This is a genomic window from Jidongwangia harbinensis (genome assembly GCF_020216025.1).
GTDB classification, from domain to species: Bacteria; Actinomycetota; Actinomycetes; order Mycobacteriales; family Micromonosporaceae; genus Actinoplanes; species Actinoplanes harbinensis.
Genome location: NZ_JAIWNC010000017.1, coordinates 56,120 through 170,461, shown reverse-complemented (window position 1 = coordinate 170,461; position 114,342 = coordinate 56,120). Strand labels below are relative to the sequence as shown.

Annotated in this window: 96 protein-coding genes, 3 tRNA genes and 7 pseudogenes (2 of these 106 only partly in view); 49 read left to right on the top strand and 57 right to left on the bottom strand. The window is 71.9% G+C overall.

All coding sequences use genetic code 11. The features are described from left to right. Positions 1–224, top strand: the 3' portion of a protein-coding gene (locus LDL48_RS21705; RefSeq protein WP_225257015.1) for a hypothetical protein. The gene continues 214 nt to the left of window position 1, outside the view; only the last 224 of its 438 coding nucleotides appear in the window; its start codon lies beyond the left edge, outside the window; its stop codon occupies positions 222–224. 3 nt (positions 225–227) lie between these two features. Here the strand turns inward: LDL48_RS21705 and LDL48_RS21700 are convergent, their stop codons facing one another. Both LDL48_RS21700 and LDL48_RS21695 read right to left on the bottom strand, forming a co-directional pair. After that, positions 228–1,637, bottom strand: a complete 1,410-nt coding sequence (locus LDL48_RS21700; protein ID WP_225257014.1) for a DUF4832 domain-containing protein — start codon at positions 1,635–1,637, stop codon at positions 228–230. Between the two features lie 74 nt (positions 1,638–1,711). After that, positions 1,712–2,797, bottom strand: a complete 1,086-nt coding sequence (locus LDL48_RS21695; protein WP_225257013.1) for a putative glycoside hydrolase — start codon at positions 2,795–2,797, stop codon at positions 1,712–1,714. Between the two features lie 208 nt (positions 2,798–3,005). Here LDL48_RS21695 and LDL48_RS21690 point away from each other — a divergent pair, with 208 nt between their 5' ends. The 8 genes from LDL48_RS21690 to LDL48_RS21655 all read left to right on the top strand — a co-directional run bounded on the left by LDL48_RS21690 (position 3,006) and on the right by LDL48_RS21655 (position 15,500). After that, entirely contained in the window at positions 3,006–4,379 is a 1,374-nt protein-coding gene (locus LDL48_RS21690) for a hypothetical protein (RefSeq protein ID WP_225257012.1), read from the top strand. A gap of 38 nt (positions 4,380–4,417) precedes the next feature. Then, a complete protein-coding gene (pelF, locus tag LDL48_RS21685; protein ID WP_225257011.1) occupies positions 4,418–6,100 on the top strand; it encodes a GT4 family glycosyltransferase PelF in 1,683 nt (560 codons plus the stop codon). A 29-nt stretch (positions 6,101–6,129) separates the two neighbouring features. After that, on the top strand, positions 6,130–7,092 hold the full coding sequence (locus LDL48_RS21680; protein ID WP_225257010.1) for an NAD-dependent epimerase/dehydratase family protein: 963 nt from the start codon (positions 6,130–6,132) through the stop codon (positions 7,090–7,092). A gap of 375 nt (positions 7,093–7,467) precedes the next feature. Beyond that, complete coding sequence (locus LDL48_RS21675; protein ID WP_225257009.1) at positions 7,468–8,811, top strand: lipase/acyltransferase domain-containing protein; 1,344 nt, start codon at positions 7,468–7,470, stop codon at positions 8,809–8,811. Then, positions 8,808–10,655 (top strand): P-loop domain-containing protein, encoded by a 1,848-nt coding sequence (locus LDL48_RS21670; RefSeq protein ID WP_225257008.1) that lies wholly within the window; start codon positions 8,808–8,810, stop codon positions 10,653–10,655. The genes LDL48_RS21675 and LDL48_RS21670 overlap by 4 nt, the downstream gene beginning before the upstream one ends. Then, positions 10,652–12,889: a WD40 repeat domain-containing protein gene (locus LDL48_RS21665; RefSeq protein ID WP_225257007.1), complete on the top strand. Its 2,238-nt coding sequence runs from the start codon at positions 10,652–10,654 to the stop codon at positions 12,887–12,889. Before LDL48_RS21670 ends, LDL48_RS21665 begins: the two co-directional genes overlap by 4 nt. Positions 12,890–12,910: 21 nt before the next feature. Then, positions 12,911–14,452 carry a hypothetical protein gene (locus tag LDL48_RS21660; protein ID WP_225257006.1) on the top strand — a complete coding sequence of 514 codons (1,542 nt, stop codon included), beginning with the start codon at positions 12,911–12,913 and terminating at the stop codon, positions 14,450–14,452. 1 nt (position 14,453) lies between these two features. Next, positions 14,454–15,500 carry a hypothetical protein gene (locus LDL48_RS21655; RefSeq protein WP_225257005.1) on the top strand — a complete coding sequence of 349 codons (1,047 nt, stop codon included), beginning with the start codon at positions 14,454–14,456 and terminating at the stop codon, positions 15,498–15,500. A gap of 492 nt (positions 15,501–15,992) precedes the next feature. Here the strand turns inward: LDL48_RS21655 and LDL48_RS45085 are convergent, their stop codons facing one another. Beyond that, positions 15,993–16,379, bottom strand: a complete 387-nt coding sequence (locus LDL48_RS45085) for a transposase (RefSeq protein ID WP_372472173.1) — start codon at positions 16,377–16,379, stop codon at positions 15,993–15,995. Continuing rightward, the gene (locus tag LDL48_RS45080; protein WP_372472172.1) at positions 16,376–16,672 is read right to left on the bottom strand and encodes a transposase; all 297 of its coding nucleotides are present in this window, start codon (positions 16,670–16,672) and stop codon (positions 16,376–16,378) included. The genes LDL48_RS45085 and LDL48_RS45080 overlap by 4 nt, the downstream gene beginning before the upstream one ends. A gap of 316 nt (positions 16,673–16,988) precedes the next feature. Here LDL48_RS45080 and LDL48_RS21645 point away from each other — a divergent pair. Next, positions 16,989–17,117, top strand: a pseudogene (locus tag LDL48_RS21645) (hypothetical protein); the annotation flags it as partial. Positions 17,118–17,155: 38 nt separating this feature from the next. Here the strand turns inward: LDL48_RS21645 and LDL48_RS21640 are convergent. Both LDL48_RS21640 and LDL48_RS21635 read right to left on the bottom strand, forming a co-directional pair. Then, positions 17,156–18,223, bottom strand: coding sequence for a hypothetical protein (locus tag LDL48_RS21640; protein ID WP_225257073.1), 1,068 nt, complete (start codon positions 18,221–18,223; stop codon positions 17,156–17,158). Positions 18,224–18,264: 41 nt separating this feature from the next. Further along, positions 18,265–18,606 carry a PadR family transcriptional regulator gene (locus tag LDL48_RS21635; RefSeq protein ID WP_225257004.1) on the bottom strand — a complete coding sequence of 114 codons (342 nt, stop codon included), beginning with the start codon at positions 18,604–18,606 and terminating at the stop codon, positions 18,265–18,267. Positions 18,607–18,780: 174 nt separating this feature from the next. Between LDL48_RS21635 and LDL48_RS21630 the strand changes: the two are divergent. Both LDL48_RS21630 and LDL48_RS21625 read left to right on the top strand, forming a co-directional pair. Then, positions 18,781–19,515, top strand: a pseudogene (locus tag LDL48_RS21630) (transposase); the annotation flags it as partial. 478 nt (positions 19,516–19,993) lie between these two features. Then, entirely contained in the window at positions 19,994–20,512 is a 519-nt protein-coding gene (locus LDL48_RS21625; RefSeq protein ID WP_225257003.1) for a monooxygenase family protein, read from the top strand. 14 nt (positions 20,513–20,526) lie between these two features. Here the strand turns inward: LDL48_RS21625 and LDL48_RS21620 are convergent. The 5 genes and pseudogenes from LDL48_RS21620 to LDL48_RS21600 all read right to left on the bottom strand — a co-directional run bounded on the left by LDL48_RS21620 (position 20,527) and on the right by LDL48_RS21600 (position 27,198). Next, a pseudogene (locus tag LDL48_RS21620) lies at positions 20,527–21,823 on the bottom strand (IS701 family transposase). Between the two features lie 85 nt (positions 21,824–21,908). Further along, positions 21,909–24,305: an Hsp70 family protein gene (locus LDL48_RS21615; protein WP_225257002.1), complete on the bottom strand. Its 2,397-nt coding sequence runs from the start codon at positions 24,303–24,305 to the stop codon at positions 21,909–21,911. Beyond that, entirely contained in the window at positions 24,302–24,643 is a 342-nt protein-coding gene (locus LDL48_RS21610) for a Pepco domain-containing protein (RefSeq protein WP_225257001.1), read from the bottom strand. Before LDL48_RS21610 ends, LDL48_RS21615 begins: the two co-directional genes overlap by 4 nt. Positions 24,644–25,918: 1,275 nt before the next feature. Continuing rightward, the gene (locus LDL48_RS21605) at positions 25,919–26,794 is read right to left on the bottom strand and encodes a zeta toxin family protein (RefSeq protein ID WP_308016478.1); all 876 of its coding nucleotides are present in this window, start codon (positions 26,792–26,794) and stop codon (positions 25,919–25,921) included. 89 nt (positions 26,795–26,883) lie between these two features. Then, entirely contained in the window at positions 26,884–27,198 is a 315-nt protein-coding gene (locus LDL48_RS21600; RefSeq protein ID WP_225256999.1) for a hypothetical protein, read from the bottom strand. Between the two features lie 175 nt (positions 27,199–27,373). Between LDL48_RS21600 and LDL48_RS45075 the strand changes: the two genes are divergently transcribed. Continuing rightward, positions 27,374–27,835: an ATP-binding protein gene (locus LDL48_RS45075; RefSeq protein WP_372472161.1), complete on the top strand. Its 462-nt coding sequence runs from the start codon at positions 27,374–27,376 to the stop codon at positions 27,833–27,835. 32 nt (positions 27,836–27,867) lie between these two features. Here the strand turns inward: LDL48_RS45075 and LDL48_RS21590 are convergent. Continuing rightward, a tRNA-Lys gene (locus LDL48_RS21590) sits at positions 27,868–27,940 on the bottom strand. Positions 27,941–28,051: 111 nt separating this feature from the next. Further along, positions 28,052–28,366: a hypothetical protein gene (locus tag LDL48_RS45070; protein ID WP_372472174.1), complete on the bottom strand. Its 315-nt coding sequence runs from the start codon at positions 28,364–28,366 to the stop codon at positions 28,052–28,054. Between LDL48_RS45070 and LDL48_RS21585 the strand changes: the two genes are divergently transcribed. The 3 genes from LDL48_RS21585 (at position 28,260) to LDL48_RS21575 (ending at position 31,248) form a co-directional block, all read left to right on the top strand. After that, positions 28,260–29,336 carry a L,D-transpeptidase gene (locus tag LDL48_RS21585; protein ID WP_372472171.1) on the top strand — a complete coding sequence of 359 codons (1,077 nt, stop codon included), beginning with the start codon at positions 28,260–28,262 and terminating at the stop codon, positions 29,334–29,336. The genes LDL48_RS45070 and LDL48_RS21585 overlap by 107 nt on opposite strands. Positions 29,337–29,494: 158 nt before the next feature. After that, positions 29,495–30,730, top strand: coding sequence for a L,D-transpeptidase (locus tag LDL48_RS21580; RefSeq protein WP_225257071.1), 1,236 nt, complete (start codon positions 29,495–29,497; stop codon positions 30,728–30,730). Positions 30,731–30,825: 95 nt separating this feature from the next. Further along, complete coding sequence (locus LDL48_RS21575; RefSeq protein WP_225256997.1) at positions 30,826–31,248, top strand: hypothetical protein; 423 nt, start codon at positions 30,826–30,828, stop codon at positions 31,246–31,248. Between the two features lie 18 nt (positions 31,249–31,266). On the opposite strand, the pseudogene LDL48_RS21570 reads toward LDL48_RS21575, so the two are convergent. After that, positions 31,267–31,662 (bottom strand): annotated as a pseudogene (locus LDL48_RS21570) (class I SAM-dependent methyltransferase); the annotation flags it as partial. 236 nt (positions 31,663–31,898) lie between these two features. Then, positions 31,899–32,201: a MerR family transcriptional regulator gene (locus LDL48_RS21565; RefSeq protein ID WP_225256996.1), complete on the bottom strand. Its 303-nt coding sequence runs from the start codon at positions 32,199–32,201 to the stop codon at positions 31,899–31,901. Positions 32,202–32,680: 479 nt separating this feature from the next. Here LDL48_RS21565 and LDL48_RS21560 point away from each other — a divergent pair, with 479 nt between their 5' ends. After that, positions 32,681–33,589 (top strand): NAD(P)-binding domain-containing protein, encoded by a 909-nt coding sequence (locus LDL48_RS21560; RefSeq protein ID WP_225256995.1) that lies wholly within the window; start codon positions 32,681–32,683, stop codon positions 33,587–33,589. 29 nt (positions 33,590–33,618) lie between these two features. Here the strand turns inward: LDL48_RS21560 and LDL48_RS21555 are convergent. The 4 genes from LDL48_RS21555 to LDL48_RS21540 form a co-directional block, all read right to left on the bottom strand. Beyond that, a tRNA-His gene (locus tag LDL48_RS21555) sits at positions 33,619–33,694 on the bottom strand. 108 nt (positions 33,695–33,802) lie between these two features. Next, positions 33,803–34,360: an oligoribonuclease gene (gene orn / locus LDL48_RS21550; protein ID WP_372472169.1), complete on the bottom strand. Its 558-nt coding sequence runs from the start codon at positions 34,358–34,360 to the stop codon at positions 33,803–33,805. A gap of 305 nt (positions 34,361–34,665) precedes the next feature. Then, positions 34,666–38,640 (bottom strand): hypothetical protein, encoded by a 3,975-nt coding sequence (locus LDL48_RS21545; protein ID WP_225256993.1) that lies wholly within the window; start codon positions 38,638–38,640, stop codon positions 34,666–34,668. A gap of 114 nt (positions 38,641–38,754) precedes the next feature. Then, entirely contained in the window at positions 38,755–40,425 is a 1,671-nt protein-coding gene (locus LDL48_RS21540; RefSeq protein WP_225256992.1) for a copper resistance CopC/CopD family protein, read from the bottom strand. A 140-nt stretch (positions 40,426–40,565) separates the two neighbouring features. On the opposite strand from LDL48_RS21540, the gene LDL48_RS21535 reads away from it, so the two are divergent. The 8 genes from LDL48_RS21535 to LDL48_RS21500 all read left to right on the top strand — a co-directional run bounded on the left by LDL48_RS21535 (position 40,566) and on the right by LDL48_RS21500 (position 46,882). After that, on the top strand, positions 40,566–41,102 hold the full coding sequence (locus LDL48_RS21535; RefSeq protein WP_225256991.1) for a sigma-70 family RNA polymerase sigma factor: 537 nt from the start codon (positions 40,566–40,568) through the stop codon (positions 41,100–41,102). Between the two features lie 73 nt (positions 41,103–41,175). Then, the gene (locus tag LDL48_RS21530; protein WP_225256990.1) at positions 41,176–41,667 is read left to right on the top strand and encodes a MauE/DoxX family redox-associated membrane protein; all 492 of its coding nucleotides are present in this window, start codon (positions 41,176–41,178) and stop codon (positions 41,665–41,667) included. Continuing rightward, positions 41,664–42,407 carry a DsbA family protein gene (locus LDL48_RS21525; protein ID WP_225256989.1) on the top strand — a complete coding sequence of 248 codons (744 nt, stop codon included), beginning with the start codon at positions 41,664–41,666 and terminating at the stop codon, positions 42,405–42,407. The genes LDL48_RS21530 and LDL48_RS21525 overlap by 4 nt, the downstream gene beginning before the upstream one ends. After that, complete coding sequence (locus tag LDL48_RS21520; protein ID WP_225256988.1) at positions 42,404–43,438, top strand: hypothetical protein; 1,035 nt, start codon at positions 42,404–42,406, stop codon at positions 43,436–43,438. Before LDL48_RS21525 ends, LDL48_RS21520 begins: the two co-directional genes overlap by 4 nt. Continuing rightward, positions 43,435–43,908: a thioredoxin-dependent thiol peroxidase gene (gene bcp / locus LDL48_RS21515; protein ID WP_225256987.1), complete on the top strand. Its 474-nt coding sequence runs from the start codon at positions 43,435–43,437 to the stop codon at positions 43,906–43,908. Before LDL48_RS21520 ends, bcp begins: the two co-directional genes overlap by 4 nt. A gap of 82 nt (positions 43,909–43,990) precedes the next feature. Then, positions 43,991–45,712, top strand: a complete 1,722-nt coding sequence (locus LDL48_RS21510) for a methyl-accepting chemotaxis protein (protein ID WP_225256986.1) — start codon at positions 43,991–43,993, stop codon at positions 45,710–45,712. A 131-nt stretch (positions 45,713–45,843) separates the two neighbouring features. Beyond that, on the top strand, positions 45,844–46,764 hold the full coding sequence (locus LDL48_RS21505; protein ID WP_225256985.1) for a helix-turn-helix domain-containing protein: 921 nt from the start codon (positions 45,844–45,846) through the stop codon (positions 46,762–46,764). 34 nt (positions 46,765–46,798) lie between these two features. Next, positions 46,799–46,882 (top strand) — tRNA-Leu (locus tag LDL48_RS21500). 26 nt (positions 46,883–46,908) lie between these two features. Here the strand turns inward: LDL48_RS21500 and LDL48_RS21495 are convergent. The 5 genes from LDL48_RS21495 to LDL48_RS45065 all read right to left on the bottom strand — a co-directional run bounded on the left by LDL48_RS21495 (position 46,909) and on the right by LDL48_RS45065 (position 50,804). After that, entirely contained in the window at positions 46,909–47,832 is a 924-nt protein-coding gene (locus LDL48_RS21495; protein ID WP_225256984.1) for an expansin EXLX1 family cellulose-binding protein, read from the bottom strand. Positions 47,833–47,885: 53 nt separating this feature from the next. Beyond that, complete coding sequence (locus LDL48_RS21490) at positions 47,886–48,692, bottom strand: MOSC domain-containing protein (RefSeq protein WP_225256983.1); 807 nt, start codon at positions 48,690–48,692, stop codon at positions 47,886–47,888. A gap of 31 nt (positions 48,693–48,723) precedes the next feature. Next, positions 48,724–49,500 carry a nucleotidyltransferase domain-containing protein gene (locus tag LDL48_RS21485; RefSeq protein ID WP_225256982.1) on the bottom strand — a complete coding sequence of 259 codons (777 nt, stop codon included), beginning with the start codon at positions 49,498–49,500 and terminating at the stop codon, positions 48,724–48,726. A 90-nt stretch (positions 49,501–49,590) separates the two neighbouring features. Beyond that, on the bottom strand, positions 49,591–50,499 hold the full coding sequence (locus LDL48_RS21480; RefSeq protein ID WP_225256981.1) for a hypothetical protein: 909 nt from the start codon (positions 50,497–50,499) through the stop codon (positions 49,591–49,593). Continuing rightward, positions 50,496–50,804, bottom strand: coding sequence for a PadR family transcriptional regulator (locus tag LDL48_RS45065; protein ID WP_225256980.1), 309 nt, complete (start codon positions 50,802–50,804; stop codon positions 50,496–50,498). The genes LDL48_RS21480 and LDL48_RS45065 overlap by 4 nt, the downstream gene beginning before the upstream one ends. A gap of 328 nt (positions 50,805–51,132) precedes the next feature. Between LDL48_RS45065 and LDL48_RS21470 the strand changes: the two genes are divergently transcribed. From LDL48_RS21470 to hutH, 6 genes are read left to right on the top strand one after another with little or no spacing between them, the layout of a single operon-like run. Continuing rightward, positions 51,133–51,966, top strand: coding sequence for a MurR/RpiR family transcriptional regulator (locus LDL48_RS21470; protein WP_225256979.1), 834 nt, complete (start codon positions 51,133–51,135; stop codon positions 51,964–51,966). 13 nt (positions 51,967–51,979) lie between these two features. After that, complete coding sequence (gene hutU / locus LDL48_RS21465) at positions 51,980–53,593, top strand: urocanate hydratase (RefSeq protein WP_225256978.1); 1,614 nt, start codon at positions 51,980–51,982, stop codon at positions 53,591–53,593. Positions 53,594–53,610: 17 nt separating this feature from the next. Beyond that, positions 53,611–54,798, top strand: a complete 1,188-nt coding sequence (locus LDL48_RS21460) for an allantoate amidohydrolase (protein ID WP_225257069.1) — start codon at positions 53,611–53,613, stop codon at positions 54,796–54,798. After that, on the top strand, positions 54,795–56,084 hold the full coding sequence (locus tag LDL48_RS21455; protein WP_225256977.1) for a formimidoylglutamate deiminase: 1,290 nt from the start codon (positions 54,795–54,797) through the stop codon (positions 56,082–56,084). Before LDL48_RS21460 ends, LDL48_RS21455 begins: the two co-directional genes overlap by 4 nt. Next, a complete protein-coding gene (gene hutI, locus LDL48_RS21450; protein WP_225256976.1) occupies positions 56,081–57,238 on the top strand; it encodes an imidazolonepropionase in 1,158 nt (385 codons plus the stop codon). The genes LDL48_RS21455 and hutI overlap by 4 nt, the downstream gene beginning before the upstream one ends. Then, on the top strand, positions 57,235–58,770 hold the full coding sequence (gene hutH / locus LDL48_RS21445) for a histidine ammonia-lyase (RefSeq protein WP_225256975.1): 1,536 nt from the start codon (positions 57,235–57,237) through the stop codon (positions 58,768–58,770). Before hutI ends, hutH begins: the two co-directional genes overlap by 4 nt. A gap of 845 nt (positions 58,771–59,615) precedes the next feature. Here hutH and rdgB read toward each other — a convergent pair. From rdgB to LDL48_RS21425, 4 genes are read right to left on the bottom strand one after another with little or no spacing between them, the layout of a single operon-like run. Further along, the gene (rdgB, locus tag LDL48_RS21440; protein WP_225256974.1) at positions 59,616–60,230 is read right to left on the bottom strand and encodes an RdgB/HAM1 family non-canonical purine NTP pyrophosphatase; all 615 of its coding nucleotides are present in this window, start codon (positions 60,228–60,230) and stop codon (positions 59,616–59,618) included. Then, positions 60,227–60,955, bottom strand: a complete 729-nt coding sequence (gene rph / locus LDL48_RS21435; protein ID WP_225256973.1) for a ribonuclease PH — start codon at positions 60,953–60,955, stop codon at positions 60,227–60,229. Before rph ends, rdgB begins: the two co-directional genes overlap by 4 nt. Positions 60,956–60,965: 10 nt before the next feature. Continuing rightward, positions 60,966–62,249, bottom strand: coding sequence for a glycosyltransferase (locus LDL48_RS21430; RefSeq protein ID WP_225256972.1), 1,284 nt, complete (start codon positions 62,247–62,249; stop codon positions 60,966–60,968). A 34-nt stretch (positions 62,250–62,283) separates the two neighbouring features. Further along, positions 62,284–63,030 carry an MBL fold metallo-hydrolase gene (locus tag LDL48_RS21425; protein WP_225256971.1) on the bottom strand — a complete coding sequence of 249 codons (747 nt, stop codon included), beginning with the start codon at positions 63,028–63,030 and terminating at the stop codon, positions 62,284–62,286. Between the two features lie 255 nt (positions 63,031–63,285). Here LDL48_RS21425 and LDL48_RS21420 point away from each other — a divergent pair, with 255 nt between their 5' ends. Continuing rightward, complete coding sequence (locus LDL48_RS21420) at positions 63,286–63,663, top strand: hypothetical protein (RefSeq protein ID WP_225256970.1); 378 nt, start codon at positions 63,286–63,288, stop codon at positions 63,661–63,663. A 1-nt stretch (position 63,664) separates the two neighbouring features. Here the strand turns inward: LDL48_RS21420 and LDL48_RS21415 are convergent, their stop codons facing one another. The 3 genes and pseudogenes from LDL48_RS21415 to LDL48_RS21405 form a co-directional block, all read right to left on the bottom strand. Then, the gene (locus LDL48_RS21415; protein WP_225256969.1) at positions 63,665–64,630 is read right to left on the bottom strand and encodes a PLP-dependent cysteine synthase family protein; all 966 of its coding nucleotides are present in this window, start codon (positions 64,628–64,630) and stop codon (positions 63,665–63,667) included. Between the two features lie 11 nt (positions 64,631–64,641). Then, positions 64,642–64,956, bottom strand: coding sequence for a MoaD/ThiS family protein (locus LDL48_RS21410; RefSeq protein ID WP_225256968.1), 315 nt, complete (start codon positions 64,954–64,956; stop codon positions 64,642–64,644). Between the two features lie 62 nt (positions 64,957–65,018). Continuing rightward, positions 65,019–65,509: pseudogene (locus LDL48_RS21405) on the bottom strand (M67 family metallopeptidase). A 100-nt stretch (positions 65,510–65,609) separates the two neighbouring features. On the opposite strand from LDL48_RS21405, the gene LDL48_RS21400 reads away from it, so the two are divergent. After that, positions 65,610–66,434 (top strand): aldo/keto reductase, encoded by an 825-nt coding sequence (locus tag LDL48_RS21400; protein ID WP_225256967.1) that lies wholly within the window; start codon positions 65,610–65,612, stop codon positions 66,432–66,434. Here the strand turns inward: LDL48_RS21400 and LDL48_RS21395 are convergent. Together LDL48_RS21395 and clpS are read right to left on the bottom strand one after the other, a co-directional pair. Then, entirely contained in the window at positions 66,417–66,917 is a 501-nt protein-coding gene (locus tag LDL48_RS21395) for a DUF2017 domain-containing protein (RefSeq protein WP_225256966.1), read from the bottom strand. The two genes, LDL48_RS21400 and LDL48_RS21395, sit on opposite strands and share 18 nt — an antisense overlap. A 19-nt stretch (positions 66,918–66,936) precedes the next feature. Next, positions 66,937–67,227 (bottom strand): ATP-dependent Clp protease adapter ClpS, encoded by a 291-nt coding sequence (clpS, locus tag LDL48_RS21390; protein ID WP_225256965.1) that lies wholly within the window; start codon positions 67,225–67,227, stop codon positions 66,937–66,939. Between the two features lie 280 nt (positions 67,228–67,507). Here clpS and LDL48_RS21385 point away from each other — a divergent pair, with 280 nt between their 5' ends. The 4 genes and pseudogenes from LDL48_RS21385 (at position 67,508) to LDL48_RS21370 (ending at position 73,112) form a co-directional block, all read left to right on the top strand. Continuing rightward, a complete protein-coding gene (locus LDL48_RS21385; protein WP_225256964.1) occupies positions 67,508–70,102 on the top strand; it encodes a LuxR C-terminal-related transcriptional regulator in 2,595 nt (864 codons plus the stop codon). A 59-nt stretch (positions 70,103–70,161) separates the two neighbouring features. Beyond that, on the top strand, positions 70,162–71,445 hold the full coding sequence (locus LDL48_RS21380; RefSeq protein ID WP_225256963.1) for a nicotinate phosphoribosyltransferase: 1,284 nt from the start codon (positions 70,162–70,164) through the stop codon (positions 71,443–71,445). Between the two features lie 29 nt (positions 71,446–71,474). Further along, positions 71,475–72,056, top strand: a complete 582-nt coding sequence (locus LDL48_RS21375) for an isochorismatase family protein (protein ID WP_225256962.1) — start codon at positions 71,475–71,477, stop codon at positions 72,054–72,056. A gap of 164 nt (positions 72,057–72,220) precedes the next feature. After that, positions 72,221–73,112 (top strand): annotated as a pseudogene (locus tag LDL48_RS21370) (IS5 family transposase). Between the two features lie 14 nt (positions 73,113–73,126). Here the strand turns inward: LDL48_RS21370 and LDL48_RS21365 are convergent. From LDL48_RS21365 to LDL48_RS21355, 3 genes are all read right to left on the bottom strand, one after another. Continuing rightward, entirely contained in the window at positions 73,127–74,443 is a 1,317-nt protein-coding gene (locus LDL48_RS21365; protein ID WP_225256961.1) for an MFS transporter, read from the bottom strand. A 408-nt stretch (positions 74,444–74,851) separates the two neighbouring features. Continuing rightward, positions 74,852–76,612, bottom strand: coding sequence for an aa3-type cytochrome oxidase subunit I (ctaD, locus tag LDL48_RS21360; RefSeq protein WP_225256960.1), 1,761 nt, complete (start codon positions 76,610–76,612; stop codon positions 74,852–74,854). Positions 76,613–76,747: 135 nt separating this feature from the next. Then, positions 76,748–77,857, bottom strand: a complete 1,110-nt coding sequence (locus LDL48_RS21355) for an FAD-dependent monooxygenase (RefSeq protein ID WP_225256959.1) — start codon at positions 77,855–77,857, stop codon at positions 76,748–76,750. 134 nt (positions 77,858–77,991) lie between these two features. Here LDL48_RS21355 and LDL48_RS21350 point away from each other — a divergent pair, with 134 nt between their 5' ends. After that, complete coding sequence (locus LDL48_RS21350; protein ID WP_225256958.1) at positions 77,992–78,390, top strand: VOC family protein; 399 nt, start codon at positions 77,992–77,994, stop codon at positions 78,388–78,390. A gap of 59 nt (positions 78,391–78,449) precedes the next feature. On the opposite strand, the pseudogene LDL48_RS21345 reads toward LDL48_RS21350, so the two are convergent. After that, positions 78,450–79,109, bottom strand: a pseudogene (locus LDL48_RS21345) (helix-turn-helix domain-containing protein); the annotation flags it as partial. Between the two features lie 82 nt (positions 79,110–79,191). Here LDL48_RS21345 and LDL48_RS21340 point away from each other — a divergent pair. Both LDL48_RS21340 and LDL48_RS21335 read left to right on the top strand, forming a co-directional pair. Beyond that, a complete protein-coding gene (locus LDL48_RS21340) occupies positions 79,192–80,259 on the top strand; it encodes a DNA polymerase ligase N-terminal domain-containing protein (protein ID WP_225256957.1) in 1,068 nt (355 codons plus the stop codon). A 125-nt stretch (positions 80,260–80,384) separates the two neighbouring features. Beyond that, positions 80,385–81,731, top strand: coding sequence for an MGH1-like glycoside hydrolase domain-containing protein (locus tag LDL48_RS21335; protein ID WP_225256956.1), 1,347 nt, complete (start codon positions 80,385–80,387; stop codon positions 81,729–81,731). A 7-nt stretch (positions 81,732–81,738) separates the two neighbouring features. Here the strand turns inward: LDL48_RS21335 and LDL48_RS21330 are convergent, their stop codons facing one another. Both LDL48_RS21330 and LDL48_RS21325 read right to left on the bottom strand, forming a co-directional pair. Further along, complete coding sequence (locus LDL48_RS21330; RefSeq protein WP_225256955.1) at positions 81,739–82,326, bottom strand: MBL fold metallo-hydrolase; 588 nt, start codon at positions 82,324–82,326, stop codon at positions 81,739–81,741. Beyond that, complete coding sequence (locus tag LDL48_RS21325; RefSeq protein WP_225256954.1) at positions 82,326–83,411, bottom strand: S-(hydroxymethyl)mycothiol dehydrogenase; 1,086 nt, start codon at positions 83,409–83,411, stop codon at positions 82,326–82,328. Before LDL48_RS21325 ends, LDL48_RS21330 begins: the two co-directional genes overlap by 1 nt. A gap of 121 nt (positions 83,412–83,532) precedes the next feature. Between LDL48_RS21325 and LDL48_RS44220 the strand changes: the two genes are divergently transcribed. Then, complete coding sequence (locus LDL48_RS44220; RefSeq protein WP_308016477.1) at positions 83,533–85,719, top strand: TPM domain-containing protein; 2,187 nt, start codon at positions 83,533–83,535, stop codon at positions 85,717–85,719. A 355-nt stretch (positions 85,720–86,074) separates the two neighbouring features. On the opposite strand, the gene LDL48_RS21315 is transcribed toward LDL48_RS44220, so the two are convergent. From LDL48_RS21315 to LDL48_RS21305, 3 genes are all read right to left on the bottom strand, one after another. Continuing rightward, positions 86,075–86,557 (bottom strand): MarR family winged helix-turn-helix transcriptional regulator, encoded by a 483-nt coding sequence (locus LDL48_RS21315; protein WP_225256953.1) that lies wholly within the window; start codon positions 86,555–86,557, stop codon positions 86,075–86,077. Between the two features lie 259 nt (positions 86,558–86,816). Continuing rightward, positions 86,817–87,206 (bottom strand): cupin domain-containing protein, encoded by a 390-nt coding sequence (locus tag LDL48_RS21310; protein WP_225256952.1) that lies wholly within the window; start codon positions 87,204–87,206, stop codon positions 86,817–86,819. 7 nt (positions 87,207–87,213) lie between these two features. Then, positions 87,214–89,007 carry an EAL domain-containing protein gene (locus tag LDL48_RS21305; protein WP_225256951.1) on the bottom strand — a complete coding sequence of 598 codons (1,794 nt, stop codon included), beginning with the start codon at positions 89,005–89,007 and terminating at the stop codon, positions 87,214–87,216. A gap of 525 nt (positions 89,008–89,532) precedes the next feature. Between LDL48_RS21305 and LDL48_RS44590 the strand changes: the two genes are divergently transcribed. After that, on the top strand, positions 89,533–91,203 hold the full coding sequence (locus LDL48_RS44590; protein WP_225256950.1) for a restriction endonuclease: 1,671 nt from the start codon (positions 89,533–89,535) through the stop codon (positions 91,201–91,203). On the opposite strand, the gene LDL48_RS21295 is transcribed toward LDL48_RS44590, so the two are convergent. Both LDL48_RS21295 and LDL48_RS21290 read right to left on the bottom strand, forming a co-directional pair. Next, complete coding sequence (locus tag LDL48_RS21295) at positions 91,100–95,473, bottom strand: PDDEXK-like endonuclease domain-containing protein (protein WP_225256949.1); 4,374 nt, start codon at positions 95,471–95,473, stop codon at positions 91,100–91,102. The genes LDL48_RS44590 and LDL48_RS21295 overlap by 104 nt on opposite strands. Positions 95,474–95,530: 57 nt before the next feature. Further along, complete coding sequence (locus LDL48_RS21290; RefSeq protein ID WP_225256948.1) at positions 95,531–96,367, bottom strand: hypothetical protein; 837 nt, start codon at positions 96,365–96,367, stop codon at positions 95,531–95,533. A gap of 248 nt (positions 96,368–96,615) precedes the next feature. On the opposite strand from LDL48_RS21290, the gene LDL48_RS21285 reads away from it, so the two are divergent. Together LDL48_RS21285 and LDL48_RS21280 are read left to right on the top strand one after the other, a co-directional pair. Continuing rightward, positions 96,616–98,382 (top strand): AbeC-like domain-containing protein, encoded by a 1,767-nt coding sequence (locus tag LDL48_RS21285; protein ID WP_225256947.1) that lies wholly within the window; start codon positions 96,616–96,618, stop codon positions 98,380–98,382. Then, complete coding sequence (locus tag LDL48_RS21280; protein WP_225256946.1) at positions 98,379–98,735, top strand: hypothetical protein; 357 nt, start codon at positions 98,379–98,381, stop codon at positions 98,733–98,735. The genes LDL48_RS21285 and LDL48_RS21280 overlap by 4 nt, the downstream gene beginning before the upstream one ends. 14 nt (positions 98,736–98,749) lie before the next feature. Here the strand turns inward: LDL48_RS21280 and LDL48_RS21275 are convergent, their stop codons facing one another. The 10 genes from LDL48_RS21275 to LDL48_RS21230 all read right to left on the bottom strand — a co-directional run bounded on the left by LDL48_RS21275 (position 98,750) and on the right by LDL48_RS21230 (position 107,938). Further along, positions 98,750–99,523: an SDR family NAD(P)-dependent oxidoreductase gene (locus LDL48_RS21275; protein WP_225256945.1), complete on the bottom strand. Its 774-nt coding sequence runs from the start codon at positions 99,521–99,523 to the stop codon at positions 98,750–98,752. Continuing rightward, a complete protein-coding gene (locus LDL48_RS21270; protein ID WP_225256944.1) occupies positions 99,520–100,527 on the bottom strand; it encodes a 1-aminocyclopropane-1-carboxylate deaminase in 1,008 nt (335 codons plus the stop codon). The genes LDL48_RS21275 and LDL48_RS21270 overlap by 4 nt, the downstream gene beginning before the upstream one ends. Positions 100,528–100,566: 39 nt before the next feature. Beyond that, positions 100,567–101,244 carry a GntR family transcriptional regulator gene (locus LDL48_RS21265; RefSeq protein ID WP_225256943.1) on the bottom strand — a complete coding sequence of 226 codons (678 nt, stop codon included), beginning with the start codon at positions 101,242–101,244 and terminating at the stop codon, positions 100,567–100,569. Positions 101,245–101,277: 33 nt separating this feature from the next. Further along, positions 101,278–102,246: a 5-oxoprolinase subunit C family protein gene (locus LDL48_RS21260; protein WP_225256942.1), complete on the bottom strand. Its 969-nt coding sequence runs from the start codon at positions 102,244–102,246 to the stop codon at positions 101,278–101,280. Beyond that, complete coding sequence (locus tag LDL48_RS21255) at positions 102,243–102,863, bottom strand: 5-oxoprolinase subunit B family protein (RefSeq protein ID WP_225256941.1); 621 nt, start codon at positions 102,861–102,863, stop codon at positions 102,243–102,245. The genes LDL48_RS21260 and LDL48_RS21255 overlap by 4 nt, the downstream gene beginning before the upstream one ends. Beyond that, positions 102,860–103,885 (bottom strand): putative hydro-lyase, encoded by a 1,026-nt coding sequence (locus LDL48_RS21250; protein ID WP_225256940.1) that lies wholly within the window; start codon positions 103,883–103,885, stop codon positions 102,860–102,862. Before LDL48_RS21250 ends, LDL48_RS21255 begins: the two co-directional genes overlap by 4 nt. After that, positions 103,882–104,652 carry a LamB/YcsF family protein gene (locus LDL48_RS21245; protein ID WP_225257067.1) on the bottom strand — a complete coding sequence of 257 codons (771 nt, stop codon included), beginning with the start codon at positions 104,650–104,652 and terminating at the stop codon, positions 103,882–103,884. The genes LDL48_RS21250 and LDL48_RS21245 overlap by 4 nt, the downstream gene beginning before the upstream one ends. A gap of 145 nt (positions 104,653–104,797) precedes the next feature. Beyond that, positions 104,798–106,060: an NRAMP family divalent metal transporter gene (locus tag LDL48_RS21240; protein WP_225256939.1), complete on the bottom strand. Its 1,263-nt coding sequence runs from the start codon at positions 106,058–106,060 to the stop codon at positions 104,798–104,800. A 199-nt stretch (positions 106,061–106,259) separates the two neighbouring features. Beyond that, entirely contained in the window at positions 106,260–107,021 is a 762-nt protein-coding gene (locus tag LDL48_RS21235) for an ABC transporter permease (protein ID WP_225256938.1), read from the bottom strand. A 5-nt stretch (positions 107,022–107,026) separates the two neighbouring features. After that, positions 107,027–107,938 (bottom strand): ATP-binding cassette domain-containing protein, encoded by a 912-nt coding sequence (locus LDL48_RS21230; RefSeq protein WP_225256937.1) that lies wholly within the window; start codon positions 107,936–107,938, stop codon positions 107,027–107,029. A 70-nt stretch (positions 107,939–108,008) separates the two neighbouring features. Here LDL48_RS21230 and LDL48_RS21225 point away from each other — a divergent pair, with 70 nt between their 5' ends. Then, positions 108,009–108,752, top strand: a complete 744-nt coding sequence (locus tag LDL48_RS21225; protein WP_225256936.1) for a TetR/AcrR family transcriptional regulator — start codon at positions 108,009–108,011, stop codon at positions 108,750–108,752. A 179-nt stretch (positions 108,753–108,931) separates the two neighbouring features. On the opposite strand, the gene LDL48_RS21220 is transcribed toward LDL48_RS21225, so the two are convergent. From LDL48_RS21220 to LDL48_RS21210, 3 genes are all read right to left on the bottom strand, one after another. Beyond that, entirely contained in the window at positions 108,932–109,564 is a 633-nt protein-coding gene (locus tag LDL48_RS21220) for a hypothetical protein (RefSeq protein ID WP_225256935.1), read from the bottom strand. 535 nt (positions 109,565–110,099) lie between these two features. Next, entirely contained in the window at positions 110,100–110,480 is a 381-nt protein-coding gene (locus LDL48_RS21215; RefSeq protein WP_225256934.1) for a YbaB/EbfC family nucleoid-associated protein, read from the bottom strand. A 180-nt stretch (positions 110,481–110,660) separates the two neighbouring features. Then, on the bottom strand, positions 110,661–111,974 hold the full coding sequence (locus tag LDL48_RS21210) for an AAA family ATPase (RefSeq protein ID WP_225256933.1): 1,314 nt from the start codon (positions 111,972–111,974) through the stop codon (positions 110,661–110,663). A gap of 101 nt (positions 111,975–112,075) precedes the next feature. Here LDL48_RS21210 and LDL48_RS21205 point away from each other — a divergent pair, with 101 nt between their 5' ends. From LDL48_RS21205 to LDL48_RS21190, 4 genes are all read left to right on the top strand, one after another. Beyond that, positions 112,076–113,113: a beta family protein gene (locus LDL48_RS21205; RefSeq protein WP_225256932.1), complete on the top strand. Its 1,038-nt coding sequence runs from the start codon at positions 112,076–112,078 to the stop codon at positions 113,111–113,113. A gap of 9 nt (positions 113,114–113,122) precedes the next feature. Next, on the top strand, positions 113,123–113,362 hold the full coding sequence (locus LDL48_RS21200; RefSeq protein ID WP_225256931.1) for a hypothetical protein: 240 nt from the start codon (positions 113,123–113,125) through the stop codon (positions 113,360–113,362). A 26-nt stretch (positions 113,363–113,388) separates the two neighbouring features. Next, a complete protein-coding gene (locus LDL48_RS21195) occupies positions 113,389–114,228 on the top strand; it encodes a bifunctional DNA primase/polymerase (protein WP_225256930.1) in 840 nt (279 codons plus the stop codon). A 92-nt stretch (positions 114,229–114,320) separates the two neighbouring features. Then, a protein-coding gene (locus LDL48_RS21190) for an SRPBCC family protein (protein ID WP_225256929.1) crosses the window boundary here: on the top strand, positions 114,321–114,342 show its 5' end (the start). The gene runs 653 nt beyond the window's last position; 22 of the gene's 675 nt are visible here — the first part of the coding sequence; it begins with the start codon at positions 114,321–114,323; its stop codon lies off the right edge, out of view.

Genomic DNA, 114,342 nt, shown 5'->3' with positions numbered 1-114,342 from the left:
TGCTTTCCGATCCGTCCGTCGTCTCCGAGGCCCATCTGCTGCTCGGCACGGATGAACAGCCACTGTGGAAGTGCCTGGAGGACTGCTCGGCCACCGCGTTCACTCTGGTCACGACGGCCGGCGCGCAGCTCGCCCTGCACATCACCGGCGCCCGGCTGAGACTCGCCAATCCGCACCGGCGCCTGAAGGATTTCGAAGGTCCGCTCGTCGCACGCCCGGAATAGTCATCAGGACTTGACGGCAAGCGTGCTGTTCAAGCTGTTCCACCCATGCTTCGCGTCCCAGATGCCGTCGTTGGCGAACCGGATCGCGTACGCGCTGTTCGTCGCCTCGCCGCTGATCAGGGGCATGGTGGACCGGAGCGACCGATCGGGATCGGGCAGGTTCAGGTAGAGCCGGTAGTCCGCGGCGGCGGTCGGCGCGGTGATGGTGGCGTACAGGTCGATCGTCCTTCCGGGCGTCCAGGTGCGGAGATCGGCCGGTACGACGAACTTGACCCTCTTCATCCTGGTCTTCAACACGAGCTGGACCGGACGGTTCGCCACCGGCGCCGCGTACCCGACGTTGACCAGCCGGATCCGTACGGTGCCGACGGCGCCCGGCCGGAGCGTGCTGGGCGCCGCCACCTCGGTCAGCCTGATCCGGTACCCGAGTCGCCGCTTCGCCTCGGCCAGCCCGGCGGTGCCCCACGACGACAGGACGGCGCGATCGAAGTCGGCGTTGAGGTAGGTGAGGTGGTAGCGGGCGAGTTCGCTGGTCGCGCTCGCCCACTCGCTGCGGGGTGGGTTCACGCCGCAGGTCTCCCCGCCGACCAGCACCGACCTGCTCTGCGCGGCCAGCCACTGCCGGTCCGCGTCGCTGGTGAAGGTGCCGTAGTCGTCCGCGCTGGCCAGGAAGCAGTCGTTGTGAATGCCCACCCGCGCCGCCCGCGGGTCGGCGGCGTCACTCAACAGGCGCTGCTTGATGGCGGGGTAGCGCACCTGCACCGGGATGGCCGGGGACGTGGTGTCCAGCAGGGTACGCAGGACCGCACCGCGCGCACGCCAGTCGGCCTCGGTCAGCACCCAGGGCCGCGCCGGATCGCCGGCGAAGTTGTCGGTGTAGTACCACTCCCCCCAGCGCCCGATGAATCCCGCCTGAACGGCGGCGACGACCGCGGCGTTCTCGTTGAGCAGCCGGGCCAGCTGGCGGATGTGAGCGCTCACCCGATACAGCGGGGCGTCCCTCGACGACCATTCGCTGTAGGCGAAGCGCACGATCAGCTTGACGCCGGCCATCCGCGCGGCCTGGAAATCGGCTCGCACCAGGGCCAGGTCGCGGCTGTCGATGGTGGTGCGGTCGTGGTAACCGTCGAGGTAGAAGTACCGGAAGTAGAGCGTCGTCCCGTCCTGCGCCCGCTGGGCCGCCATCCTGGCCGCGCTGAGCGGGCGGTACGCGTCGGGATCACCGGTCAGGTGGGTCTCGGTGTAGTGGTAGAACCCCCGCCCCGGGTTGGGCACGTCGATGTCGCTGGCCGCGAACCGGACGATCGCCGCACTGCTGCGGGCCGCCACCGCGACACCTGGCGCCACGACGGCGCCCGGGAGAGCGAACGCGAGGGCGACGACGGCAGCGCGCAGAACACGGTGACGAGACATGAAAATGATTCTTCACCGGCCTTCGGGACTCGTGACGAATTCCGCTGACTGGCTCCCGATTTGCTCCCGAGTGGTCATGGGCGGCGCAGCAGGACGCCGGTTCGAGGCGCGAGCACCACGTCCCCCGGAACCGTCCGGCCCGCGTCGTCGACCAGGCCCGCCGGCACGTCGATCCGGACCGGCTCGTCGCCGGCGGACCCCAGGTGCACGGCGGCCCAGCCCTCGGTGAACTCACGGAACCGGACGTCTGCGGACTCCCCGATGTCCGTGACCGGCACCCCGAGATCCCACAGTGGGCCGACGCTCGGGGTGCCGTTGTACTGGTCGTGTGCGGTCGCGGTGAAGCTGACCCCGTCCCGGCCGCCCCCGAAGATCCAGCACGCGGCCAGCCCGTAGCGGATGTTGGGATGGTCCGCCGTACCGTCGGAGGCGGTCCGGAGGATCGACAGCCCCGGGCCGTCCAGGCACTCGGCCTGGGCGATGGCGTCCCGGCTGGCCAGGAACTGATCCGGTGCCCAGGCCAGCCACACCTCCTCGAATCCCCCGCCGTACGCGGCATGCCGCTGCCATCGGCCCGGTTCGCGGCGGGATTCGGCGATGTTCGGGACGAGAATCTTGCCGGCACGGATGAGAGCCCGGCCGGCGTCGGCGATCAACGCGTCCAGGCCGGCCCGCACCTCGGGAAGGGAGTAACCCCCGTCCAGCGGCGGCTCCAGCCCGTAATAGTCGTCGAAGACGTCGTTGTCGGCCATGACGCCGTCCCAGACGGTGCCGCCGATCTCCGCGATGACGTTCGCGGTCCACCGGTCCCGGTACTCCCGCTCCCACACGGCCATCTGCCAGTGACCGGGATAGCCGCGCCACTGGATGCGGGACCCGTCGGCGGCACGATGGGCGAACAGGTGCTCTCCGGCGGCCTCCGCCTCCGCGTGCCCGACGCCAGACGAGAAACACGGGCCCGGTTCATAACTGCGAGTCGAGGACAGACACTTGTACGCCAGCACCACCATGTCCGGGCGCGCCCGTTTGAGTTCCGCGGCCACCGCCGTTTCCCAGGGTTGGAGGACCGCGGTGGCGCAGTGGTCGACGGCGAATTGCAATTGGTCCGGCCGCACCGGGTCGCCATAGCGAATCCAGGCGCCGAAACGTCGCTGTGTCATCAGATTCCTCGGCATCTCGGAAGTGGCGAACGGTACGCCAAGCTCCGCACATTGACTAGTCAACAGAAATCGATTTTCACTCTCCTGGGTGTAACGCAGGTCCCCCGTTTCTCCGATTGGCGGCGAGGCGTTCCATCTCGGGAGGCGAACGACAATTTCAACGATTCAGATACGTCGCAGCGGTACGGCACTCATCATTCTCGGTCTGGTGGGCGCGGTCGCGGTCCTACCCACGACCGGCGCTCGGTCGGCGGTGCTGCACGAGGTCGTCCATCGCGACGCGGTCACGTGGAGTGCCATCGGTGTCGCGGCGACCGCCGTGCTGGCCCTGGTGTTGTGGCGCAGCCGGCTGTCCCGGACCGGGCTCAGCCTCGCCGGTGGACGCGGCGCCGGCCTGCTGCTGCACCTGTGGCCGGTGGTGACGCTCACCGCGGTGTACCCGATCGCGAGCACCCGGATGGCCGGGCATCAGGTCGGTGGCGTCGACATGACGGTGTTCCTGCTGGCGGTCGCGCTGACCCTGCCGTGGTTGCTGCAGGGCGCCTGCCTGCCGATGTACCGGTCCATCGGGGCCCTGGTCCACGAGGGCGACGTGACCGCGATGCGACGGGGATTCTGCGCCGCCGTACCGGGAACCATCGTCCAGGCGGTACCGGCGGTGCTGATCTCCGCTCTGCCGCTGGTCGTTCTCCTGCACTGGTCACCGCGGGCGATCGGGGCGTTCGTCGGGCTGCTGGTGCTGGATGTGATGTTCGCCCAGTCACTGGTGCTGGCCAACGTGACCCGGGCCAGGGGCGAGTGGGTGGCGGGCTGGTCGGCGTACGCCGCGGCGGTGTTCATCGCACCGACCTGGTGGTGGCTGCCGCCGCTGGCCGGCCTCCTGACCCAGATGGTCCCCCTGCGCCGGCACCTGCTGACCCGGCCGGTATGGCTCGGTGCCCGCACCGCCGCCGGCGACATGGCCCAGGGGGTCCTGCTCGGTGCGGTGATGTGGGGCGACAAGGTCTTCTACTTCTACCGCACCGACGGTGACTTCCCGGTCATCACCCTCTTCCTGGCCTCGCTGCCGGCGATCATCGCCTACAACTTCTATTTCGTCTGCCGCTCGCCGGACTTCGACTCGTCCATCAAACGGCTGCACACCGCGATGGAAAACGAGCCGCTGAACCGTCTGCAGGCACATTCGGAGGCGGTGTACCGGACCGCGATCCGCTCGATGCAGGACTCCGCGTTCGTCGGCGCGGTCCTGGTCGGACTGACGGCGGTGCTGTTGTGGTCGGCGGCCCCGGACAATGCCGCGTTGATCGGCGGGATCGCCGTCGCCGGCTGGTTGAGCGCCGTCATCTCGATCGCCTGCTACAAGTTGGAATACGTCGACGAACGACGGGCCACGCGCATCATCGGCGGCTCCCACCTGCTGCTCTGCGCGGCGGTGTTCGCGAGTCCGATTCCGGCCTCGTCGGCATATCTGAGCCTGGTCGCCGGCGACGTCGTGATCCTGCTCGGCACGCTGCTGCTTTTCCGGCGTACGTGGAAGACGCCGGAACACACCCTGTTCTGGCGACGTGCCCTCAACTGGTAATTGTTCTGTCCCGTCGATGACCGATTAGAGGATATTGCGTGTCCCCCTCGTCCGCACTCCCGCAAGTGGACGTCGCGATCGTCATGGAGTCGACGTACCCCTACCTCAAGGGCGGCGTGTCCGCGGTCGTCCACGACATCGTGACCAGCAACGCCGGCCTCACCTTCGGCATCATCCACATCACCTGGGACTCTCAGTCACCGAGCGAGGACCTCTACGGTATGCCGCCGAACATCGCCTGGGTCCACCCCGTCTACCTCAGCATGCAGGAGCATCGGGACAGCTTCATGGCGCTGCGCCCGGACGACCTGAACATGAACGCCCGGGAACGCACGGTGCTCACGGCCCGCCTCTTCGATGCCCTGACCGCCGTGACGACCGGCGACATGGCACCGATGTGGCAGCTGTTCGACGAGGGCATGAATCCGCTGACCCGGCGCTATCCGATCTGGGCGCTGCTCGGCTCGCGCGAGTTCCTGCAGGCTCTGCCGACCCGGCTGCCCGATCTGGACCTCCCGCTCTCGCAGACCTTCTGGCTGATGCGGGAGTTCTTCTCGCTCTCCTTCGCCCTGCTGGCCGAGGAGATCCCGCGCGCCGACGTCTACCACGCCCACACCACCGGTTACGCCTCGCTGGTGAGCGCCGCCGCGGCCCGCCAGCACGACGCGCAGTTCCTGCTGACCGAACACAACCTGTACGTCCGGGACACGGTCAACACCCTGCTGCGCCGCAACATGGCGCTGCCGGTGCGCGGCGAGGACTGGCGCGAGTTCGACGTGACGCCGGTCCAGCGGGCCTGGATGGCCTGGTGGATCGAGATGGGCCGGTTCTGCTATCCCAGCGCCGCGCACATCACGTACCTGTATCCGAAGGCCGTGGACGAGGCCCGGGCGCTGGGCGCCCCGGACCGGGACGAGGTCTTCTCGATCGTGCCCAACGGCATGACCATCAGCAACTTCGAAGACGCCTACCGGCAGCGGCTCGAGTCGCTCGAACGAATCCTGGCGCAGGGGCTGCGGATCTGGCGGTTCGCCTACATCGCCCGGGTCGTCCCGATCAAGGGCCTGTACGAGTTCATCGCGTCGGCCCGGCTGCTGGTGGAGCGCGGCATCCGGAACTGGACCCTCGACATCCTCGGGCCGACCGACCACGTGCAGGACGGCTACCTGGAATCGTGCTTGAGCCGGATAGCCGAGTACGGCCTGGAAGAGCACTTCGTCTTCCGCGGAACCGTCAACGTGCCGGCCGTCATCGGCGACTTCGACCTGTTGGTGCTGCCGAGTTACAACGAGGGCCAGCCGATGGTGGTGCTCGAGGCGATGACCGCGGCCGTCCCGACGGTCGGCACCGAGGTCGGCGGCATGCGTCAGCTCATCGGCGACCGGCTGGTGCACTCCACCGGTCGCAGCTGGGAGGCGTGCGGCGTCCTGGTGGATCCGATCGACATCGTCGGCGGCATGGCCGACGCGATCGAGATCGTCCTCGACGACCTCGAGCAATACGAAGTCCTCGCCCGCAACGCCCGCGGCCGGGTCGAGGACTTCTTCCAACTGCACGAGGCGATGGCTCTGTACCACCACCTCTACCGGCGGCTGCGACGGCAGGGCGGAGCCGGCGCCCCGATCATCGATCGCCAGGCCCGAGGTGTCGCCCGAGTGCGCCCGGACCTGCTGGTGAGCCCGGACCTACTCGTGCGCAGGGACCTGTCCCGCTCGGCGTAGCCCACGATCTTCCGCGACTGAGGAGCAACATGCACGTCCTGATCACCGGCGGCGCCGGCTTCATCGGATCCCATCTCTGCGCTGAACTGGTCGGCCGCGGCATCGAGGTTTCCGTCCTGGACGATCTCTCTTCGGGCCGGCTCGACAATCTCGCCGACTTGCCGGTCGACGTCCGGATCGGCAGCGTCACCGACCGCATGGCCGTCAACCGGTCCGTCGCGGGTGTCGACGCGGTCGTCCACCTCGCGGCGCTGGCGTCCGTACCGCAGTCCCTCCACGAACCGATGCGCACGCACGAGGTCAACGTCAACGGAACGCTGAACGTGTTGCAGAGTGCCCGCGAGACCGGCGCACACGTCATCGTCGCGTCGTCGGCCGCGGTGTACGGCAACCGGTCCGGCGCGGCCACCGCCGAGTCGACTCCACCGCATCCGCTCTCGCCGTATGCCACCAGCAAACTGGCCACCGAGGCGTACGCGACGAGCTGGCAGGAGTCGTTCGGGCTGCCGACTCTGGCGCTGCGTTTCTTCAACGTCTTCGGACCCCGGCAACACCCCGGCGACGCGTACGCCGCGGTGGTCCCGGCCTTCGTGTGGGCGGCCATGGCCGGGCACCCGATCCGCATCCACGGCGACGGCAGGCAGACCCGCGACTTCATCCCGGTGTTCACGGTGGCCAGCCTGCTTGCCGATGCGGTACAACGTCGGGTCGTTCACCCCTTGCCGGTCAACGTCGCGTTCGGCCAGGGCGTCAGCCTGCTCGACCTCGCCGATCTCCTGGAGAACGTCATCCAACGGCCGCTGGCGCGGGAGTTCACCTCCGTCCGGCCGGGCGACATCCGCAACTCGTCGGCCGACGACTCCCTCTTGCGCGACCTCTTCCCCGACCTGCGACGCACCGGCCTGGCCGAAGCGCTGCAGCGCACGGTTTCGTGGCGGCACTCCCTGACCCACTCGCCGGTACCCCTGAGGGCGTCCGCCGACGCGGCTTGACCGTTGACGCAGACGGGGGCTCGCGACGGCGCGTGGTGCCCGGCTTGTCATGGCTCACGATCATGGGGAGGGGCCGGCAGGCCACGACGGCGCCGGGGCGGCACCAGCACCATGACTCGGCCGATCACCCGTCGGGGGATGGCCGGTGAACACGTCACCCATCTGCAGACGCGCCTGACCGATCCCGGTTACGCCGTAAGCCGCGACGGGGTCTTCGGACCCGGCACGGAGGGTGCCGGTCATGACCCGGCGGTCGTCCTCGGTCGTCGTGCGTTCTCCCGCACGCCCAGGTGACCCGTTCGTAGCTACGTACCGTCTGGCGGGGGACACCGTTAGTGTTGGTGTCATTACCGAACGTCAGAACAGGAACTGTCCATGACCCCAAGCGTAAGACGCCGGCTCACCGCTGACGCGGTGATCGTGGTGCCCGGGGTGATGGGCAGCGAACTCGTCGACGGCGACGGGAACGTTCAGTGGGGGTTGAAGCCGGCGCTGCTGGCGCGGGCTTGGGCCACCCACAAGATGGCGACGCTTCAGGTGACCGAAGATGACATCTCCGGCGGCGGTCGGCTGCGACCGTCCCGATTGTTGCGCGTACCGGGGCATCTGCCGATGCTCGGCGGGATCGAGCCGTACACGGCTCTGCTGCGTCGAGTGGCCGAGCACGTCCTCGATCCGCGCGCGGTGCTCGAGTTCGCATACGACTGGCGGCTGTCGATCGAACACAACGCGCGTCTCCTGGTGCCGTGGTGCGAGCAGCGCCTGGCAGTCTGGCGGCAATTGGTCGCCGAGAACAGGTGGGCGGACCCCGCGGACGTCCAGTTGACCGTCGTGGCGCACTCGATGGGAGGGCTGGTGGTCCGGTACGCCATCGAGGTACTGGGCATGTCGTCCCTGGTCCGGCAGGTCATAACGCTCGGCACGCCGTACTACGGGGCGGTGAAGGCGGTCCGCATGATGGCCGCCGGGAAGGGCGCGCCGGTCCCGCGGCGGGTAGCGCAGGAATTGGCGCGCACCGCACCGGGGGTGTACGACCTGCTACCGCGTTACCGATGCATCGACCCGGACCGGTTCCTGAGCACCGCCGACGTGGCCAGCGTCGGCGGCACCGCCGAACTGGCCGAGCAGGCGGAACAGCGATGGGCGGCATTGCGTCTGCGTCCCGGCGATCCGGCAGCCGCGGTGCCGGTGCACCCGCTGGTGGGAGCGGAGCAGCCGACGTTGCAGAGTCTCCGCTTGGCCGGCGAGACGTGGTCCTTCGACGAGTCGCTGGCCGGGCTGGACCACGGCGGCGACTCCACCGTTTACCGCAACGCCGCCGCCCCGGCGGGGATGACCGCCTGGCCACTGCCCCAGAAGCACGGCGCGCTGGCCAAGACCGGCGAGGCGCTGACCTTCGTCGCCGACAAACTGATCGGTGCCGACACCGGTCCGCCGCTGGGCACCCGGCCGGTCGGCGCTGACATTCCCGATCTGGTCCAGGCCGGCGCCCCGGTCGAGATCACCGTGACCGGCGCAGGCGGCGACCCGATCGGTGTGACAGTCGCCTGCACCGATCTGACTACAAACGTGCCCACTCCGTGGACCCTTGTGCGCCGCGACGGCGATCTGCTGCGCTATACGCGGCCTGGCCTGGCCCCCGGCTTGTACCGCGTGCAGGTCAAGGCCGGGGGTTTCTCGCCGGTCTCCGAGCTCGTCCTCGCCACCGACCTGACATGACCGACTTGCGGCTGATCACGGTCGGACTCGCAGAGTACGCCCACCGGCCCGACTGGACTGTTCGCGCCGCCGCGGACAGCCGCACGCGGATGGAATCGTTGCTGGCCCCGCACGGTGTCCCCGCGGAGGACTGGACCGACCAGGCGACCACGCAGCGAATCGCCGGGCAGCTGACCTCCTGGGCGCGCCGCGACGAGGAATCCGAGATCGTCTACTGGACTGGGCACGGCGAGTTCACCGGCGACGGCTACTTCCTCGCCCTGGCCGACAGCGAGGAATTGGTCGGCAATGACGCCCTGTCGGACGCTCAGCTCAGTGCCGCCCTGCTCCGGCTGGAGCGGATGCGGGCCGCGGGTACCGGGACCGACTGGGTACTGCTGATCCTCGACACCTGCGGTTCGCTGGGCGGGGCGTGGAAGATCTGGACGTCCTTCCGCTACCCGCCCCGCAATGTCGGGGTGATCGCGACGACCGACGACGGCGCCGCGCACTCGGGTGCCTTCCCGGAGCTGCTCGCCGATGTGCTGACCAGCTTCAACGGCAACGACACCGACGCCATCCCCGTCACCGAGCTGCTGCGACGGCTGGAGGCGCGGCTCGGCGCGGGCAAGGTCAACGCGAAGTTCGAACCGACTGCCGTACTGCCCAACCGGCTCGACGACCTACCGCCGCTGCAGGCGGCGGTCGACGTCTACGCCGAGCTCCGCGAGGTACTGGCGACCGCCCCGGCGGAGCTCCGCAACCACTTCTACGCCAAAGCACAGGGCGCCGAGATCGGCGAGGCCGCGTGGAACTTCACCGGCCGGCTGGCGGAACGCCGCCGCATCGCCGAGTGGCTGCGAACCGCCCCGGCCGGGCTGCTCGTGGTCTCCGGACCCGCCGGGTCCGGGAAGTCGGCACTGCTCGGAATGATGCTCGCCGCCGCCGACCCGCAGGTACGGGCCGCGCTGACCGTCGCCGGTCATACCGCCATCCCGGACGACCTGACCCCCGGCGACCTGGTGTACGACGCCGTCTTGCACCTCACCGGGCAGACCGTCGCGGACACCGTGGCGTCCCTCGTGCAGCGACTCGGCCTCAAACCGGCAGCAACGCCGGACGAGTTGTTCGACCACCTGTATGACCAGCAGGACGCACCGCGCACCGTCATCGCCGATGCCCTCGACGAGGCACGTGACCCCTACACCATCGCCGGGCTGCTGCGCCGTCTCGCGGCGGTGCCCGGGCACCGCGTCCTGGTCGGCACGCGCCCTTCACTGCGCGACGACCTCGACCAGCGGGGCCCGTCCGCCAGCGACGTGCTAGATGTGCTGGCCGCCGACCCTAGCGAGATCATTCGGCTAAGCCGTGATCCCGGCGCGGTGCGCGGTTACGTCCGCAACCGCCTGGCGGAGCTGCCGCTCGCCGCAGATCGCGTCGCGGACGTCGCCGCGCGGGTCGCCGCCGCGGCGCAGCCCTTCCTTTACGCCCGGCTCGCCGTGCACGAGATCCGCGCCGATCCGGCGCTCGCCGAGTCCGACGAGGCGCTGGAACGGCTTCTCGGCGCTGGCCACCGCGGCATCTTTGGTCAGGCAGTACACCGGCTGGGCGTCCACGCTCCGGATGCGGCGGCATTGCTCGAGGCGCTCGCGTACGCCCGCGGCAGCGGATTCCCGCGTACCGGCGGCATTTGGGAAGACGCGGCCCGGCACCTGCGCGCCGGCTCGGTCACCGACGCGAGCGTCACCCGTGTCCTGGAGCTCGCCGCGCCGTACATCATGCAGGACAGCGAGTCCGGGCAGGCGGTCTACCGGCTGGCGCACCGCACCTTCACCGAGTGGTACCGGCGCCGGGAGTGGCGATGACCGATCCGGCGCGGGAGGCGGACGAGGGGCTGGCACGCGCGCTCGTGTTGCGGGCGAGCCGCGACGTGGCGTCAGGTAGGGAAGTCAGCGCATACCTGGTGCATCACCTGGCCGAGCACGTCGGCGCCGGTCGCGCCTGGGATCTGCTGGCCGATCGCGCCGAGGTGCTGAACCGGCTGGAACCGCGCAGCGTGGCCGCGGAGGCGTTCCGCTCCGGCTACGCCGCCCAGCAACTCCCCGCCGCGATCCTGGCGACGATGACCGTGGCGGATGAGCTGGCGGAGGCCTCCACCGGGCAGCGCCGGCTGGTGCGCGCGCTGGCCGTCGGCCGTCTGCGGGACCTCCCGGCAGGAGACGGACCGCTGCGGTGGGGCCGGCTCGATCGGGTCACGCCGCATCTTCCCATCGCCGGGCACCGGAACCGCGGACGCAGCGTCGCCTTCGGCCGGCTGCCTGACGGACGTGCGGTGGTCGCCTCGGCCGGCAACGACGAAACCGTACGGCTGTGGGATCCGTACTCGGGCGCATCCCTCGGCGAACCGATCCGGGGACACGAAGGGCCGGTGACGTCGGTGGTTTTCGTGTACCTGCCTTGGGGAGAGGTGCGCCTGGCGACGGCCGGCGATGACGGCACGGTGCGGCTGTGGAGCCCGTACACCGGCGCCTCGCTGGCGCCGCCGCTGCGCGGGCACCGGAACGTGGTTTCCGGCTTGGCGTTCGGATCGTCGCTGGGCCATCCGCTGTTGGTGTCGGCTGGCTGGGACGGGACGGTCCGCTTCTGGGATCCGGTCAGCGGCGAGTCGCTCGGGGCTCCGCTGACGGGTCACGAAGGACCGGTGACGGCGGTGGCGTACGGCGCCGTGCCCGCTTCCGGGGGCGACGACGCGACGGTGCGGATCATGGACCGGGTCGTCGGGCGTCACCAGGGACCGGTGCGTGCGCTGGCGTTCGGGCGCCTGGGCCGCCGGTGGGTGCTGGCCTCGGGCAGCGACGACGCCACCATCCGGCTCTTGGATCCGCTCTCTGCCACCGAGCCCGTACCGCCGCTCATCGGGCACGTCGGACCGGTGTTCGGGGTGGCCTTTGGCCGGCTTCCCAGCGGGTTGCGGATCCTGGCGTCCGCCGGGCACGACGGGACCGTCCGGCTGTGGGACCCGGTCACCGGTGGTCAGCTGGGCGCGAAGCTGGCCGGGCACGTCGGCCCGGCGGCCGGAGTGGCGTTCGACGATGCGTCGCCGGGCCGCCGGTGGCTGGCGTCGACCGGCTGGGACGGGACAGTGCGGCTGTGGGACCCTGCGACGGCGGCCGGCGCTGGCCGGTGGGAAGGCGATGCGACCGGCGGCATTTGCAGCGTGGCGTACGGCGGATCGTTGCTGGCTTCGGGCGGCTGTGACGGGCTGATCCGGCTCTGGAACCCGGACATCGGTGACCTCCTGGGCGAGCCGCTGAACGGACACGAGGGCGCGGTGCGGGCGCTGGCATTCGCCCAGCTGGACGACTCACGGCAGGTGCTGGCGTCGGCTGGTGACGACGGGTTGATCCGGCTGTGGGACCCGGACACTGGTGCACAGCGCGGCGAACCGCTGGCCGGCCACGTCGGTGCGCTCCGGGTACTGGCGTCCGGCCGGTTGCGCAACGGCCGGCCGGTGCTGGCGTCCGGAGGCGACGACGCGCGGGTGTGGTGCTGGGACCCGGAGACCGGTGCCCGGCTGCCCGGCCCTCAGGACAGCCATGTGGGGGTGGTCCGGACGCTAGCGTTCGGCCGGTTGCGCGACGGACAGCGGGTCCTTGCCTCCGGTGGCGACGATCAGACGGTCGCGTTCTGGGATACGGACACCGGGGCGTACCTGCCCGACCTGGCCGTGGCAGCTCGCGCAGCGGTGCACGCCTTGGCGATCGGGCAACTTGCGGACGGCCGCACGGTGCTCGCCGTCGCGGGTGACGACGCCCGGATCCTCCTGCGAGAACTGGACACACCGGAGTCGGCGCAAGTCGCTCTGCGCGGGCACGTCGCAACGGTCCGTGCCCTCACCTTCGACCGGTCGATGCTGATCTCCGCCGGGGACGATGCGACCGTACGGTCCTGGGAACCGGATCCGCGGGGCGACCCGCGGCAGGTCGTGGTGCACCGGACCGCGCCGTCACTGCCGGGCACGCTCTGCGTTACGCCTCAGAACCTCGTCGTCGGTTGCAGCGACGGCCTCATCGCCTTGACTCCCGCTCAGCCCGCTTGACAACGACGATCGGATGCCGCCATGCCGGACGAAATCAAGGTCTTGCGCCACGCCGATCGGCTTGTGGTCGAGATCGACCGCAGCTGGTTCGGCATGGAGCCGGTAAATCCCCGCACCTACCGTCAGGCGACGCAATGGCACGAGGTCCGCGTCAGCGGTCCGGTCGCGAACTGTACCGGCCGGAACGGCAACAGCTTTCCGGGCATGTACTACTACCACCCCACGCGGAAGATGCAATGGGTGGTGATGGCCGACGGTCCAGTCGACTGGCGCGAGTGCCGGTTGGACGTCGTACCTGGCCAGGGAGTGCTGGAGCTGGGTCTCTTCTCGACCGGGACAGTGGGCTCCGAGGTTGAGCTCAAGGTGTGGAGCTCGGGAAGCGATGTGGTGCCCAGCCAGTGGCGTGCGCTGGAAACACTGGTCACCCAGAGTTTCCAGCTAAGTCCGCTGCCGACACGATCGGGCAGCGGGCCCGACTGGATGGACCAGGCCGGGCGCTGCCTCGCCGCGCTCACCTCGGAGCGCACCATGCATCCGCTGGCCAGACAGCTGGGTGGGATCGCCTACCACTCCATGCTGGACGAGCATCGCGCCATGTACGCGCAGCCGAAGGCGTACATCGAATTGATCTGCCAGGCGGGCATCTCCCGTGCCCTGCACCAGGCAGCACAGCGGCTACGGCTGCCGGGCGCCATCGGGATCAGTCAGCGGCTCGCCGAGCACGTGATCCCGCGCTTCTTCAATCCGGCCATGGGCATCTTCGAGAACACCTACGCGGGCGCGGGCGACCGGTCCGGGCACGGGGACGCCGTGGTGGAAACCTGGTACGCGTTGACCAGCCTCGGCGACATCCTGTACTTATGTGCCGCCTTCCCTGAGAACAACAATCTGCGCGAGCAAGCCACCCGAGCGGTCGAGACCTGGCTGACAATCGGCCGAGACGTCCGGCACATCTTCCCGCTATTCATCGACGTGACCACGCGGGAGAACCGGGGCGGCCGGCTCAACATCGCGGTGAGCGGGCTCTACGCGGATGTGATGCTCACCGCCGCAGAGATGCTGCCACATCGCGCTGACGAGTTTCGGGTGGAGGCCGCCGAAGCGCTCACTGTGCTGGGGCGCTTCCCGGTGCAGCAGATGTTCCATCAGCCGGAGCTGCTGGCCCGGGCCGCGGAGAGCGCCTTTCGGCTGGGCGGTCCGTTTCGCCAGATAGGCGCAGACATGGTCCACGCCATGCTCCTCATGCAGTACCGGAACGCCGTCAACGGCGGACTGTTCGAGGGGTGCGCGGGGATGATGTATCCCACCTTCCGCGAGTCGGTCGCCGCGCTGGTGGCCCTGGTGTCGCTGGGAGATCAGCTGCCGCACCTGCCGGTGCGGAAGATCGGTGAGTTGGGCATGGCCCGCTGCTTCCGGTTCCTGAAAAACTACGGTACGGACGCGGTGCTGCCGGCCGAAGGGCTGGCGACCACCGAGATGCCGGACGGCGCGAACGTCGGCACCGCCGTCTACGCAGCCGGCGCCGTATTCGATCTCGCGTACCTGCAGAGATTGCTGGGCTGAGATGCTGGCGCACCTCAGGTTCCTGACTCGGCAGCTGCCCGGCGGGGAGCCTCCGGCGCAGGCACTCGCCGTCTACGCAGAGCCCGAGGGCACCGGTTTTTGCCACGTCGCGGCGAACGACGGGGAGTTTGAGGGTGTCGCCTGCCTCGACGATGCCGCCAGGGCGGTGGTGCTCTACTGCCGGATGTGGCGTGAGTGCCGAACACCGTGGCTGGCAGCCGAGATCGCCGGACTGCTCGCCTTCATCCAGCGGATGCAACGCGACGACGGGGCGTTCACGAACTTCATCCTCGACTGGACGGGCACGCCGAACCTCAGCGCACCGACGTCCCAGCCCGGCGGCCCGTGGTGGACGGCACGAGCCATGCGTGCGGTGGCGACCAGCCTGCGGTCGTTCCCGTCCGCGCAGATGAGTCGTAGCTTTCTGCTCGGGCGGCCGTGGCTGCACGAATACCGGTCTCCTGGCGCGCTGGCCGTGGCGATCGAAGCCGAGCTCGACTACTGGCGGGTCACCCAGGATCCGCAGGCGGCCCGCTTCTGCCGGGATGCGGCCGAGGCGCTCGCCGGGCACCGTGTCGGCCAGACCCTGGCCGACGACCTGACAAAGCCACGCTTTTGGGGCCACCACCAGGAACGGGCGCTGCTGCGCGTCGCCGCCGTCTTCGACCGGCCGCACCTGGCCGAGATCGCCATCGCCTCCGCGTTCGAGCATTTCGGCCCCGCTGTCGCGGCCGGCTTCGCCGGACCGGAACCGACCACACCGTACGAGGTGAGCTGCGCGGTCGCCGCCTTTGACGCGGTGCACCAAGCCCGCGGCGACCCGCGTGCCGCGGAGCTGGCGGACCTCGCGCGAGCGTGGTTCCACGGACGCAACGCAGCCGCATCGCCGGTGTACGACCCGCGTCGGCATATCGCGTACGACGGCGTCAGCAACCGCGGGGTCAGCCCGAACTCGGGTGCCGAGGCCAACATCGAGACCGCCTTCGCCCTGTACCGAAGTCGCCGGCGCCGAACACCTCTTCGCCCCAGCGACGATCCAGCTGCCTGACAGCAGGATGGAGTACCCGGTGGACTCGGGTGACCAGGTGAAGTGCATCGAGCCGGCCACTGCCCAGGGCTGCGGCGGTGAGCAGCCCGGCCGCAGTGGTGTCAGGCGGTTCTGTCGTCGAACGGGGGAGGGACCGCGCTGCGGGCTGCCGCTCATTGGGTTCTGACCAAGCCGCACTTGTCATGTGGAGCGGCCCGCCTGCACCGTTGGGGGTGCGTCAATCGATGAGCAAAGTGGGTGGCTCGGCCGACAACGCTCGGGCCGAGTCGTTCAACGCGACCTCCAAACGCGAGACCCCGCAAGGGCGCCGAGTTACGCTGGCCCCAGCCGCCTGAACCCGTGTCCAAGATCCGGGGGTAAGGCCCGCGGTCACATACACCTACGCGTGGAATGGCTCGTCGTTCGCCTACGACACTGCTCGCATGGCGGCGCAGACGTCATGGACGTCGTCGCGTTGTGCGCGTGTCCGGTGCGCGCAGCTAAGGGCGTGCCTCAGTTGGTTGCTTTGCGGAGTCGGCGGTAGGCGAGTAGGGCGCTGGCGAGGTTGGCGAAGGCTTGGAAGTGTTCGGGTTTGCGGTCGTAGCGGCGGATGAGGCGGCGGTTGCGCAGCAGCCAGGACAGGCAGGCCTCGACTATCCAGCGGTGCCGGCCGAGGCGGTGGGAGGCTTCGATGCCTTTGCGGGCGATCCGCACGGTGATACCGCGGTGGCGGATCTCGGTACGGAGGGCGGGCTGGTCGTAGGCCTTGTCGGCGTGCAGCTTGCCGGGTCGGTGCCGTGGCCTGCCGGGCGGGCCGCGGATCGGGGCGATCGAGTCCAGCAGGGACACACCATCAGCTGTGACTCGTGGGTGTTCGCGGCGGGAGATCAGCACGGTCAGTGGTGTGCCGCAGCGGTCGCACAGGACGTGGATCTTCGACCCGGGCTTGCCCCGGTCGACGGGGTTCGGGCCGGTGAGCGGCCCCCTAATGAGCGGACCGCGATGGAGTCCACCACGGCCCGCGACCAGTCGATCTCTTCGATGACCCCGAGCTGGTTCAGGAACTGGTGATGCAGGCGGGCCGGGAGCTTCCACCAGGAACAGCCTGCTTGGACCAGGTACACGATCGCGGCGAGGACTGCCCGGTCGTCGGCTCGACGTTTCCCGCCGCCCTGCGGCCGCTTCGCCGGCACCGGGATCAACGGCTGCGCGACCTGCCAGAAGTCATCGGTGCCCAGGTCCGGATCATGTCGTCCGTCACGAACCGAAGATCATGGCGCAGATCAACAACTATCCATCTGAGACACGCCCTTGTTCGAGGAGACGAACCGCAGGGAATCAAGCAGTCGCGTAGCTGCAGGGCGTCGCTGGGTAGGAAATTGTCCAGCCACTGCCGTCCGTCCGGCGTTTCGCTGAGGCGAACGGCCATCACGTGGCGAGGCTATCTCGCGAACTCGATCCGGTCACGGGCTGCACGCGTGGACTGGCTCGAGCGCAGCTTCTGATCCGGTGAAACAGTCGTGCCGCCTCTTCGAACTCATGCGCGACGTAACAGGGGAAATCGCGCCCGACATGCAGATCATCGTCTGGGGCCACGCCAACCTGCCCGAGTCCTGGTTCCAGGACGCCGTACGCCATAACTGGCGAGGTGACGCTCATCCCGCTCCGCTTTGCGCTCAGGCCGTGGTGGGCGTGCGGACGGTTGCCCGCTGTGGCCAGACGCAGCAGACGACGATCGCGAGGATCGGGACCAGCGACAGGATCGCGAGCGGCTCGGCCCCGAAGAACACGAAACCGCCCCAGTACACCGAGGGACCGGGGCCGTTGCGGTGGGTGTTGGCCAGCAGGGAGCCGGTCGAGGTGGGAATGTTGCCCAGACAGGCCGGGGCGAGCATCAGCAGCGTGGCAACGCAGAGTCTGGAGTACGCCCGCTGCCTGCCAGGCCGGAAGCGGCGCATGCGCTTCGAGGTGTAGAGCCCGAGCAGAGCGCCGAGCAGAGCGCCGGCCAGGCCGCCGAGGATGGTGTCGCGCAGGTGGCCGGGCGGCTCGGACCACATCAGGTCGAGGGTCAGGGCGGACGGGTTGGCGGCCTGGGAGATCTGCACTGCGGCGAGATAGCCGGTGCGCGTGCCGGTCACCTCGGCGAAAGCGGCGGGCGCAGTCTGCGGGCCAGTGCGCCGGACCGCGGTCCGCACGTCCTGCCAGCCGTGTGCGCGCATCTGCCGGGTGACGGCGGCGGCAAGCTGCTCCACGCCGGTCTGCGGGGGCATCATGCCGGTCACACTGGTCCGGCCGACACGTACGCCGGTCCCGCCGAACAGAGAGTTCCTGCTGTACGGGTTCCAGAAGGTGTGCCGCCCGAACTGGTCGACCCGGTCGTCGAAAGGCACCGGCAGGACCGTGGGCGCGAGGCCGATCGCTGTGGTCTTGTCCGGCGCCATCGGGTCCACGTCCCGCCAGGCCAGCCACGAGCCGAGCGCGATCCCGCTCAGCCCACCGAGCACGGCCGCGAAGGCCGCGATCACGAACGCCCGACGCCCGAACTCGGCGAGACGTCGTCCGAGGCCGTGCCGCAGCAGCAGAGCGGCCTCGCGCGCGGCCGGCCGCGACCGGTCAGGATCGGCGGCGTCGAGCAGCGTCGCGAGAATCTCCGGGCCACGCTCGTGCCGATACGTTCGCGGGTAGGCCAACAACCACCGCCGGTACCGGCGGGCCAGACGCATGGTGCGGAGGTCGTCGGGCATGTGGCTCCCTTCAGGGGCCGGCGATGGCACCGGGGGTCGATTCAGGCCGGGCGGGGCGCACCGGCGGGGCGGGCTCCGCTCAACCGTTGGGTGACCATCCGTGCGTCGCGGCGCATCTGCTCGGCCTCGGCGGCCAGTGCGGCGATGCCCGGATCGGTCAGCCGGTAGTAGCGGCGGAGCCGGCCGTCGACAGTCTCCTCACGGTCGACCTGGACGAGGCCCTCGTCGTTGAGCCGGTCGAGTGCCGCATACAACGTGCCGGCGGCGAGGCGGGTCCTGCCGTCCGACAGCCGCGCCACTTCCTTGATCACCGCGTACCCGTGCAGCGGGGCCGGAGCGAGCGCCGACAGGATCAGAAAGCTCGGTCGCTGCATGCTCGCCATGACCGCCAATATACAGTTGATCGTCCTATCGGCGAAGACGGACGCGAATACGGTCGGCGAGGCGCGCCAGAAGTCACGAACGAGCGGCTGGAACGGCCCGCGAGCCTCCGGTCGGACACCGGTCCGGGCGAGGCCACCGTCGGCAAGCCGCGTCTGCGGCGGCGCGCCACCTGAGTACGGTGCGGCAGCGCCGTCGAGCCGGCGTCGGATAGCGCGGCTACCGAGCTTCGGAAGGACACGCGGACGTCGAGTACGCTGGACATCCGTCAACGAGGGACACGAAAAAGGTTCCGACCGATCCGGGCCGCGATCACCACCGCCTCCGATTGGGTGCCGGCTCTCGACTGCGATGGCAGCCTGCGCGACGGCGCGGAACTGGTCGAGCTCACTGACTATCTCGACCCGGGTGTGCTGGCCTCGTTCCCGGCCGGCACGAGATTGATCTGCCGCCGGGAACGCCCGCACCCCGGCGCGCAACTGTCGCTGTTCGACCAGGTCAACGGGATGCGCCACCAAGTCTTCGCCATCGACACACCCCATGGTGGTGGTTCGATCCAGTTTCTGGAAGTCCGGCACCGTTGCCACGCCCGGGTCGAGGACCGCATCCGCACCGGCAAAACCACCGGGTTCGGCCGGTTCCCGTCACGGACCTTCGCGATCAACCAAGCGTGGCTCGAACTCGCCCTGACCGGTATCCACCTGCTCTGCTGGACCCAGCCCCTGCTCCTGGACGGCGCGATGGCCGCCGCCGAGCCGAAGAAACTGCGCTACCGGCTGTTGCACGTCGCCTCGAAAATCACCCGGACCGCCCGCACCACCACTCTGCGCATCGCCGCCGACTGGCCCTGGACCAACGAGCTCATCCGAGCCTTCGAACGCCTCGCCGCGCTACCCGAACCCGTTACCTGACACCGAATCCGCCGCACCAGTGACCAGGACCCACGGAGAAACCCGGCCTCCGGCCGGGCGACACCACCTGCCCGGACAAGGTCAACACCAAAACCCGCCACCTCGATCAACAGCTGGCTCAAGCAGCGGCGCTCAATGAAAGACGGAGGCTAGCGTCGCTCGCTGATCAAAGCTGCGGTGGTCGGCGTGCAGTACGTCGTCGATCATCGCGCCCGCGGGGCCTACAACCTTGCCTCGACCCGCACGTAGAACGGCAGTGCCGCTACACCCGGCACGGGCGCGCGGACATGCCGATGAGCGGATGTTCGCCTACCCGGTTCCGTGGCCTTAACCAGATTCGCCTTCGGTGGCGACATCGTCGACAAGCTCAGTATGGGCATGCCGCGCGATCCTCCACGCCATTCGCCGGTGCGCATCAAGTAGGTGGTCGGTGCGCGGCCTTACCATCGGAGGATGCTGACCTGAAGGGGATCCCGCGATGCTGAGCCGCGTCAATCGAGAGACCGTTGACCTGTCGTCCTATCCCGACCTGGTGGTGGTCTATCTGGGTATGCGCGTCAACCGGCTCTACGGCCTGCGCACCCTGATGGCCCGTGGCCCGCGAATCGACCGGTCGGACGACATGCCGGAGGGGCTGCTCGCGCACGAGCCGCTCTTCTGGTCGTTGTTCCCGATGCACCTCGGCATCCGCCAGTACTGGCGGGACCTGCCCGCGCTGCTGTCCTGGGCCCGCTCCGAGCCGCACCGCCTGTGGTGGCGCGACTTTCTTCGCGACAGCGGCGGCACCGGCTTCTGGCACGAGACCTACCTGCTGCGCGGCGGCATGGAGGCGGTCTACGACGACATCCCGCAGCGCCGCGGCTTCGCATCCTTCGCCCCGGTGCACCCGGCCCGCGGCTCGATGTTCGGCTCGGCCGCGCGGGTCGGCCGCCCGGAGGACGACCTCGCCCCGGTCGTCACCGAGGACGACCTCTACACCCCCGGGACCGGGCACTAATACTGCAACGGCACTCATCGGAGGGCGTAGCCTCGGCGTTTGTAGTGGCTGAGGCGGGCTTGGTGCTGGCGTCGGCGGCGCCAGCGTGACCACCACCAGACGTGTGGTGGCCGAGGGCGGCGCACGAACAGTGCGGCGATGAGGCGTCGGATTTCCGGTACCGTGAAGCCGATCATCATCTCGTCGCCGGTGCTGGTTCCCCTTTTGCGGCAAGGGTTCTGGCGACTACGAGCCACGCGAACGCGGCCATGGACAAGGTGATGTGGGCGTGCCAGGCTCGCCAGTCGCGAACTTGGTATTCGTCGAGGCCGGCCTGGTTCTTGGCCTGCTGGAAACATTCCTCGACCGCCCAGCGGCTGCCGGCGACCCGCGCCAGGTCCATCAGCCGGGTTTCCGGGGTCCGTAGCAGACGTAGTAGGCCAGCTCGCCCGTGCTGATGTTGCGACGGGCGAGCAGCCAATGCCCACGCCCGGCACGCCAGAACACCCGGATCGGCACCCGCGCCCAGTCGTACTCGCGGGGGCCGTGAGCCCCGGCCCCGCACGAGATCCGCGACCAGGCCCGTGCGGGTAGCGACGCGATCAAGGTGTCGACCCGGGCGAAGCCCATGCTGGTGGTGACCACGTCGTCGTTGCGGCGGGTCGCGACCACGTGCGGCTGGTCGTGCTCCTCCATGAACACTCGCAGCGATTTCGATTGGCCGTAAGCCTCGTCCATCGTCACCCAGCCGGCCGGCACCCCGGCGGCGAACGCCCGGGCCAACATCTCGCGGGCCATCTGAACCTTCGTCGCGAACTCGACCTCGTCCGGGACGCCCGCGGTCCGGCACCGGTCGCGGTCGTCGGTCCAGGCCTGCGGCAAATACAACTGCCGGTCGATCAGCGCATGACCTTTGTTCGAGCGGTAGGCCATGAACACACCCACCTGGCAGTTCTCGATCCGCCCCGCGGTCCCGGAGTATTGCCGGGCCACACCCGCCGATTTGACACCCTTCTTCAGAAAGCCGGTGTCGTCGATGATCAGCACACCCTGCGGGTCACCGAGATGCTCGATCACGTAGTCACGGACCTCATCGCGCACGGCGTCGACGTCCCAGTCAGCCCAGCGCAGCAGGCGTTGCATACCATCCGGCGTCAGGTCGCCGGCCTGTTCAGCCAGAGTCCAGCCATTGGTACGGTCCAAGCCCGCGACCAGCCCAGACAGATACTGCCGGGCCCGCCGACGTGGCTCCGAGCGCGCGAACCGGCCCGCGAAACGGGCATGCAACCGATCCAGCTCCGCCGACCACACCGCAACATCGACATCAGTCACACCATGCCCAACGAGCCGATCATGAAGACGTCTCGCCTGCTTACTGCCGTTGCGGTACTAGAGGCCGTGTTTCTCACTCTTACTGTCATCGGTCTTGTTGGCGTTTGTGGCCAGCCGACAGCCGGAGCTTGGCGCCAGGGCCCGCGTCGGTCGTCCGCTGGTCGAAGTTGGTGAGCTGATACTCGGAGACCTGGCCCGATGCGATGTCCTGCACCGAGATGACCACCAGGTGATAGGCGTCGACGTCGGCGACGAGATTCACCTCGGTGCCCTCGGACCGGATCTCGATGTGCCCGAAGCCCTCATCGCCCGCCTCCGGCAGCTCGACGAACTCGAGCACGTGCGGGGTGCCCGGCGGCCCGTCGAGCCGGACCATCTCGCTGCGCTTGGTGGGGATGGTCGTCGCCGGCTCGATCAAGGGGAAGACGTCGACGTTGGCGGCCGGATCGGCCGCCAGGATGCTCGGGTTATCGAGGCGCTCGCCCTCGCTGGTGCCGCGCCGGCAGCGGAAACCGATCCCGAAGCCGAGCGCGTCTAGCAGCAGGACGTTCGACAGCCAGCCCTTGAGCACACCGGTGTAGCGGCCGAGCCCGTGGACCACGGCCGTCTCCTGGAACCTGGACACCACCGTCACACCCGGCAGGAGCTGTTCGATCTGCTCCCGGACGGTGAAGATCTTGCCGCCCTGCCCGGCCAGCATCACCTGGCCACCGTCGGCCAGCCACTGGTCGGCCGGCACGGTCCAGAGCCCGGCGTCGAATGTCGCCGCAAGCGTTCCCCGGATGATGCCGTCGAGCTCGGCGGTGACCGACCGGAAGGTGTCCCGGTCGAGCTCGATGCTGACGTCCTGCAGACCCCGGTCGCCGTAGTCGAGATCCTGCAACAGCAGCGTCGTCGATTCCCGGCGTCCGAGGTCACGCTTGGCCCGTTCGGCCTCCCGGCGCAGGGCGGCCCGCACCCGCGACGGCAGTTCGCCCTGCCAGCCGTGCTGCTCCCGGAGCTGACGCTCGGCGAAGGCCACGATGGCGCGGTCGTAGTCGAGGCCGCCGACCGTGCTGCTGCCGTTCGCCGACTTGATCTCCGCGACACCGTCGCCGGACTCCACCAGCGCGACGTCGAAGGTGCCGCCGCCGAGGTCGACGACGAGGAACTGCTGCTCCTCGTCGAACCCCGGTTCACCCTCGTCCGGACTGGTCAGCACCGCCGCGATGTTCGGCTCGCCGACCAGCCGGTGCAGTTCAAGGTCGGCGAGTACGAAGGCGCGCTCCAGTGCGGCCGTCTGCCGGCGGGTGAAGTTGGCCGGGCGGGCGGCGAGGCAACGGCGCACCGGGGTGCCCAGCGCCTCCTCTGCATTGCGACGCAACGAGCGCAGGATCAGGCTCGCGGCCAGCTCCGGCGCGATGCTTCTGCCGTCGATCTCATAGTTGGCCGTGGTGCCGAGGGAGCGCTTGACGTGCCGGATCGTAGCGTCGGGCCGGTAGTGGTCGGCCTCGACTGCGGCGGCGCCCACCAGGTAGTCGAGTCCCGGCAGGAAATGCACCACCGAGGGCACCAACGGTCTGCCGTCCGGCCCTGGCAGCAGCTCGACCGTGCCGTCCCGGCGGAAGTACGAGACGACCGAATAGCTGGTGCCGAAGTCGATCGCGATCAGCGGGTCGGGTTCGCCGTCGGCGGTACGCGGCACCCGGCGGCTGCGTTGCTCGGCGCCGATCGGCGTGGCGGCTCGCCATTCGTTCCGCTTGCGCTCGGAGACGATCTCCAGCTGCTGGACGCCGAGCGGCTCCACCCTGGAGTGCGGCACCTGACGTGGTTTGCCCTCGCCCACCGCGATCTCGGGCACCCGACGGCTGAGATAGGTGTCCAGCTCGTAGACCGTGCGGCAGCGGCCCTGGTCGCTGAACGCCTCGACCAGCGCTTGGCTGAACACTCCCGCCTTCAGCCCCTCCGCCTCGTACGAGACGGTCCCGGGCACACACGAGCAGAACGTGACCACCCCCGGCGGGCACAGCGCGCTGACGTCGACGGAGGCCAGGCCGGCGGTCGCCGTCTTGCCGCCGTCGACGACGTTGCGACAGGCGTCGAGCAGCAGCACGACGTGCGGGGCGGCCGCCGAGCCCAGGTACCGCACGATCAGATCGAACCGCAGCGCGGTCTCTTCGATCGCGCCTCGGACGCAGTCGATCGGCAGCAGATAATGAGCGGTGTCGGCGGCTTGGAAGCCGTGGCCGCTGAAGTAAAAGAAGAGGATCCCGTCACCGCCGTCGGTGGACAGCCGGGACAGGTGCCGGAGCACGTTGGTGCGCGTCGGATGGCTGCGGCGGTCGGGCAACCCGTCGTGCAGCAGGGTCAGCGCGTCACCCTCGACCCCGCAGACCGTACGCAGAACCTCGGCGATCCGCGCGGCGTCCCGATCGGCGTACCGCAGCGGAGCGATGTCCGGATCCTCGTAAGCGGCACAGCCCACCACGAGGGCCCGATTCACGACCTGACCGCGCCGGGTCGGCGGAAAATCAGCTTGACCCCGCCCTTGACCTCAGTCGACGCGGAGCCGATCAGCCGGACCTCTCCTTTCGCGGTCAGCTCCAGAATGACCTCGAACTCGTCCAGTTCGAATTCACCGCTCAACTCACGCGTGGCCGCGAACATCTCACCGAGCCGCCCGCACATGGCCCGCAGATTCCCGCTCAGTTCCCCCACGCTGACGGCGCCGACCTTGGTGGCGGCCGCCTGGGCGGCGCTGAACAGTCCTTTCTCACCATCGACACGCTCGTCCACATAGACGATCGGAATAACGGCGCCAGCGGTCGACAGCTCGGTCATCACGGTACCTCTCACAGCGACGAGTGACAGACCGTAACGTATCTATCACCCCGGAGCCCGACAATCATCCACATGGCTGACTGGTCGCGCGATGCCCCGCCGCTCGGACCGGGCCCGCCGGTCATGGACGACTCCCGTGGGCGGCGGGCTCCCCGTCACTCGGTGCGCGGCGCCACCGCGACCCGTGCCTCGCCGCCCAGCAGCTGTCGGGTGGCCGACACCGGCCAACAACGCCGCACCGGCCAGAGACGAACCAGACGACAGCCCATCGAGCCATCGGAGTTCCGCCATGAACCGTTCATCCGGGCACCGCCGTCGGGTCGCCGCCGTCGGGTTCGCCGGGGCGCTCGCCGGCGTTCTCGTCGCCGGTGGTCCGCTGCCGGCCGGGGCTGCCGTACCGGACGACACCACGCCCCCGCAGATCCAGGGCGTCTCCTTTTCGCGGGGGTCGGTCGCGGTCTCCGGGCCTGCCGAAAGCGCACCACAACGTCGTTCTCAGCGTCGGCGGGTGGCGCATTGTCGACGATGATGATCTGGGCACCTTGCTCCGCTGCCGACAAGCCACGTGCGCAGGTGCTTGTAGAAGTCCGCGATCGTGACGGTGTCGGCGAACTCGCCGTCACGTTCGCCGGTTTGGCCGAGATTCTTCTGCGGGCTGTCCAGAAAGAGGAAGCCCGGATGCGGTCCACCGGAATCCCAGGAGACCTCGAAGATCGCGAGGGTCCAGGCGAGGGGGATTAGGGTTCGACCCCCAGAGGAGGCTGATACGTACCGGAGATCCCGCACGAATGGCACGAGTTCATCGTTCAGGCGCGCACCGCTCAGTTTCGGGTACCGCCAATCGGCCAGGATCGCGGCGAACCGGTCACTGATGGTCCGGATGATCGCGGCTCGATCCGTCTGTTCCTGCCCGACGGTGTCGAGTTCCTCTCGGAGGGCTTGACCGCGGTGTCGAGCCGGAGGACATCGTTGGCTCGCCGTTCAACGCTGCTGATCATCTGCAGGCCTTTCGACGACCCAGCGGCGGGGCTGGCCAGCGAATCCTTTCTACTCGACGGGCTTACACACGATCCCGCCGGTGGTGCGGAGCACGGGGGTGCAGACAACTCCTGGAACGTGGGCGACGGGGTCAACGATCCGAATGAGCCTTGGGCGGTCGTTCTCCCCTGCATCAGGCATTTGGTCGACCGGCACCCAACCATGGCTCAACTACGGTCGATCTACCGCTCGGGTATGAGGCCTACCGGGGACGGGCCAAGACCAGCCGCGTCGAGGTCAATTCCCTGAAGTTGGTCGCACGGTAGGGGGAGCGTCACGGCCGGCCCGTTCGGCAGCGAGCCGGCCGGCGAAGTCGACCCCGGCGGCGATGAGGCTCGCGCCGCTGATGGCGACGTGTTTCTGCGCGGCTCGGACGGCGATGAGCAGGTCGCTATGGAGTTCCTGTGGCAGGCAGGTGTTGAGGGCTGCGGCCCGGTCGCAGAAATCCTTGATTTCCTCGGCCCCCCACGGCCTGTTGCGGGCGGCCTCGATCGAAGCTCGGGTTTCTGGTGGCTGGGACCAGCGGCCACGCTGGTTGCGCTCGTTCCAGTAGATTTGAGCCCAATAGCGCTGACGGTCGGGACGCTGGTACACCTGGACGGCGTCCACCAGCCAGCCCGCGTCGATCTGATCGACGGTGTCTAGCAGACCGGTGTACGCCTGGCGCTGCTCATTGAGGGGCACATGACGGCCGCCCGCCCTTTCGTGGCCCTTCTGGTATCGGCTCAAGACGTTGAGTTGGCTGGTCGCCTCGTGCACGGCCACGACGACCATGTACACCTGGTAGCCGGCTTCCCTGAACTGGTAGATGGTGCGCCGTGCGGAGTCGGGATTGCCCATCGTGGCGCTTAGCACCACGTTGTACCGGTGAGCGATGCAGTGATCCTTGGCCATCTTCACCCAACGCTGGACCTGCGGGTGCGTCAGCGTCGCCGCGGTCTGGTCGTTCGTGATCAATAGCTGCCCGTAGGCCGGGTGATGCTCTCGCAATTCATCGGCGTCGATGGTTACCGTGCCGGGACCAAGGTTGGCGCGCACACGGTCCTCGGCGCTGGTCTTCCCGGCGCCCGGCTGACCGGCAACGATGACCAGCACAGGGCGGTCCTGGGGCACGCCGTGGGCAAAGTCCCGAGGCACGATCCGCTCACGGAACCGGTGGGCAGACTCCTCTGGCGGGAGGAGATAGGTAGCGGGCTGGACACTCACTCGGTCAGAGCGGTCCTCAGCTGCCGCACAATGGCGGGGTACTCGGTGATCACCCGGTACACCGCGGCCTGGTCGGTGGCGTGGAGCTGCCGCCGTTCGCCGGCGTACCGCTCGGCATCGGCCCGCAGCTGTTGGGCTTTGGCCGGGTCGGCCTCTCGGTCGATGACGGCGTTCAGAAACGTGAGGAGGACGTGGTAGATGTCTACCGCCTGCTCGTACGCTGCGGCGTCGGCCGCAGTCTCCTCCGGCGCGCCGTTCATGTCCATGCCAACGCCCTCGCCCAGATCGCCCGGTGCGGTCTTGGGCCGCATCGGGTCAGTGATCCTCGGGAGCGTAGTGCTACATGGCACCGGACTCACATCCTCCGCATGGATGATCCAGTTCTCGCTGTTCAGAGCATCGCGCGGCATGCCTGGTTCATCGGCGATGCGTTAGCAACGGTGAGAATTCTTCGGAAGGACCACACTACCTCCAGAATCTGAACAAGTGCGGCTAGTTACTCATGTCGGACATCTACAGGTGTGGTGCATTCATCCCAGCATCATCATCCGCCCCATAGATGTCGACGAGGCTCGCTCCAGCGCCTGCAGCCGTTCCCCTGGCGGTTTCCCACGGCACCTGCTCCGCCGCGTGTCTTGCGCCTCTCCGGCCGGCGACCAGCACTGCACGTGCACGCCGCCGGCGCGGCGGCGTTATCAGGCGAAGCTCTCCGGGCCCCTGCTCGACCGGGTCGACATCCACCTCACCATCCGGCCGATGACCGGCGTGCGCCTGCTGCAGAAGTCGCAACGCCAAGTCGGTCGTGGCGGCCGTTACCGATGGTTGACCTGGGTCACCTGGGGCCGCTGTGTCGGTAAGTACCACGCCGTACCGCCGGATGTCGAAAGCTCCAGAGCACACACGGATCACACATTCGTCCACAAGGGAAACGAGAAGGCCCCGACCTGACATGAAAGCCAGTTCGAAGCCTTGATCAACTGTGCGCCGCGTAGGACTTGAACCTACAACCCGCGGATTAAGAGTCCGCTGCTCTGCCAGTTGAGCTAGCGGCGCTCTCTGACAACGACGGAAACGATAGCACGCACCCCGGTCCGACTTTTACCGGGTATCCCCCACCGGTCGGACGCGCCGGTTCGCCCGCGGAGTTGACCTTGCCGCTTGCGTTCATGAGGCACAATGCGCCCGCGGCTTGTTACGAACGGGGACGAAGATGGTCGGCAGACGGCTGGTAGCGATTCTGACGGTGGCGGTGGCGGCGCCGTTCGCGCTGGTGGCGTGCGGGGAGAAGCAGAAGACCACGCCCGCGTCGTGGGTGGGCAGCGCGCCGGCGTCGTCGGCGCCCGCCGGCACGGAGCGTAGCGGAAACGCTGCGGTGGGGCCACTTGCGGTCTCCGTCACCCCGGCCAGCGGGAAGAAAGGCGTGCCCATCAGCGCAGAAATCGGGCTGAAAGTTACGGGCGGCGAATTGAAGAGTGTCACGCTGCGCGACGCCAAGGGCAAGACCCTTTCGGGTGAGCTGCGCGCGGACGGCTCGTCCTGGGTGCCGGGCAAGCCGCTGAAGAACTCCACCTCGTACGAGGCGACGGTGGTCGCCGCGGACGCCGCGGGGCAGGCGAAGACCGTGACGACGTCGTTCACCACGATGGCGAAGCGCGGGCGGGAGACCGGCACCGGGCTCTACCTGTTCGACGGGCGTACCTACGGGGTGGCGATGCCGGTGGTGGCGGAGTTCAGCCCGGGCGTCAAGAAGAAGGACCGGGCCGCCGTACAGAAGCGGATGTTCGTCAAGACCGACCCGCCGCAGCCCGGCACCTGGTCGTGGACCCCGAGTGGCACCCAGGCCTACTACCGCGCGCCGGAGTACTGGAAGCCGGGCACCACGCTGACCGTGCGCCTCGGTCTGGCCGGCGTGCCGACCGGGGGCGGTCGCTACGGCGACCAGGACCGGTCCGCCACCGCCGAGATCGGGCGCCGGCTGGAGATGACGGTCGACAACAAGTCCAAGAAGATGACGGTGGTCCAGGGCGGCAAGACGGTCAGGACGATGCCGGTCAGCCTGGGCAAGAAGAGCACGCCGTCGGCGAGCGGGACGATGGTGGTGATGGAGAAGAAGGCCGCGACCGTCTTCGACACCACGGACACCGACGGCGACGAGGGGTACGTCACCGACATCGAGTTCGCCCAGCGCATCACGTGGAGCGGCCAGTACCTGCACTCCGCGCCGTGGTCGGTCGGCGATCAGGGCCGCCGGAACGTGTCACACGGCTGTGTCAACGTGTCCCCGTCGAACGCCCGCTGGCTGTTCGACAAGACGCTGATCGGTGATCCGGTCGTCGTTCGGGGTACAGGCGAGAAGCTGGGATACGGCGACGGGTGGACGGCGTGGAACGTGAGCTGGAAGGAGTTCGTGAAGGGCAGTGCGCTGCCCGTACCGGACGAATTGGGGTGATCCCGGCATTTGCCGGACCGTGTTCCCCCGACCGTTGTCCACAGCGGCACGAATCCGGGATTGGTCGTCCTTGCATTCATGACGGAGGATTGGCCACCGGACGACATGGCGATGAGGGAGACATGGTGACGACTCGAGTTCGGTCCACGGGCACAGGCATCGCCCGCGCGGCCGGCCGCGCCGGGGCGCCGCGCTGGCGGACTATCGCGGCCGCGCTGGCGGCCGGTGCGGTCCTGCTCAGCGCCGGCTGCAGCGGCAAGGACGAGTCGCCGGCGTGGCAGGGCGGCGGCGCGAAGGGTGACGCCGCCGGCGGTGCGTCCTCGGCCTCGCCCGCTCCACCGCAGAGCACGGTGTCGGTCACCTCCCCCGAGCCGGAGGCGACCGGGGTGAAGGCGCTGACCGAGGTGAAGTACACCACCGAGGACCCCCAGAACACGACCGTGACGGTGACCGACCCGGACGGCGACAAGGTCAAGGGCGAGGTCGACAAGGACAACAACGTCTGGACGCCGGCGGCCGCGCTGACCTGGGGCAAGAAGTACACCGTGACGGTCGACGGCCCCGCCGCCGAGGGCAAGGTGGGCACCACCAAGAGCACGTTCACGGTGATGAAGAAGCCGTCGAAGCTGGTCCGGGTCTCCAGCTTCCTGGGCGACGGCGCGACCGTGGGCGTCGGCATGCCGCTGATCGTCCGGTTCGGCCGCTCGGTGCCCGAGAAGTACCGCGACGACGTGCAGCGCCGGATGACCGTGCGGGCGACGCCGGCGCAGGAGGGCATCTGGCACTGGACCAGCCCGACCGAGGTCCACTACCGGCCCCGGACGTACTGGAAGGCCGGCACCAAGATCTCGTACAACGTGCGGCTCAAGGCGGTGCCGATGGGCGACGGGTGGTACGGCCGCTCGGACGTCTCGGTCGACATGAAGGTGGCCCGGGCCCTGGTCATGACGGTCGACAACCGGACCAAGAAGCTGACCGTGCGGGAGAACGGCAAGGTCATCAAGACCATCCCGGTGAGCCTCGGCAAGCCGAAGACGCCGTCGTCCAGCGGCACCATGGTGGTCATCGAGAAGAAGAAGCACACCGTGTTCGACACGCTGGACGAACTCGGTCCCGAAGAGGGCTACCGCACCAAGATCGACTACGCGCAGCGGATCACGTGGAGTGGCCAGTTCATCCACGCCGCGCCGTGGTCGGAGGGTGTGCAGGGCCGGCGGAACGTCTCGCACGGTTGTGTGAACGTCTCGATGGCGATGGGCAAGTGGCTGTTCGACCGCACGATGATGGGTGACCCGATCACGGTCAAGGGCACCGAGGAGCGGCTGAAGAACGGCAACGGCTGGACCGACTGGAACATGAGCTGGGAGCAGTACAAGAAGGGCAGCGCGATCTAGTCCCGCCGACGGCGTTCCGCGTGGCCCCTCCCCTGCGGGAGGGGCCACGCGGCTTTTCGCCCGCTTGTCGCCGGTTTGACTCCTACGCTGGGCAGATGCCGCGATCTTCGTTGCTGGTGCCGGTGTACGCCCTGATCCTGCTCGGCGGGTGCCCCGTCCTGCTGGGTGCGTGCACGGACGACGCCACGCCGCCCCCTTCGGCGGCGTCGGTCACCGGCTCCCCGGCCGAGGCACCGGTGACCGAGGAGACACCCGGGCTTCTGGCGTGCGGGACGCTGTCGACGGCCGTGACCGACGGGACGCTGATGACGCCGGGTGTGGTGGACGGCATCGTCCGGGCGTCGGCCACCGCGGACGCCCCGGTGGCGGACGCGGCGCAGCGGCTGGCGGCGGCGTACGCCTCGGCGGTGGCGGCCAGCGGCATGGAGAGCGAGCCGGACGCGGTGGCCGCGGTGAGCGCGGCGGCCGCCGACATGACCGGCGTGTGCGACGACAGCGGGCTGGAGCGCGTCGGCTGAGGCCCGGCCGGCGCCCGTCTACCGGGGCGTGCCGGCGGTGATCCGGGCGAACGGCGTGACCGGGTACCAGCGGACCCGTACCGGTGCCCGCCGCACGCCGCCGGGCCGGAATTCCGGGCGGGCACCCAGCGCCGCCACCGCCCGGCCCAGCGCGGCGAACCGGACGTCGTAGATCATCACGCGGCCCACCGGGCGCGGCACGCGGGCGAACTCGGCCGCGGCGGCCGCGGGGTCCGGCCAGTGGTGCAGGCTCAGGGTGGACACCACCACGTCGACGCTGTGGTCGTCACAGGGCAGCGCCGCCACGTCGGCGACCTGGAAGCTGATGCGGTCGTGCAGGCCCGTCGCGGTCGCCGCCCGCCCGGCCACCGCGATCATGTCGGCGGAGGCGTCGACGCCGGTCAGCGTCAGGTCGCCGCGGCGGCCGAGGCGTCACTGTCGATCGTCGAGCACGCGGCGGAATGCGACGCCGCGGACATCGCCACCTGCCCGCGCCTGCACGCCGAGGTGACCGCCCGCCTCCCCGCCGAACTACGGCCGGTGACCGGATAATTGGCGCCCCGCCCGTCTCGCCACCGACGCCCGCCCGCCCCCGGGAACGGCGAACGGCCCCTGACCGGAGGGCAGGGACCGTGGGACGTCGGCAAAGATCAGTCTTGCTTGGTGCGTTCGTTCTGGCGCAGGGCTTCCTCGAGTTGATCCTCGAGAATGATGATCCGGCAGGCGGCCGCCATGTCAGTGCCCTGATCGCACAGTTCCCTCGCCCGGGCCGCCAGCCGTAGCTGATAGCGGGAGTAGCGGCGGTGCCCACCGGCGGACCGGAACGGGTCGATCAGCTTCGCCTCCCCCAGCCGGCGCAGGAAGTCCTGTGACACGCCGACGATCTCGGCGGCGCGGCCCATGGTGTAGGCGGGATAGTTCTCGTCGTCCAGCATGTCGTCGGGTTGAGCCATATTGCCTCCATGTCGAGGGCCCCGGCGCTCATCGCACCGGGGCCCTGGGTTACGGGTCTGAAACACCATCTACCGACAGTCGCGTCGGGTTCTGTTGTCCGCACCGGCCGCTGACGACGGCTCAGGGTGCAGGGATCGCAAAAGCGTGACCGAAGACCACCTCTCTATCGATCCAAACGGTGTACGCCCTCCCCTTCCTCTGCGCTCTTGTCTGACGTGCGTACTTTCTCTTTTCAGGTCGAGCCCTCTCAGAACCTCAGCCCGACCTGCTCCTGCGGTGTTGCCGAACGGGTGCCTCCGGTGTTCCTCGGCCCCGCCCCTTCGCCTCAGACGGGCGGTCCGTCTGCGTCTTTGTCTTCGCGTTCGTCTCCAGAAACACTAACCGAGGACAATCAGAAAGTCTAGGAACACGCGGATAGATTTCTTGGGTGCCGGGCGGTACTTGACCTGAAGCCGGGATGAGGTTCGAGGATGCCGCCATGACGGACGCGGAGAACCCGGCTCCCCGGGTCACGGTGATCGGCATGGGCGCGATCGGCAGCGCGGTGGCGGACCGGCTGCGCGCCGGCGGGCGCGACGTGGTCACCTGGAACCGCACTCCCCGCCGGGGCGCCGCGCCGGCGCGACCGCTCGCCGAGGCGGTGGCGGCGAGCGCGCTGACCTTCATCACCGTGACGGACTACCCGGCAGTGCAGAAGATCCTCACCCAGGCGGGTACGGACCTGAGCGGGCGGACGATCGTCGTGATGTGCACCGGTACGCCCGGCGACGCCCGGGCGGCCGCCGAACGGATCGCCGGCCTCGGTGCCGACCACCTCGACGCGGGCATCCAGGCGTCACCCGCCACGATCGGCACGGACGCGGCGACGATCCTGTACAGCGGTTCCCGGCGGGCGTACCAGACGCATGTGCCGACCTTGCGGCTGCTCGGCGGACCGCGCTTCGCCGGCACCGCGCCGCACGCGGCCGCGGTCTGGGATCTCGCGCTCTTCGGTCTCTGGTACGACGCCCAGCTCGGACTGCTCCGCGCCCTGGACACGGTCCGGTCGGCCGGCATCGACATGACCGACTTCGCCGGTACGGCCGGCACCCCACTCGGACACGTCGTCGCCGGCACGCCGGACACCGTGGCCGAGCTGCTGCGGGGCACCTATCCGCCCGGTCCGGCGGACCTCGCCGGGCATCTCACCGTGGTGCGCCACCTCATCGAGCTGCGCACCGGCCAGTGGCTCGGCGACGGCGGGCTGACCGCGGTGGCGGCGAGGTTGGCGGCGCTGATCGACGGCGGACGGGGAGCTGACGGGCTGACCGCGACGATCGGCCAGGCCCGTCCCGGGGATCTCGGGACCGAACCTGAGGCGGTGGAAACGACTCAGGCCCGGCCATGAGGCCGAGCCTGGCGTTCTTCCGTTACCGATGGGGTGATCGACGGGACTTGAACCCGCGACCCCCGGGACCACAACCCGGTGCTCTACCAGCTGAGCTACGACCACCATGCCGTTGCGACCGCGAGGTCTCCCCCGCGCTGCACGCCGGACAATCATAGCTAGTCCCGGTACGGCCGCGTCGACCGGGTTCCGGCGCGGCGTCCCGGCGGCGGCCTAGAGTTCGGCGGCGATGGCCTTGGCGGCGTCGACGTCCGGGCCGGGCAGCGGCACGAAGACCGTGCGCCGGTAGTACTCCAGCTCGCGGATGCTCTCCCGGATGTCGGCGAGCGCCCGGTGGGCGAGCCCCTTGGCGGGCTGGCCGAAGTACACGCGCGGGTACCAGCGGCGGCACAGTTCCTTGATCGAGGACACGTCGATCATGCGGTAGTGCAGGTGGGCGTCGAGCGCCGGCATGTCGCGGGTGAGGAAACCCCGGTCGGTCGCGATCGAATTGCCGCACAGCGGCGCGGTCCGCGGGTTGGGGACGAATTCCCGGACGTACGAGAGAACGATGTCCTCCGCCTCCGCCATCGTGATGGCGGACCGGCGCACCTCCTCGGTCAGCCCCGACCGGGCGTGCATCTCCCGCACCACCTCGGGCATCGCGTCGAGCGCCGCGTCGTCGGCATGGATGACCAGGTCGACGCCGTCGCCGAGAACGTTCAGCTCAGGATCGGTCACCAGCGCGGCGACCTCGATGAGCTTGTCCTTGCCGAGGTCGAGGCCGGTCATCTCACAGTCGATCCATACCAGAAGATCCGCCACGGCCTCAGACTACGCGCAGGCCGGAAACGCCGCCGGGCACTGTGCCACCGACACCCGTCCGGGCACTTCCACCCTGTTATGTCCGCTTTCCGGCAGGGACTTCCCAGTTCGGTTGTTCAGGGGTTAAACTGGGCTTAACGGACGAAGCCCCCCTTCGGTTACTCCGTTCCCCCGGTAAGGGCCCTTCGCGTCGGCAGCGCGGAGGGCCCTTCGGCGTACGGTTGTGGATACACCGAGGGGCCGCCCTGCCGGACGGCCCCTCCCTGGTGCGGTCATTCCTTCGGCTTCGCCTGCCCCTTACGCAACGGGCGGCTCTCCTTGCCCTCCGCGTCCTCGGCCACCGGATCCTTCCCCTGCTTGCGCCGGGCCGAACCGGAACCACCCAGCAACCGCGCCGCCTCCGCGGCATAGCTGGACAGGCGCGTGGAGGCGGACCGGTCGCCGGACTGTTTCGGCTTGGCCGCCTTGGCGGGCTTGCTGGGCGCTTTGTCCGGTGTCGCGGTGGTGGTGGTCGTGGCGCCGGACTTCGGAGGGTCGGATCGGGTGGTCGGGTCCGCTGCCGGGGTGGGGTGTGCGGGCTTGGTTTCCGGGTGCGGTGCGGCTTCTGTCGCCTGCTTCAGCCCCGCCTCCGTCGCCTGCTTCAGCCCCGCCTCCGTCGCCTGCTTCAGCCCAGCCCCCGTCGCCGGCTGCAGCCCAGCCCCCGTCACCTGCTTCGGTCCGGCGCCGGTCGCCGGCATCGGACGGGATTCGGCGCTGGGCTTCGGCCCGGGCTCGATCGCCTGCTTCGGCGCGACATTCGTCGGCGTCGGCGTCGGCGTCGTGGCTTCGGTGATCGATTTAGGCGCGGCGGCCTGCGCGATCGACTTCAGCGCCGCGGACTCCGTGACCGGCCTCGACGTGGCGGCCGATCCGGCGGTGTCGCCGGTCGGATGGCCGCTGGTTGCCGGGCTGTTCGCTCCCGGGGCACCCACGGCTTCGCCCGGTTTCGGCGCCGCGACGGATCCTGATTGCGGTGCGGCGGGCGTGGCGGTGCGGGCCGACTCGGGAGTGACACTCGTGGTTTGCGACCCGCTGCGCGGCTCCGGCGTGCCCCCGGATGGACGCTGTGCCGTAGTTCCGGTCGCTGGCACCGGGGCGGTGGCCGAGGGTCGAGCCTCGGTCACGGTACCGCCGCCGGGACGGCCGGACTGCGACCGGTTCGCGGAGGTCATCCCGGTCGGGACCGCCGGCGCGGCGGCCGGCCTCGGCGCGGTGCCCGGCGGCGTCGGCGAAGTGGTGCGGTCGGCACCGGGCGAAGCGGAGGTACCGGGCGTCGGCGGAGCCGGGCGCGGCGGGACCGCCGGGCGATCGGGGTTACTCGGGCGCGCCGGGGCGGGCACGGTGGGCCGAGGCGGCGCGGGGCGCGCGGGGGCGGGGGCGGTGGCGGCCGGCTCCTTCGGATCCTCATCCTTGAGCGCGGGGGCGGCGGCGCCCGACTCCGGCGTCTGCGGGGCCTTGGTGGCCGCCTGCTTCGCCGCCGTGGGTGACTCGGCCGGCGCAGACTTCGCGGACACCTCCGACGCCGACTTCCCGGACGCAGCCGACACCGCCGATCCAGGCTTTTCGGACGTGGCCGACAAGGCCGGCTCCGGCTTCTCCGACGTGGCCGATCCCGGCTTCCCGGAGGTGGCCGACGCAGCCGACCCCGGCTTCCCGGACGCGGGCGACACAGCCGGCCCCGGCTTCTCCGACGCGCCCGACGCAGCCGACCCGGGCTTGCCGGACGCGGGCGACACAGCCGACCCCGGCTTTTCGGACGTGGCCGACAAAGTCGACCCGGGCTTGCCGGAAACGGCCGACTCCGACTTCGCCTTCTCGGATGCGGCCGACGCGGCCAGTTCCGGCTTCGCCGCCGGACGGACCTCGGGCTGCTTCGCCGCCTTCTCTGCCGCAGGCAACGCGCCCGCCTTCCCCGTCGCGGTCGCCGGCTCGGTCGCCGGCCTTAGGGGCGGTTCGCCGGAATCCTGCTTCGCCACCCCGGACGCCGGGACGGTCGCCGGCTTTGACCCGGCAAAGGGCGCAGCCGGCTTCGGCACAGCAGACGACACGGACGGCTTAGCCACAGCGGACGGAGCGGCCGCCTTGGGTGCGACAGAAGAGACAGAAGGCGTGGCCGGCTTCGACGCGGCAGAGGGAGCAGAAGGCGCGGCCGGCTTCGACCCGGCAGAGGGAGCAGAAGGCGCGGCCGGATTCGGCGCAACTGGCGGGACAGCCGGCTTCGACGCGGCAGCCGGGACAACCGGCTTCGACGCGGCGGGCAGCGCCGGCGTGCCCGTGGGCTTCACGCCGGCAGGACCCGCCGCAGCCTCCCCCGCCTTCTCCGGCGAGGACGACGGTCGCGGCTCCGCACCCGGCGTGACGACCTCGGACTTCGCCGTGCCACTCGCGACCGGTGCAACGGGTGGCGTGGGCAGCGCCGGAGTCGGGCCGGTCGAGGGCTTTTCGTTGGCGGTCGGGACCTCGACGGCCGGTTGGCCGGTGGGCGGCTGGCCGGTGGGCGGCTGGCCGGTGGCCGGCTCACCGGTCGGACGGGCGGGTGTTTCCGGCGTGCCGAGGCGAATGCCTGACGAGTCGGCGCGGGTCAGGCCGGTCGCCGCCCAACCGGTCTTCGGTGCCACGGGTTCGGTCGGCTTGGTCGGGGTCGTACCGCCCTGGTTCGGGGAAGCCGTAGACCCCGGCGACTTGGCGGAAGGGGTGGAGTCTGCCGACTTGCCCGGTGCGGTGGCGGACTTCTCGCCCGGTGCGGTCTTCTCCGCGGCCGGGTGGACCCGCGCCAGCGCTTCCGCGGCCTGCACCTCGGTCTCCCGTGCGCGGGCAGCTGCCGTCTGCGCGACCCAGGCTCCGACCGCGGTCGCCTCGAACACGGGTGTGTCGGTGGCGGGGGTGAGCCGGCGGGCGGCCCGCTCGGCGGTCTTGCCGAACAACGACTGCCCGCTGGCCGGCACCGGCTTCCCGTCCGGCGCCGGAGACACCTCCCCCGGCTTCAGCGGAGCCTTCGCCGACGCCCCCGCCGCAGCCTGCCCAGGCGGGGGCGCGGTAGCAGACACGGCGGCAGAAGAAGACGCGGAGGCAGAAGCAGGTCCGGAAACAGACGGGGCGGAAGGAGCGGAGGCAGGAGCGGCGGGAGCGGAGGCAGGAACGGCGGGAGCGGGAATTGTCACGGACGGAGAGGAAGAGGCGGCGGAAGCGGGCGTCAGGGCAGAAACGGCCGACCGACCACCGATCAGGCCGATCGGTTCCCCGGGTGCCGGTGTCGACGCCCCGGCGGGGGCCGCCGGCTTCCCGCCGGTGGACGCCGCTGACGAGGAGGCGGTGTCGGGAGACGTCTCCGCCGGCGACGACCCGGCGGCCGGCTCACGGGTGAGCGTCGCGACGGAGCCCGACGTGGGGGGCCAGCTCAGCGACGGCGGCCGGTACGACGCATCGGCCAGGGTGCGGGGGCGGTTTCCGGCGGCGTGCCGGCCGCCGCCGCTGCGGCTGACGGGTAGCGGTGCGCCGATGGCCTTGACCAGGTCGGGGACCTGGCTGGGTTCGACGACGTACACGATTTCGCGCTTGCGGCCGGGCCAGGCCAGGGCGATCAGGCCGGCCATGACGGCGAGGGTGCCGAGGATGAGCAGCGCCCAGGTGGTGGTGTTGAGCCAGCGTGGGCGTACCTCGGCGGTGGCCTGGAGTTGCAGGCCGGGCTGGGCGGCCGGGTTCATGATGACCAGGCTGTAGCCGCGGTCGCGCAGTTCCGACGGGTTCCAGTCGACGGCGCCGGCGCCGGTACGCAGCCAGAACCGCTCCTGTGCGGGCAGGGTGGCGGGTGCCCGGGTGCCCGGAACGCGTTGCGTGGCGACGGGCAGCGCCCCGGTGCCGAGGTCGACCGTGGCGACGGTGGAGTGCGGGACGGCGGCCAGGTACCGGGCGACGTCGGCGCGCGGCGCCAGGCCGACGAAGGTCTGGTCGTCCGCACTGCGCGCGGTGAGGCGCAGGCGGGTGTCGGCGACCCGGGTGAACGGTGCGTCCGCGCGGAGCAGCGCATCGACGTCGTCGACCACCACGGCGTACCCGTTGGTGGTGATCCGCTGGAGCGGGCCGCTGAAGGCGCCGCCCGCGTCGCGGTGCTGCATCGCGGCCCAGAATCCGGCGCCGACGAGCAGTGCCGGGAGTCCGATGGTCAGCAGCAGCATTCCGAGGATCATGCGGAGCACCCGCATCTGCATTCCCCCTTCTCGGGCGTTCTGCGCAGACCATACAGACCGAAATAACACCAAAGTGGTCAAACGGTTACTTACGGCCCGAGAGGTACAACAAAGGAACGCGAGAAGGGGGAAAGGCTATGAAATTTTGGCGGTCATGGTGAGTGTGGACTGGTCGATCTCGCTGGTCCGGACGGTGAACTTCAACGCCCAGTCGCCCGCGGCCGGCAGTGCGATATCGCCGATCGCATGGAAGTCGGTGATGCGCAACAGCGGTATCTCGATCGGTTCCACGCCCTTCGCGGGTAGTGCCGCGGTGGCACTCCACTCCACTACCGGCAGCGGTTTGTTGTCGGGCGTGTAGGCGTACAGATGGATCGAGTTGTTGCCTACCACCGCGGGGAACACATCGACCTGCAGCGACATGCTGTCGTTGCGCAGGGTCTGGGTGATCGTGGTGCTGGTGGTGGCGGTCTCGGCCGCCTCCGCGGTGCGCGGCGGCGGGATCTGCACCAGGACGGCGGTCACCCCGAGCACCACGGCGGTGATCGCCAGCTCGGCCAGGACCGCGCGGCGCAGGGTGCCGGGCCCGCTCTCGGCGGATCGGCGGATGACCAGCTTGCGGGCGTACGCCGCGATGCCGACCGCGCTCGCGGCCAGCGCCACCTTGACCAGGATGAGGCGCCCGTACGTCGAGTTGACCAGCCCGGAGAGCGTCTGCACCTCGATCAGCGCCTGCACCACCCCGGCCAGGAGCAGCGCCCCGACCGCGGTGGCCGCCCAGCGGGACCAGATCGGCAGGATCGCGCCCAGCTCGCTCTCGTTCGCCTGGCGCAGCAGGAACGACACCAGCATCACCAGGCCACCCAGCCAGACCGCCATCGCGGTCAGGTGGATCGCGTCGACCACCACGGACACGCCGGCCACCGGCGACGCGCTGGGGTGCCCGGTCAGCGGCCAGGTGGCCACCGCGGCCACCCCGAGCACGCCGAGCAGCGCCAGGTCGGTGCGGGTGTCGCCGCCGGAACCCCGCAGCAGGGGCCGGAGCAGGAACGCCGCCGCGCAGATCACGCCCAGGCGGACCAGCATCACCGCGCCGAACGTGCTGCCCAGCACGTCCCGCAGGTCGTCCGGGCCGGCGCCGAACAGCCCGGTGCCGGTCGTGTACGGCGCCTGCAGCCACAGGCTCAGCAGCGTGCTGCCCAGCACCAGGCCGACGCCGGTCCAGACCAGGCGGGCCGGCCCGCGGCGGGACAGCCGGTGCGGCCAGAGCAGCGCCAGCACCAGGATCGGGCCGACGAGCAGCACCAGTCCGGCGTACCCCAGGTATTTGGCGATCGGGATCAGCGTGCGCACCACCGGGTCGGCCGTGTCGTCGACGTCGGTCGCCGTCGGCGGCGCGGAGGCCGCGCCGACCGAGTAGGTCAGGCTGCCCGCGACCGGGTGGCTGTCGGCCGAGATCACCCGGTAGCTCACCAGGTAGGTGCCGCGGCCGCCGCCGGTGCGCAGCGGGATGGTCACCGTGGTGCCGGCCACCTCCGGCTCGCCCTGGTCGGCCCGGGACCCGTCCGGCGCGAGCACCTGGATCTTGCCGGAGAGCAGTTGGACCGACTCGCTGAAGGTCAGCGTCACCCGGTTCGGCGCATCCGGCACGATGGTGCCGTTGCCCGGGTCGCTCGCCACCAGCGCGGCGTGCGCGCTGGCCGGGGCGGCCGGGCCGAGCACGACGCAGAGCAGCCCGAACAGCACGCCCAGGACCGCCGCGGCGGCACGCGAGGCGCGGGATCGATCAACGGTCATGACCGTCATGCTCCCCGATGGAGTGGGTACCGCTCTCGGGCGGGTGGTCGTCGGCACGTTCGACATGGTTCCCGATCGGACCGACATTTTCGATTCGGCGCGAGATCGGGGGCGGACGGGTGGGTTCGACCCACGTAGGATCTGACGTCGTGACCGGCAGCGACCCGACGACCGACCTCGCCCTGCGGGCGCGCGACGGGGATGCCGCGGCGCAGGCCGCGTTCGTGCGGGCGACCCAGGCCGAGGTGTGGCGGTTCGCCGCCGCGCTGGTCGATCCGGGCAGCGCCGACGACCTCACCCAGGAGACGTTCCTGCGGGCGTTCCGGGCGCTGCCCGCCTTCGAGGCGCGCTCCAGCGTGCGGACCTGGCTGCTCGGCATCGCCCGCCGCACCTGCGCCGACCATCTGCGCGCGGTGGTCCGGCGGCGCCGGCTCGACGCCCGGCTGGCCGCACAGGCCTGGACCGACGGGCCCGCTCCCGACCCGGCGCAGCGGCTCGGCGCGGCCGACCTGCTGCGCGGCCTGAGTGAGGAGCGCCGGACGGCGTTCGTGCTCACCCAGGTGCTCGGTCTGTCCTACGCGGAGGCGGCCGCGGTCGAGGACGTGCCGGTGGGCACCATCCGGTCCCGGGTGGCCCGGGCCCGCGACGAACTGGTCGTCGCGGTCGCCGCCGCGCGGGCCAGCTGACTGCCAGCGCACACCCAGCAGAGTCACAGCCCGCACCGGGAACTCCGGCGCACCGGTCTCCCGACCAAGAAGCGTGACGAGGGAGAAGGCGTGGCCGTGGATCGCCACGGCGGCACGGGCCGGTCTGGCCGGCGTGTGGATCGCGGCGGGCGCGCTCAAGGTCGGTGACCTGGCGGCGTCCGGCCGGGCGGTGAACGCGTACCAGTTGATGCCGTACGAGACGGCCAAGGTGGTGGGCGCCGTCCAGCCGGTGCTGGAGATCGCGCTCGGCCTGCTGTTGCTGGCCGGCCTGGCGGTGCGGCTCAGCGCCGGGCTGTCGGCGGCCCTGCTGACGATCTTCATCGCGGGGATCGGCTCGGCGTGGGCGCGCGGGCTGCGGATCGACTGCGGCTGTTTCAGCGCCGGCGGCGAGCTCGGGGCCGGCCAGAGCCCGCAGTACGCCGCCGAGATCGCTCGCGACCTGGGATTCCTGCTGCTGGCCGGGATCCTGCTGTGGCGGCCGCGGACCCGCTACTCCCTCGACGGCCTGCTGCTTGGCGGCCCGACCGACGGAGGTAAACGATGAGCAAGGGCGAACGCGACCGGGCCAGAGCGCGGCGGATCGTCGAGCACCAGAAGGCCCAGGCCCGGCGCCGGACCGTGACGATGTGGACGTCGGTGTCCGTGGTCCTGGTCCTGGTCGTCGCCGGGCTGATCGGCTGGGGCATGCTGGCAGATCAGGAGAAGGCCACCGCCGGCGCGTTGCGAACGCCGGCGGCCGCGGTCGACGACGGCACCGCGTTCGCGGTCGGCAACGGCCCGGTCACGGTCGACGTGTACGAGGACTTTCTGTGCCCGATCTGCCACGTGTTCGAGAACGAGTCCGGAGCGACGTTGCGTCAGCTGGCGACCACCGGCCGGATCACGCTGCGCTACCACCCGATTGCGATCCTGGACCGGGCGTCGAACGGCACCCGGTACTCCACCCGGTCCGCGGCCGCCGCGGCCGCCGCGGCCGAGGGCGGGAAGTTCAGCGAGTACCACGACGTGCTGTTCGCCAACCAGCCCGCCGAGGGCAGCGACGGCCTGGACGACGCCCGGCTCGTCGAGCTGGGCCGCTCGGTCGGCCTGAACAGCACGGCGTTCGCGGACGCGGTCACCGGCCGGACCTACTGGTCGTGGGCCGCCAAGGCCACCGACACCGCCTCGGCGCGGGGCGTGACCGGCACGCCGACCGTGCACGTCGACGGCAAGGCGATCACCGAACCGAGCGGCGGACCGCCCCGCCCGGCGACCCTCGAAGCGGCGGTGGCGGCGGCCGGGTGAGCGGGACCCAGGACCTGCTGCGGCGCACCTCACGGGCCCTGCTGCTGCTCCTGGTGGTGGCCGGTGTCCTGCTCGGGCCGGCCGCCCCGGCCGCCGCACACGGTGGCGAGGCGCCGGACGCCACCGCGTACCGGATCACCGTCACCGGCATCGACCCGCCCCGGCCGGGACTGACCGTCCGCGCGGTCGAGGCCGGCACCCGGCTGGAACTCACCAACGACACCGGCCGGCCCGTCGAGGTCCTCGGCTACTCCGGCGAGCCGTACCTGGAGGTGCGCCCGGACGGCACCTACGAGAACGTGCACTCCCCCGCCACGTACCTCAACCGGACCCTTGCCGGCGACACCCCCGTGCCCGCCACCGCCGCACCGACCGCGACCCCGCAGTGGCGCCGCGTCTCCACCGGAACCACCGTGCGCTGGCACGACCAGCGCCTGCAATGGCGCGCCGGTGACCCGCCGCCGGCCGCGCGGGCCGACCCCTCGCGCCCGCACCGGCTACGCACCTGGACCGTCCCGCTGCGCGACCAGACCCAGATCTTCGAGGTACGCGGCACGCTCGACTGGGTGCCGCCGCCCCGGGCCCCGCTGTGGTGGGCCGGCGCGCTGCTGCTCGCGGTCGCGGTGGCCGCGCTGGGCCGGTGGCGCCCCGCGCTGATCCCCGCGGTCGCGCTGGTCGCGGGCACCATCCCGATCGGGTACGCGGCGGCGCGCGCCGCCGACTCCGGCCTCCCGCCCGTGCTGCTCGCCGCCGGCCTGGTCACGCTGACCGTGGCGGTGTGGCGCACGCCGTTCCTGACCGCCCTCGGCGGGGCCGTGCTCGCGACGTTCGGCGGGCTGGCCGAGATCGGCGCGTTCGGCGCCGCCGTGGTGCCGTCGGCCGGGCCGAGCTGGTTCGCACGGGTCGCGGTGCTGGTCGCGCTGGGTGCCGGGGCCGGGCTGGCGCTGACCGGGGTACGCCGGCTCCGCGCCTCCGCGCCCCGCCCTCTCCGTCCAGACGTGTCGGACCGCCGAACTAAGGTCGTGCCATGACCGCAACCCGCCTCGCTCCCGGCGACGCCGCCCCCGACTTCACCCTGACCACCGACACCGGCGACCAGCTCGCCCTCAAGGACCTGCACGGGCGCAAGGTCGTGCTCTACGCCTACCCCAGCGCCATGACCCCCGGCTGCACCACGCAGGCCTGCGACTTCCGCGACTCCCTGGCCTCGCTGCAGGCGGCCGGCTACGAGGTGGTCGGCATCTCCCCCGACCCGCCGGCCAAGCTGGCCAAGTTCCGCGAGCGCGACGCGATCACCTTCCCGCTGGTCAGCGACCAGGACAAGAGCGTGCTGACCGCGTACGGCGCCTACGGCGAGAAGAAGATGTACGGCAAGACGGTCACCGGGGTGATCCGGTCCACGTTCGTCATCGACGCCGACGGCACCGTCGAGCACGCCCTGTACAACGTCAAGGCCACCGGACACGTCGCCAAACTGCGCCGTGACCTGGGAATCGACTGACGCTTCGCGCCGTTTCTCCGCGGATCGGCCCCCGGGCTGCCGATAGTGAGACTGTCACCCTTCGACAGCCCGGAGAGCCTCCATGCCGCCTGCCGCACCGACCGAGACCGGCCGACGCTCTCCGTCGTCCGCGCGCGGCTCCCGGCGGGCCTCCGCGGGCGGCTCCCGGCGGGCCGCCAAGGCTTCGCGGCCCGGCACCCGGCGCGCCCACACCCGCGGCGGCCTGCTGCGCAACCTGCAGGTGTCGCAGAAGCTGCTGGTCAGCTTCGGCGTGCTGTGCCTGCTGATGATCGGTGTCGGGGTCACCGGCCTGGTCGAGCTGGACCGCTCCGGTCAGCGCCTGGACCGCATGTACGAACGCAACCTGCACGCCACCGCGATGATCGGCAACATCCGCGCCAAGGTGCAGGAAGCCACGTCGATGACGGCGAAGCTGATCCTGCACTCGCCGATCACCGACGTCAGCAGCATCGAGTCCAGCATCGCCCAGTTGGACGCCGAGATCGACAAGATCTGGGCCGAGTACGCCGGTCTCGCCGCCGACGGCACCCAGAACGACCGCGACATCTTCGTCTCCTCGCTCGCCGACTACCGCGACGCCCGCACCACCAAGCTGGTGCCCGCCGCCCGCGAGGACGACATGACCGGCTTCCTGGGTGCGCAGAACTCCTACATCGACCCGCTCACCCGCGGCATCACCGTCTCGCTGAACAACCTCGCCAAGGCCGAGGACCAGGCCGCCCAGCAGCAACGGGCGGCGGCCGCGGACACCGAAAACACCGCCCGCATGGTCATCATCGCCCTGATCCTCGGCGCACTGGCCTTCGCCCTGGCACTCGGCGTCCTGGTCAGCCGCGCCATCACCCGCCCGCTGCGGGAGACCGTCACGGTCCTCGAGGGCCTCGCCGAGGGCCGCCTCGACCAGCGCCTCACGGTCACCGGCCGGGACGAGGTCGGCCGGATGGCGGGCGCGCTCAACACCGCGCTGGACCGCCTCACCGGCACCCTGCGCGGCATCAACACCAGCGTCGGCACCCTCGCCTCCGCGTCCGAACAGCTCACCGCGGTCTCCAGCCAGATGCGCTCGTCCGCCTCCCGCAGCGCCAGCCGCGCCGAGGCGGTGTCCGACGCCTCCCGCCAGATCAGCCAGAACATCACCACGGTCTCCGCGGGCGCCGAGGAGATCGGCAGCTCGATCAGCGAGATCGCCCGCAGCACCTCCAGCGCCGCCGAGGTGGCCGGCAAGGCCGTGCGGATCTCCACCGAGGCCGGCGCCATCCTGCAGCAGCTCGGCACGTCCTCCGCCGAGATCGTGAACGTCGTCAAGATCATCACGAACATCGCCCAGCAGACCAACCTGCTCGCCCTCAACGCCACCATCGAGGCGGCCCGGGCCGGCGACGCCGGCAAGGGCTTCGCGGTGGTCGCCGGCGAGGTGAAGGAACTCGCGCAGGAGACCGCCAGCGCCACCGAGGACATCCGCACCCGGGTCAGCGCCATCGAGGCCGACTCCGCCGCCGCCGTCACCGCGATCTCCGAGATCGGCGCCGTCATCGACCAGATCAACAACACCCAGACCGCGATCGCGGCGGCGGTCGAGGAACAGACCGCCACCACGAACGAGATGAGCCGCAACGTCGGCGAGGTGGCCGGCGGCTCCCACCAGATCTCCGCCAACGTCGCCGAGGTCGCGGAAGCGGCCGCGGAGACCACGAACGCCGCCGGCAACACCGCCACGGCCGCGGACGACCTGGCCCGGGTGGCGGCCGAACTGCAGAAGAGCCTGGCCATGTTCCGTTACTGATCCGGCTCTGCCGGCCCGGCCGGCAGCCCCGGACCGCCGACCCACGGCGGCCGTCATGCGGCCCGGACCCGCGAGGCGGCCGCCGTGCCGTGCGCCGGAAACGTGTCGTACCCGATCGGTACGTTCCTACCATGCCCTACGCCAAGTACACCCGGGAACGACTCGCCGCTGCGGTGGCCGCCTCCACGTCCATGGCCGGTGTCCTCCGCCACCTGGGCCTCGGCCAGAACGGCGGCGCCCACGCGCACCTGCGGCGCCGGATCGACCGGCTGGGCATCGACACGTCACACTTCCTCGGCCGGGCACATTGTCGCGGCGTGCCGAGCCCGCGCCGGCGTACGCCGGGTGAGGTCCTGGTGGTCCGGCCCGCCGACGCCAAGCGGGCCGCGCCACCGGCCCTGCGGCGGGCGCTGGTGGAGAGCGGCCGGCCGTATCGATGCGCGGCGTGTGGCGGCGGAGCCACATGGCAGGGGCGGCCGTTGACGCTCCACGTGGATCACATCGACGGGCGATACTGGGACTGCCGGCCGGACAACCTGCGGTTCCTCTGTCCGAACTGTCACAGCCAGACCGCCACGTACGCCGGGCGCAACCGGAGCACCCGCCGAATCCCGGTGGTACGGGTCGATGCGCACGGCGACCCGATCGGCGACGACCGGCCGGGCCGGCCGCTGACCGATGCGGAGAAGGTGGACCTGCTGCGGTGCGTCGACCGGCGCGAGGTCACGGTCATGGATGCCGCCCGGCGTCTTGGCTGCCACCGCAACCACGTCTACGCGCTGCGACGGCGGCTGCGGGAGCGCGGTTCGCTGGCGCCGGCGCCCCGCCGCCCCCGGATCCCGGCCGACGTCGGCGAGGCGGTGGTGGCGTTCGCGCTCCGGCATCCGGCCCTGGGCGCCAAGACGATCGCCGCCGCTCTGGCCCGGCAGCCTGAGCCGATCCGGGTCTCCCACGGGACGGTCGCCACCATGTTGAAACGCTCCGGACTCGGCACCCGCGCCGCCCGCGCGGCGGCCGCCTCCACCGGATCCGGACCCGGCGGCGACCGCTAGACTCACACCACGGTTCGCCCTCGGGCGAACCGGAGCGGGAGTGGCGAAATTGGCAGCCGCGCAGGTTTTAGGTGCCTGTGTCCGAGAGGACGTAGGGGTTCGAGTCCCCTCTTCCGCACCTGGTGGTCATGCCGCGGCGCCGGCCTAGCAGCGCTTGGACGCCCCCGCGGCGAGCGCCACCCCGTCGTCCGCGGGCGGCACCTCGGCGCTCTCCGCCGGTTCCGACCCCGGCTCCACCGAAGCCGAAGCCGAAGCCGAAGCCACCGCCGAGGCCGAGGCCGAGGGCGTTGCCGAGGCCGACACCGAGGGCTTCGCGCGCGGCGCCTTCTTCTTCTTCGCCGGGGCGGCCGCCGCTGCGCCGCCGGTCAGGCGTACCGAGGTTTTCTGGGTCTTGCCGGGGGTGAGTTTGACGCCGGTGGCCGTGGTGGTGCGGCCGTTCACGTCGGTGATTCTGATCGAGAAGGGGCCGGCGCCGGCGCCGCCGTCGATGATCCAGTAGTTGAAGTCGGCGCGTTTGGCGGTCTTGCCGGCGACCTTGACGGAGGCCAGCGGGCTGGCGTGGTTGTCGATGAGGACGGCGAGCCAGAAGCGGGACGAGCCTTCCTTCACCCGGACGGTGACCGGGCCGGGGGTGGCGGCGCGGGGCACGAGCTTGTATTTGACCTTGATGATGCCGTCCACCTCGTTGCCGATCTTCTTGAAGGCGGTGCGGCTGAGGTCGAGGTGGCCGGGTGCGCAGGGCGGGCAGGAGTCGGTGACCTTGACGCGGACCTTGCCCTTGGGGCCGGTGACGTCGAGGTAGCTGCCGCACGCGGCGGCGTCCGCGTATTCGGCGGCGCCCAGCGCGACGAACAGGTCGTCGGCGGGGGCGCTGGGGAAGGAGCAGTTGCCGGTGCCGCCGCCGAGGTCGTAGAACGTCGCCTTCCCGGTTTTCGCCGTGGTGGTCGGCGGGGCGGCGCAGGCGGAGCCGCCGTTCTGCAGCAGCAGCGCGACGCCGAGGACGCCGGCGAGCACGACGGCGCCGCCGGTGGCCAGCCAGCGCGGGGTGAGGAGGCGATGTGCGGTCACGCTCAGGCATCCTGCGGGCCGGGGCGCGCCGGGGCAACGTTCCTAAGCGAGACCTAAGACAGTGGGGTGACGGGGTCACCCACCCGGAGGATTGCGGTGCGGTCGGGCACGAGGAGCACGCCGAACGGCAGGCCACCGGCGATTCTGCGGTGCCGGCCGAGGGCGGCGAGGGGTTGCCGGCCCCGCTCGCCGGTCTCCTGGTCGATGGTGGTGACCACGCACCGGTTGCAGGCTCTGGCGGCGCGGACCACGGCGGCGCCGAGCCGCAGCCGGCCGCCGGGCCAGCCGTCCTCGGTCCAGGGGGTGGCACCGTCGATGACGACGTTGGGCCGGAACCGGGTCATCGGCACCGGGCCGGCGCCGGCGCCGGCGAGCCAGTCGTTGAGCGCGCCGAGGGATGCCGTGGTGGTGGCCAGCAGGGGGTAGCCGTCGGCGAGGTTGACCCGGTCGCCGTCGTGGGTGGACGCGGGGATCGGGCGGCCGCCGGGGTCCTGCTGCCAGACCAGGTGGGCGGGGCGCCCGAGCAGGGCGGTGACCCAGGCGCCGGCAGGGTCGGCGCGGCGGACGGGCACGGGAGGCTTGTGGGTGAAGACCCGGGCCTGCAGGGCGGGACCGTCGGCGGGTTCGGGCACGTGCAGGTCGGGATGGCCGGGGGCGCGCAGGGTGAGGCCACCGGGGGTGACCACGGGATGTAGTGCGGTGAGGGCGGCGTGGTCGCGCTGGGTGAGACCGACGCCGTCGGCGTCGACGATCATCCAGCGGCGGTCGCCGGCCAGCCCCCACGGTTCGACCTGCGCTTCGTGGTGGTCGAGGCGGTGCGAACCCTTGACCGGGTACGTGTGCAGCGACTCGATCCGCATGGCTTGAGCCTCGCACGCGGGTCCGACGCTGTCAGTCCCCGTAGCGGCGCCAGGCGTCGTCGGCCACCGCGTTGACGCTGTCGCCCGCGGTGCGCAGGTCGGCGACGGTGAACTGTTCCGGTGCGCCGGCGCGCCAGCGGTTGGCCCGGTGCGCGAGGGCGGCGTACTCGGGGAAGAGCTGTGCCAGGTAGTCGCCGGCCGCGGTCTTGGCGATGATGTCGCCGTGCGCCAGCGTGTGGTGCAGGCGCGCGGGGCCGTGCACGAACCAGGTGACGACGGCCGGGTCGAGAACCTCATCGGGCGCCGTGTCGGCGAGTTCGGTGGGGAACGTCGCGACCGCCGCCTGCCAGTAGCCGCGCAGGTTGTCCAGGTTGTAGCGGCGCAGTTTGGTCCGGTCGACGCGGACGTCCAGGTCGGCGACGGCGGGGCCGCGTACCGGGATGCCGTGCCGTTGCAGGGTGAGCCAGAGCACCGGGGTGAGTTCACCGCAGGGCCGGTCGGTCTGGAATTCGCCGTTGACGACGAACGGGACGGTGCGCCGGTCGTCCGGCCATTCACGGGCCAGGCCGGGTTCCAGGTAGACGCCGTCGAAGAGCGGCGACCGGGGCATCTCCGCGTGGATCTGGGCGAGCGCGGTCAGGTCGTCGGCCGTGGCCGGCCGGGACGTGAGGATCACCGTGTCGACGTCGCTGGCCGGCGGCTGCCAGGCGCCCAGCGCGACGGATCCGACCAGATAGAGGCCGCGCACGTAGCCGGGCAGGGCGCGGTCGACCGCGTCCAGGTAGGTGTGGGCCGTTTCCGTCGCCATGCCGGCGAACGTAGCAGCGCGGTGTGAGCTCTCAACGGACCTGATCTCTTTGGGCCGACGACGACCGGGCGGTGCGTCGCAGCCTGCCGGCTATTCGCCAACTCCAACCCCATGCCGCCGAAGACGCCACTTGTGAAAACCGCGAGGCAGACGGTGCTCGTAAAGCACGGCGAAGGAGGCCCCTCCCACGAACAGCGCCGCGTAGGTCAGCAGCGAGAGTCCTGGCGGCAGCAGCCGATCGCCGCCTCGCAGGTCGGCGGTCATGTTCATCAACTGGATGAAGAAGCCGGTGAGCACACAGGCGAGGAAGACGACGAGGCTCAGGCCGTAGCGCCGCTTACGACGATCGAACTGCTCGGCGTAATCCTGCGCCGAGCCGAACTCTGCCTGAGGTGTTGACCCGCACGCCCACGACAGTTCGCGCGCTTCCTCCAGGATCCGCGCCACCTCCGCCTCAGGCAGGTGCCGCAGCCGGAGGTTGAAGGCTAGGGTGCGGTAGTAGCCGATGGGCTCGGTGGCGCCGGGGCCGTCCTCGGCGGCCGGGGCACCCTCCGTGCGCGGCGCCTTCTCTGCCTGCCGCGATTCGCCGGATTGCGAGCGGCGGGGTTCTGGAACCTTGGCCGTGGTGAAGGCGCGGGGCAGGCGGTGGTCGAGCGCGAAGCGTGCGACCTCACCCGCCGCCAGCACCGCAAACCACCCTCCCAGCACCGCCCACCAGGGCAGCAGCATCTGCCCACCCTGCAGGCGTAGTTCGGTATTGAGGATGACGAAGCCGAAACCGGCCAGCCGTGCGCCCCAGTTCACCCAGCGACTCAACGTCCAGCGCGTACCGCCTTCGCTGAAGGTCGTGGCGTAGTCGTCAGCAGGACCGAACTCCTCCTGCGGCGCCTTCGCCGAGGCGGTGGACAGGTCCCTGACCTCGCTCAGGACTCGGGCGATCTCGTTTTCGGGCATACGTCGTCGACGGAGGCGGTAGGCGAGCTGGCGGTAATACCTCATCGCTCTCCTTTCGCGCCGTCCGCAGCCACTGCGGCCACGGCGGTCGTGACAACCTCGTTCAGCGCAGACCAGTGCTGACTCAGCAGGGTCAGGTCCCGGCGACCGGTTGCGGTGATGGAGAACACCTTGCGAGGCGGGCCTCCGCTGTCCGGCTCCCACCGGTGCCCCACTCGCCCCAGCTCCTCCTGCCGGGCCAGCAGGGGGTAAAGAGTGCTGCCCCGCAGGGAACCCAGCCCGAGCGCTCGCAGGCTCTGCAACAGCACGTACCCGTGTGCCTCCCCTCGGTGCAGGACCGAGAGAACCACCAGTGGCAGCGCGGCACGGATCCAATCACTGGGCCATCGCTCCCCGTCCACATCTAGAACGTAACACGAACTAGTACGTCAGGCGACCCAGTCGAACCCATTGTTCGCGTTCGGTACGGCCCTTCTGGTTGTCGCCCGCCACCAGGCCGCCCAGCCACGCCATCCCCGGATCAAACCGCCCAAGAAATATCGACGACGCTCATCGACCGATGAGTTGGGCAGATCAGAACCAGCAAGACGGATCAGGTAGGGATCAGATCGGATGGGAACGGGTCCGGATCCGGCCGGAACCTAGCGCGTTGAAAGTTTTCATGCATAGGCTGTGGGGGTGAATGACACAGTCGTCAGGGTGCTGGACCTCGTCCAGGGCGCACGACTCACGCCGACCCAGCGGCGGATCGCCCAGTGCCTGGTGCAGCACGCCCCGCGGGCGGCGTACCTGTCCGCGGCCGAGGTGGCGGATCTGGCGGGGGTGAGCCAGCCGTCGGTCACCCGGTTCGCGCTGGCGCTGGGGTACCCCGGCTATCCGGCGCTGCGCCGCGAGTTGCGGGGGGCGGTGGACGCGGCCGGCGTGCCGGACGCGGGCGCGAACGCGATGCAGCGGGCGGTGCAGGGCGAGGCCGAGCACCTGGCCCGGCTGCGGGACGAGCTGACCGATCCGAACCCGGTGCAGCGGGCGGCGAAGCTCCTGGTGGCGAGCCGGCCGTTGCCCGTGCTGGGGTTGCGGGCGGCGGCGCCGCTGGCCGCGTACTTCGGATACTTCGCGGCCAAGGTGCACCCGGACGTGCGGGTCCTCGACGCCGGCGGCACCGGGCTGCTGGACCGGCTGGACCAGGCCCGCGCCGCCGGGGGCACCGCGCTGCTCGCGGTGGTGCTGCCGCGGTATCCGCGGGAGTCGCTGCAGGCGGTCCGGGAGGCCCGGGCGATCGGGTACGCGGTGGTGGCGGTGACCGACTCGCCGGTCAGCCCGGTCGCCGAGTACGCCGACGTGACGCTGCCCGCGGCGGTCGGCACCCAACTGGTGTTCGACCTGCACACCGGCCCGATGACGATGGCCATGGTGCTGCTGCAGGCGATGTGCGACGCGGCGCCGGAGCCGGTGCAGCGCCGCCTGGAGGAGTTCGAGGCGAGCGCCGCCCGCCGCAACGTGTTCACTGCCTAGAGAGGGGACTTCGGTGCAAGCGCCACGCGGCACGTCGTACACCGCGAAGGGTTGGCCCCAGGAGGCCGCCAAGCGGATGCTGATGAACAACCTGGACCCCGACGTGGCCGAGCGTCCGGAGGATCTCGTCGTGTACGGCGGGACCGGCCGGGCGGCGCGGGACTGGCCGTCGTTCCACGCGATCGTCCGCGAGCTGGACGTGCTCGCCGACGACGAGACGCTGCTGGTGCAGTCCGGGAAGCCGGTCGGGGTGTTCCGCACCCACGAGTGGGCGCCGCGGGTGCTGCTGGCCAACTCCAACCTGGTGGGCGACTGGGCGACCTGGCCGGAGTTCCGCCGGCTGGAGCAGCTGGGCCTGACCATGTACGGGCAGATGACCGCCGGTTCCTGGATCTACATCGGCACCCAGGGCATCCTGCAGGGCACGTACGAGACGTTCGCCGCGGTGGCGGCCCGGCGGTTCGGCGGCGACCTGGCCGGGACGCTGACGCTGACCGCGGGCTGCGGCGGGATGGGCGGCGCGCAGCCGCTGGCGGTCACCATGAACGGCGGCGTCTGCCTGATCGTCGACGTGGACCGGACCCGGCTGCAGCGCCGGGTGGACACCCGCTACCTCGACGTCATCGCGGACGATCTCGACTCCGCGGTGCGGGCGGCCGAGCAGGCCCGCTCCCAGCGTCAGGCGCGCAGCATCGGGGTGGTCGGCAACGCCGCCGCGGTCTTCCCGGAACTGCTCCGGCGGGGCGTGGCGATCGACATCGTCACCGACCAGACCAGCGCGCACGACCCGCTGAGCTACGTGCCGCTGGACACCGATCCGCGGGACGCCGCGGTCAAGCCGGAGGAGTACACCGACCGGGCCCGGGCCAGCATGGTCCGGCACGTGGCGGCCATGGTCGGGTTCCTGGACGCCGGTGCGGAGGTGTTCGACTACGGCAACTCGATCCGCGGCGAGGCGCAGCTGGGCGGGTACGACCGGGCGTTCGCGTTCCCCGGTTTCGTGCCGGCGTACATCCGGCCGCTGTTCGCCGAGGGCCGGGGCCCGTTCCGGTGGGCGGCGCTGTCCGGCGACCCGGCCGACATCGCGGCCACCGACCGGGCCGTGCTGGACCTGTTCCCGGACCAGGAACCGCTGGCCCGGTGGATCCGGCTGGCCGGCGAGCGGGTGGCGTTCCAGGGGCTGCCGGCCCGGATCTGCTGGCTCGGGTACGGCGAACGGGACCGCGCCGGGGTGCGGTTCAACGACATGGTGGCGTCCGGCGAGGTGTCCGCGCCGATCGTGATCGGACGGGACCACCTGGACGCCGGGTCGGTCGCGTCGCCGTACCGGGAGACCGAGGCGATGGCCGACGGCTCCGACGCGATCGCCGACTGGCCGTTGCTGAACGCGCTGGTCAACACGGCGAGCGGGGCGAGCTGGGTGTCCATCCACCACGGCGGCGGGGTGGGCATCGGGCGGTCCATCCACGCCGGGCAGGTGTGCGTGGCGGACGGGACGGCGCTGGCCGGGCAGAAGATCGAACGGGTGCTCACCAACGATCCGGGCATGGGGGTGATCCGGCACGTGGACGCCGGGTACGAGTCGGCCGCGGCGGACCGCGTGCACATCCCGATGGGGCGGTCGTGACCGGCGCTGGTGTTCCACTGGAGCGCTCCAGTGGAACACCGGCGTCGTTCCGCGACCTGTGGGCCGAGATCGCGCCGATCGGGCGCGACCCGGCGAGCGGCGGCTACCTGCGGTACGCGTTCACCGAGCCGGAACTCGCCCTGCGGGACTGGTTCCGCGCCCAGGCCGCCCGCCGCGACATGACGGTCACCGACGACGGCAACGGCAACCTGTTCGCCTGGTCCGGCGACCCGTGGCCGCCGGACACGGTACTGACCGGCTCGCACTTCGACTCGGTGCCGCACGGCGGCGGGTACGACGGCCCGCTCGGCATCGTCAGCGCGTTCCTGGCCGTGGACCGGCTGCCCCGGGACGCCGCCGCGAAGGTGGGCGTGGTCGCGTTCGCCGAGGAGGAGGGTGGCCGGTTCGGCGTACCGTGCCTGGGCTCGCGCCTGTTCACCGGCGTGATCGCACCGGACCGGGCGGCGGAGCTGCGGGACGCGGCCGGCGTGGGTTTCGCCGAGGCGCTCGGTGCCCGCCCGGCCGGCGCCCGGCCCGACCTGCTGGGCCGGGTGGCCGCGGTGGTGGAGCTGCACATCGAGCAGGGCCGGAACCTGGACGTGCCGGTCGGGGTGGCCAGCGCGATCTGGCCGCACGGGCGCTGGCGGTTCGACTTCACCGGCGACGCCGACCACGCCGGGACCACCCGGATGGCGGACCGGCGGGATCCGATGCTGACGTTCGCGTACACGGTGCTGGCCACGAACAAGGAGGCCCGGCTGTCCGGTGCGCACGCCACCATGGCCCGGGTGACGGTGCACCCGAACGCCACCAACGCCATCCCGTCGCTGGTGCGCGGCTGGCTGGACGCCCGGGCCGCGGACGCCGCCACGCTGGACGCGCTGGTGGAGGCGGTGACGAAACGGGCGGTGGATCGCGCCGGCCGGGACGGCACCGGGGTACGGGTGGAGCCCGAGTCGGTGTCGCCGGAGGTGGCGTTCGACGCGCGGTTGGCGGAGCGGCTGGCCGGGGCGCTGGGCGGCGTGCCGATCCTGCCCACCGGCGCCGGGCACGACGCCGGGGTGCTGTCCGGGCACGTGCCCACGGCCATGTTGTTCGTCCGCAACCCCACCGGGGTGTCGCACTCCCCCGCCGAGCACGCCACCGACGCGGACTGCGCGGCCGGCGTGGACGCGCTGGCCTTCGTGCTGGGCACGCTGACGTGAGGTACCACGCCGGATTCGCGTGGGTGGACGGCCGGGTGGCCACGGACGTGCTGCTCGAGATCGACGGCGGCCGGTTCACCGCGGTCCGTACCGGGGTCCCGGCGGGCGACGCGACCCGGCTGCCCGGCCTGGTGCTGCCCGGCCTGGCCAACGCCCACTCGCACGCGTTCCACCGGGCGCTGCGCGGCCGCACCCACGACGGCCGGGGCAGCTTCTGGACGTGGCGGGACCGGATGTACGCGGTGGCCGCCCGGCTCGACCCGGACAGCTACTTCGCGCTGGCCCGCGCGGTGTACGGCGAGATGGCGCTGGCCGGGATCACCACGGTCGGCGAGTTCCACTACCTGCACCACGCGCCGGACGGCACCCGGTACGCCGACCCGAACGCCATGGGTCACGCGGTGACCGCCGCCGCCCGGGAGGCGGGCCTCCGGATCACGCTGCTGGACACGCTGTACCTGACCGCGGGCGTGGACGGCACGCCGCTGCAGGGCGTGCAGCGCCGCTTCGGTGACGGCGACGCCGCCGCCTGGGCCGCGCGGGTGGACGGGCTGCGCGGCGACGACCGCACCCGGATCGGTGCGGCCGCCCACTCGGTACGCGCGGTGCCGGCGTCCCAGCTCGCGGCGCTGGCCGGCCGGGCCCCGCTGCACGTCCACCTGTCCGAGCAGCGCGCCGAGAACGACCGGTGCCGGGCCGTGCACGGCTGCACCCCCACCGAACTGCTGCGCCGGCACGGGCTGCTCGGCGCCGGCACCACCGCCGTGCACGCCACCCACCTCACCGACGACGACGTCAAGGCCCTCGGCGACGGCGGCACCGGCGTCTGCCTCTGCCCCACCACGGAACGCGACCTGGCCGACGGGATCGGGCCGGCCCGCGCGCTGGCCGACGCGGGCAGCCCGCTGAGCCTCGGCAGCGACAGCCACGCGGTGGTCGACCTGTTCGAGGAGGCGCGGGCCGTGGAGATGCACGAACGGCTGACCACCGAACGCCGCGGCCACTTCGCCGCCGCCGAGCTGATCGCCGCGGCGACCGCGCACTCCGCGCTGGGCTGGGACGACGCCGGCACGCTGGCGCCCGGCCGGCGCGCCGACCTGGTCGCGGTGTCGCTGGACAGCGTCCGCACCGCCGGTGTCGACCCGGCGGGCGCGGTGTTCGCCGCCACCGCCGCCGACGTCACCCACGTGGTCGCGGACGGCCGGCTGATCGTCGCCGAGGGCCGGCACACCGGGTTCGACGTACCGGCCGCGCTGCGCGACGCGATCCGGCAGGTGACCCGGTGAGCCTCCTGATCGACGCCATCGGCGAGCTGGTCACCAACGATCCGGCCGCCGGGACCGGACCGCTCGGCATCGTCACCGACGCCGCCGTGGTCACCGACGGCGACCGCGTCGCCTGGGTCGGTCCGGGCGCCGCCGCACCCGCCGCCGACCGGCGCATCGACGCGAGCGGCGCAGCGGTGCTGCCCGGCTTCGTGGACAGCCACACCCACCTGCTCTTCGGCGGGGACCGGGCCGCCGAGTTCGCCGCCCGGATGGCCGGCGAGCCGTACACCGGCGGCGGCATCCGCACCACGGTCGCCGCCACCCGCGCCGCCGGCGACGACGACCTGCGCCGGTCCGCGCGGCGCCTGCTCACCGAGGCGCTGCGGCAGGGCACCACCACCATCGAGATCAAGAGTGGGTACGGCCTCAGCGTCGCCGACGAGGCCCGCATGCTGCGCCTGGCCCGCGAACTGACCGAGGAGACCACGTTCCTGGGCGCACACGTGGTCCCCGCCGGACACACCCCCGTCGAGTACGTCGACCTGGTCACCGGCCCGATGCTGCGGGCCGCCGCGCCGTACGCGAAGTGGATCGACGTGTTCTGCGAACGGGGCGCGTTCGACGGCGACCAGGCCCGGACGATCCTCGCCGCCGGGGTGGCGGCGGGCCTGCAGCCGCGGATCCACGCCAGCCAGCTGGCCGCCGGTCCCGGGGTACGGCTCGCCGTGGAGCTGGGCGCCGCCAGCGCCGACCACTGCACCCACCTCACCGCCGCCGACGTCGACGCGCTCGCCGGCTCGGACACGGTCGCCACGTTGCTGCCCGGTGCCGAGTTCTCCACCCGCTCGCCGTACCCGGACGCCCGCGCGCTGCTCGACGCCGGTGCCACGGTCGCGCTGGCTACCGACTGCAACCCCGGTTCGTCGTACACGTCATCGATGCCGTTCTGCATCGCGCTCGCGGTCCGCGAGATGCGGATGACGCCCGCCGAGGCCGTGCACGCGGCCACCGCCGGCGGCGCGCGGGCGCTGCGCCGCACCGACGTCGGCGTGCTGCGCCCCGGCGCCCGGGCCGACCTGATCGTCCTGGACGCACCCAGCCACCTGCACCTGGCCTACCGGCCCGGAGTACCTCTCGTCCGTACCGTTCTGCACCACGGAGCGCCGCTATGACCGTCATCGTGGAACCCACCGGCGTCAGCCCGGCCGACGTCCTCGCCGTCGCCCGCCACTCCGCCCGGGTCGAGATCGCCGAGGCGACCGTGGCCGCGATGGCCCGCAGCCGCGCCATCGTCGACACCATCGAGGCCTCCGGCCGCCCGGTGTACGGCGTGTCCACCGGCTTCGGCGCGCTCGCCAACACGTCCATCGCCCCGGAGCGTCGGGCCGAACTGCAGCACGCGCTGATCCGCTCGCACGCCGCCGGGATCGGCGCACCGATGCCCCGCGAGGTGGTGCGGGCCATGCTGCTGCTGCGGCTGCGCTCGCTGGCGCTCGGCCACTCCGGGGTACGCCCGGTGCTCGCCCAGGGCATCGCCGACCTGCTGAACGCGGACATCACGCCGTGGGTGCCGGAGCACGGTTCGCTGGGCGCGTCCGGCGACCTGGCCCCGCTGGCACACTGCGCGCTGGTGCTGCTCGGCGAGGGCTGGGTGCTCGGCAAGGACGGTGCCCGGACGGCCGCCGCCGAGGCCCTGCACGCGGCCGGCCTGAGCCCGCTGGACCTGGCCGCCAAGGAGGGCCTGGCGCTGATCAACGGCACCGACGGGATGCTCGGCATGCTGCTGCTGGCCGTCGAGGACGCCGGTCACCTGTTCACCATGGCGGACGTGACCGCGGCGCTGGCCATCGAGGCCATGCTCGGCTCGGAGCGCCCGTTCCTGCCGGAGCTGCACCGGATCCGCCCGCACCCCGGCCAGGCGGCGTCCGCCGCGAACATCCACCGCCTGCTGCAGCACTCGGCCATCATGGACTCGCACCGCGACGACCTGGCGCACGCGGTGCAGGACGCGTACTCGATGCGCTGCGCCCCCCAGGTGGCCGGTGCGGCCCGGGACACCCTGGACTTCGCCACCACCGTGGCCGGCCGGGAACTGCGCTCGGTGGTCGACAATCCGGTGGTGCTGCCGGACGGCCGGGTCGAGTCCACCGGCAACTTCCACGGCGCGCCGCTCGGCTTCGCCGCCGACTACCTGGCCATCGCCGCCGCCGAGGTGGGCGCGATCGCCGAACGCCGGGTGGACCGCCTGCTCGACGTCACCCGCAACCGCGACCTCCCGCCGTTCCTCTCCCCCGACGCCGGCGTCAACTCCGGGCTGATGATCGCCCAGTACACCGCCGCCGGCATCGTCGCGGAGAACCGGCGGCTGGCGTCCCCCGCGTCGGTCGACTCGCTGCCCACCAGCGGCATGCAGGAAGACCACGTGTCGATGGGCTGGGCCGCGGCCAAGAAGCTGCGCACGGTGCTGGACAACCTGACCAGCCTGCTGGCGGTGGAGCTGCTGAGTGCGGTACGCGGCCTGCAACTGCGGGCGCCGCTCACGCCGTCCCCGGCCGGGCAGGCGGCGGTGGCGGCGATGGCGGGGGTCGCCGGGGTGCCCGGGCCGGACGTGTTCCTGGCGCCGGTGCTGGAGCAGGCACGCACGGTGGTCCGGGACCGGGCGTTGCGCGCCGACATCGAGCGCCGCATCGGCACCCTCCAGTGACGACGTCGGGGTGACCGCGCTGGTGTGCCGGTGGAGCGCTCCCCTGCACACCAGACGGAGGGCGGCGGCAGTGCCTGCGGTCGGGCGCCGAGGCGGAGGGCACCACGTTCCACTTCCTCGACGCCGCGCCCGCCGAGCGTTTGCTATCCCGCCCTTCTAGCCGCCCTCAGCAGCGGGCACGACGGTCGTCGAGGCTGGGCATTCCCGACTATCCCGGCGCGCACCGCGGCTACTCCCGGCAGATCTTGGAGCACTCGTCGAATCTTGGCGCGAAACTGCCCTCCTGGGGGCCGCCCGCCTCCAAGATTCGTCTTCGGCTCCAAGATCTGTAGCACTCCGGGGGGGTAAACCAACTGTTAACGGGCAAGTCACCGCCGTGGAAAGCGGGCACCGGGCCTCCGATTCACTCACCACAGTGCTCAGATAACCGGCAATCGCCGCACCTGCGGCCCAGCGCCCTAACTCAACGACATCGTGCAGTCTGCCTCGGGCGCGCCTCCAGGCGTGCGGGCGTGTGAACTTGCGGCGCGGTCGGCACCTCGGCTCCCCACGAGCCGCCCTGCCCACTGAGGCGTGCGGATCTACGGCACCCAGCGCACCACACCTCCCCACAAGCCGCCCCAGCCTGCCCGGGCGTGGCGCTGGCGGCGTAATGGAAAAGCCGCATTCCGCCCGTCTACGAAGAAGGTGTGGCCCCTGGTACCGGCGCCAGTGCGCCTGCAAGCGCCGAGACAGGAGGCGCTCCGCCCCCAGGCGAGACAGGAGGCGCTCCGCCCCCAGGCGAGACAGGAGGCGCTCCGCCCGGGCCGACGGGGCGGGTGCGGCGCGATGTGGCGGGAGCGGTCTCAGCGGGGCAGTTCGCGGGCGATGACCTTGGCCAGCTTGCGGAGTGCCTGGCCACGGTGGCTGATCGCGTCCTTCTCGGCCGGGGACAGTTCCGCGTTGGTGCGGTCCTGGCCGTCGCCCACGAAGATCGGGTCGTAGCCGAAACCGCCGGTGCCGCGGCGGGCGCGCAGGATGCGGCCGGTCTGGCGGCCCTCGACGAGGTGTTCGCGGCCGTTCGGCAGCACCAGGGCGGCCGCGCACACGAAGGCGCCGCCGCGGTGGTCCTCGCCCACGTCGGAGATCTGCGCCAGCACCAGGTCGAGGTTGGCCTGGTCGTCGCCGTGTCCGCCGGACCAGCGGGCGCTGAACACGCCGGGCATGCCGTTCAGGGCGTCGACGGCCAGGCCGGAGTCGTCGGCGACCGTGGGCAGGCCGGTGCGGGTGGCGCCCTCGCGGGCCTTGATCAGCGCATTTTCGCCGAAGGTCAGCCCGGTCTCGGGGACGTCGGGGTAGCCGGGGAAGTCGTCCAGGCCGGCCAGCTGGACCCGGCCGGTGCCCAGTGCGGCGTCCAGGATGCGCTGCAGCTCGGTCAGCTTCTTCCGGTTGGCGGTGGCCAGCAGGAGCTTGGCGGTCATGAGGTGAGCGCCTTCTGCTGGGCCAGCGCCAGGTCGGCGCAGCCCTGGACGCCCAGGTCGAGCAGGGCGTCGAGCTGGTCGCGGCGGAAGACGTTCGCCTCGCCGGTGCCCTGGACCTCGACGAAGTCGCCGTCGCCGGTGCAGACCACGTTCATGTCGACCTCGGCGGTCACGTCCTCGGCGTACATCAGGTCGAGTCGGGCCTCGCCGTCGACGATGCCGACGCTGACCGCCTGGATGGAGCGGCTCATCACCGCGGCCGGCTTGCCGGCCAGGGACTTGCGGTCGGCCAGCCACGACACGGCGTCGTGCAGGGCGACGTAGGCGCCGGTGATCGCGGCCGTGCGGGTGCCGCCGTCGGCCTGCAGCACGTCGCAGTCCAGCACGATCGAGTTCTCGCCGAGCGCCTTCAGGTCGATGGCGGCGCGCAGGCTGCGCCCGATCAGGCGGGAGATCTCCTGGGTACGCCCGCCGACCTTGCCCTTGACGCTTTCCCGGTCGCCGCGGGTGTTGGTGGCGCGCGGGAGCATCGCGTACTCCGCGGTCACCCAGCCCAGGCCGGAGCCCTTGCGCCAGCGCGGGACGCCCTCCGTGACGCTGGCGGTGCAGAGCACCCGGGTGTCGCCGAACTCGACGAGCACCGACCCCTCGGGGTGGATGCTCCACCGGCGGGTCAACGTGACGGGGCGCAGTTGGCCGGCTTCGCGGCCGTCGGGACGTGCCATGCGAGCCACCTTATGCGTAACGGGGAGTGCCGGTGTCGTCCGCCCCGGTAGTGCCGGCGGTGTGTGCCGTCCAGCTGCCGGACAGCGCGCCGACCGGCACCGCGGGGCGCAGCGGGGCGGTCCGGCGGTCCGGGCCGGTGACGGAGTTCGGCGCGCCGGTGGGGCGCGGTTGGCGTACCACCGCGGTGGCCGGCCGGTCGGCGCGGTGGGCCCGCAGGAAACCGGCCACGGCCTGCGGCCAGCCGAACAGCTCGGCGCGGGCACGGGCGGCGGCACGGCGGTCGGCCTCGGGGCGGTCCATCAGCCGGCGTACGCCCTCGGCGAAGCCCTCCGGGGTGCCGGGCATGGCCACGCCGGCGGCGCCGATCACCTCGGGCAGCGCGCTGGCCTGGTTGACCACCACCGGGGTGCCGCAGGCCAGTGCCTCCAGCGCGGCCAGCCCGAACGTCTCCACCGGGCCCGGCGCGACCAGCACGTCGGCGCTGGCCATCAGCGCCGCCACGGCCTCCCGGTCGGCGATGTGGCCGGCGAACCGTACCGGCAGCCGGGCGGAGCGGTAGGCGAGCGCGGCGCGGCGGGAGCCGTCCCCGGCCACCACGAGCACCGCGGGCGCCTTGTTGCCGCGGAGGGCGGCGACGGTGTCCACGGCCAGTTCGGGGCGCTTGTCGGCGGACAGCCGGCTGCAGTACACGATCAGCAGTTCGTCGGGGCGGGCGTACCGGGCCCGGACCGCCGGGTCGGCGGCGCGCGGGTGGAACGTCTCCAGGTCGACCCCGAGCGGGACCTCGACCAGGTTGGGTACGCCCAGGCGGCGGAACTCGGCGGCGGCGAACGCGGTGGTGCAGACGATCTGGTCGTACATCTGGGCGGTCTGGCGGTTGAGCCGGTCGGCGAGCGCGTCCCGGGCCGGCATGCCCCAGACGCCGAGCAGGCCGCCCAGGCTCTCGTGCGACACCATCATCGAGCCGACCCCGCGGTCCCGCGCCCAGCGACCGGTCCAGCGCAGGGTGGCCCGGTCGGAGACCTCGATCCGGTCGGGTTCCAGCGAGTCCAGCAGGCGGGTCAGCTCGCGGCGGCCGGCCAGGACCCGCTGGCCACCGGTACGCGGCAGCGTCGTGCCGGGCAGCGTGATGACCCGGCCCTGCGCGGTCGTCTCGTCGGAGTGGTGCCGGCCCGGGATGATCAGGACGGCGTCGTGGCCGGCTCGCTGGTAGCCCTCACCGAGGTTGCGCAGTGCGGTACGGAGACCACCGGAACGGGCCGAGACGAAGTTGGCCAGCCGGACGATGCGCATGCAGTGCACTCCAAACGGGGAAGGCTCGCAGGGCTCAGAGATCGTAGCGGCAGCCGGGCCGGACCACTTCGACCGGTCCCGCGTATGCGGCGGACGCGGCCTCCACAGTAGAGGCCTCGCTTCCCCAGGCCGGAACGAGGTGGGTCAACAGGAGCCGGCCCACATCGGCCTTGGTGGCCGCCTCGCCCGCCTCCCCGCCGGTGAGGTGCAGGCCGGGCGGGTTCTCCACACCGTCCAGATAGCTGGCCTCGCAGAGGAACAGGTCGGCGCCCTGGGCGAGTCGCAGCAGCGCCTCGCAGGGCGCGGTGTCCGACGAGTACGCCAGGACCCGGCCGCCCTGCTCGACGCGGACGCCGTACGTCTCGATCGGATGGTTGACCCGGTCCACGGTGACCGTGAACGGGCCGATCGGGAACGTGCCGGGCTGCAGACCGTAGAACGAGTACACGTCGTCGACCGGTTCCGCCTCGGAACTGTAGGCGGCGGAGATCCGTTCGGCGGCGCCCATCGGCGCGTACACCGGCAGCGGCGGGCGGGGGCCGTCCGGCGCGTACCGGCGCACCACCACGTAGGTGCAGGCGTCGAGCATGTGATCGCAGTGCAGATGGGTGAGCAGGATCGCGTCGACGGCGTCGAGGTCGGCGTACCGCTGCAGAGCGGACAGTGATCCGGATCCGAAATCGATCAGGAGCCGGAATCCTTGGGCCTCCACGAGGTACGCGGAACACGCCGCCTCGGGGCCGGGAAAACTGCCGGCACAGCCGAGAACGGTCAGTCGCATGCGGGTCCCTCTGGCTCACGCTCGGTCGTCCACGCTCCGCCCGACCGGCCCGTGGTGCAGTCTGCAGACCAGTCAATCACGGACCGAAGCGTACGCCGGGACCAGCACGCGAAGTAAATGTCTGATGGATTTGTCGCCAAATCGACAAGGAACGTCACAGCGATGGTGACCGGATTCATCGACAACCGCGTTACGCCTCGTGAGCCATCTGCGTTGCACACGGTGAAGAGATATCGATCGCAATTCGGAGGCGCAGTGACGACCGAGGTGGAATCGGCAAGCGACGTGCTGCCGTTCGGGTGGAGTACCGACTCCGACGAGGGCGACGTGCTGTTCCGCTTCCCGGCGGCCGGCGACCCGGCACCGCGTACCCGGCGCCTGCTGATCATGACCTTGTACGCGTCCGCGCTGGGGCTGATCGGCGTCGGCGTGGGCATCCGCGGCCTGGTCTCGGTGATCGGCGGCGGCGTACCCGGCTGGTACGTGCCCACGCTGGCCGCCGCCGGCCTGCTCAGCGTGGGGCTGGTGGTCGGCGCGGTGCTGTCCATCCACCGGCGCCGGTTGCCGTGGCTGCTGCTGGGCGCCGCCGCGGCACCGGTCACCGGCGATGTCTTCCTCGCGGTGGCCTACTGACCTAGGCCCAGAGCTGGCCGTCGAGGGCGTCCTCGGCCTCGGCCAGGGTGCCGCCGTACGCGCCGGTGGACAGGTATTTCCAGCCGCCGTCGCAGACCACGAACGCCACGTCGGCGCGGCGCCCGGCCTTGACCGCCTCGTGCGCCACGGCCAGCGCCGCGTGCAGGATGGCGCCGGTGGAGAAGCCGGCGAAGATGCCCTCCACGTCGACCAACTGCCTGGTCCGCAGCACGGCGTCCCGGGTGCCCACCGAGAAGCGCCGGGTCAGCACGGACGCGTCGTACAGCTCGGGGACGTAGCCCTCGTCGATGTTGCGCAGCCCGTACACCAGTTCGCCGTACCTCGGCTCGGCCGCGACGATCTGGATGCCGTCGACCTTCTCCCGCAGGTAGCGGCCGGTGCCCATGAGCGTGCCGGTGGTGCCCAGGCCGGCCACGAAGTGGGTGATCGTGGGCAGGTCGTGCAGCAGCTCGGGGCCGGTGGTCTCGTAGTGCGCCCGGGCGTTCGCCGCGTTGCCGTACTGGAAGAGCATCTTCCAGTCGGGATGCTCGGCGGCGATCTCCTTGGCGGTCGCCACGGCCTGGTTGGAGCCGCCCGCGGCGGGCGAGAAGATGATCTCCGCGCCGTACATCCGGAGCAGTTGGACCCGCTCCGAGCTGACGTTCTCCGGCATCACGCAGACCAGCCGGTAGCCGCGCAGCTTGGCCACCATGGCCAGGGAGATGCCGGTGTTGCCGCTGGTCGGCTCCAGAATGGTGTCACCCGGGCGCAGCCGCCCGGCCTCCTCGGCCTCGCGGACCATGAAGAGCGCCGGGCGGTCCTTGATGCTGCCGGTCGGGTTGCGGTCCTCCAGCTTTGCCCAGAGGCGCACCGGCGGTGCCCCGTCGGGCACCGTCGGCGAGAGGCGGGGCAGGCCGACCAGCGGCGTGCCCCCGCACGCGTCCAGCAGGCTCTCGTAGCGCGCCATGGCGGCGCGCCTCAGCGACCGAGCAGCGCCGCCGCGGCGGCGAAGCCGAGCGCGCCACCGGCCACGGCCGGCAGGATGGTGATCGAGTCACCGTCGGCGACCTTGGCGTCCAGCGCGCCGAGGAAGCGCACGTCCTCGTCGTTGAGGTAGATGTTGACGAAGCGGTGCAGCCCACCCTCCGGCGTGATGAGCCGGCCCTTGAGCCCGTTGTGCTTGGCGTCCAGGTCGTCGATCAGGCCGGAGAGCGTGTCGCCGGAACCCTCGACGACCTTCGCACCGCCGGTGTAGCTGCGCAGAATGGTGGGAACGCGAACTTCGATAGCCATGACTGTGATGCTCCTAGAAATACGGTCGAACGGCGGGCGGGTCGGTCGGTCGGGGCGGTCGCTCAGCGACACTCGTAGTACACCGACACGGGACTCTGCCCGAACATGTACGACTGCACGGCATGCACACTCACGCGTCCACCGTCGCATCCACGATGTTGACCTCTTCCTCGGTCACCACGTTGTCCACGATACGGAACGAACGGATTTCCGTGGAGTCCGGCTCACGTGTCGAGACGAGGAGGTAGTGCGCACCCGGTTCACCGGCGAACGAAATGTCGGTCCGCGACGGGTATGCCTCGGTCGCCGTGTGCGAGTGATAGATGATCACCGGTTCCTCGTCGTTGTCGTCCATCTCGCGCCAGACGCGCAGTTGCTCAATGGAGTCGAACTCGTAGAACGTCATCGACCGGGCGGCGTTGTCCATCGGGATGAGCCGGGTCGGCAGGTCACTGCCGGCCGGGCCGGCGACCACGCCGCAGGCCTCATCGGGGTGGTCCCGGCGAGCGTGGGCGACGATCGCGTCAAGGATCGCGCTGTCGATGGTCAGCACGTGTCTCACATTACCGTGGCTTTTCGCCCGGCCGGGCGTGGCCGTGCCCACAGCGGGTACGCCCGGTGTCATGAAGCAGCGGACTATCGGAAATGTTCAGGTGAGCGCCGTCGGACTGGGCGGCATGCCGATGTCGATCGAGGGCCGGCCGGACCACGCCCGCTCGATCAGCACGATCATCGCCGCGCTCGACGCCGGCGTCACGCTGATCGACACGGCCGACGCGTACCACCTCCACGCCGACGAGGTCGGTCACAACGAGACGCTGATCGCCCAGGCGCTGGCCGCCTGGAACGGCGACGCGTCCGCGGTCCTGGTCGCCACGAAGGGCGGTCACCTGCGGCCCGGGGACGGCTCGTGGACGCTCAACGGCGACCCGGCGTACCTCAAGCAGGCCGCCGAGGCGTCGCTGAAGCGGCTCGGCGTCGACGCGATCGGGCTGTACCAGTTCCACCGGCCCGACCCCAAGGTCCCGTACGCCGACTCGGTCGGTGCGATCCGCGACCTGCTCGACGAGGGCAAGATCCGGATGGCCGGCATCTCCAACGCCGACCCCGGGCAGATCCGCCAGGCCCAGGAGATCCTCGGCGGGCGGCTGGTGTCGGTACAGAACCAGTTCTCGCCGGCGTTCCGGTCCTCGGAACCGGAGCTGCGCCTCTGCAACGAGCTGGGCATCGCGTTCCTGCCGTGGTCGCCGCTCGGCGGCATCGGCAAGGCCGGCGAGCTGGGCTCCCGGTTCGCCCGGTTCGCCGAGATCGGCCGCGACCACGGGGTCAGCCCGCAGCAGGTGGTGCTGGCGTGGATGCTCGCCAAGTCCGAGCAGGTGATCCCGATCCCCGGGGCGAGCCGCCCGGAGTCGATCACCGACTCGGCGAAGGCGCCCGAGCTGGCGCTGTCCGAGGCCGAGCTACGCGATCTCGGGTAACGCGTTGAGCAGGGACTCCTGCAGGTAGCCCAGGTACGCGTACACGGACAACTGGAACACCCGGCTCGACGCCGGATCGTGCAGCACCGCGTCGTCGAGCTCCTCGCCGAGGTCGGTGTCGGGGCGGATGTCGAGCCGGGTGCCCATCGCCAGCCGCGCATCGTTGATCGCGCGCAGCCAGGCCTCCGCGGTCTCCGCGTCCAGCCGCACCTCGCCCGGCCCGTCGTCGGGCAGCGCGGCCAGGATGGCGCCGGCCTGGTCGATCTTGCCGGTCTTCAGGTCGCCCTCGGTGTACTCCCGGAACTCGGCGGAGTCCTCCGGCCGGTTCGGGTAGATGTCCGGGAACAGCCGCCCGACCACCGGGTCGCCGTGGTCGAACCCGTCGGTGAGCAGCGCCACCACCTCGGCGGCGACCTTGCGCAGCACCCGGACCTCGTCCACGGCGAACGCGGCCACGCACTCGTTGCCTGTACGTCGGAACATGCCTAGCCCACCCGCCCGCTCACGCCCGGTCCACCGTCGCCCACAAGCCATACCCGTGCAGCTGGGCAGCGTCCATCTCCATGCGCTCGCGTGCACCGGTGGAGACCACCGCCTTGCCCTTGTTGTGCACGTCCAGCATCAGCTTCTCGGCCTTGTCCCGGCTGTACCCGAAATGCTTCTGGAAGACCCAGGTGACGTACGACATGAGATTCACCGGATCGTCCCACACGATGGTGACCCAGGGCCGGTCATCCGCGGGGACCTCCTGGATCTCCGGCGTCTCGACGGGAGCGACCTGAGGCAACGCCATGCCCCCCATCGTGCCACGCGGCTCCGGACCCGTACGGAACCCGGCGGGCGTACCCGTCGGCGAAGCGGTCTGCGGGTAGCGAAAGCGCTGGTCCGAGCGCCGGCGGCGCCCGGACCGTCCCGCCAGACGGCCCGGGCTGTCCACCGACCCCGGGAACCGTACGCACCGCCGCGGCCACCACGAAGGAGGCGCGTTACTCACGGTTCGCTATAGCGCTACTCATTGTCGGCTTGAGTACAGCCCGTGACCGGGGCGTGACGAATATCGATATGCTGACCGGGTGAGGCAGTGGAGGTTCGTCGGCCGCACCCATGAACTCTCCCGCTCCCGCGCCGCGGCCAGCCGCCGCGGCGGTGGGCTGGTCCTCAGCGGCGCAGCGGGTGTCGGCAAGAGCCGGTTGCTGCGTGAGGCGGTGGCCGCGCTACCCGCGGAGGAGTATGCGGTCCGCCTGGCCGCCGCCAACATCGGCAGCTCCGGGCTGCCGTTCGGCGGCCTGGCCCAGGTACTCCCGCCGGACCCGCCGGCCGGGCTGTCCGCCGCCGGGCTGCTGCGCTGGGCCGTGGACGCCCTGCGCGCCGAGGCCGGCGACCGACCGGTGGTCCTCGCCGTGGACGACGCCCACCTGCTCGATCCGCCCTCCGCCGCGCTGGTCCACCTGCTGGCCCGGGAGCGCACCACGCTGCTGGCCACCCTGCGCACCGGGGAGCCGGTGCCGGCACCGATCGGCGCGCTCTGGACCGAGGGCCTGGTGGAACACGCCGAGCTGGCCCCGTTGACCACCGACGAGTCCCGGGAACTGCTGGCCGGGATGCTGGGCGGGCCGGTCGACCGCGGGTCGGCCGGGCGCCTGACCCGGCTGGCCGGCGGCAACCCGCTGATGCTCCGCGAGCTGGTGCTGGCCGCGACCGGGGGCGGCGAGATGCACCAGGTGTACGGGGTCTGGCGCTGGACCGGCCGGCTCACCTTCGCGCCCAGCCTCGCCGACCTGGCCGACGCCCGGGTGGGCAACCTCACCCCGGGGGTACGCGAGGTGCTCGAACTGGTCGCGTTCGGCGAGCCGATCGGGTTGCCGCTGCTGCTGCGGGCCGCCGACCCGGCCGACGTCGAGTCCGCCGAGGAACGCGGCCTGATCCGGGTCGTCGAGTGCGACCGCCGCCACGACGTCCGGCTGGCCCACCCGCTGTACGGCGAGGTGGCCCGCCGCCAGTGCGGGTTCACCCGGTCCCGCCGCCTCCTCGCCACGCTCGCCGACCTGGTCGAGAGCACCGGCGCCCGGCGCCGCGACGACCTGCTCCGGGTGGCCGTGTGGCGGCTCGACTCCGGTACCGCCCAGGACGGTGCCCTGCTGCTGAACGCCGCCGCGCAGGCGTTCGACCGGTTCGACCTGGCCCTCACCCAGCGCCTCGCCGAGGCCGCCCGGGACGCCGGCGCCGGCTACGAGGCGGAGGAACTGCTCGCCACCGCGCTGCTGTTCGCCGACAAGCCGGACCGGGCCGTCGCGGTCCTGCGCGCGGCCCCCGGCGGCCCACCGGCCCGGCAGGCCACCGCGCTGAGCACCGTCGCGTTCTGGGGACTCGGCGACGTCCGGGCCGCCGACGACCTCGCCGCCGCGCACACCGGCGACGCCGCCGACCGCGCACACATGCGCGCCGTCGAAGCGCTGATGCGACTGCAGATCAAGGAACTCCCCACCGCCCGGGTGCTGGCCTGCGACGTCCTCGCCGACCCCGACGCGGGCCGGTCGGCGCGGGAGGTGGCCCGATGCGTGCTGGCGTTCCTGGCCGCCGCGGAAGGCGACCCCGACGCCAGCAACCGGCTGCTCGCCGACGTGCAGTCGAAGACCGCCGCCTGGCGCCGCGACACCCCGGCCCTGCACTACGCGCTGCCGATGACGATCGGCACCCAGGTCTGCGTCGCGCTCGACCTGACCGCCATCGACCAGATCCTCGCCGACGAGTTCGCCGACCTGGCCCAGACCGGCGGATTCGGCTTCGGCTCGGGCTGGGCCGCGCTGCTCCAGGCGCACGCCGCCTGGCTGCGCGGGCGCACCGGGACGGCGCTGGAGGCCGCCGAGCAGGCCTGTGCGGCGCTGGCGTCCGGCCGGTGGTACGCCGGGGACGCGCACGCCGCCCACGCCCACATCGCGGCCCTGCGCGGCGACGCCGGCCAGGCCGTCGCCTCGATGGCCATCGCCGACCGGGCCGACAGCAACGGCAACGGCCCGTTCTTCCCGTGGCGCATCCAGTGCCGGGCCTGGGTCGCCGCGGCCACCGGGGACAACGCCGGCGCCGTCCGGATGCTCCAGGACCTGATCGGCCGGGTCCGGGCCGACGGCTTCGCCGGGCACGAACTGCTCGCCCTGCACGACCTGGTCCGGCTCGGCCGGCCCGACCTGGCCGCCGAACGGATGGCCACGCTGCTCACCACCGTGCCCGGCGGCCCGGTCGCGGACCTGCTCGTCCGGCACGCCCGGGCGGCCGCCGACGACTCCGCCCGCGACCTGCTCGCGGTCGCCCGCCAGTTCCGGGCCCGCGGCTACCTGACCTTCGCCGCGGAGGCCGCGGCCGGCGCCGTCCGGCTGTTCCGCGCGGCCCGCGACGCGCAGGGTCTCACCGCCAGCACCCTGCTCGGCGACATCCTGGAACACTGCGACATCCTGCGCACGCCGGTCCTGCGCAGCCTGCAACCGACGCTGACCACCCGGGAACGGCAGGTCGCCGAGCTGGCCGCCGAGGGCAACCGGAGCCGCGAGATCGCCGACCGGCTCTACCTGTCGCCCCGCACCGTGGAGAACCACCTGCAGCGGGTCTACGCCAAGCTGGGCGTCAACAGCCGCACCGAGCTGGGACCGGCACTGCGATCCCTGCCCCAGTGAACGCCCCCGTGCGGACCGCTCGCCGATCACCGCCGGGCTGACTCCCATAAAGTGAGGGCGTGACCGACTTCGCCCCCGCGCTGATGACCGACCAGTACGAGCTGACCATGGTCAGTGCCGCCCTCCGGGACGGCACGGCGAACCGCCGGTGCGTCTTCGAGGTGTTCGCCCGCCGGCTGCCGGTGGGCCGCCGGTACGGCGTGGTCGCCGGCCAGGGCCGCCTGATGGACCAGCTCCGCGACTTCCACTTCACCGGCACCGACATCGACTTCCTGCGCGGCGCCGGCATCGTCGACGCGGACACCGCGGCCTGGCTCGCCGACTACCGCTTCAGGGGCGACATCGACGGGTACGCCGAGGGCGAACTGTTCTTCCCCGGCTCCCCCATCCTCACCGTCTCCGGCACGTTCGCCGAGTGCGTGGTGCTCGAGACGCTGATCCTGTCGGTCCTCAACCACGACTGCGCCATCGCCGCCGCGGCCGCCCGGATGGTCACCGCCGCCCGGGGCCGGCCGATCATCGAGATGGGTTCCCGGCGCACCCACGAGGAGGCCGCGATCGCCGCCGCCCGGGCCGCGTACCTGGCCGGCTTCGCGTCCACCTCGAACATGGCGGCCGGGGCCCGGTACGGCATCCCCACCACCGGCACCTCCGCGCACGCGTTCACGCTGCTGCACGACGACGAGCCGGCCGCGTTCAAGTCCCAGGTCGACGCGCTCGGCAAGAACACCACGCTGCTGGTCGACACGTACGACATCGCCCAGGGCATCCGCAACGCCATCGCGGTGGCCGGTCCCGACCTGCGGGCCGTGCGGATCGACTCCGGTGACCTGTCCGTCCTGGCCCAGCACTCCCGCGAACTGCTCGACTCGCTCGGCGCCACCGAGACGAAAATCATCGTGTCCGGTGACATGGACGAGTACTCGATCGCCACCCTCGCCGCCGAGCCGGTCGACATGTACGGCGCCGGCACCGCGGTGGTCACCGGCTCCGGCGCGCCCACCGCCGGCCTGGTGTACAAACTGGTCGAGGTCGAGGGGCGGCCGGTGGTCAAGCGCAGCGAGAACAAGGCGACCGTGGGCGGCCGCAAGACCGCCGTGCGCCGGCACAAGCCCACCGGTACGGCCACCGAGGAGATCGTCTTCTCGCAGGGCGTACCCGATCATCTGTCCAACGACCGGCTGCTGCAGGTCTCGTTCGTGGCCGGCGGCGAGGTGGCCGAGCCGGTGCCGCTCGCCGAGTCCCGCGACCACCTGCGGCAATGCCTGATCTCCATCCCCTGGGAGGGGCTCAAGCTCTCGGCCGGCGACCCGGCCATCCCGGTCACCGTCGTCAGTGCCTGAGGTTCCGTCCCACCGCTAAGGAGCTGCCCGTGTCCCGCGCCCTGATCATCGTCGACGTGCAGAACGACTTCTGTGAAGGCGGCTCGCTGGCCGTCGGTGGCGGCGCCGCGGTCGCCGCCGGCATCTCGCTGGTGCTGGACCGGGTGGGCGACCGCTGGGACCACGTGGTCGCCACCAAGGACTGGCACATCGACCCGGGTGCGCACTTCAGCGCCCACCCCGACTTCGTCGAGTCCTGGCCCGCACACTGCGTGGTCGGCACCGGCGGCGCCGACTTCCACCCGGAACTCGCCACCGACCGGATCGAGGCGGTGTTCCACAAGGGCGAGCACGCGGCGGCGTACTCCGGCTTCGAGGGCCACACCGACGACGGCGTGGGGATGGCCGACTGGCTGCGGGCCCGGGACGTGACCGAGGTCGAGGTGGTGGGGATCGCCACCGACCACTGCGTACGGGCGACGGCCCTGGACGCCCGCGCCGCCGGCTTCGACACCACGGTGGTGCTGGAGCTGACCGCGGGTGTGGCGGCGGCCACCACGGAGGCGGCGCTGGAGGAGTTCCGCCGGGCTTCGGTGGCGACGACCGGCACGCCGGTGGTCGACCCGCAATAGGCCCGGTGGTCGACCCGCAGCAAGCCCGGTGATCCACCCATAGCAAGCCCGGCGGCCGACCCGCAGCAGGCCGGTGACCGAGCCGCGGTGATCGGCACCGGCCGGGCTGGGTTCGGTCCCGCGGATCATGCGTGGCGATCATGGATGATGGTCGTTGTATCGGTGTGGCACGTGGTGATCTGAGTAGCGAGGAATGGGCTGTGCTGGAGCCATTGCTGCCGGCGCAGCCCGTCCGCGGCGGTCAATGGCGCGATCACCGGCAGGTCATCAACGCGATCTGCTGGGTCGAGCGCACCGGTTCTCCGTGGCGTGACCTGCCCGAAGGTTACGGGCCGTGGAAGACCGCGCATCAACGCTTCACCCGATGGGCGGCCGATGGCACTTGGGCCCGGATGAAGGCCGAAGTCATCGCGCCGGCCGAGCTCGACGGCGACATCGACTGGGACGCGCAGGTCGACGCCACGATCGTGCGGACTCACCAGCACGCCGCCGGAGCCGCTTAAAGGAGCTGACCGTTGCCGAAACGCAGGCACGCGAAGGCATCGGCCGGTCCCGCGGCGGGCTGACCACCAGAATCCACACCCTGGCCGACGGCCGTGGCCGGTCCCTGGCCACGCTCATCACGCCCGGTCAGGCCGCTGACACCCGGCAGCTGATCCCACTGCCAGAGCAGGTCCGCGTGCCCCGACCGGCGGTGTCGGCCGGCCCCGCACCCGGCCCGCATCGGGTCACCGGTGACAAGGCGTACTCGTCACGGGCGAACCGCCGTGCCCTGCGTGGCAAGCGAATCCGCGCGACGATCCGGGAACCCAACGACCAGATTGCCAAACCGGAAACGCCGCAGCTCGCGGCGGCCGACCGACCGCCTTCAACCCAGACGCCTACCGCCGTCGCAACCAGCTCGAACGCGGTTTCAACCGGCGCAAACACTGGCGCGGACTGGCCACCCGATTCGACAAGCTCGGCATCAACTACCAAGCCACCCTCGACCTGGTCGAAACGCTCGACTGGCTACGCGCGGTCCCCGACGGACATGATTCGCGGGACAGAACCTAGGCGGGCCGGGCCGGCTATGCCCGGGCCGGCACCGGGGGCTCCATCGGTTCGGTCGGCCCGGTCGGCCCGGTCGGCCCGGTCGGCTCGGCCGGCCCGGTCGGCTCGGCCGGCCCGGTCGGATCGGTCGGCCCGGTCGGCGGTTCCGGTGGCGTCTCGCGGTCGCGGCGGCGGTGGCGCAGCTCGCTCGGCAGGACCGCCAGCGCGACCAGCACGCCGACCCCGCCGACCGCCGCGAAGCCCCACGGCGGTGAGCGCCAGTCCATCACCAGGCCGGCCAGCGGTGCGCCCAGCGCGACGCCCACGGTCAGCGACGAGTTGTGCCAGCCCATCGCCTCGCCGCGGGCCGCTGCCGGGATCATCCGGCTGACCGCGTCGGCCGTCGCGGTGATCGTGGGCGCACACAGCGCGCCGGCCGGGAGCAGCAGCAGCGCCAGCAGCCACCAGTGCCCACCGCCCAGGCCGACCGGGACGGTGAGCAGGGCCATCGGAGCGAACAGTGTCAACGGCGACAGTCCCCGCCGGACCGTGCCGTACGCGAAGCCGCCGACCAGCGAGAACGCCGCCCACGTGGCCAGCACGGCACCGGTCCACTCGACCTCGCCGGACGCCCGCAGCACCGCCACCACGGCCACGTCGGTGCCGCTGAGCACCAGCGTGGCGGCGGACGTCACGGCCAGCACGGCGACGAACCGGGGCTTCAGCCACGTGCGGCGGGGCACCCGGACGCCGGAATGCTCCCGCGTCTCGTCGGCGCTGCGGATCGGCGGATTGAGCACGAAGAGTCCGACGCCGGCGATGAGGATGCCGGCCCCGACCGCGAGCATGCCGGCCCGCGGCCCGGCGGTGGTGCAGATCAGCACGCCCGCGGCCGGCCCGATCATGAACGACAGCTCGGTGGTGATGGAGTCCAGCGCGAACGCCGGCAACCGGTGCGACTCGGGCGCAAGCGCCGCGATCGACTGGCGGGCGACCGCGAACGCCGGCAACGTCAGGAAGCCCCCGACCAGGGCGGCCACCAGCAGGGCCCAATACGGCATCGCCTGCGCGGTGGTCCAGAACAGCACCTCCGCCACGGTGGTCAGCACCAGCACCGGGCGCAGCCCGCGGCGGTCGGTGATGCGGCCCATGACCGGCGCGCCCAGCGAACTGCCGACGGTGAACGCGGCGCCCACCAGGCCCGCGGCGAAATAGCCGAGCCGCAGGTCCTGCACCACGTGCAGGGTGAGTGTCACGGTGCCGGCGGTGATCGGCATGCGGGCGAGCGTCGCCACGACCAGCAGCGACTTGATGCCGCGCAGGGCGAGCGTCTCCCGGTAAGGCGTGAGTGTCATCGCGGTCCTAACCTCCGCGGAACAGTCTCCCGCCCGGGTACGACAACTTCCTACCGCTTTCCAACCGCACCCCATACCGAAGGGGCATCGAGGCGCCCACAGCCTCGACGAACGAGCCTCCCCGCGATCTCAGCTGCACGACTGCACCTTCCAGGGCCGTCCCCGGTGCCGCGTGCGGAGGAACGGTGCGCTCCGCGCCGAAACTCCACACGCCCCGATCGACCCGCCCACGCGTGCGAAGGAACGGCGCGCTCCGCACCTGCAAGCCACACGCACTCCGTAGCGACCGAATGATGCGCATCCCTGCATACCGACCCGCCACCCGCCGACTCCGGCGGTCGTGAAGTCAGCTGTCGGTGGACAGCAGAACGCCCGGCTGGAAGGCCAGCCGGGCGTCCGATGCTCAGGTCAGTGCTTGTCGCGGTCCGTGGCGACATCCTCCTGGTACGTCGCGCCGCCGTCCGACTCGCTGGTCAGTACGGTTGCGCCGCCCTCCGGTGGGCCGGCCAGGGACTGGCTGCCGGCGGCCAGCTCGGGGAACTTGACGTCGAAGGCGGGGCGCTCGGAGCGGATCCGCGGCATCCGGTCGAAGTTGCGCAGCGGCGGCGGGCTGGACGTCGCCCACTCCAGCGAGTTGCCGTGGCCCCACGGGTCGTCCACGGTGACGAGCTGGCCGACCTTGTACGACTTCCACACGTTGTAGATGAACGGCAGCGTGGAGGCGCCCAGGATGAACGAGCCGATCGTGGAGATGGTGTTCAGCGTGGTGAAGCCGTCCGAGGGCAGGTAGTCGATGTACCGCCGCGGCATGCCTTCGGTGCCGAGCCAGTGCTGGACCAGGAAGGTGGCGTGGAAGCCGAGGAAGGTGAGCCAGAAGTGCACCTTGCCGAGGCGGTCGTCGAGCATCCGGCCGAACATCTTCGGGAACCAGAAGTAGATGCCGGCGAACACCGCGAACACGATCGTGCCGAACAGCACGTAGTGGAAGTGCGCGATGACGAAGTACGAGTCGGAGACGTGGAAGTCGATCGGCGGGCTGGCCAGCAGCACGCCGGAGAGGCCGCCGAAGAGGAACGTCACGAGGAAGCCGATGGCGAACAGCATGGGCGTCTCGAAGGTGATCTGCCCGCGCCACATGGTGCCGATCCAGACGAAGAACTTCATGCCGGTGGGCACCGCGATCAGGAAGCTCAGGAAGCTGAAGAACGGCAGCAGCACCTGACCGGTGACGAACATGTGGTGCGCCCACACGCTCATCGACAGCGCCGCGATCAGCAACGTCGCGGCGACCAGGCCCTTGTAACCGAACACCGGCTTGCGGCTGAACACCGGGATGACCTCGGTGATGATGCCGAAGAACGGCAGCGCCACCACGTACACCTCGGGGTGTCCGAAGAACCAGAACAGGTGCTGCCACAGCATCGGGCCGCCGGTCTGCACGTCGAAGACGTGCGCGCCGAGGATGCGGTCGGCGGCGAGCGCGAACAGCGCGGCCGCCAGGAACGGGAACACCATGATCACCAGGAGGCTGGTGACCAGGATGTTCCACGTGAAGATCGGCATCCGGAACATCGTCATGCCGGGGGCGCGCAGGGTCAGGATCGTGGTGATCATGTTGACGCCACCGAGGATGGTGCCCAGACCGGAGATGGCGAGGCCGACCACCCACATGTTGCCGCCCACGCCGGGCGAGTGCAGCGAGTTGCTCAGCGGGGTGTACGCGAACCAGCCGAAGTCGGCGGCGCCGCCCGGGGTGAAGAACCCGGCGATCGTCATGGTGCCGCCGAACAGGTACAGCCAGTAGGCGAACGAGTTCAGCCGGGGGAACGACACATCGGGCGCGCCGATCTGGATCGGCACCACGAAGTTGGCGAACGCGAACACGATCGGCGTCGCGAAGAACAGCAGCATGATCGTGCCGTGCATGGTGAACAGCTGGTTGTACTGCTCCGGCGACAGGAACTGCATGCCGGGCTGAGCCAACTCGGCGCGCATCAGCAGGGCCATCAGGCCACCGAGGAGGAAGAACACGAAGGACGTGATCATGTACATGATCCCGATCTGCTTCGCGTCCGTCGTCCTCAGGATCCGCGCGATCGCCGAACCCTTGACCTGGGGCCGCACGGGCCACGGCCGGGTCACGATCGGCTTAGGCGCGACGGTCGTCACGGATGGCCTCCGGTGTCTCGTTCGTCCCACTCAGTACGCCTGTACGGGTTGGCGCACCTCGCAGGCAGAATAGTCCCCCGGCGACCTACGGCGGGCGCGGGGTGACCAAACACCGGGTCGCGGTCGGCGCCGCGGTCAGAGCGGTTCGGCGAACTCGCGGTACTGGTCGGAGAAGATCCGTTGTCCGCGGCGGCGCAGCATCGGGTCGCGCTGGGCGGGCGGGACGTCCCGGGTGCGGTCGCGCTCGCGGGTGTGCTCGCGCAGCTGCCGGCAGCGCGGGCGGCGGCGTTCCTCGTAGCGCCGGAGGGCCGCCGGGATGTCGTCCGGGGTGGCCCGCAGCACCTCGCCGAGCACCACCGCGTCCTCGAACGACATGGCCGCGCCCTGGGCCAGGGTCGGCGCGGTGGCGTGCGCGGCGTCGCCGACCAGCAGCACCGGGCCGCGGGACCAGGCGTCCAGCACGACCTCGTCGGTGCGCGCCACCTGCACCTTCTCCATGGCCTCCAGGATGGCGGGCACCGGGCCGCCGAAGTCGCCGAACAGCTCGCGCACCCGGCCCAGCGGGTCGGCCGGGTTGGGTGCGCCGTCCTCGGCCGTCTCGTCGGCGTAGCAGTAGAGTCGCCGGCCGCCCATCGGCATCACCACGAACGCCGACCGGCTGCCGAGCAGGCAGACCCAGTCGCTGACCGGCGGCCCGCCGCTGACCACGCTGCGGTAGACGATCTGGCCGGTCGGCGTCGCCGGGCCGCCCAGGCCGGCCTTGGCGCGGATCGTGGAGCGCCGCCCGTCGGCGCCGATGACCAGGTCGTACTCCGCGATGCTGCCGTCGCCGAACTCGACCTTCGCGGCGCCGTCGACGACCTGCAGGTCACGCACGACGGTGTCGTACCGGACCGCGCCGCCGACGCCGGTGACCAGCACCTGCTGCAGGTCGGCCCGGGACAGCGCGCGGGACTCCCCCACGCCGGCCCAGAGCGAGGCCACGTCCATCTCGAACAGTTCGCCGCCGGCGGCGTCCAGGAACACCTGCCGGAAGATCAGGTCGCCGAGTGGACGCAACGGCGCGTCCAGGCCGAGCAGGCGCAGCGCCCGCGAGGCGTTGCCGGGCAGGTAGATGCCGGCGCCCGGGGCCATGGTGGCGGGCAGTTCCTCGACCACGTCGGGGCGGAAGCCGGCGACTCGCAGACCCCTGGCCGCAGCCAGTCCGGCGATGCCGGCGCCCACGACGAGGATGCGCAGGTTCATCGCAACGCCTCCCGGGGGATGGACACGCGTCGGAGCCAAGACACTACCGTTCGCCACCGAAGCGCGAAAGTCGCGATCATGATGACGTCCGTTTTGTTCAAGACGGATCGGGGTGTCGCTCGTAGGTTCGGTGCATGGCTCCTACTTTCAATGCAATCGGGACGGCGGTCGCCGACATGGCCGCCACGCTGGACTTCTATCGCCGGCTGGGGCTGGATTTTCCGGCCGGGGCGGAGACCCAGCCGCACGTCGAGACGGAACTTCCGGGCGGGATCAGGTTGATGTTCGACACATTCGACACCATCCGGTCATTCGACCCCGACTTCACGCCGCCCACCGGCGACGGCATGAGCCTGGCGTTCCTCTGCAGCGGTCCGGACGAGGTGGACCGGGTGTACGCGGATCTGGTCGCGGCCGGTCATCCCGGCGCCAAGGCGCCGTGGGACGCGGACTGGGGCCAGCGGTACGCCGTCGTCGAGGACCCGGACGGCAACGGCGTCGACCTGTTCGCCCCGCTCAACCCGGCCGGCTGAGCGGTCCGATCGTCGGCACGTGGTGACCCGGCCCGGTTGGGGTAGCCAGCCCGCGGCGCCAGCAACGTGCGCAGCGGCACGCCGGCCAGCGCCCGCACGTCGCGGGCCAGGTGCGGCTGGTCGGCATAGCCGGCGGCCACGGCCACCTCGGCGAACGGCGTGCCGCCCCGGGCCAGGCCCAGCGCCCGCTGCAGCCGCAGCACCCGGGACAGCAGCTTCGGTCCGTACCCGAACGTGGTGGTGCAGCGGCGGTGCAGTTGCCGCAGGCCGAGCCCGCACGACTCGGCGATCGCGTCCACCGGCCGGGCGGCCCGGGCCAGCGTGGCCACCGCGACCATCGCCCGGTCCGGCGTCCGCCAGCGGCGGGCCGCCACGGCCTCCAGGGCGGCCAGCGGATCGTCGGCCTCGGCGAGGCGGCGCACGTCGGCCGGGTGCCACAGGTCGGCCAGCGGCACCTCCCGGTCGGTGAACTCGTCGGCCGGCGCACCCAGCACGGCGGGGCCGGTGCCGACCGCGAACCGCAGCCCGAACGTGCGGGTGCCGGGCGGCGCGTCGGCGACCTCGGCGGTGGTGTCCGGCCCGGCGATGAAGACCCGGCCCGACGACCAGATCAGGTCCAGGCAGCCGTCCGGCAGGATCCGCACCGGACGGCCGCCCGGCGGGGTCTCGGAGCGCCAGGCGGTCGCGTAGGGCAGGCGGGACGGTCGTTCGGCGTACATGGGGACACCCTGGCACCGGGGTACGACAACTTCAGAGTTACATCGGTGTATTTCCCGCCCGGGCCGGGCAGACAATGGTGACATGACCGACCGGCTCGAGGAGTACCGGCGCAAGCGGGACGCCCGCCGCACGCCGGAACCCGTCCCGCGCGGCCGCCCGCGACCCGGCACCGGCGGACGGTTCGTCATCCAGCAGCACCACGCCCGCAGCCTGCACTGGGACGTGCGGCTGGAACGCGACGGCGTCCTCGTGTCGTTCGCCGTGCCGCGCGGCCTGCCCCGCGACCGGGGACGCAACAACCTGGCGAAACACACCGAGGACCACCCGCTGGAGTACCTGGACTTCGCCGGCGAGATCCCGGCCGGCGAGTACGGCGGCGGCCGGATGACCATCCACGACCGCGGCACCTACGTGACCGACAGGTGGCGCGACGACGAGATCAGCGTGACCTTCTCCGGCGAGCGCACCGCCGGCCGGTACGTCTTCTTCCAGACCGGCGGCAAAGACTGGATGGTCCGGCGGATGGACCCGGCCGAGCCGGGCTGGGAGACGATGCCGGAGACGGTCCCGCCGATGCTCGCGACCCGGTCCGCCGGCCTGCCGCCGGACGACCCCGACTGGGGGTACGAGATGAGCTGGGGCGGCCGCCGCACCACGGTCTTCGTCTCCGGCGGCCGGGTCCGGCTGCACGATCCCGACGGCGCCGACGTGACCTCGTGGTACCCGGAGATCCGGCCGCTGGGCGAGGCGCTGGCCCCGCTGGAGGCGGTGCTGGACGGCGAGATCGTCGCGTTCGACGGCGCCGTGGTGTCGGCGGATCTGCTGGCCCGGCGCAAGCAGCCCCGGGACTCGGCCGCGGCCCGCCGGGCGGCCGAGCGCACCCCGGTGCAGTTCCTGGCCTACGACCTGCTGTGGCTGGAGGGGCATTCCACCGTGGAACTGGTGCGGTACGCGGAACGACGGGAGTTGCTGGAGGGGCTGTCGGTGGCCGGCGGAAACTGCCAGACCCCGCCGTACTTCCCGGGCGGTGGCGACTTCGCGCTGGAGGCGGCCCGGTCGCAGGGCCTGCCCGGGGTGGTGGCGAAGCGGCTGGACTCGCCGTACCTGCCGGGCCGGCGGAGCCGACTGTGGCTGGAGATCACCGTCTGACCGGACTCGGCGTCCGTTGGCGGCGCCGCCGTTACCGGTTTTCCTTGAACCGGCCCTCCGCCGACCGATCAGGGGGGTTTACCGATCGGCGCGGTGGAAAGGTAGTAGCAACGGTGATCCCTGACATGTCTGCCGAACTCTGGAACTCCGCCGCCCACGTCCTCGACGCGAACTGGTCCGCCGACCACATGGTGCCGTCCCGCCAGCTGTACCCGCACCAGTGGAGCTGGGACGCCGCGTTCATCGCGATCGGGCTGGCCTACGTCAACCCCAACCGGGCCTGGCGTGACCTGCGCAGCCTGTTCGAGGCGCAGTGGCCGGACGGCCGGGTGCCGCACATCGTCTTCGACCCGGGTACCGCCGAGGCCGACTACTTCCCCGGGCCGGCGTTCTGGGACGTGCCCGGCTACGGTGACCGGCCGGCCCGCGGCAGCACCGGGCTGGTTCAGCCGCCGCTGCACGCGGTCGCCGCCTGGGAGGTCTACCGGCGGGCCGCCGCGCACGGTGCCGCCTGTGCGCACGCCGCCCGGGCGGAACTCGAGTGGCTGTACCCGCGCCTGGTGGCCCAGCAGGAATACCTCACCGGGCGGCGGAACGCGGGTGGCGCCGGACTGGCGAGCATCGTGCACCCGTGGGAGTCGGGCCTGGACAACAGCCCGGCCTGGGACTCGGCGCTGGCCGCCGTACCCGCGGATCTTGATCTTCTGGACCGGTTCCGGCGCCGTGACCTGGCGGTCGCCGACGCGGCGCACCGGCCCACCGACACCGACTACGCGCGGTACGTCGGCCTGGTGCTGGCCTACCGCGACGCCGGGTACGCGGACACCGACCTGGCCGCGCGGCACGACTTCGTGGTGGAGTGCCCCTCGTTCAACGCGATCCTGGCGGCGGCCGAACACGCGCTGGCCCGGATCGCCGGCGTGGTCGGCGCGGACCCGGCGGCCCACCGGCAGCGGGCCAAGGAGATCACCGACGCGATCGTGGGCCGGCTGTACGACCCGCGTACGCACACGTTCCGGGCCCGGGACGTGCGGACCGGCATGCTGAGCCCGAAGCGGTGCGTCAACGGCCTGATGCCGCTGATCCTGCCGGACCTGCCGGTCGAACACGCCGCCGCGATCATGGCGGAGGCCGAGTCGGCACGCTTCGGCCTGCCCGAGCGGACCGGGCTGCCGGTGCCGAGCTACGACCGCACCGCCGCCGACTTCGACGCCCTGCGGTACTGGCGCGGGCCGATCTGGATCAACATCAACTGGCTGCTGCGCCGCGGAATGCTGCTGCACGGGTACCACGACCAGGCCGAGGACCTGCGCACGTCGATGCTGCGCCTGGTGCACCGGGCCGGGCACTTCGAGTACTACCACCCGGACCACGGCGAGGGCATCGGCGCGCCCGCGTTCAGCTGGACCGCGGCGCTGACCCTGGACCTGCTGGCCGACCGGTCGGTGCCCGCCTACGCCCGGGCGGCGTGACCACGGCTCAGATCTGCTCCGAGGCGATCAGCGTGTCCCGGCCGTGGCCGGTGTGCACGGTGGTCGCGCCGGGCAGCGTGAACAGCCGCTCCCGGATCGACGCCACGATGGTGTCGTAGTCGCTGAACGACCGGCCGGTGGCGCCCGGACCTCCGTGGAACAGGGTGTCCCCGGTGAACACGCGGTTCAGCTCCGGCGCGTAGAAGCACACCGCGCCGGGGCTGTGTCCCGGCGTGTGCAGCACCCGCAGGCCGGCGATCTCCTGGCCGTCGGCGAGCGGCTCCGGCATCGGCCGGTCCGGATGCACCAGCTTCCACAGTGGTTCCTCGGCCGGATGCAGGTAGAGCGGGGCACCGGTCGCCTCGGCCAGCTCCGGTGCCACCCGGACGTGGTCGTCGTGGGCGTGGGTGAGCAGCACCGCGGTGACCGTGCGACCGCCCACGACCTGCAGAATCCCGGGTACGGAATGCGGCGCGTCGATCACCACGCACCGTTCGTCGTCGCCGACCACCCACACGTTGTTGTCCACGTCGAACGTCTGCCCGTCCAGCGAGAACGTGCCGGACGTGACGCCGTGGTCCACCCGGACCGCCATCAGAAGATCACCACCGAGCGCAGCACGCCGCCGGTGTGCATCCGGTCGAACGCGGCCTCCACGTCGTCCAGCGCGATCTCCTCGGTCACGAACGCGTCCAGGTCCACCCGGCCCTGCAGGTACAGCTCGGTCAGCATCGGGAAGTCGCGGGTCGGCAGGCAGTCGCCGTACCAGCTGGACTTGAGCGCACCGCCGCGACCGAACACGTCCAGCAGCGGCAGCTCGATGGTCATCTCCGGAGTGGGCACGCCGACCAGGACCACCGTTCCGGCCAGGTCCCGGGCATAGAACGCCTGCTTGTACGTCTCCGGCCGGCCGACCGCCTCGACCACCACGTCGGCGCCGTGCCCGCCGGTGAGTTCCTGTACCGCCGCGACCACGTCCGTACCCCTGGCATTGATCGTGTGGGTGGCGCCGAACCTGCGCGCCCACTCCAGCTTCCGGTCGTCGGTGTCGATCGCGATGATCGTGGTGGCGCCCGCCAGGGCCGCACCCACCACCGCGCCGTCACCCACCCCGCCGCAGCCGATCACCGCGACCGAGTCGCCCCGGGTCACCCCGCCGGTGTTGATCGCCGCGCCGATGCCGGCCATCACCCCACAGCCGAGCAGCCCCACCGCGGCCGGCCGGGCCGCCGGGTCGACCTTCGTGCACTGCCCCGCGTGCACCAGCGTCTTCTCCACGAACGCGCCGATGCCGAGCGCCGGGGTCAGCTCGGTGCCGTCGGTCAGCGTCATCTTCTGCGTGGCGTTGTGCGTGTTGAAGCAGTACCACGGCCTGCCCTTGCGGCAGGCCCGGCAGTCGCCGCAGACCGCACGCCAGTTCAGCACCACGAAGTCGCCCGGCGCGACGTCGGTGACGCCGTCGCCGACCGTCTCGACGATGCCGGCCGCCTCGTGGCCGAGCAGGAACGGGTACTCGTCGTTGATGCCGCCCTCGCGGTAGTGCAGGTCGGTGTGGCACACCCCGCAAGCCTGAATCCGCACCACCGCCTCGCCCGGCCCCGGATCCGGCACGACCACGGTGGTCACCTCCACCGGTGCACCCTTGGCCCGCGAGACCACGCCTCTGACCTGCTGGGACATGACCAACCACCCTTTCGCCGCCGATCTGCCGTCCCACCTTCTCATCTCCCGGCGGTTCCCGGGGCGCGGCATTCCCGTCGCGCGACGCGCGGGTGCCCGCGGCGAGCTCTACGGTGGGCGGGTGACGACGACCGCCCGCCGCACCCTGCCGCTCCTGCTTGCCCTGGCCGCCGTGCTGCTCGGACCGGCGCCGGCCCGAGCCGACCCGCCGCAACGCCTGGCCGCCCAGGTCACCGACGCGGCGGGCGCCCTGGGTAACGGACGCGCCGCGGTCGACTCGGCCCTCGCCGACCTGCAGGCCGACACCGGCGTCCAGCTGTTCGTGGTGTTCGTCGAGTCCTTCGACGGCCGGCCGGCGGCGGACTGGACCGCGGAGACCGCCCGGCTCAGCGGCCTCGGCGACCGGGACGCCCTGCTGGCGGTGGCGACGGCCGACCGCGCCTACGAATACTCGGTGCCGCCCGACTCCCGGCTGACCCAGTCTGAGATCGACGCGGTCGCCCAGGACGACATCGAGCCGGCCCTGGCCCGCGGCGACTGGTCCGGCGCCGTGGTGGCCGGCGCGAACGGCCTGCGCGACGCGGCCACCGGCGGCTCGTCCCTCCGGCTGACGCTCTGCCCGGTGCTGGTCGTCGGCGCGGTCATCGTCGGCGCCCTGGTGTGGCTGCGCCGCCGCCGCCGGCCCGCCGCCGCACCGCAGCCCGGCCCCGCGCAGCCCTCCGCGCAGCCCTCCGCGGTGCCCACCGAGCAGCTCGCCGCCGAGGCCAACGCGCTGCTGATCGAGCTGGACGACGACCTGCGCGCCAGCGAACGCGAGCTGGAGATCGCCGCCGCGCAGTACGGCGCCGACGCCACCGCCCGCTTCCGCGCCGCCCTGGACGCCTCCCGGCAGGACGTGGCCGAGGCGTTCCGCCTGCGGATGACGCTGGAGGAGGAGCCGGCCCCCGACGAACCGGCCCGGCGCCGCATCCTCACCGACATCATCGAACGCTGCCAGGCCGCCGACGCCCGCCTGGACGCCGAGAGCGAGGACTTCGACCGGTTGCGCGACCTGGAGGGCCGCGCGGCCGAGGTGGCCGCGGAGGTGGAGGGCCGGCGCACGGCCGCCGAGGCCGCCCTGCCCGGCGCGGAGACGGCCCTGGAAGACCTTCGATCACGGTACGCCGGGCCGCCGGTCACCGCGGTCTCGGCGAATGTCGGGCAGGCGCGGGAGCGGCTGGAGTTCGCGGCGGCGGCGTTGCAGCGGGCACATGCCGCCCTGTCCGGCGCTGCCCCCACAGACCCGGCCGCCACTGGCGCCGCCTCCGCCGGACCCGCCTCCACTGGCGCCTCCGCCGGACCCGCCTCCGCAGGACCCGCTTCCACTGGCGCCGCCTCCACTGGCGCCGCCTCCACTGGCGCCGCCTCCACTGGCGCCGCCTCCACTGGCGCCGGACCGGCCTCCGCGGGACCGGCCTCCGCGGGCGGGGCCGGGACCGGGGCAGTGCCCGGTGGTGGGCCGGCCGCGGCCGCGCTGGCCGTCCGTGCCGCCGAGCAGGCCGTGGACCAGGCCGAACAGTTGGTCGCCGCGATCCACCAGGCGGTCGCCGACGCCGCCGCCGCGCGCACCTCGGCCGACGCCCTGATCATGGAGGTGGAGGCGGAGATCGCCGCGGGCCGAGCGACCCTGGCCGGCGGCACCCCGGTGCCCGGACTGGCCGAGACGGTGGCCGGAGCGGAGCAGACCGTGTCCGACGTACGCCGCGAACTGTCCACCTCCCGCCCCGACCCGATGTCCGCCGCCGCCCGGCTGCAGGCCGCCGACGCCGCGCTCGACCAGGCCCTCGCCACCGCGCGCGACCATGCCGAACGCGCGGCCCGGGCCCGCAGTCTCCTGGCCCAGGCGCTGCCGGTGGCCCGCGCCGAGGTCGCCGCGGCGGGCGACTTCATCACCACCCGGCGCGGCGCGGTCGACGCCGGGGCGCGGGCGTCGCTGTCCGAGGCGCACCGGCACCTGACACTGGCCGAGAGCCTGGCCACCACCGACCCGGTGCAGGCGGTGATCGAGGCACAGCAGGCGCAGCGTCTGGCCGCGAGCGCCAACCAGGCCGCCCGCGCCGACGTCGACCGCTGGGGCGGTGGCGGTTTAGGCGGCGGGTACGGAGGCTTCGACGCCGGTTCGTTCGCCGGTGCGGTGCTGGGCGGGATCATCGCCGGCGGCGGGCGGTCCCGTGGCGGCTTCGGCGGCGGGCGGGGCGGCGGCTTCAGCGGCGGAGGTTTCGGCGGCAGCGGCTCCCGGGGCCGCCGCACCGGCGGCGGCCGCTTCTAGCCGGCATCCATCCGGCCCGGCACCGGGCGCTGGTGGTCCCACCGGAGCGCTCCTCTGACGTGATCTCAGTAACAAGGTGCTCGGGAGACACGGGCATCTCCGAGATCCGGTGGTCCTGCGGCGGGTCGCACGACAGTCAAACGATGCGCGCCGACAGCGTGGGCGACGTCCTCGGTCAGATCTTGGAGGCACGGTCAGATCTTGGAGCAGAAACGCCCCCATCGGGGCCGAGCGCCTCCAAGATCTGCCTCCGCCTCCAAGATCTGCCTTGGCCGCCAAGATCTGCCCTGGCCGCCAAGATCTGCCCTGGCCGCCACGCCCGGCACTGAACCGGTCCTCGGTGGCGGTAAGCCGGTCAGGGTGTGTGTACCGGATTCGGCCGCACCTCGACCGGCGACGACAGCAGTGCGTCCGCCACCTTCATCATCTGGCGTACCTGGGTGGGGGTGAGCCGGTCGAAGATCAACTGCTGCACCGCCTCGGAATGGCCGGGTGCCGCCTCGACGACCTTGTCGTACCCCGCGTCGGTGAGCACCGCGATCTGCACCCGGCCGTCTTCCGGGTCCCGCTCGCGCCGCACCCAACCCTGCGCCTCCAGCCGGGCCACCACGTGGGACAGCCGGGACAGCGACGCGCACACCTTCTTCGCCAGTTTGCTCATCGCGAGCCGCCGGTCGTCACGCTCGGAGAGGGTGGCCAGCACGACGTATCCCATGTGCGTGATCGCCGCGTCGCGCTGCAGTTGGGTCTCGAGCGCGGCGGGGACCCGGACCAGCACCTCAACCAGGAGCCGCCAGGCTTGCTGCTGCTCGTCGGTCAACCAACGGGGCTCCTCCATGTCTGGCAGGTTAATAACTGTGCGCCCCCGCGTCATGGGCCGGGTGGACAGGATCCGCCGCGGAGCGACAGCGGTCTGGGTAATGAGTTGGGAACAAAAGGGCACGTCGATCGACATGGTTGAAGGCCGCCGATACGCTCAGGGTGACTTTCCACCCCGACACGGCGCCGGAACCGGCTGGCTGGGGGGCCTCGGCCGGTTCCGGCGTCGTGTAAAAGGCGCGAGTCTGGGACGGAGTTTGCCCACGGCGCACCAGGGGTCAGGACGTGGGCGGCTCGTCCTTGCCGGCTTCCTCGAGTTCGTCCGCTTCTTCCTTGGTCTTGTGCACCGCGCCGTCGGCGTGCTCCGGCGGGCCGTACACGGTGTAGAGGACGAGCGGGTTCGGGCCCTCGTTGGTGAAGTTGTGCTTCTTGCCGGCCGGCACCACGACCAGGTCGCCCTGGACGACCTTGCGGGTCTGCCCACCGACCTTGGCCTGTCCGACCCCGCTGACGAACGTGAGGATCTGGTCCACCTCGTGGACCTCCTCGCCGATCTCGCCGCCCGGCGGGATCGTCATGATGACCAGCTGGGTGTGTTTCCCGGTCCACAGCACGCGGCGGAAGTCCGGGTTCTGTTCGGCGACAGTGGCGATCGTGTAGTGCTCCATGCCACCGTCATACCCCGTTTCGCCAGCTCCGCAACCTCGCCTGCGGCACCGGGGAGGGACGGCCGATGAGATACCCCTGTACGTAGTCGACGCCGAGTTCCCGCAGCATGCGCAGGGTGGGCTCGTCCTGGACGAACTCGGCGATGGTGTGGATGCCGTACGCCTGGCAGACCTGCACGAGCGCGCGTACCAGCACCTGGTCCTGGGGGTTCTGCACCAGGTTGACCACGTACTCCCCGTCGATCTTGACGAGGTCGATCGGGAAGAGCCGCAGGTACCGGAAGGAGGCGTAGCCGGAGCCGAAGTCGTCCAGGGCCAGTTCGCAGCCGAGGTCGCGGACCCGGTCGGCGAAGTGCCGGGCCTCGCTGAGGTTGCCGATCAGTGCGGTCTCGGTGATCTCGAACGTGAGTTGTTCCGGGTTGACGCCGTAGCGCCCGATCAGCCGTTCCACCTCGCCGGTGAGCCGCGGGTCCCCGACCGAGCGCCCGGACACGTTGATCTGCAGGTTCAGGTCGGAGTTGCCGGCGGCGAGCTGCATCGCCCGCTCGACCACCCACAGGTCGATGTCGTAGATCGCGTCGAGGCGTTCCGCGGCGTCCAGTACCTGGCTCGGTGACTGCGGCCCGCCGGCCTCGTCCAGCACCCGCAGCAGCAGTTCGTGCCGGGTGACGGTGTTGCTCTGCAGTTCCAGGATGGGCTGGGAGTAGAGCGTGAACCGCTCGGTGCCGAGCGCGTCGGCGACCCGTTCGCGGTACGAGCCCTGGCGGTCGCGGGCCGGCACCGGGTGGGCGACCAGGGTCAGCGGCCGGTCCGCGTCGCGGGCCTGGCGCCAGGCGTGCTCGGCGTCGATGAGCAGGTCGTGGCTGCTCGCGTCGGCGTCCGGCTGGAAGCGCACCAGGCCGGCCCAGGCGCGCGCGTGCGACCAGCCGTCCGGCAGCACGAACGGCTGGGTGCGCAGCGCCTCCACGAACAGGTCGGCCTGCCGGCGGGCCAGCGCCCAGGACGTGCCGGGCAGCAGCACCGCGATCTCGTGCGGCCCGACCCGGCCGAGCAGGTCGTCGGGGCGGATCACGCCTTCGAGCACCCGGGCGGCGCGGCCGAGCAGGTCGGCGCCGCGGTCGGCGTGGGCGGCGAGGCGGTCGGGGTGCCCGGCGGCCCGGTCGGCGTGCGGGGCCGCCCGGTCGGGTTCGATCCGCACCACGAGCACCGCGCCGCCGCCGCGGCGGAGTGCCCGGTCGATCTCGTCGGCGAACCGGGCCCGGGTCTGCAGGCCGGTGGACGGGTCCAGCTCGACCACCGACGCCTGCACCGTCTCGCCGCGCCGGGCCAGCCGGGCGACCTCGCGGCGGGCCCGCTCGCGGGCGGACACGTCGCTGACCGTGCCGCGGATGCCGCGGACCGTGCCGCCGGGGCCGGGGACGGACTCCAGGTGACATTCCACGTCGAACCAGCCGCCGTCGGCGCGGATCAGCCGGACCGTGGTGCGGACCGGGTCGCTGCTGGTCCACGCCTCGGTGATGGCGCCCAGGGCCTTGGCGTGGTCGTCGCGGTGCACGTACCGGGCCAGAACCTGACGGCTGACCTCGTTCTTCGCGGGCGCGTGGCCGAGCATCGTGCCGAGTTCCTCGGACCAGACGATCTCGTCGCCGGCCGCGGCGTAGGAGAACCAGGCCGGGCCGTCGTTCTTGCGGGTACGCGGGGCGGACGGGCGCTGCTCGGGCACGGCGGTGGGGCGGGTACGACGGGCGAAGCGGTCACGCAGCGCGCGCGGACGCGGGAAGCGTTCGTCGGGTGCCGTCATGTGCCCGCCGCGCCTCCCGCCTGTGTGTACCGTTGCCCCTCACCTATTACGACCCGTCACGGCCGGGTCCAACAGTGAACGTCCGAGCCAATGTTTTCGCGGATCACCCAACAAAACGAGGAACAGCAATTTCTCCCCCGAACAGGGTACGGAAATGACCGATCGGTCGACCACTGCGAAGCGTCATTTCCCCTCGCTTCCTGACCAGAGTCCATGACGGAACGTCACTGCGAGTGGCGACCGTGGAACCTAGTGCGATCCCTACCCCGGACCATCGACCGCTATGCACGCACCGCGCCGACACCCATGCGCGGAGTAACGGAGTCGCGAGGCGGTAGATATGGTGGCGATTCGACGACGCGAGCGAGGACGGCGCATGAGCGGGAGCGGTGAGGCTACGGCCCGGACCACCACGGCGAACGATCGCCGATCCGCGGAGCGGAGGTAAGCATGAGCGGGAGCGGTGAGGCTACGGCCCGGACCACCACGGCGAACGATCGCCGATCCGCGGAGCGGAGGTAAGTAGTGAGCATCATCCGCGACACGCAGCGGGCGCACGCCACGCAGGCCGCCGCCCAGCAACGGGCCGCGACCGCGGCCACCCGGCAGCGTGAGCAGATCCGGCGCAACGCCGACCTGGCGATCGCCGCGGCCCAGCAGGCCGCCCTCGACGTGGAACGCCGGCGGGAACGGCAACGGCTGTACGTGGAGGCGCGCACCGCCGACGCCGCCTCGGCCAACGCCGACGTGCGGGCCCGGCTGGCCGACCTGGACGCCCTGCTGCTGTCCACGCTGGACGTCGACGACCACATCGACCTGGACCGGTTCAAGAAGCCGATCGAAGTGCCGCCGTTCGATCCCGGGCCGCTGGGCCGGCCGCTGCCGGAACCGTCGTGGGCCAGCTACCAGCCGCCGGAGCCGCGCGGGGTCGGCAAGATCCTCGGTGGCGAGCGGCTGCACCAGCAGCAGACCGGCGCGGCCCGGCAGGCCTACCAGGAGGCGCGGAGCCGCTGGGTGGACGCCGAGGCACGCCGGCTGCGCCAGCTGGCCCAGCGGGAGCAGGCGTACGAGGAGAACAAGCGCCGGTACGCCGCGAAGATCGTCGCGTACAACGCCGAGGTGGACCGGTTCGCCGCCGCGGTGGCCGCGGCCGACCCCGCGTCGGTGGTGGAGTACTTCGCGATGGTGCTCGGCAACTCGGTGTACCCGGACGACTTCCCGCAGCACTTCCGGCTCGCGTACCTGCCGAAGCAGCGCCACCTGCTGATCGAGTACCACCTGCCGCCGGTCGAGGTGATCCCGGTGGTGAAGGAGTACCGCTACGACCTGTTCCGCAACGACCTCACCGCCGTGCCCCGCGACTCCGACGAGATCCGCCGCCGGTACACCGACGTCATCGCGCAGGTGGCGTTGCGTACCGTGCACGAGATCGTGGAGGCGGACCGGGGCGGCCTGGTCGCGCGGATCGCCTTCAACGGCATCGTGGACACGGTGGACCGGCGTACCGGTCGATTCGTCCGGCCCTGTCTGGTCTCGGTGCGCACCGACCGGGAGACCTTCGCCGCGATCAAGCTGCGCCGGGTCGATCCGGTGGCGTGCCTCAAGCATCTGGAGGCCGGCCTGTCGCCCGAACCGGACGCGCTGGACGGCATCCAGCCGGTGATCGACTTCGACCGCGAGGCGGACGCCGACTTCACCGAGGAGTTCAACGTGCTCGCCGAGATCGACGAGCGGCCGAACCTGCTGGACCTCTCCGACGACGAGTACGAGCAGGTGGTGCAGGACCTGTTCGGCAACATGGGCCTGGACACCGGCACCGCGACCCGGGCCGCCGACGGCGCACGCTGGCTGGCCACCGACCCGCGCCCGGTGTTCGGCGGCAAGGTGGTGATCTACACGACCCGCGGCGCCCCGGCCGGCGCCGCCCAGGTCGATTCCCTGGGCGGCGCGATCACCGAGGCCGGCGCGATGAAGGGCATCCTGCTCGCCACGGCCGGGTTCGGCGCGGACGCCCACCAGGCGGTCGCCGGCCGGCCGCTGGAACTGATCGACGGACCCGGGCTGCTCAACCTGCTGGCCGAGCACAGCCGGATCAAGGCGCGTCTGGAGCCGCCGGAGGACTCGGTGCGGCCGGAGCCGGCGGGCGGTCCGGCGCGGCCGGAGCCGGCGGGCGGTCCGGCGCGGCCGGCGAACTAGCCACCGGCTGAATCCCGAGGTCGGCGATGCGCTGCCAGACCGGGCGCATCGCGACGTCCGGCTCGCGGGCGAAGACACTGCCGCGGATGCGGACGAACACGCAGTTGCCGACCCGCTCCAGCACCGACTGCCGGCGCATGTCGCTCTCCCACTGCTCCGGGCCGTGGTACGCGTCGCCGTCGCACTCGATGGCCAGGCGCCGACCGGCTGTGTCGTTGCCGGTGCCCGGCGCTCCGGGTTCCGCGGAGAACCCGGGATCGGGAGCGTTCAGCACGAAGTCGATCCGGTACGCGCCGATCCGGAACTGCGGCACCGGCCGGTACCCGCGCTCGGTCAGCCGGCGCAGCACGTCCCGCTCGAAGTCGGTCTCCGGCACGCCCGCCGGGGTGACCGGCGCGGGCGACGTCGCGTACGTCAGCAGCAGGTTGCGCGCGTCGTCGGCGAGCAATGCGGACGGCTGCACGGAATGGAAGATCCACAGCTGGTCCCGGGCGCGGGACGCGGCCACGTTGATCCGGCGGTGGAACTCGCGCTTGGTGAAGGCGGCCGGGCGGCCGTCCTGACCTGACACCACCATCGACACCAGCACCACGTCGCGCTCGTCGCCCTGGAACGTGTACGCGTCGCCGACCCGCAACCGGCGCCGTTCCATCTCGTCCTCGCCGATCGCCTCGCGGATCCGTTCCAGCAGCAGCGCGGCCTGGCCGCTGGTGCTCAGCAGGCTGATCACACCGAGCGACTTCTGCGCGTACGCCGGGTCCGCCACGATCGCGGTCACCCGGTCGACCAGCGCGGTCGCCTCGGCCAGGTTCACGTCGCCGTGCGGTGCCAGGTGCTCGCGGACCCCGGAGGCCAGGAACACGGTGCGGATCGGGGTGAGCGACGGCCGGTCCGCGCGCAGCGGCATGATCTTGCCGTCGTAGTAGTGCTTCGAGGAGAACTCGATGATCTGCGGTACGCACCGGAAGTGCTCGGTCAGCAGGATGCGTTCCGGGGACCGGCGCACCGCGTGGTCGTACAGCGAGGACTCCGGGTCGAAGTGCTCGGCCGACGGCACGTCGTCCAGGTGGCTGTGGATCAGCCCGGTGACCGAGCCGACGAAACCCAGCTGCGGGCCGATCTGCTGGTCGTCGCCGACCACCACGGCCCGCTCGCCCAGCGACAGCACCGGCAGCGCGAACAGGTCGGCCTGCGACGCCTCGTCCACGATCACCACGTCGAAGTGCGCGCCGCCGGCGAACTGCTCGATCGCCCGGTCCACCGACATCACCCACACCGGCACGGCCTCGACCGCCGACTCCATGGCCCGCTGCGCGTGCGCCTGCCAGGCCGCGGCGTTGCGCCCGGTACCCTTCCCGATCTTGCGGAGCGCGGTGGTCCAGTCCGCCAGCGCGGCGCGGCGCCGGTCGTCCAGGCTGCGCGACACCTCCAGCCACGCGGACGCCACCACGAGTTCCGCGGTGAGCCGCCGGATCCGGTCCCGGGCCTGCTCCACCCGCCGCCCCAGCACGGCCGGGTCGACGCTGCCCACCACCTCGTCGAACCAGGTCTGCGCGCGCCGCCACTCCCACGCCTGCCGGCACAGCGTCCCGGACACCGCCGGCACATAACCGGCGTCGATCTGCCCGGCCCACTCCGGCGCGGCCTGCGCCAGGCGGTCCCGCAGCTCCGCATACCGGGCCACGTCGGTGCGCAGCGCGACCAGCCGGCGTACCTCGGCCACCGCCTCGTCCCAGCCGTCCAGGCCGGCCCAGGCCGCGGCGAGGCGCGGCCAGGGCGCGATCCGCTCGGCCACCGCGGCGTCCGCGGCCGCCGACTCGTCGGCCGCGAAAACCGCCGGGCAGGTGTCCAGCAGGGCGGAGACCGCGGCCAGCCGGCTCGCGTCGAGGTCCAGCTCCTGCTGCGGTACGAGGGTACGCAGCCGCGCCGACAGTTCCGGCCAGTGCCGGACGTCGAAGTCCAGCGACTGCGCCGCGTCGGCGAGCAGCGTGCCGGCCCACGCCTCCGGGTCGTCGCCGGGATCCGGCACGGCGAGCCGGTCCAGCCACTCCGCCCAGTGGTCGCCCAGCCGGCGGCGCAGTTGCCCGCGCCGCACCCAGGCCGCGGCCACCTCGACGTCGGCGACGGTACGCAGCGGCTCGTCGTCCACCCGCACCTCGTCGGCCAGCCGGTACAACGGTGCCTGCAGCAGCCGGCTCAGCCCCTTGCCGGCGGCGAACCGCTGCCGCACCTCGTCCAGCTGCCCGAGCAGGCGTTTCGGTTCCGCGGCCAGCGGCGCCGGCACGGTGACCCGGTGCCCGGCGAGCGACCGCCGCAACGTGGCCAGGTCGGACAGCAGCGCCTCGGTGGCGGCGACGTGGTCGGTCCACAGCGTCCGCCAGTGCGGGTCGCCGAGCAGCCGGCCCAGCCGGTCGGTCCAGCTGCCCTCCCGGCGCCGCAGCCACGCCACCGCGTCCCGCAGGTCGTCGAGCAGTTCGGCCAGCGCGGCGGGACCGTGTGCCCGTACCGCCGCGAGGTCGACGCCCCGCTCCGCCAGCCGGACCGTCTCCGCGACGGCCTCCGCGCGCCGGGCCCGGTCCTGCCGCGCCCGTGCGGCGTCCGGCAGGTCCGCGGTCTCCGGCTGCGCGCGCACCGCCGCCGCCCGGTCCGCCGGCGTCAGCTTCGCGGCCAGGTCGAGCAGCGTGCCGAAGTCCTCCGCGGTGAGCGGGGACTCCCCGGTCACCGCGTCCGGGATGCCGCCCTCGGTGCCGGCCCGCTCGCGCAGCCAGGCGCCGACGTCGGCGGGCGACAGCGGCACCCCGTCGATCGGGTACGTCGCGGCCTCGCCGGCCGCGATCGCCCGCAGACCGGCGAGAGTCTGGCCGAGGTCGGCCTCGGCGTCCTCGAGCAGTCCGGTGAGCCGGTCCACCCGGGCCGCCTCGGCGGCCTTGTCCAGGGTGGCGGCCCGGTCGGACAGTTCCCGCGCGGCCAGTTGCAGCTGCACCAGCTGGTCGGTGGTCCGGCCGAGGACGGCCAGGCAGAGCGCGCGTACGCCCTCCGGCAGGCCGTCCCGCAGCACCCGCAGCGGGTCCTCCTTCTGCGCCACCACGAGCACCCGTTTGCCGTTCGCCATCAGGTGGCAGATCAGGTTGCGGATGGTGTGCGTCTTGCCGGTGCCGGGCGGACCCTGCACGACCACGTTGCGGTGCTGGGCGAGCCGGCGGGCGATGGACTCCTGCGCGGCGTTCGTCGGCAGCGGCATGAGCAGCCGCTCCCCCACCCGCCGCCACTGGTCCGGCCGGTCGTCCGGCATGCGCAGCCGGCTGGGTTCGTGGGCGACGATCGCGGCCAGCGCACCGATGCTCGCGGTGTCGCCGGAGAGCAGCCGGTCGCGCAGGCTCTCCAGGAACCCGCGGAGCTGCCGCTGCTTCGGCCGGGCGAAAAGCACCCCGGTGTCCACGATGTGCGGCCTGCTCTCCTGGTCGCCGGGCGTGGTGATCAGCCGGTCGTACCCGAGGCGGCCGAGCGCCCGCTCGAACAACTCCCGCCGGTCGAGGTCGTTCCACAGGTCCGCCTCGATCGTGCCGGCCGGACCGGCGAGCGCCAGCAGCTGGCCCAGGTAGCGCTCGTCCATCCCGGACAGCGCGTCGGTCTGCAGCCGGGACGGGCCGGCCGGGGACACCGTGATCAACGACCGGTCCGGCTGGTACTCGATCAGTACCGGCGTGGCGACCAGCGGGTACCGCACCCGGTGCTCGCCGATGCCGGTCTCCAGCACGCCGTGGCCCCAGACCAGTTCGGTGGTGGCGGCGCCCATGTCGAGGTGGTGCATGAGGTCGAACAGCCGGCGGTGCAGGACCCGGGTGCGTTCCGCCTCGGCGGTCAGGCGGGCCCACGGCCGCCAGGTCTGGTCGCGCCAGGTCTCGAACAACCCGTCGCCGCCGGCCGCCGGCCCGCCCGGACCGCCGGGGCCCGGCTCGGCGGCGTCGACCTTGGGCTCGTCGGTGGCGGACACCTCGGTCAGGCGGCGGCGCAGCTCGGCCGGCACCGGGACCGGCGGGGGCAGCTCCGGCAGGCCGACCCGCAGCCAGGAGATGCCGTCGGCGGACGGTCCGGCCTGGCACGCCGGGTGGTCGGGCAGGGTGTCGAGCCAGAACGTGTCGGGCGGCACGGTGCGCGCCGGCCGGTCCATCTGGGCCCGGACGGCCAGCAGGTAGTCGGCCACCGAGACGGCCCGATCGCGGATGACGGTCGGCGACTCCGGCGGCGTCGGTTCCGGCGGCGTCGACATTCTTCGCAGGTTAGCCGATGTGTGCCGCCGCACCCGCGACCCTCGGCCCGGCCACCCTCAACAGGGCCGGTCGGTGGCCTTGCCGCGGACGATGCGGTAGCCGGCGGTGGTGTCGTGGCTCAGGTCGTACCGGATCTGCCAGTGCGTGCAGGTCTCCTGGGACCGGCCCTTCGGGCCGTCGCCGGCGTCCTGCCGGCTGCGGAACGTGACCAGTGCCCGGACCGGGTCACCGTCCGCGCCCTCGATCGAGCGGAGCGTGATGTCCGAATCCTGGGTGGTGGCGGTGCCCTCGGCGAACACGGCCATCTGCGCGTCGTCGGTCGGGTCGACCACGCCGGCCGGGTCCAGCACCGGGCGCACCGAGTCGTAGTCCTTGGTGTTGATCCCGGAGAAGTAGGTGTCGAACACGCGCGCCACCTCGGCGGCGGGCGGATCCGGCAGACCGGCGTCGATCCGGACGAGGCCCACCTGATCCGGCACCTCCGGCGTGGGCTCGGGCACCTCCGGGGTGGGCTCGGTCTGGTCCGGCGGGAGATCCGGCGTCGGCTCGGTCTCGTCCGGCAGCGGCGGAACCGTCTCCTCCGGCGGCACCACGCCGTCGTCCGCCGCCCCGCTGCCGCCGGTGGGCGGGCCGTCCGCACCCGGGCCGGTCAGGCGCGGCACCAGGATCACCGCGGTCAGGGCCAGCACGACCAGGCCGACCAGGGCCGGCCACCGCCAGGCCGGCCGCGGTCGAGGGGCCACATACCGGTCCGCGACCGGCGCCGGGCCGGCCGGCAGCGTCGGGTCCCCGGACGACGGGCGAGGGGACGCGGCCGGTGCCGGACGGGCACAGACCGCACAGACCGCGGCGTCACCCGCATTGGTCTCGCCGCACGCGCTGCAGGTCCACATGTCGTACTCCACTTCCGGTGTGCGGCGTCTCCACAGTCGACGCCGACGGACCCATGCTCACCACGTCGCGGCGTCGACGACACTGGGTGTTCGGCCCCACAACGGACGGTGTTCGGTTGTGCGACGGCGGCCACATCGGAGGCGCCCGGCCCCCTGAACGGTCGATGTCGCCGAAAGCCACCGGGCCATTACTTTCGGCTCCTGAATCGCCGCGGCACCGTCGCGACCCTGCCGACAGGAACCTGGCCATGACTGCGTCCCCGGACACCACCGGCGCCCGCCACCTCGACGACCACCACGCGGAACTGTTCGAGCACGACGACGGCCTGTCCCGGTCGTCACCGGAGCGCCTCAGCTCCACCACCCGCTACCTGTGCGGTGCGGCGTACATCGACGAGGACTTCGCCGACCGGGCGATCCGGGAGATCGTCGCGGACAGCCACCGTGCGGTGATCCCGGCCATCGGCTACGACGTGGAGGCCGTGCTGCGCCACTGCTTCCAGGCCCGGCGCCTGTGGGCGGCCCGCAACGCCGCCCTCTGCGTCACCCTGCTGGCCGCCATGGTGATCGCGCCCATGGTCACCCTGTCGCTGGTGACGCTCGCCCTGCTGGTCGCGCTGCCCACCCTGGCCCGGCGGCAGAAGCGCTGGCCGGTGTGGAAGTTCGTCCTGGTGGCGCTGGTCGGCCTGACGGCGCTCAGCTGCCTGGCCGGACCGCTGGTGGCGGTGCTCAACCTGGCCGGGTCGTCGAGCGGGTACGGGTACGGGTACGCGGACACCCCGGCGCTCGCCCCGGACGGCGGTTCCGTCCGGACGTACCTCGTGGGCCTCGTGGTTCTGGCTCTGGTCCTGCTCGGGGTGCTGACCTGGGCGCGGCACCGCATGATCAACACGATCATCACCGAACTCGCACCCGGCGCGCCGGTCCGGCCGCCCCGGCTGCCGCGCACCGACGTGGAACACCGGGTCGGCACGGTGAGCCGGGCCCAGCACGGAAACGTGGTGCTGCACTCCGGCTTCGAACCGTTCGTCGGCGCCGGGAACCGGGTCGACGCCTGGTCCATCGTGGTGGAACTGCGGCCGGACGAGGAACCCCCGGACGGCGTGCCACCCCGCCCGGTCCGGGTCGACCCGGTCGCGCTGGTCGCGCACGTCCGCCAGCGCCTCGCCGCGCTGCGCTCCCGGGACCTGCCCGAACAGGAGCGGATGACCGGCCTGCAACTGCGCGACCAGGTGGTCGCCGCCGGCACCCGCTGGCACGGCTACCCGCTGATCGACCAGCAGGTCCGGTTGCCCTACGCGTTCGCCACCGGCGAAGCCGTCGACGCCATCATCCGGTTCCCGCAGACCAGCGCCCGGCACTTCCTGCGCGCCTCGGTCGGCGCGCAGGAGAAACCCGCGGTCGCGGCGGACGGCCAGACCATCATGCCCAGTGAACACCAGAGCGTGGTGGCCACCGCGTTCACCCACATCGCGGTCGAGGGCGGGATGCTCTACGTCGAGGTGGTGGAGACCGTGCTCGGCCCGCTGCGGCAGCAGTACCTCGACATCGACCGGTACGCGCTGAGCGGCGACTCGACCATGAACACCGCGCTGCGCGAGGCGGTCCAGGAGTTCGCGGTGGGCGTCGTGACGGCACCGGTCGGACTGGCCCGCGCGATCCGGCGCCACCTGCAGCTGAACGGCAGCATGACCCGGGCGGACACCGAGTCCCAGCGCGAGCCGGTGTACGACTTCGGCGCCCGGGTGGACGTACGGGAGATCGCCTCGCGGAAGACCTTCGCCAGCTACGTGCAGCGGCTCGACTCGGAGAAGTACCTGCGGCTGATCGAGCGGCGCATCGCCGAGGCGGTGATCGAGTTCCTCACCGCCGAGGGCGTGGACACCTCCGAGTTCCGCACGAAGTTCACCCAGAACTGGACCGCCACGATCAACGGCGACGTCAACGGATCGTTCGCCATGGGCACCGGTGCGACCGCCACCGCCTCCACCCCGAAGGGACCGAAGCAGTCATGAGGGATCACGACCTGCACATCACCGGCGACGTGAACGGCGCCCTCGCGATGGGCACCGGCGCGACCGCGAACCAGTACGGCGGGCCGATCGTCGGGTCCGCGCACGGTCCCGACGTGCTCGCCGCCGTGGCGCACCTGCGCCGGCTGGTCGAGGCCGGCATCGGGCAGGTGCCCCAGGCCCCGCTGGTCCGGCGGGACCTGGACGAGCTGGAGGCGGAGGTCCGGCGCGCGGACCCCGACCCGGAGAAGCTCGAGGGGTACGTCGACCGGATCCGGCGGCGGGCCGCGTCGGTCGGCGGCGTGACCGCGGCGGCCGGCAGCGTGTGGGCGCTGATCGAGCAGCTGATCGCCTGAGCGGGCGGTCGCGGTCAGGCTTCCTCGGGATCGCGGCCGACCGCCGAGCGGCCACCGTCGACCGGCAGGACCGCGCCGTTGACGAAGCTCGCCGCGTCCGACACCAGGAACGCCACCGCGTCCGCGACCTCGTCGGTGCGGCCCATCCGGCCCAGCGGCTGCACCGACCGGATCTCGCGCCGGAACCTCTCGGCGGCGTCCGGAGCCAACCCGCCGAGGTACGCGTCGGAGCGTTCGGTGGCGATCGAGCCGAGCGCCACCGCGTTCGTGCGGATGCCCCGCGGCCCGTAGTCGACGGCGAGCGCCCGGGTCAGACCCTCCACGGCGGCCTTCGCGGTGGCGTACGCGAGCGCGCCGCGCACCGGCCGCTGAGCCTGGTGCGACGACACGTTGACGATCGCGCCGGGTCCGCCCGCCGCCAGGAACCGACGGATCGCCACCGCGCAGCCGGTCACCGCCGGACGCAGGTTGTCCCCGATCAGCTCCGCCACCCGGGCCGCCGGCGTCTCGTGCAGCCACGCGTCCCGGAACACCGCGGCGTTGTTCACCCACCCGGCGAGCGGCGCGGCCGACACCGCGGCGCCCGCCGCGCGTTCGGCAACCGCCTCGTCGGCGGCGTCCCCGAGCACCGGCACGATCCGGTCCGCCGCCGGATGGGTTTCCGCCCAGGCGACCGCCGCCGCGTCGAACTCCAGCACCACCACGGTGTCCCGCGCACCGAGCAGGCGCTCTACGATCGCCCGGCCCACCCCGCGACCGCCGCCGGTGACCACGTACGACGACGTCACGAGAACAGGGCGCTGTACGCGTTGAGCGCCGGTTGCCCGCCGAGGTGGGCGTACAGGACGTGCGAACCGCGCTCGATCTCGCCGCGGGTGACCAGGTCGATCAGCCCGGCCATCGACTTGCCCTCGTACACCGGGTCGGTGACCATGCCCTCGGTGCGCGCCGCGACCCGCATGGCGTCCAGGGTGGACTCGTCCGGGATGCCGTACACGCCGGCGTGGTACCGGTCGTCCAGCAGGATCTCGTCGTCCCGCAGGTCCCGCTCCAGGCCGACCAGCCGGGCGGTGTTCCGGGCGATCCGGGCCACCTGGTCGCGGGTCTCGGCCGGCTTCGCGGAACCGTCGATCCCGAGCACCCGCCGGGGCCGTTCCTGCCCCGCGAAACCGGCGATCATGCCGGCCTGGGTGCTGCCGGTGACCGAGCAGACGACGATCGTGTCGAAGAAGACGCCCAAAGCCCGCTCCTGCTGCTCGACCTCCGCGGCCCAGCCGGCGAACCCCAGCCCGCCCAGGCGGTGGTCGGACGCCCCGGCCGGGATCGGGTACGGCTTCCCGCCGGCCGCCGTCACCTCGGCCAGCGCGGCGTCCCAGCTCTCCTTGAAGCCGATGCCGAACCCGGCCCGGACCAGCCGCACGTCCGCACCGGCCAGCCGGCTGATCAGGATGTTGCCGACCTTGTCGTAGACGCTGTCCGGCCAGTCCACCCAGCTCTCCTGGACCAGGACACACTTCAGGCCGGCGTACGCCGCGACGGCCGCCACCTGCCGGGTGTGGTTCGACTGCACGCCGCCGATCGAGACCAGCGTGTCGCAGCCCTGCGCCAGCGCGTCCGCGACCAGGTACTCCAGCTTGCGGGTCTTGTTGCCGCCGTACGCGATGCCGGAGTTGCAGTCCTCCCGCTTCGCCCAGACCGTGGCGCCGCCCAGGTGCCGGGTGAGCCGGTCCAGGCGGTGCACCGGCGACGGGCCGAACAGCAGCGGGTAGCGGGCGAAGTCATCCAGCGACATGCAACCTCCTGAGGATTCCGGTACGGGTCGGCGTGGCCGTCACGGGAGGGCGCCCAGCACCACCCGCTCCGAGGTGAGCAGATAGTCGCGCAGCATGTCGGCGGCCCGTTCCGTGTCGCCGCCCTCGTACGCCCGGGTGATCTCGTCGTTCATGTCCACGAACGGGCTGTGCAGGCCCCGCATGTCCGGGACCGCGGCGAAGGCCAGCCGCAGCTCCGCGGTGAGCTGGCGCATCCACGAGTCCAGCCGCGGGCTGCCGGCCAGCGCCACGATCTGCTCGTGGAAGTGCATGTTGGCGGTGGCCACGGCCCGCCAGTCCCCGGCCGACGCCGCCGCCCGGGCGTCCCCGACCGCGGCCCGCATCGCCCCGGCCCGCGGCGGATCGGTCGGCGCCTGCCGCAGCGCGGTGCATTCCAGCAGCCCACGGACCCGGTAGATGTCGGCGATCTGGGCCGGGCTGAGCGTGGCCACGAACACCCCCCGGTGCGGGCGCCGGACCAGCAGGCCCTCCTCGATCAGCGTGGAGAACGCCTCCCGCAGCGTGTTGCGGGACACCTTCAGCGAGCCGGTGAACGAGGTTTCGGACAGCCGGGTGCCCGGCGCGAGTTCCCCGTCGATCATCTGGTTGCGCAGTTCCGCCACGGCACGGGCCGCCGAGCCCACCGCCGGGGGTTCGTCCGCGGCCGGTTCCGCCTTGTTCGCCTGCCCTGCGTCCACCCGTCCAGTCAACCAGCCCCAGGTCGCCGGCGGTCAGCCGTCCCCCGTCCGCGACCGGTCAGACCTCCCCGGACGGTCGGGGGCTTCGGCAAAGCGGACCTTGCCGCCGGGCCGGATCTGGGCGGCCAGGTCGGCGGCCGGGGGTGTCAGGACGGCGATCACCGGGTAGCCGCCGGTGACCGGGTGGTCGGCCTGGAAGATGATCGGCCGGCCGTCCGGCGGCACCTGGACCGCGCCGCGGACCACGCCCTCGCTGGGCAGTTCCTCGGGTCGTGCCCGGGTCAGTACCGGCCCGGCCAGGCGCAGCCCGACCGCGTTGCCGGCCGGGGTGACGGTGAACTCGCCGCCGAGGAACGCCGCCACCGCCTCGGCGGTGAACCAGTCGTCCCGCGGCCCGAGATCCACCTCCAGGACCACCGCCGCGCCGGGCGCCTCGGCCGGAGCGGGTCCCGCGGCGGGCGCCTCTGCCGGAGCGGGTCCCGCAGCGGGCGCCTCGGCCGGAGCGGGTCCCGCAGCGGTGGTCGGGTCCGGCTCAGGCGCGGACGCCGCACCGATCGGCAGCACGTCGCCGACGGCCGGGCGCGGCGGCCCCACACCGCCGAGGTGATCCGTGGAGCGGGACCCGAGGACCGGCGGCACGTCGAACCCGCCCCGGACCGCCAGATAGCTGCGCAACCCGCGCCGGGGCGTGCCGACGGTGACCTCGGCACCGGCGCCCACCTCGACCGCGCGGTCCGGTGCGCACCGCCGGCCGTCCACGATCAGCGCCGCGTCCGTGCCGGTCAGCGCCACCGTCGCCGGCCGGTCGAACCGGACCCGCAGCCCGCCGAGCGTGCACTCCAGCGCCGCGGCGCCGGGCGGGTTGCCGACCAGCCGGTTGGCCCGCGCGAACGCCGTCCGGTCGGCCGCCCCGGACGGCGCGACGCCGAGCGCGGCGTGACCGGGCCGGCCCCGGTCCTTGAGCACCGTCATCGGTCCGGTGCGGAGCACGGTCACGGTCATCGGTCCACCACCTGGAATCGGACCCGCACGCCCGGTGTGAGCAGCGCGGGTTCGGGCCTGCTCAGATCCCACATGCGCAGCCCCGTGTTGCCGATGAGCTGCCAGCCACCCGGGCTGTCGTGGGGGTACACGCCGGAGAACCGGCCGGCCAGCCCCACCGAGCCGGCCGGGATCCGGGTGCGCGGCGTGTCCCGCCGCGGCACCTCCAGCCGCGGGTCGCCGCCGATCAGATAGCCGAACCCGGGCGCGAACCCGGCGAACGCCACCGTCCACTCGGCGCCGGTGTGCCGGGCCACCACCTCGGCCTCGGACAGCCCGGTGTGCGCCGCCACGTCGGCCAGGTCCGGCCCGTCGTAGCGGACCGGGACCGTCACCGTGCCGAGGTCCGGCGGATGCCCCCGGTCGACCCGCAGGCCACCCACGGCGGCGCGGACCGCCGGCGGGTCGGTCACCGCGGGGTCGATCCGGACCAGCACGGTACGGGCGGCCGGGACCAGGTCGGTCACGCCGGGCAGGGCGGCGGCGCGCAGGGCGGCGTACAACGCCAGCGCCTCGTCGAGATCGTCGACCTCCACGAGGACGGCCTCCCGGCCACAGCGCAGGAAGCGCATCGTCATGTCTGGTAGTCCGAGTCGGGCACGTCAGTGATCAACATGTAGCCGGGCGCGTGGGTGACGGCGTACGGCACCCCGGACGCCATGACCGCCGCCTGCGGGGTCACCCCGCACGCCCAGAAGACCGGCACCTCGCCGGGCCGTACCTCCACCGGGTCGCCGAAGTCGGGACGGTCCAGGTCGGCGATGCCGAGCGCGGCCGGGTCGCCGATGTGCACCGGCGCACCGTGCACGGCGGGGAACCGCCCGCTGATGGTGACCGCGTCGGCGACCCGCCCTGCCGGAACCGGCCGCATCGACACGACCAGGTCGCCGTGCAACCGGCCGGCCGGGCGGCACGGGCGGGCGGTGCGGTACATCGGGACGTTGCTGCCCGCGCTGATGTGCCGGACGTCGATGCCGGCGGTCAGCAGCGCGGTCTCGAAACTGAAGCTGCAGCCGATGAGGAACGCGACCAGGTCCGGCCGCCAGGCGTCGGTCGCGTCCGCCACCTCCTCGCTGAGCGCACCGTCCCGCCAGATCCGGTACCGCGGCAGGTCGGTGCGCAGGTCGGCGCCGGGCGCGAGCACGGTGCGCGGATCGCCGGGTTCGCTCACGTCGAGCACCGGGCACGGCCGGGGGTTGCGCTGCGCGTACAGCAGCATGTCCCAGGCCCAGTCCCGCGGCACCGCGATGAGGTTGGCCTGGGTGGCACCCGGCACCAGGCCCGCGGTCGGGCGGACCGCGCCGTCCCGGAACTGCCGCCGCACCGCCGCCGCCTCCCGCCGCAGCCGGCCCCGGCTCCCCGCCGCCTCCGGGCCTCCTGCTGCCTCCGGGCCTCCTGCTGCCTCCGGGCCTCCTGCTGCCTCCCGGCTCACCGCCGCCGCCTCCCGGCTCACCGCCGTCTCCCGGCTCACCGCCGTCTCCCGGCTCACCGCCGTCTCCCGGCTCACCGCCGTCTTCGGGCTCACCGCCGTCTCCCGGCTCACCGCCGTCTTCGGGCTTTCTGCTGTTTCCCGGCTCACCGTCGCCTCGGGATGGGTCATCGGTCCTCCTTCGGGTCGGCGGCGAACGCCGTGATCCGGGCCCCGGCCGCGGTGAGAGCGGCACGCACCGCCCGGGCCATCGACACCGCCCCCAGAGTGTCGCCGTGCACACAGATCGAGTCGGCCCGCACCGCGAGGACACTGCCGTCGACCGCGGTCAGGCCGCCGCCGGTGACCAGGCGGGCCATCCGGTCGGCGACCTCCGCGGGGTCGTGCAGCACCGCACCCGGTTCGCGGCGGGACACCAGCGTGCCGTCCGGCCGGTACGCCCGGTCCGCGAACGCCTCGGAAAGGGTGGTCAGGCCGGCCGCGGCCGCCCGGGTGGTGAACACCGATCCGGGCAGGTGCAGGACCGGGAGCGCCGCGTCGTACTGCCGTACCGCCTCGATCACCGCGTCGGCCTGCGGTTCGTGATGTGCCAGCGCGTTGTACAGCGCGCCGTGCGGCTTCAGGTAGCGGACCCGGTCGCCGGCCACCCGGGCCAGGCCGTCCAGCGCCGCCAGTTGGTAGAGCACGTCGGCGACCAGGTCCGGCGGGTCGTAGTCGATGAAGCGGCGGCCGAAGCCGGGCAGGTCCCGATAGCTCACCTGGGCCCCGATGGCGACGCCGCGGTCGACCGCGTGCCGGCAGGTGGCCAGCAGGGCGCGCGGGTCGCCGGCGTGGAATCCACACGCGACGTTGGCGCTGCTCACCACGTCGAGCATCGCCTCGTCGTCGCCGAGGCGCCAGGTGCCGAAGCCCTCGCCCAGGTCGCTGTTGAGATCGATGCGATGTGCCGGAACCATGCCGGCTCCTTCCTTCGGAACGTGTAGCGGGAACGTCCGGAGCGGTCCGGCCGGCGTTGCCGCGCCGGCCGGACCGCGGGGGAACGTCGTTCAACCAACGTGCATGGGTCTACCGCCGCGGGTGGGCTCAGTTGGCCAGGTATTCGAAGATGGACCGCGTCGAGGTCACTCCCATGTACCACGTGAGGGCGGTGACCGCTCCGCCGAGGACGAGCAGCCACACCGGGTACCGGTAGCCGTTCAGGAGTTCCCGGCGGCGCCAGGCCGCGTACAGCAGGATGGTGAAGCCGATCGGGAGGATCAGCCCGTTGAAGCCGCCCGCGAAGACCAGCAGCGCGGCCGGGGCGGTGCCGAGGAACAGGAAGATCACCGTGGTGACCACGATGAAGGCGACGGTGGCCCAGGACCGGGTCCGGGGTTCGGCCAGCCGGTGGGAGAAGGCATCGAAGAAGGACACCGACGTGTACGCGGCACCGATCACCGACGTGATCGCGGCGGCCCACAGCACCACGCCGAACGCCCGGGTCCCGAACTCCCCGGCGGCGGATCCGAACGCCTGCGCCGTCGCGTTGCCCTTGGTGTCGAGGACGACGCCGCCGGCCACCACACCGAGGATCGCCAGGAAGAGCACGAAGCGCATGAGCCCGGTGACGGCGATGCCGGTGAGCGCGGCCCGGGTCACCTCGCGGGCGTGTTCCGGGCCGGTGGTGCCGCTGTCCAGCAGCCGGTGCGCGCCGGAGTAGGTGATGTATCCGCCGACCGTCCCGCCGATGATCGTGGTGATCGCGGCCAGGTCGATCCGCTCCGGCAGCACCGTCTGCCGCAGGGCGTCCCCGACCGGCGGGCCGGACGAGATCGCGACGTAGACGGTCAGCGCGATCATCAGCAGACCCAGCACGATGAGCAGGCGGTCCATCGCCAGACCGGCACGCTTCACCGCGAAGATGGAGATCGCGATGAGGGCGCTGAGCGCGCCGCCGAGCTTGGGGTTGAGCCCGAGCGCGGCGTTCAGGCCGAGGCCGGAGCCCGCCACGTTGCCGATGTTGAAGACCAGGCCGCCGAGGATGACCAGCGCGGCGAGGAGATGACCGGCGCCCGGGACGACCGTGTTGGCGATCTCGTGAGCCCGCTTGCCGCTGACCGAGATGATCCGCCAGACGTTCATCTGGACCACGAAGTCGACCAGGATCGACATCAGGATGCCGAACGCGAACGCGGCGCCGAGCGACACCGTGAACGTCGTGGTCTGGGTGATGAACCCGGGCCCGATGGCACTGGTCGCCATCAGGAAGATGGCGCCGACCAGGGCGACGCGGCGGGTCTGCTTGGTGGAGACGGGGGCCGTGGCGGTTTCGGTTCGGGTTTCGGGTACGGAGGACTCACGGGACATGGTGCACTCCTCAGGGGTCGAGCGCCGATGCGCGGGTACGTGCGACTGGCTCGAACTGACCGGCGATGACCGGCCCCGATGGTCGTCCGCCGGTTCCGTCGACCACCGATTCCCTGAAGGTAGAGATTGTTCAACGATCAGGCAAGAGTTGTTGAACGATCTGGCATAGCGGTGTCGTAAATTGCCTGTCTCCCCTCGGTTAACCGGCCGTCTGACGCCGGGCGAACAGGTACGTCGCCAGTGCATAGCCCAGCGCCAGGACACCGCCGAACCAGGCCACCGCGGTCCACGCCGTCGCGGCGTCCGGAGTGCCCGCCATCGCGGCCCGGAGCGTCTCGATGACCGGGGTCATGGGCTGGTGCTCGGCGAACCCGCGCAACACCCGTGGCATCGTCTCGACCGGCACGAACGCGCTGCTCAGGTAGGGCAGGAAGAGGAGCACGAAACCGAACGACGACGCGCTCTCGGCGGAACTGGCGAGCAGCCCGAAGCAGACCGACAGCCACGACATCGCCAGCACGTAGAGCGTCAGCACGGCCAGCGCGAGCAGCCAGTCGAGCGGACCGGCGGCGGGACGGAACCCGATCACGAACGCCACCGCGAGCACCAGCACGGTGGACGCCAGATTGCGGAGCAGGCCCGCGACGACGTGTCCGACCAGGACGGCGGAACGCAGGATCGGCAGCGAGCGGAACCGGTCGATCGCGCCGGTGGTCAGATCCTGCGCCACCGGGACCGCGGTGTTCGCCGCGCCGAAACCGGCACACAGCAACACGATCCCCGGCACCACGTAGGTGAGATAGGCGCCGCCGGTGTGCACCGCGCCGCCGAAGATGTACACGAACAGCAACAGCAGGAAGACCGGCAGCAGCACGCCGAGCAGCAGCGTGTCCAGCGCGCGCAGGTGGTGCCGGAGGCTGCGCCCGATCATCAGCCCGGCGTCGTCGAGTGCGGCAAACATGGTGATCAGCTCCGGGTCATGGTGAGGAAGACGTCGTCGAGCGTGGGCCGGTGAATGGCCACCCGGTCGACCGGCACACCGGCGCCGTCCAGGCGGTTGAGCAGCACCCGGACCTGTTCCGCGGAGCCGTCGGTCGGCACCAGGACGGCACCGCGCGGAGCATCCGGCTGAGCTCCGTCGCCCAGCACGGCCACCGCCCGGCGCACCGCCTCGGGCGCACCGAGGCGCAACTCCACCCGTTCCCCGGCGAGCTGCGACTTGAGCCCGGCGGGCGGACCCTCCGCGATGATCGCGCCGTGGTCGAGAAAGGCGACCCGGTCGGCCAGTTGGTCCGCCTCCTCGAGATATTGGGTGGTGAGCAGCACGGTGACACCGTCGGCCGCGAGCGCTCGCACCGCCGCCCAGGTGGTCTGCCGGCTCCGCGGGTCGAGGCCGGTGGTGGGCTCGTCCAGGAAGAGCACCCGGGGCCGACGAACCAGGCTCACCGCCAGATCGAGCCGGCGCCGCATGCCGCCGGAATACGTCCGGACCAGGCGGCGGCCCGCGTCCCGCAGATCGAACTGGTCGAGCAGCTCGGCGGCGCGCCGACGGGCGCCACCCCGGCCCAGGCGCCGCAGCCGGCCGAGCAGGATCAGATTCTCCTCGCCGGTGAGCAACTCGTCGACCGCCGTGGACTGACCGGTGAGGCTGATCGCGGACTGCACCCGACGCGGCTCGCGCACCACGTCGTGCCCCGCGACGGTCGCGGTGCCGCCGTCCGGCCGGATCAGCGTGGCCAGGATGCGGACCAACGTGGTCTTGCCGGCGCCGTTCGGCCCCAGCAGCGCGAACACCCGCCCCTGCGGCATGTCGAGATCGACGCCCCGCAGCACGGCCACCGACCTGTACGACTTCGTCAGCCCGCGTATCGCGATCATGAAACCCCCGATAAACTGTGTATGACGTAGAGCTGTGTTTAGGTTATACACAGTTTTAGGATGGCGGTCAATGGACCTCTCCCGCCTTCCGCCGAACCTCGTCGTGCTGTACGAACCGCAGCGCTCCCCGCGCCGCGGCCCGCGCCCGGCACTGACGCTGGACGGCGTCGTGGCCGCCGCCGTCGAGATCGCCGACGCCGACGGTCTCGGCGCCGTGTCGATGAGCCGGGTCGCCGAGCGCCTCGGCTTCACCACCATGTCGCTGTACCGGTACGTGAAGAGCAAGGACGAACTGCTGCTGTTCATGGCGGACGCGGCCAACGGGCAACCGCCGCCCCGGCCCACCCCGGAGTCCTGGCGCACCGGGCTGGACGGCTGGGCCCGGGCCGTCTTCGGCATCTACCGCCGCCACCCGTGGCTGTTGCGGGTCCCGATGAGCGCCCCGCCGGCCGGGCCGGCCCAGCTGCGGTGGATGGAGGCCGCCCTGGCCAACCTCGCCGAGGTCGGCCTGCACGAGGGACAAAAACTGCAGATCATTCAACTGCTGCACGGGTACGCCCGCGGCGAGGCCCAGCTCAGCACGGACCTGAGCGCGGTGGACGCGGGCGACACCAGCAGAGCCGGCTACGGCGAGATCCTGCGCACGGTCACCTCACCGGAGACCCACCCGGCGCTGCACCGGCTGGCCGCCAGCGGCCTGCTGGACGAGTCGACCGCCTACGACGACGAGGCCGATTTCGGTTTCGGCCTGCACACCATCCTGGACGGCGTGGAGCGGCTGATCGCCGGACACGTTCCGGCTCGCCCGGCGTGACCGGGCCGCGCTCGCGCGCCTCGCCCGGAGCCCAGCTGGGGGGTGCGCAGCGCGTCGGCCTCCCGGTCGTACCGCGCCGCCTTGTCCGGGTTGCCGGCGCGCCTCGCGGCCGTCGGCGGGCGGACCGGTCACCGACACGGAGCGGCCCCGGGCGCGAACCCGGGGCCGTCAGCCGTCGCCTACGGGAACCGCATGCGGCGCGGGCGCGGAATGACCGGTGGCGGCAGGGGCAGGTCGTCGAGATGGTCCCAGTCGAGCGACCCGTTGTCGGACGACTTGATCTCGCCGAGGCAGGCGCGCACCAGGCCGAGGTGCGGCGCACCGGCGAACCCGGCGATCACCACCTCGGGGGTCGGCTCGATCTGCGCGATGGCGGTGCAGATCTTGGACACTTCACGCTCGTCGATCGCATCGAGCGGCAGCGGCGCCTCGGTCTGCGAACGACGCCACGGCGGGCCGAAGCGGCGGAGCAGTTCCCGGGCGAGCCGGCCGAACGAGCGCCCGACCTCGGCCTCCCGCATCGACTCCCGCGCGGACTGGCCGTAGCACCACGGCACCACCACGTGGCCGTTGATGACGACAAGTTGGTAGACGGATTTGGGGACGCTGATTATCTCAGCGCCGGGGAGCGTGCCCAGGAAGAGCACAAGTTCCTCGTACGGCAAGGGCCAACGTGGGTTGGCGAGAACTCGTTCCGTGGCCTGCGTCGTGGTGGGGTGAGCATTGACTTCGCGCTCGATCGCGGTGCTCAACGCCTCGGGCACCCGGGTCCAAAGTTCAGCGGCGACGTCGTCACCGAACTGCTCGACCACCCACTCGCTCGGACCGACCAGAACGTCTGGACGCATTCTGTACCACCACCGTCCGTGTCGCTGGCGCTACTGCTGGCTAGAAGAGTTGCATCTCCGGTGATCGACTGGAAGGGGTAGCCAGTGAGATCCCAAAAACGCCCATGAATGAAATCCCGAGACCGGGCCAAACTGTTGCCGCGACGGTGGAGCAGCAGGTCCAGAGCTTGCGAAACATGCAACTTGCACGGCGAACCGCGCATGCAAGTTGCATGTTTGCTTCGCTATTCAACTCCGTACCGATATTGAACCGTCAGGTTATTTCAAGCCGGTGACCAGCATGCAAACATTCACCTACAGTCATAATCAAGGTCCTATGTGGCCGGTGGCGCGCACTGCCGGCCGCAGGGCCTTGCAACGCCAGACAAGATCTTGCGGATGATCTGTCGTATTTCCGACAACACGTATCAGGCAGCGGCCGACGGGTGTGCCAGATCATGGAAAGCCAGCCGAAGCTCGGCACCGCGAAGACGCGCGGGAGCCGCAGTGCCCGCCGCGGTCACTCGTCGAACGGCTGCAGCCGAGCGGTGTAGGACTCGATGATCGCCATGCCGGTCGCCGAACCGGCCCCGACCGTCTCGGTGGTCACGCTGGTGGCCAGCGCCGCCAGCGCGCTCTGCGCGGTACGCATGGTGCGAAGGATCAGCAGCGCGGTCTCCGCGGCCGGCAGCCGTCGAATGCCCTCGGCCAGTTCCAGGTCGGTGACCAGCCCGGACGGGCCGACGGTCACCCGGACCAGCCCGTCGTCACTGCGCGCCGAAGCGGTCAACGACGCCAACCGCTTCGACAGCGCGCGCGTCGTGGCGGCGTGCGCCGCGACACCGGACCGCTCGTCATTCGCGAAACGTGCGACTTCGTCCAGATCCCGACCGTCGAACATGGAGCCCACGGTAATACCGCCGGTACGCTGCGCGCTGCCCCGGCAAGCGGGCCGATCCGGATTCGTCGAGCCGACCCCGAGGCTGGTCACGCGCGCCCGCCCGCAGACCGGCCAGACCTCCGCGTGCGCTGGACCGACCCCCACACCATCCTCGCCGCCGGCATCCAACGGGGCAGACGATCAGCCCGAGCCACTCACCCCCGCCAGATGGGCCAACATCGACTGGTTGGCCTCCCACCCGTCCGGGAACTTCACCGGAACGTTGAGATGCACCGGCTCCGCCGACGGGTGCGCGTCCAGCAGTTCCGCTATCCCCGCCCGTGCCACCACCACGCAGGCGTGCCGGTGCCGCGACGTCAGCACGCACAACCGCCCGGACTCGAGGTGGAACGCGGTCGCGTCCTGCCGGCCGGACAGCGGGTGCAGGACGATCGTGAGGTCGTACTCCCGGCCCTGGAGGCGGTTTGCGGTGTCCACCGTGACGCCGGCCGCGGACGGGGGCAGGTAGGCCCGGATGGCGGCGGCCTGGTCGCGGTGGGCGGCGCCGATCGCCACCCGGTCGGCGGTGAGCGGGACGGTGCCGGACTCGGAGGTGGTGGTCGCCCCGCGGGTCAGGGCCCGGTCGGCCAGCGCGGCGCAGGCGGCGGCGGCCTCCGCGTCGGTGCGGACGGTGAAGCGGGCCGGCAGTTCGTGCAGGGCCCAGCCGGTGGCCCCGGCCACGTCGAGCACCTCGTCCAGCGCGGAGTCCGCGGGGGTGGCGAACGTGAGGGTGCGGTCGCCGGGTGCGGTGCCCGCGCGGAACCCGGTGAACGGGTAGAACGCGGCGGCGACCACCGGGGCCGCCGAGGAGGGCAGGCGCCAGGACACCGGAAGGCGATGCACGGGCAGGGACGGGTTGTGGCGCAGCAGCACCGCGACGGCGCTCTGCATCGGGTCCCAGGACAGGCCGGTCCACCGGTCCACCTCGACGGTCGAGAACGGGTCCAGTTGGCCGGGATCGCCCACGAACAGCGCCCGGTCGAACCTGGACGCGACGCGGAGCAGGGCGTCGGAACGCATCTGGTACGCCTCGTCGACGATCGCCCACGGCCAGGTGCCCTGGGTGACCGTGGCCCATTTGGCGGCCGTACCGATGGTGATCGCGGGCGCGCCCAGCTCGGCCACCTTGGCGCCCACCCGGCAGGCGGGATGGTTGCGGACCCGCGCGGTGGGCAGGTAGTCCACCGCGGACAACCGGCCCACCGCAACCGACGGGGAGGCTCTGCCGAGGCGGGCGATGAGGTCGTCCACCTGCTCGTTGGTCTGCGCCACGATCATCAGTGACGCACCGGCGGCGGCGAGCACCCCGGCGGCGCGGACCACCAGGGTGGACTTGCCGGCACCGGGCGGCGAGTCGACGACCACCCCGCGATGGTCGCCGGTGGCCAGGTCGGCCAGCACGGCGTCGATGACGCGGGTGGCTTCCTCGGCGGGTGGGAGCAGCGCGACGGGCATGGCAGGACGGTACTGCCGCGGTACGACAGATCCGCGGAGGAATCGACGACATGCCCGGCCGGCAACATTGCTCAGAGCACATGAACAACTACTCTTGGTACATGATGCATCCCGGGTCTCCGCCGGCCGGCATGTACCTGCCCATCCTGCGGCCCCGGCGCGGCGAGGTCACCGCGCTGCATCATCTGGACTCCCGGGCGGCCGGCCAGGTCCTGCCGATCTTCGAGTGGGAGCCGGGCGTCGACCTGACCGGCCTGATCCGGCAGAGGCCGCCGCGGACACCGGCCATCGGGGTCGACTTCGGGACCGTGGACGATCCGGCCGACGCCCTCCGGTCGCCTCCGCTCGAACTCGCCGAGCGCCTCGTCGACCTGGGCGTCGCGCTGGTGCCGGTGATCCGCTCGTACGAGAGTCGCCGTCGCCTGGCCGAGCACGGCCTGGCCGCACGCATGCACGCGGAGCGCGCCGTGCTCCGCCTGCAGCCGCACGCGGACGCGCTCAACCCGGCCCAGGCGAGCGCGGTGGCCGAGCGGGTGCTGCGCGGCACCGGCCTGACGCCGGAGTGCGTCGACCTGGTCATCGACCTGGCCGAGACGGCGTGCGTCGCGCACGCGGACCAGGTCGAGGAGCGCGCCAAGCGGGTGCTGCGCTGGGCCCGCGGCATGCCGTGGCGCTCGGTCAGCGTGGCGGCCGGCGCGATGCCGCCCAACCTGGACGACCTGCCGACGGACCGGCCGATTCCGGTCGGGCGGTGGGACGCCCGGATCTGGGCGCGGCTCGGCGCGGGCGAGATCGGGTACGCCGATTACGGCGTCACGTCGCCGGTCCACCGCCTCGGCGTGCAGCATCACCGGCAGTTGCCCACGCTGCGGTACACCGCCGACCGGGACTGGTGGATCTACCGGTGGGCACGTCGTGGCGGCCGCAGCGACGACCGGTGTTACGACCTATGCCGGACGCTGGTGACGTCGGCGCAGTGGCCGGCCGAGGGCGCGCGGTACTCGTGGGGCGACGCCGAGATCGCCCGCCGGGCCCGCTCGGCCCGGGGCGCGGGAAGCTCGTCGAGCTGGATCGCCTGGAGCACCTCGCACCACATTGCGCACGTCCTGCGGTCGATCGCCCCGCGCCGGCCGGCGTAGCCTCACGACATGCGAGCGGTGGTGCCGTTCCTGGTCTTCGCGGTGGCGCTCGGCACGGTCCTCGCGGCGCTGGCGTGGCTGGCCGCCCGCACCCGCCGCCGCGGGGTGGGCCGGGAGCTCATGGGACCGGTGGATCTGCTCTACCGCCCGCACACCCACCAGCTCAACCAGGAGATCCGGCAGCAGGAACAGCAGATGGTGGCGATGCCGCCGGCCGAGGGCGGGCGGGAGCCGACGCCTCCCGACTGACCGGAAACTGTCGTACGCTTGTTCTAATGTTGCTCCCGGCGGCGCACTCCTACGCCCGGCACGGCATCCCCGTCCTGCCGGTGCACACCCCTGCCGCCGGAGGAGGTTGCTCGTGTCGCGACTCCGGCTGCGACCGGCCCGGCAAGCACCCACGACTACGGCACGGTCTCACCGAGGCGAGCACCGATCCGCGGCGGATCGAGAGGTGGTGGACCCGCTGGCCGGACGCCAACATCGGCCTGCGCACCGGCGTCGTGATGGACGTGGCCGACGTCGACTCGGACGAGGGCCGGCACGGGCTGCGGCACCTGCTCGGTGGCGCGACGCCGGGCGGACCCCAGGTCCGCACGGGCGGCGGCGGGTGGCATTTCTGGTTCCGGCCCACCGGGTACGGCAACCGCGTGCGCCTGCTGCCCGGTCTGGACTGGCGCGGTGCGGGCGGCTACGTGGTGGCTCCGCCGTCGCGGCACGCCCGTGGCGCCGACTACACCTGGGTCCACCGTCCCGGCATCCGGCCGCCCGACGCGCCCGCGGTCCTGCTGGACCTGATCGCCGGTCCGCCGCTCCCCCGGTCCGGTGGCGTGATCGCACACCCGGACCGGTACGCCGAGGTCGCGCTGGAGACGCAACGGGACCGGGTGGCCCGCGCGCCGGTCGGCACCCGCAACGACACGCTGAACCGGGCCGCGTTTGCACTCGGCCGCCTGGTCGGCGCGGGGCTGCTGGACGCCACCGGCACGGCGCAGGAACTGGAGGCGGCGGCCCGACATGCCGGGCTGGGGCGGGCGGAGACCCGGCGCACGATCCGGTCCGGCATGACGGCCGGCCGGCGGCACCCGGTCGCCACCGGCACCCGGGTCGCCTGACCCGGAGCCCACATCCGAAAGCGGAACCGGAGCGCACATCCGACAGCGGAACAGGTGTGGCGGCGATCACGGACAAAGGCCAGGATGAGGGCGTGACTGACGAAAGCAGGCTGA

Excerpts from the sequence above, each read along its gene's own strand:
- LDL48_RS21250 (WP_225256940.1), bottom strand. The coding sequence starts at position 103,885 with ATGACCCATCCCGAGGCGACGGTGAGCCGGGAAACAGCAGAAAGCCCG.
- LDL48_RS21425 (WP_225256971.1), bottom strand. The coding sequence starts at position 63,030 with ATGCGACTGACCGTTCTCGGCTGTGCCGGCAGTTTTCCCGGCCCCGAG.
- LDL48_RS21215 (WP_225256934.1), bottom strand. The coding sequence starts at position 110,480 with ATGTTCGACGGTCGGGATCTGGACGAAGTCGCACGTTTCGCGAATGAC.
- LDL48_RS21350 (WP_225256958.1), top strand. The coding sequence starts at position 77,992 with ATGGCTCCTACTTTCAATGCAATCGGGACGGCGGTCGCCGACATGGCC.
- hutH (WP_225256975.1), top strand. The coding sequence starts at position 57,235 with ATGACCGTCATCGTGGAACCCACCGGCGTCAGCCCGGCCGACGTCCTC.
- LDL48_RS21600 (WP_225256999.1), bottom strand. The coding sequence starts at position 27,198 with ATGCGGCCCAAGACCGCACCGGGCGATCTGGGCGAGGGCGTTGGCATG.
- LDL48_RS21415 (WP_225256969.1), bottom strand. The coding sequence starts at position 64,630 with ATGGCGCGCTACGAGAGCCTGCTGGACGCGTGCGGGGGCACGCCGCTG.
- LDL48_RS21305 (WP_225256951.1), bottom strand. The coding sequence starts at position 89,007 with ATGACGGCACCCGACGAACGCTTCCCGCGTCCGCGCGCGCTGCGTGAC.
- LDL48_RS21635 (WP_225257004.1), bottom strand. The coding sequence starts at position 18,606 with ATGGCGAGCATGCAGCGACCGAGCTTTCTGATCCTGTCGGCGCTCGCT.
- LDL48_RS21410 (WP_225256968.1), bottom strand. The coding sequence starts at position 64,956 with ATGGCTATCGAAGTTCGCGTTCCCACCATTCTGCGCAGCTACACCGGC.
- orn (WP_372472169.1), bottom strand. The coding sequence starts at position 34,360 with ATGACCGGCCTCGACCTCGGCAAGGACAAGCTCATCGAGGTCGCCGCG.
- LDL48_RS21675 (WP_225257009.1), top strand. The coding sequence starts at position 7,468 with ATGACCCCAAGCGTAAGACGCCGGCTCACCGCTGACGCGGTGATCGTG.
- LDL48_RS21480 (WP_225256981.1), bottom strand. The coding sequence starts at position 50,499 with ATGAGGTATTACCGCCAGCTCGCCTACCGCCTCCGTCGACGACGTATG.
- LDL48_RS21270 (WP_225256944.1), bottom strand. The coding sequence starts at position 100,527 with ATGTCGCTGGATGACTTCGCCCGCTACCCGCTGCTGTTCGGCCCGTCG.
- LDL48_RS21290 (WP_225256948.1), bottom strand. The coding sequence starts at position 96,367 with ATGTGGACCTGCAGCGCGTGCGGCGAGACCAATGCGGGTGACGCCGCG.
- LDL48_RS21335 (WP_225256956.1), top strand. The coding sequence starts at position 80,385 with ATGTCTGCCGAACTCTGGAACTCCGCCGCCCACGTCCTCGACGCGAAC.
- LDL48_RS21210 (WP_225256933.1), bottom strand. The coding sequence starts at position 111,974 with ATGCCCGTCGCGCTGCTCCCACCCGCCGAGGAAGCCACCCGCGTCATC.
- LDL48_RS21545 (WP_225256993.1), bottom strand. The coding sequence starts at position 38,640 with ATGCAGATGCGGGTGCTCCGCATGATCCTCGGAATGCTGCTGCTGACC.
- LDL48_RS21625 (WP_225257003.1), top strand. The coding sequence starts at position 19,994 with ATGCTGAGCCGCGTCAATCGAGAGACCGTTGACCTGTCGTCCTATCCC.
- LDL48_RS21430 (WP_225256972.1), bottom strand. The coding sequence starts at position 62,249 with ATGCGCATCGTCCGGCTGGCCAACTTCGTCTCGGCCCGTTCCGGTGGT.
- LDL48_RS21660 (WP_225257006.1), top strand. The coding sequence starts at position 12,911 with ATGCCGGACGAAATCAAGGTCTTGCGCCACGCCGATCGGCTTGTGGTC.
- LDL48_RS21225 (WP_225256936.1), top strand. The coding sequence starts at position 108,009 with ATGGACCTCTCCCGCCTTCCGCCGAACCTCGTCGTGCTGTACGAACCG.
- LDL48_RS21340 (WP_225256957.1), top strand. The coding sequence starts at position 79,192 with ATGACCGACCGGCTCGAGGAGTACCGGCGCAAGCGGGACGCCCGCCGC.
- LDL48_RS21235 (WP_225256938.1), bottom strand. The coding sequence starts at position 107,021 with ATGTTTGCCGCACTCGACGACGCCGGGCTGATGATCGGGCGCAGCCTC.
- LDL48_RS21525 (WP_225256989.1), top strand. The coding sequence starts at position 41,664 with ATGAGCAAGGGCGAACGCGACCGGGCCAGAGCGCGGCGGATCGTCGAG.
- LDL48_RS21510 (WP_225256986.1), top strand. The coding sequence starts at position 43,991 with ATGCCGCCTGCCGCACCGACCGAGACCGGCCGACGCTCTCCGTCGTCC.
- LDL48_RS21610 (WP_225257001.1), bottom strand. The coding sequence starts at position 24,643 with ATGACCGAGCTGTCGACCGCTGGCGCCGTTATTCCGATCGTCTATGTG.
- LDL48_RS21540 (WP_225256992.1), bottom strand. The coding sequence starts at position 40,425 with ATGACGGTCATGACCGTTGATCGATCCCGCGCCTCGCGTGCCGCCGCG.
- LDL48_RS21285 (WP_225256947.1), top strand. The coding sequence starts at position 96,616 with ATGACTGCGTCCCCGGACACCACCGGCGCCCGCCACCTCGACGACCAC.
- bcp (WP_225256987.1), top strand. The coding sequence starts at position 43,435 with ATGACCGCAACCCGCCTCGCTCCCGGCGACGCCGCCCCCGACTTCACC.
- LDL48_RS21640 (WP_225257073.1), bottom strand. The coding sequence starts at position 18,223 with ATGCCCGACGACCTCCGCACCATGCGTCTGGCCCGCCGGTACCGGCGG.
- LDL48_RS21330 (WP_225256955.1), bottom strand. The coding sequence starts at position 82,326 with ATGGCGGTCCGGGTGGACCACGGCGTCACGTCCGGCACGTTCTCGCTG.
- LDL48_RS21195 (WP_225256930.1), top strand. The coding sequence starts at position 113,389 with ATGTTGCTCCCGGCGGCGCACTCCTACGCCCGGCACGGCATCCCCGTC.
- LDL48_RS21315 (WP_225256953.1), bottom strand. The coding sequence starts at position 86,557 with ATGGAGGAGCCCCGTTGGTTGACCGACGAGCAGCAGCAAGCCTGGCGG.
- rph (WP_225256973.1), bottom strand. The coding sequence starts at position 60,955 with ATGGCACGTCCCGACGGCCGCGAAGCCGGCCAACTGCGCCCCGTCACG.
- LDL48_RS21490 (WP_225256983.1), bottom strand. The coding sequence starts at position 48,692 with ATGCGGATCGAGTCGCTGCACACGTACCCGGTCAAGGGTTCGCACCGC.
- LDL48_RS21670 (WP_225257008.1), top strand. The coding sequence starts at position 8,808 with ATGACCGACTTGCGGCTGATCACGGTCGGACTCGCAGAGTACGCCCAC.
- LDL48_RS21280 (WP_225256946.1), top strand. The coding sequence starts at position 98,379 with ATGAGGGATCACGACCTGCACATCACCGGCGACGTGAACGGCGCCCTC.
- LDL48_RS21655 (WP_225257005.1), top strand. The coding sequence starts at position 14,454 with ATGCTGGCGCACCTCAGGTTCCTGACTCGGCAGCTGCCCGGCGGGGAG.
- LDL48_RS21700 (WP_225257014.1), bottom strand. The coding sequence starts at position 1,637 with ATGTCTCGTCACCGTGTTCTGCGCGCTGCCGTCGTCGCCCTCGCGTTC.
- LDL48_RS21560 (WP_225256995.1), top strand. The coding sequence starts at position 32,681 with ATGACGGACGCGGAGAACCCGGCTCCCCGGGTCACGGTGATCGGCATG.
- LDL48_RS21505 (WP_225256985.1), top strand. The coding sequence starts at position 45,844 with ATGCCCTACGCCAAGTACACCCGGGAACGACTCGCCGCTGCGGTGGCC.
- LDL48_RS21365 (WP_225256961.1), bottom strand. The coding sequence starts at position 74,443 with ATGACACTCACGCCTTACCGGGAGACGCTCGCCCTGCGCGGCATCAAG.
- LDL48_RS21200 (WP_225256931.1), top strand. The coding sequence starts at position 113,123 with ATGCGAGCGGTGGTGCCGTTCCTGGTCTTCGCGGTGGCGCTCGGCACG.
- LDL48_RS21355 (WP_225256959.1), bottom strand. The coding sequence starts at position 77,857 with ATGAACCTGCGCATCCTCGTCGTGGGCGCCGGCATCGCCGGACTGGCT.
- LDL48_RS21260 (WP_225256942.1), bottom strand. The coding sequence starts at position 102,246 with ATGACCGTGACCGTGCTCCGCACCGGACCGATGACGGTGCTCAAGGAC.
- LDL48_RS21565 (WP_225256996.1), bottom strand. The coding sequence starts at position 32,201 with ATGGCTCAACCCGACGACATGCTGGACGACGAGAACTATCCCGCCTAC.
- LDL48_RS21205 (WP_225256932.1), top strand. The coding sequence starts at position 112,076 with ATGATGCATCCCGGGTCTCCGCCGGCCGGCATGTACCTGCCCATCCTG.
- LDL48_RS21575 (WP_225256997.1), top strand. The coding sequence starts at position 30,826 with ATGCCGCGATCTTCGTTGCTGGTGCCGGTGTACGCCCTGATCCTGCTC.
- rdgB (WP_225256974.1), bottom strand. The coding sequence starts at position 60,230 with ATGACCGCCAAGCTCCTGCTGGCCACCGCCAACCGGAAGAAGCTGACC.
- LDL48_RS21295 (WP_225256949.1), bottom strand. The coding sequence starts at position 95,473 with ATGTCGACGCCGCCGGAACCGACGCCGCCGGAGTCGCCGACCGTCATC.
- LDL48_RS21255 (WP_225256941.1), bottom strand. The coding sequence starts at position 102,863 with ATGACGATGCGCTTCCTGCGCTGTGGCCGGGAGGCCGTCCTCGTGGAG.
- LDL48_RS21240 (WP_225256939.1), bottom strand. The coding sequence starts at position 106,060 with ATGTCCCGTGAGTCCTCCGTACCCGAAACCCGAACCGAAACCGCCACG.
- LDL48_RS21485 (WP_225256982.1), bottom strand. The coding sequence starts at position 49,500 with ATGGCGACGGAAACGGCCCACACCTACCTGGACGCGGTCGACCGCGCC.
- LDL48_RS21680 (WP_225257010.1), top strand. The coding sequence starts at position 6,130 with ATGCACGTCCTGATCACCGGCGGCGCCGGCTTCATCGGATCCCATCTC.
- clpS (WP_225256965.1), bottom strand. The coding sequence starts at position 67,227 with ATGGCGTTGCCTCAGGTCGCTCCCGTCGAGACGCCGGAGATCCAGGAG.
- LDL48_RS21695 (WP_225257013.1), bottom strand. The coding sequence starts at position 2,797 with ATGACACAGCGACGTTTCGGCGCCTGGATTCGCTATGGCGACCCGGTG.
- LDL48_RS21310 (WP_225256952.1), bottom strand. The coding sequence starts at position 87,206 with ATGGAGCACTACACGATCGCCACTGTCGCCGAACAGAACCCGGACTTC.
- LDL48_RS21230 (WP_225256937.1), bottom strand. The coding sequence starts at position 107,938 with ATGATCGCGATACGCGGGCTGACGAAGTCGTACAGGTCGGTGGCCGTG.
- LDL48_RS21325 (WP_225256954.1), bottom strand. The coding sequence starts at position 83,411 with ATGTCCCAGCAGGTCAGAGGCGTGGTCTCGCGGGCCAAGGGTGCACCG.
- LDL48_RS21395 (WP_225256966.1), bottom strand. The coding sequence starts at position 66,917 with ATGTTCCGACGTACAGGCAACGAGTGCGTGGCCGCGTTCGCCGTGGAC.
- LDL48_RS21665 (WP_225257007.1), top strand. The coding sequence starts at position 10,652 with ATGACCGATCCGGCGCGGGAGGCGGACGAGGGGCTGGCACGCGCGCTC.